The organism is Sinimarinibacterium arenosum (genome assembly GCF_005047655.1).
Taxonomy (GTDB): Bacteria; Pseudomonadota; Gammaproteobacteria; order Nevskiales; family Nevskiaceae; genus Solimonas.
This window is the reverse complement of record NZ_SUKF01000002.1, coordinates 436,930-552,272: the sequence shown is the minus strand read 5'-3', so window position 1 is coordinate 552,272 and position 115,343 is coordinate 436,930. Positions and strand designations below refer to the sequence as shown.

At 64.0% G+C, this 115,343-nt stretch carries 91 protein-coding genes and 5 tRNA genes (1 of these 96 running past the window's edge); 65 read left to right on the top strand and 31 right to left on the bottom strand.

Annotated features, from left to right (window positions below; all coding sequences use genetic code 11):
* From E4T66_RS06075 to E4T66_RS06050, 6 genes are all read left to right on the top strand, one after another.
* A protein-coding gene (locus E4T66_RS06075; RefSeq protein WP_211242773.1) for a fumarate reductase cytochrome b subunit crosses the window boundary here: on the top strand, nucleotides 1-466 show its 3' portion. It extends 305 nt beyond the left edge of the window; only the last 466 of its 771 coding nucleotides appear in the window; its start codon lies off the left edge, out of view; it ends in the stop codon at nucleotides 464-466.
* Nucleotides 463-2,439 carry a fumarate reductase flavoprotein subunit gene (locus tag E4T66_RS06070; protein WP_136847996.1) on the top strand — a complete coding sequence of 659 codons (1,977 nt, stop codon included), beginning with the start codon at nucleotides 463-465 and terminating at the stop codon, nucleotides 2,437-2,439. The genes E4T66_RS06075 and E4T66_RS06070 overlap by 4 nt, the downstream gene beginning before the upstream one ends.
* The gene (locus E4T66_RS06065) at nucleotides 2,436-3,224 is read left to right on the top strand and encodes a fumarate reductase iron-sulfur subunit (protein ID WP_136847995.1); all 789 of its coding nucleotides are present in this window, start codon (nucleotides 2,436-2,438) and stop codon (nucleotides 3,222-3,224) included. Before E4T66_RS06070 ends, E4T66_RS06065 begins: the two co-directional genes overlap by 4 nt.
* Nucleotides 3,225-3,404: 180 nt before the next feature.
* Nucleotides 3,405-4,274, top strand: coding sequence for an energy transducer TonB family protein (locus E4T66_RS06060; protein ID WP_136847994.1), 870 nt, complete (start codon nucleotides 3,405-3,407; stop codon nucleotides 4,272-4,274).
* A gap of 156 nt (nucleotides 4,275-4,430) precedes the next feature.
* Complete coding sequence (locus E4T66_RS06055) at nucleotides 4,431-4,835, top strand: DUF6455 family protein (RefSeq protein ID WP_136847993.1); 405 nt, start codon at nucleotides 4,431-4,433, stop codon at nucleotides 4,833-4,835.
* A 100-nt stretch (nucleotides 4,836-4,935) separates the two neighbouring features.
* Nucleotides 4,936-5,316: a DUF6455 family protein gene (locus tag E4T66_RS06050; RefSeq protein WP_211242772.1), complete on the top strand. Its 381-nt coding sequence runs from the start codon at nucleotides 4,936-4,938 to the stop codon at nucleotides 5,314-5,316.
* Between the two features lie 90 nt (nucleotides 5,317-5,406).
* Here the strand turns inward: E4T66_RS06050 and E4T66_RS06045 are convergent, their stop codons facing one another.
* Nucleotides 5,407-8,856: a pyruvate carboxylase gene (locus E4T66_RS06045; RefSeq protein ID WP_136847991.1), complete on the bottom strand. Its 3,450-nt coding sequence runs from the start codon at nucleotides 8,854-8,856 to the stop codon at nucleotides 5,407-5,409.
* A gap of 459 nt (nucleotides 8,857-9,315) precedes the next feature.
* On the opposite strand from E4T66_RS06045, the gene E4T66_RS06040 reads away from it, so the two are divergent.
* The 16 genes from E4T66_RS06040 to E4T66_RS05970 all read left to right on the top strand — a co-directional run bounded on the left by E4T66_RS06040 (nucleotide 9,316) and on the right by E4T66_RS05970 (nucleotide 33,634).
* On the top strand, nucleotides 9,316-11,829 hold the full coding sequence (locus tag E4T66_RS06040) for an efflux RND transporter permease subunit (protein WP_136847990.1): 2,514 nt from the start codon (nucleotides 9,316-9,318) through the stop codon (nucleotides 11,827-11,829).
* A 75-nt stretch (nucleotides 11,830-11,904) separates the two neighbouring features.
* The gene (locus E4T66_RS06035; protein ID WP_136847989.1) at nucleotides 11,905-13,281 is read left to right on the top strand and encodes a DUF1329 domain-containing protein; all 1,377 of its coding nucleotides are present in this window, start codon (nucleotides 11,905-11,907) and stop codon (nucleotides 13,279-13,281) included.
* A gap of 63 nt (nucleotides 13,282-13,344) precedes the next feature.
* Nucleotides 13,345-14,322 carry a WD40/YVTN/BNR-like repeat-containing protein gene (locus E4T66_RS06030; protein ID WP_136847988.1) on the top strand — a complete coding sequence of 326 codons (978 nt, stop codon included), beginning with the start codon at nucleotides 13,345-13,347 and terminating at the stop codon, nucleotides 14,320-14,322.
* A gap of 107 nt (nucleotides 14,323-14,429) precedes the next feature.
* Nucleotides 14,430-16,340 carry a DUF1302 family protein gene (locus E4T66_RS06025; RefSeq protein ID WP_211242771.1) on the top strand — a complete coding sequence of 637 codons (1,911 nt, stop codon included), beginning with the start codon at nucleotides 14,430-14,432 and terminating at the stop codon, nucleotides 16,338-16,340.
* A gap of 109 nt (nucleotides 16,341-16,449) precedes the next feature.
* Nucleotides 16,450-17,829, top strand: a complete 1,380-nt coding sequence (locus tag E4T66_RS06020; protein ID WP_136847986.1) for a DUF1329 domain-containing protein — start codon at nucleotides 16,450-16,452, stop codon at nucleotides 17,827-17,829.
* A 300-nt stretch (nucleotides 17,830-18,129) separates the two neighbouring features.
* A complete protein-coding gene (locus tag E4T66_RS06015) occupies nucleotides 18,130-18,897 on the top strand; it encodes an SDR family NAD(P)-dependent oxidoreductase (protein ID WP_169577498.1) in 768 nt (255 codons plus the stop codon).
* A gap of 127 nt (nucleotides 18,898-19,024) precedes the next feature.
* Entirely contained in the window at nucleotides 19,025-20,041 is a 1,017-nt protein-coding gene (locus tag E4T66_RS06010; protein ID WP_136847984.1) for an NADP-dependent oxidoreductase, read from the top strand.
* 137 nt (nucleotides 20,042-20,178) lie between these two features.
* Entirely contained in the window at nucleotides 20,179-22,923 is a 2,745-nt protein-coding gene (locus E4T66_RS06005) for a LuxR C-terminal-related transcriptional regulator (protein ID WP_136847983.1), read from the top strand.
* Between the two features lie 229 nt (nucleotides 22,924-23,152).
* The gene (locus E4T66_RS21310; RefSeq protein ID WP_169577497.1) at nucleotides 23,153-23,323 is read left to right on the top strand and encodes a hypothetical protein; all 171 of its coding nucleotides are present in this window, start codon (nucleotides 23,153-23,155) and stop codon (nucleotides 23,321-23,323) included.
* A gap of 6 nt (nucleotides 23,324-23,329) precedes the next feature.
* On the top strand, nucleotides 23,330-25,396 hold the full coding sequence (locus E4T66_RS06000) for an acetoacetate--CoA ligase (RefSeq protein ID WP_136847982.1): 2,067 nt from the start codon (nucleotides 23,330-23,332) through the stop codon (nucleotides 25,394-25,396).
* Between the two features lie 132 nt (nucleotides 25,397-25,528).
* On the top strand, nucleotides 25,529-26,494 hold the full coding sequence (locus E4T66_RS05995) for an NAD(P)H-dependent flavin oxidoreductase (protein ID WP_136847981.1): 966 nt from the start codon (nucleotides 25,529-25,531) through the stop codon (nucleotides 26,492-26,494).
* 198 nt (nucleotides 26,495-26,692) lie between these two features.
* The gene (locus E4T66_RS05990) at nucleotides 26,693-27,184 is read left to right on the top strand and encodes a TlpA family protein disulfide reductase (protein ID WP_136847980.1); all 492 of its coding nucleotides are present in this window, start codon (nucleotides 26,693-26,695) and stop codon (nucleotides 27,182-27,184) included.
* Nucleotides 27,181-27,396 (top strand): DUF4266 domain-containing protein, encoded by a 216-nt coding sequence (locus E4T66_RS05985; protein WP_248679465.1) that lies wholly within the window; start codon nucleotides 27,181-27,183, stop codon nucleotides 27,394-27,396. The genes E4T66_RS05990 and E4T66_RS05985 overlap by 4 nt, the downstream gene beginning before the upstream one ends.
* 2 nt (nucleotides 27,397-27,398) lie before the next feature.
* Nucleotides 27,399-28,574, top strand: a complete 1,176-nt coding sequence (locus E4T66_RS05980; RefSeq protein WP_136847979.1) for a DUF3570 domain-containing protein — start codon at nucleotides 27,399-27,401, stop codon at nucleotides 28,572-28,574.
* 68 nt (nucleotides 28,575-28,642) lie between these two features.
* On the top strand, nucleotides 28,643-31,099 hold the full coding sequence (roxC, locus tag E4T66_RS05975; RefSeq protein WP_136847978.1) for a putative rubber dioxygenase RoxC: 2,457 nt from the start codon (nucleotides 28,643-28,645) through the stop codon (nucleotides 31,097-31,099).
* Between the two features lie 162 nt (nucleotides 31,100-31,261).
* A complete protein-coding gene (locus E4T66_RS05970) occupies nucleotides 31,262-33,634 on the top strand; it encodes a c-type cytochrome (RefSeq protein WP_211242770.1) in 2,373 nt (790 codons plus the stop codon).
* A gap of 18 nt (nucleotides 33,635-33,652) precedes the next feature.
* Here the strand turns inward: E4T66_RS05970 and E4T66_RS05965 are convergent, their stop codons facing one another.
* Nucleotides 33,653-34,669, bottom strand: coding sequence for an AraC family transcriptional regulator (locus E4T66_RS05965; protein WP_136847977.1), 1,017 nt, complete (start codon nucleotides 34,667-34,669; stop codon nucleotides 33,653-33,655).
* A 128-nt stretch (nucleotides 34,670-34,797) separates the two neighbouring features.
* Here E4T66_RS05965 and E4T66_RS05960 point away from each other — a divergent pair, with 128 nt between their 5' ends.
* From E4T66_RS05960 to E4T66_RS05950, 3 genes are all read left to right on the top strand, one after another.
* Nucleotides 34,798-36,303 (top strand): flavin-containing monooxygenase, encoded by a 1,506-nt coding sequence (locus tag E4T66_RS05960; RefSeq protein ID WP_136847976.1) that lies wholly within the window; start codon nucleotides 34,798-34,800, stop codon nucleotides 36,301-36,303.
* Nucleotides 36,304-36,594: 291 nt separating this feature from the next.
* Nucleotides 36,595-37,803 (top strand): acetyl-CoA C-acetyltransferase, encoded by a 1,209-nt coding sequence (locus E4T66_RS05955; protein WP_136847975.1) that lies wholly within the window; start codon nucleotides 36,595-36,597, stop codon nucleotides 37,801-37,803.
* Nucleotides 37,804-37,853: 50 nt separating this feature from the next.
* Nucleotides 37,854-40,010 carry a 3-hydroxyacyl-CoA dehydrogenase NAD-binding domain-containing protein gene (locus E4T66_RS05950; protein WP_136847974.1) on the top strand — a complete coding sequence of 719 codons (2,157 nt, stop codon included), beginning with the start codon at nucleotides 37,854-37,856 and terminating at the stop codon, nucleotides 40,008-40,010.
* A 70-nt stretch (nucleotides 40,011-40,080) separates the two neighbouring features.
* On the opposite strand, the gene E4T66_RS05945 is transcribed toward E4T66_RS05950, so the two are convergent.
* Both E4T66_RS05945 and E4T66_RS05940 read right to left on the bottom strand, forming a co-directional pair.
* Nucleotides 40,081-41,757, bottom strand: a complete 1,677-nt coding sequence (locus E4T66_RS05945; protein ID WP_136847973.1) for an AMP-binding protein — start codon at nucleotides 41,755-41,757, stop codon at nucleotides 40,081-40,083.
* Between the two features lie 78 nt (nucleotides 41,758-41,835).
* Nucleotides 41,836-42,603 carry a 3-hydroxyacyl-CoA dehydrogenase gene (locus tag E4T66_RS05940; RefSeq protein ID WP_136847972.1) on the bottom strand — a complete coding sequence of 256 codons (768 nt, stop codon included), beginning with the start codon at nucleotides 42,601-42,603 and terminating at the stop codon, nucleotides 41,836-41,838.
* A 583-nt stretch (nucleotides 42,604-43,186) separates the two neighbouring features.
* On the opposite strand from E4T66_RS05940, the gene E4T66_RS05935 reads away from it, so the two are divergent.
* The 4 genes from E4T66_RS05935 (at nucleotide 43,187) to E4T66_RS05920 (ending at nucleotide 47,287) form a co-directional block, all read left to right on the top strand.
* Nucleotides 43,187-43,888, top strand: a complete 702-nt coding sequence (locus tag E4T66_RS05935; protein ID WP_136847971.1) for an acetoacetate decarboxylase family protein — start codon at nucleotides 43,187-43,189, stop codon at nucleotides 43,886-43,888.
* Between the two features lie 13 nt (nucleotides 43,889-43,901).
* A complete protein-coding gene (locus E4T66_RS05930; RefSeq protein WP_136847970.1) occupies nucleotides 43,902-45,041 on the top strand; it encodes an acyl-CoA dehydrogenase family protein in 1,140 nt (379 codons plus the stop codon).
* Between the two features lie 68 nt (nucleotides 45,042-45,109).
* Nucleotides 45,110-45,910, top strand: a complete 801-nt coding sequence (locus E4T66_RS05925; RefSeq protein WP_136848079.1) for an enoyl-CoA hydratase-related protein — start codon at nucleotides 45,110-45,112, stop codon at nucleotides 45,908-45,910.
* Between the two features lie 135 nt (nucleotides 45,911-46,045).
* Complete coding sequence (locus E4T66_RS05920) at nucleotides 46,046-47,287, top strand: CaiB/BaiF CoA transferase family protein (protein WP_248679462.1); 1,242 nt, start codon at nucleotides 46,046-46,048, stop codon at nucleotides 47,285-47,287.
* Between the two features lie 249 nt (nucleotides 47,288-47,536).
* On the opposite strand, the gene E4T66_RS05915 is transcribed toward E4T66_RS05920, so the two are convergent.
* Complete coding sequence (locus tag E4T66_RS05915) at nucleotides 47,537-47,995, bottom strand: DUF2846 domain-containing protein (protein ID WP_136847968.1); 459 nt, start codon at nucleotides 47,993-47,995, stop codon at nucleotides 47,537-47,539.
* Nucleotides 47,996-48,388: 393 nt separating this feature from the next.
* On the bottom strand, nucleotides 48,389-48,982 hold the full coding sequence (locus E4T66_RS05910) for a TetR/AcrR family transcriptional regulator (protein ID WP_136847967.1): 594 nt from the start codon (nucleotides 48,980-48,982) through the stop codon (nucleotides 48,389-48,391).
* 213 nt (nucleotides 48,983-49,195) lie between these two features.
* Between E4T66_RS05910 and E4T66_RS05905 the strand changes: the two genes are divergently transcribed.
* A complete protein-coding gene (locus tag E4T66_RS05905; protein WP_136847966.1) occupies nucleotides 49,196-49,516 on the top strand; it encodes a 2Fe-2S iron-sulfur cluster-binding protein in 321 nt (106 codons plus the stop codon).
* Nucleotides 49,517-49,626: 110 nt separating this feature from the next.
* Nucleotides 49,627-50,988 (top strand): cytochrome P450, encoded by a 1,362-nt coding sequence (locus E4T66_RS05900; protein ID WP_441347695.1) that lies wholly within the window; start codon nucleotides 49,627-49,629, stop codon nucleotides 50,986-50,988.
* A gap of 121 nt (nucleotides 50,989-51,109) precedes the next feature.
* Here the strand turns inward: E4T66_RS05900 and nhaA are convergent, their stop codons facing one another.
* Complete coding sequence (nhaA, locus tag E4T66_RS05895; RefSeq protein WP_136847965.1) at nucleotides 51,110-52,291, bottom strand: Na+/H+ antiporter NhaA; 1,182 nt, start codon at nucleotides 52,289-52,291, stop codon at nucleotides 51,110-51,112.
* Nucleotides 52,292-52,518: 227 nt separating this feature from the next.
* Between nhaA and E4T66_RS05890 the strand changes: the two genes are divergently transcribed.
* The 5 genes from E4T66_RS05890 (at nucleotide 52,519) to E4T66_RS05870 (ending at nucleotide 58,005) form a co-directional block, all read left to right on the top strand.
* Nucleotides 52,519-54,108 carry an LVIVD repeat-containing protein gene (locus E4T66_RS05890; RefSeq protein WP_136847964.1) on the top strand — a complete coding sequence of 530 codons (1,590 nt, stop codon included), beginning with the start codon at nucleotides 52,519-52,521 and terminating at the stop codon, nucleotides 54,106-54,108.
* 33 nt (nucleotides 54,109-54,141) lie between these two features.
* Entirely contained in the window at nucleotides 54,142-54,786 is a 645-nt protein-coding gene (locus E4T66_RS05885; RefSeq protein WP_136847963.1) for a DUF305 domain-containing protein, read from the top strand.
* A gap of 165 nt (nucleotides 54,787-54,951) precedes the next feature.
* Complete coding sequence (locus tag E4T66_RS05880) at nucleotides 54,952-56,085, top strand: NnrS family protein (RefSeq protein WP_169577496.1); 1,134 nt, start codon at nucleotides 54,952-54,954, stop codon at nucleotides 56,083-56,085.
* A 1-nt stretch (nucleotide 56,086) separates the two neighbouring features.
* Nucleotides 56,087-56,998: an OmpW/AlkL family protein gene (locus E4T66_RS05875; RefSeq protein ID WP_169577495.1), complete on the top strand. Its 912-nt coding sequence runs from the start codon at nucleotides 56,087-56,089 to the stop codon at nucleotides 56,996-56,998.
* A 197-nt stretch (nucleotides 56,999-57,195) separates the two neighbouring features.
* Nucleotides 57,196-58,005, top strand: coding sequence for a class I SAM-dependent methyltransferase (locus E4T66_RS05870; RefSeq protein ID WP_136847960.1), 810 nt, complete (start codon nucleotides 57,196-57,198; stop codon nucleotides 58,003-58,005).
* Between the two features lie 8 nt (nucleotides 58,006-58,013).
* On the opposite strand, the gene E4T66_RS05865 is transcribed toward E4T66_RS05870, so the two are convergent.
* Both E4T66_RS05865 and E4T66_RS05860 read right to left on the bottom strand, forming a co-directional pair.
* On the bottom strand, nucleotides 58,014-58,550 hold the full coding sequence (locus E4T66_RS05865) for a M48 metallopeptidase family protein (protein WP_136847959.1): 537 nt from the start codon (nucleotides 58,548-58,550) through the stop codon (nucleotides 58,014-58,016).
* Between the two features lie 4 nt (nucleotides 58,551-58,554).
* Entirely contained in the window at nucleotides 58,555-58,782 is a 228-nt protein-coding gene (locus tag E4T66_RS05860) for an RNA-binding S4 domain-containing protein (protein WP_136847958.1), read from the bottom strand.
* A gap of 229 nt (nucleotides 58,783-59,011) precedes the next feature.
* Between E4T66_RS05860 and E4T66_RS05855 the strand changes: the two genes are divergently transcribed.
* Nucleotides 59,012-60,331: a lipase family protein gene (locus tag E4T66_RS05855; RefSeq protein ID WP_136847957.1), complete on the top strand. Its 1,320-nt coding sequence runs from the start codon at nucleotides 59,012-59,014 to the stop codon at nucleotides 60,329-60,331.
* Here the strand turns inward: E4T66_RS05855 and E4T66_RS05850 are convergent.
* Nucleotides 60,262-69,186 (bottom strand): glycoside hydrolase family 94 protein, encoded by an 8,925-nt coding sequence (locus E4T66_RS05850; RefSeq protein WP_136847956.1) that lies wholly within the window; start codon nucleotides 69,184-69,186, stop codon nucleotides 60,262-60,264. The genes E4T66_RS05855 and E4T66_RS05850 overlap by 70 nt on opposite strands.
* A 490-nt stretch (nucleotides 69,187-69,676) precedes the next feature.
* Nucleotides 69,677-69,752: transfer RNA gene (locus E4T66_RS05845), tRNA-Phe, on the bottom strand.
* 145 nt (nucleotides 69,753-69,897) lie between these two features.
* Between E4T66_RS05845 and egtB the strand changes: the two genes are divergently transcribed.
* Entirely contained in the window at nucleotides 69,898-71,151 is a 1,254-nt protein-coding gene (egtB, locus tag E4T66_RS05840) for an ergothioneine biosynthesis protein EgtB (RefSeq protein WP_136847955.1), read from the top strand.
* Nucleotides 71,148-72,110 (top strand): L-histidine N(alpha)-methyltransferase, encoded by a 963-nt coding sequence (gene egtD, locus E4T66_RS05835; RefSeq protein ID WP_136847954.1) that lies wholly within the window; start codon nucleotides 71,148-71,150, stop codon nucleotides 72,108-72,110. The genes egtB and egtD overlap by 4 nt, the downstream gene beginning before the upstream one ends.
* Nucleotides 72,111-72,166: 56 nt before the next feature.
* On the opposite strand, the gene E4T66_RS05830 is transcribed toward egtD, so the two are convergent.
* From E4T66_RS05830 to E4T66_RS05805, 6 genes are all read right to left on the bottom strand, one after another.
* Entirely contained in the window at nucleotides 72,167-72,439 is a 273-nt protein-coding gene (locus tag E4T66_RS05830; RefSeq protein ID WP_136847953.1) for an oxidative damage protection protein, read from the bottom strand.
* Entirely contained in the window at nucleotides 72,436-73,482 is a 1,047-nt protein-coding gene (gene mutY, locus E4T66_RS05825) for an A/G-specific adenine glycosylase (RefSeq protein ID WP_136847952.1), read from the bottom strand. Before mutY ends, E4T66_RS05830 begins: the two co-directional genes overlap by 4 nt.
* On the bottom strand, nucleotides 73,479-74,048 hold the full coding sequence (locus tag E4T66_RS05820; RefSeq protein ID WP_136847951.1) for an SRPBCC family protein: 570 nt from the start codon (nucleotides 74,046-74,048) through the stop codon (nucleotides 73,479-73,481). Before E4T66_RS05820 ends, mutY begins: the two co-directional genes overlap by 4 nt.
* 24 nt (nucleotides 74,049-74,072) lie before the next feature.
* Nucleotides 74,073-76,424 carry an AsmA family protein gene (locus E4T66_RS05815; RefSeq protein WP_136847950.1) on the bottom strand — a complete coding sequence of 784 codons (2,352 nt, stop codon included), beginning with the start codon at nucleotides 76,422-76,424 and terminating at the stop codon, nucleotides 74,073-74,075.
* 78 nt (nucleotides 76,425-76,502) lie between these two features.
* On the bottom strand, nucleotides 76,503-77,747 hold the full coding sequence (locus E4T66_RS05810) for a sensor histidine kinase (RefSeq protein ID WP_136847949.1): 1,245 nt from the start codon (nucleotides 77,745-77,747) through the stop codon (nucleotides 76,503-76,505).
* Nucleotides 77,737-78,414, bottom strand: coding sequence for a response regulator transcription factor (locus E4T66_RS05805; RefSeq protein ID WP_136847948.1), 678 nt, complete (start codon nucleotides 78,412-78,414; stop codon nucleotides 77,737-77,739). The genes E4T66_RS05810 and E4T66_RS05805 overlap by 11 nt, the downstream gene beginning before the upstream one ends.
* Nucleotides 78,415-78,563: 149 nt before the next feature.
* Here E4T66_RS05805 and E4T66_RS05800 point away from each other — a divergent pair, with 149 nt between their 5' ends.
* On the top strand, nucleotides 78,564-80,666 hold the full coding sequence (locus E4T66_RS05800; RefSeq protein ID WP_136847947.1) for a TonB-dependent receptor plug domain-containing protein: 2,103 nt from the start codon (nucleotides 78,564-78,566) through the stop codon (nucleotides 80,664-80,666).
* 7 nt (nucleotides 80,667-80,673) lie between these two features.
* Here the strand turns inward: E4T66_RS05800 and thiS are convergent, their stop codons facing one another.
* Nucleotides 80,674-80,874, bottom strand: a complete 201-nt coding sequence (gene thiS, locus E4T66_RS05795) for a sulfur carrier protein ThiS (protein WP_136847946.1) — start codon at nucleotides 80,872-80,874, stop codon at nucleotides 80,674-80,676.
* A gap of 45 nt (nucleotides 80,875-80,919) precedes the next feature.
* On the opposite strand from thiS, the gene E4T66_RS05790 reads away from it, so the two are divergent.
* The 6 genes from E4T66_RS05790 (at nucleotide 80,920) to E4T66_RS05765 (ending at nucleotide 85,221) form a co-directional block, all read left to right on the top strand.
* A tRNA-Gly gene (locus E4T66_RS05790) sits at nucleotides 80,920-80,993 on the top strand.
* Nucleotides 80,994-81,066: 73 nt separating this feature from the next.
* Entirely contained in the window at nucleotides 81,067-81,846 is a 780-nt protein-coding gene (locus E4T66_RS05785) for a thiazole synthase (RefSeq protein ID WP_136847945.1), read from the top strand.
* Nucleotides 81,847-81,870: 24 nt separating this feature from the next.
* Entirely contained in the window at nucleotides 81,871-82,494 is a 624-nt protein-coding gene (locus tag E4T66_RS05780; RefSeq protein ID WP_136847944.1) for an FMN-binding negative transcriptional regulator, read from the top strand.
* Nucleotides 82,481-83,179: a tRNA (guanosine(46)-N7)-methyltransferase TrmB gene (gene trmB / locus E4T66_RS05775; protein WP_136847943.1), complete on the top strand. Its 699-nt coding sequence runs from the start codon at nucleotides 82,481-82,483 to the stop codon at nucleotides 83,177-83,179. The genes E4T66_RS05780 and trmB overlap by 14 nt, the downstream gene beginning before the upstream one ends.
* Nucleotides 83,180-83,280: 101 nt before the next feature.
* On the top strand, nucleotides 83,281-84,168 hold the full coding sequence (locus E4T66_RS05770) for a phosphoribulokinase (RefSeq protein ID WP_136847942.1): 888 nt from the start codon (nucleotides 83,281-83,283) through the stop codon (nucleotides 84,166-84,168).
* A gap of 18 nt (nucleotides 84,169-84,186) precedes the next feature.
* Nucleotides 84,187-85,221 (top strand): NADP(H)-dependent aldo-keto reductase, encoded by a 1,035-nt coding sequence (locus E4T66_RS05765; RefSeq protein ID WP_136847941.1) that lies wholly within the window; start codon nucleotides 84,187-84,189, stop codon nucleotides 85,219-85,221.
* Here E4T66_RS05765 and E4T66_RS05760 read toward each other — a convergent pair whose 3' ends face one another.
* Nucleotides 85,222-85,737: a hypothetical protein gene (locus E4T66_RS05760; RefSeq protein ID WP_136847940.1), complete on the bottom strand. Its 516-nt coding sequence runs from the start codon at nucleotides 85,735-85,737 to the stop codon at nucleotides 85,222-85,224.
* 319 nt (nucleotides 85,738-86,056) lie between these two features.
* On the opposite strand from E4T66_RS05760, the gene E4T66_RS05755 reads away from it, so the two are divergent.
* On the top strand, nucleotides 86,057-86,365 hold the full coding sequence (locus tag E4T66_RS05755) for a DUF6763 family protein (RefSeq protein ID WP_136847939.1): 309 nt from the start codon (nucleotides 86,057-86,059) through the stop codon (nucleotides 86,363-86,365).
* 34 nt (nucleotides 86,366-86,399) lie between these two features.
* Entirely contained in the window at nucleotides 86,400-87,044 is a 645-nt protein-coding gene (locus tag E4T66_RS05750) for a GNAT family N-acetyltransferase (RefSeq protein WP_136847938.1), read from the top strand.
* Here E4T66_RS05750 and E4T66_RS05745 read toward each other — a convergent pair.
* Both E4T66_RS05745 and E4T66_RS05740 read right to left on the bottom strand, forming a co-directional pair.
* The gene (locus E4T66_RS05745) at nucleotides 87,007-88,374 is read right to left on the bottom strand and encodes an AmpG family muropeptide MFS transporter (protein ID WP_136847937.1); all 1,368 of its coding nucleotides are present in this window, start codon (nucleotides 88,372-88,374) and stop codon (nucleotides 87,007-87,009) included. The two genes, E4T66_RS05750 and E4T66_RS05745, sit on opposite strands and share 38 nt — an antisense overlap.
* Complete coding sequence (locus E4T66_RS05740; RefSeq protein ID WP_136848077.1) at nucleotides 88,364-89,140, bottom strand: exodeoxyribonuclease III; 777 nt, start codon at nucleotides 89,138-89,140, stop codon at nucleotides 88,364-88,366. The genes E4T66_RS05745 and E4T66_RS05740 overlap by 11 nt, the downstream gene beginning before the upstream one ends.
* A gap of 70 nt (nucleotides 89,141-89,210) precedes the next feature.
* Here E4T66_RS05740 and pyrE point away from each other — a divergent pair, with 70 nt between their 5' ends.
* Together pyrE and E4T66_RS05730 are read left to right on the top strand one after the other, a co-directional pair.
* Nucleotides 89,211-89,855, top strand: coding sequence for an orotate phosphoribosyltransferase (gene pyrE / locus E4T66_RS05735; protein WP_136847936.1), 645 nt, complete (start codon nucleotides 89,211-89,213; stop codon nucleotides 89,853-89,855).
* Between the two features lie 140 nt (nucleotides 89,856-89,995).
* Nucleotides 89,996-90,715: a DUF4124 domain-containing protein gene (locus E4T66_RS05730; protein WP_136847935.1), complete on the top strand. Its 720-nt coding sequence runs from the start codon at nucleotides 89,996-89,998 to the stop codon at nucleotides 90,713-90,715.
* Nucleotides 90,716-90,740: 25 nt separating this feature from the next.
* Here E4T66_RS05730 and argB read toward each other — a convergent pair whose 3' ends face one another.
* The 8 genes from argB to E4T66_RS05690 all read right to left on the bottom strand — a co-directional run bounded on the left by argB (nucleotide 90,741) and on the right by E4T66_RS05690 (nucleotide 98,934).
* Entirely contained in the window at nucleotides 90,741-91,604 is an 864-nt protein-coding gene (gene argB / locus E4T66_RS05725) for an acetylglutamate kinase (protein WP_136848076.1), read from the bottom strand.
* Between the two features lie 163 nt (nucleotides 91,605-91,767).
* Nucleotides 91,768-92,226 (bottom strand): dUTP diphosphatase, encoded by a 459-nt coding sequence (dut, locus tag E4T66_RS05720; RefSeq protein ID WP_136847934.1) that lies wholly within the window; start codon nucleotides 92,224-92,226, stop codon nucleotides 91,768-91,770.
* 49 nt (nucleotides 92,227-92,275) lie between these two features.
* Entirely contained in the window at nucleotides 92,276-93,517 is a 1,242-nt protein-coding gene (gene coaBC, locus E4T66_RS05715; protein ID WP_136847933.1) for a bifunctional phosphopantothenoylcysteine decarboxylase/phosphopantothenate--cysteine ligase CoaBC, read from the bottom strand.
* A 33-nt stretch (nucleotides 93,518-93,550) separates the two neighbouring features.
* The gene (gene purD / locus E4T66_RS05710; RefSeq protein WP_136847932.1) at nucleotides 93,551-94,858 is read right to left on the bottom strand and encodes a phosphoribosylamine--glycine ligase; all 1,308 of its coding nucleotides are present in this window, start codon (nucleotides 94,856-94,858) and stop codon (nucleotides 93,551-93,553) included.
* A 148-nt stretch (nucleotides 94,859-95,006) separates the two neighbouring features.
* Nucleotides 95,007-95,564, bottom strand: coding sequence for a glycine zipper 2TM domain-containing protein (locus E4T66_RS05705; protein ID WP_136847931.1), 558 nt, complete (start codon nucleotides 95,562-95,564; stop codon nucleotides 95,007-95,009).
* Between the two features lie 102 nt (nucleotides 95,565-95,666).
* The gene (locus tag E4T66_RS05700) at nucleotides 95,667-97,013 is read right to left on the bottom strand and encodes a serine/threonine-protein kinase (protein WP_136847930.1); all 1,347 of its coding nucleotides are present in this window, start codon (nucleotides 97,011-97,013) and stop codon (nucleotides 95,667-95,669) included.
* A 98-nt stretch (nucleotides 97,014-97,111) separates the two neighbouring features.
* On the bottom strand, nucleotides 97,112-98,005 hold the full coding sequence (locus tag E4T66_RS05695) for an alpha/beta fold hydrolase (protein ID WP_136847929.1): 894 nt from the start codon (nucleotides 98,003-98,005) through the stop codon (nucleotides 97,112-97,114).
* Nucleotides 98,002-98,934 carry an alpha/beta hydrolase gene (locus E4T66_RS05690; RefSeq protein ID WP_136847928.1) on the bottom strand — a complete coding sequence of 311 codons (933 nt, stop codon included), beginning with the start codon at nucleotides 98,932-98,934 and terminating at the stop codon, nucleotides 98,002-98,004. Before E4T66_RS05690 ends, E4T66_RS05695 begins: the two co-directional genes overlap by 4 nt.
* A 61-nt stretch (nucleotides 98,935-98,995) precedes the next feature.
* Here E4T66_RS05690 and E4T66_RS05685 point away from each other — a divergent pair, with 61 nt between their 5' ends.
* The 11 genes from E4T66_RS05685 to hrpB all read left to right on the top strand — a co-directional run bounded on the left by E4T66_RS05685 (nucleotide 98,996) and on the right by hrpB (nucleotide 111,759).
* Nucleotides 98,996-100,654, top strand: a complete 1,659-nt coding sequence (locus E4T66_RS05685; protein ID WP_136847927.1) for a CehA/McbA family metallohydrolase — start codon at nucleotides 98,996-98,998, stop codon at nucleotides 100,652-100,654.
* 38 nt (nucleotides 100,655-100,692) lie between these two features.
* Nucleotides 100,693-101,436: a DUF4197 domain-containing protein gene (locus tag E4T66_RS05680; RefSeq protein ID WP_136847926.1), complete on the top strand. Its 744-nt coding sequence runs from the start codon at nucleotides 100,693-100,695 to the stop codon at nucleotides 101,434-101,436.
* Between the two features lie 87 nt (nucleotides 101,437-101,523).
* Nucleotides 101,524-101,685, top strand: a complete 162-nt coding sequence (locus E4T66_RS21305; RefSeq protein WP_169577494.1) for a hypothetical protein — start codon at nucleotides 101,524-101,526, stop codon at nucleotides 101,683-101,685.
* An 86-nt stretch (nucleotides 101,686-101,771) separates the two neighbouring features.
* Nucleotides 101,772-103,553 (top strand): M61 family metallopeptidase, encoded by a 1,782-nt coding sequence (locus tag E4T66_RS05675; RefSeq protein ID WP_136847925.1) that lies wholly within the window; start codon nucleotides 101,772-101,774, stop codon nucleotides 103,551-103,553.
* 3 nt (nucleotides 103,554-103,556) lie between these two features.
* Complete coding sequence (gene plsY, locus E4T66_RS05670) at nucleotides 103,557-104,204, top strand: glycerol-3-phosphate 1-O-acyltransferase PlsY (protein WP_136847924.1); 648 nt, start codon at nucleotides 103,557-103,559, stop codon at nucleotides 104,202-104,204.
* Nucleotides 104,189-105,178 (top strand): biotin--[acetyl-CoA-carboxylase] ligase, encoded by a 990-nt coding sequence (locus tag E4T66_RS05665; RefSeq protein WP_136847923.1) that lies wholly within the window; start codon nucleotides 104,189-104,191, stop codon nucleotides 105,176-105,178. The genes plsY and E4T66_RS05665 overlap by 16 nt, the downstream gene beginning before the upstream one ends.
* A gap of 3 nt (nucleotides 105,179-105,181) precedes the next feature.
* Complete coding sequence (locus E4T66_RS05660; RefSeq protein WP_136847922.1) at nucleotides 105,182-105,907, top strand: type III pantothenate kinase; 726 nt, start codon at nucleotides 105,182-105,184, stop codon at nucleotides 105,905-105,907.
* Nucleotides 105,908-106,067: 160 nt separating this feature from the next.
* Nucleotides 106,068-106,670 carry a TadE/TadG family type IV pilus assembly protein gene (locus E4T66_RS05655; RefSeq protein ID WP_169577493.1) on the top strand — a complete coding sequence of 201 codons (603 nt, stop codon included), beginning with the start codon at nucleotides 106,068-106,070 and terminating at the stop codon, nucleotides 106,668-106,670.
* Nucleotides 106,667-107,191, top strand: coding sequence for a TadE/TadG family type IV pilus assembly protein (locus tag E4T66_RS05650; protein WP_136847920.1), 525 nt, complete (start codon nucleotides 106,667-106,669; stop codon nucleotides 107,189-107,191). Before E4T66_RS05655 ends, E4T66_RS05650 begins: the two co-directional genes overlap by 4 nt.
* A complete protein-coding gene (locus tag E4T66_RS05645) occupies nucleotides 107,188-109,167 on the top strand; it encodes a TadG family pilus assembly protein (protein ID WP_136847919.1) in 1,980 nt (659 codons plus the stop codon). The genes E4T66_RS05650 and E4T66_RS05645 overlap by 4 nt, the downstream gene beginning before the upstream one ends.
* A 90-nt stretch (nucleotides 109,168-109,257) precedes the next feature.
* Nucleotides 109,258-111,759, top strand: coding sequence for an ATP-dependent helicase HrpB (hrpB, locus tag E4T66_RS05640; protein WP_248679454.1), 2,502 nt, complete (start codon nucleotides 109,258-109,260; stop codon nucleotides 111,757-111,759).
* A 13-nt stretch (nucleotides 111,760-111,772) separates the two neighbouring features.
* On the opposite strand, the gene E4T66_RS05635 is transcribed toward hrpB, so the two are convergent.
* A complete protein-coding gene (locus E4T66_RS05635; RefSeq protein WP_136847918.1) occupies nucleotides 111,773-113,449 on the bottom strand; it encodes a hypothetical protein in 1,677 nt (558 codons plus the stop codon).
* Entirely contained in the window at nucleotides 113,446-114,615 is a 1,170-nt protein-coding gene (locus E4T66_RS05630; protein ID WP_136847917.1) for an alkaline phosphatase family protein, read from the bottom strand. The genes E4T66_RS05635 and E4T66_RS05630 overlap by 4 nt, the downstream gene beginning before the upstream one ends.
* A gap of 175 nt (nucleotides 114,616-114,790) precedes the next feature.
* Between E4T66_RS05630 and E4T66_RS05625 the strand changes: the two genes are divergently transcribed.
* The 4 genes from E4T66_RS05625 to E4T66_RS05610 form a co-directional block, all read left to right on the top strand.
* Nucleotides 114,791-114,876: transfer RNA gene (locus E4T66_RS05625), tRNA-Tyr, on the top strand.
* 120 nt (nucleotides 114,877-114,996) lie between these two features.
* Nucleotides 114,997-115,070, top strand: a tRNA-Gly gene (locus E4T66_RS05620).
* Between the two features lie 31 nt (nucleotides 115,071-115,101).
* Nucleotides 115,102-115,177: transfer RNA gene (locus tag E4T66_RS05615), tRNA-Thr, on the top strand.
* A gap of 43 nt (nucleotides 115,178-115,220) precedes the next feature.
* The coding region (locus E4T66_RS05610) for a GTP-binding protein (RefSeq protein WP_248679475.1) at nucleotides 115,221-115,343 on the top strand (123 nt) is incomplete at its 3' end.

The following is a 115,343-nucleotide window of genomic DNA, read 5'->3' as shown; positions in this document are numbered from 1 at the left end:
GGCGAACTACCAGCAGTACCGGCTGTTCATGTCGCACCGCGCCGCAATGCGCCACGAGGACACCAGCCTGTGGGTCGTGCAGATCGCCACCGGATTCGCGTTGTTCTTCCTGGTGTCGATTCACCTGTACCAGATGCTGATGCATCCCGGCGACATCGGTCCCTATGCGTCGTCCGATCGCGTCTGGAGCGGGCGCTGGTGGCCGCTGTATCTGGTGATGCTGTTCTGCGTGGAGCTGCACGGCGGCATCGGTCTGTCTCGGGTAGCGGCGAAGTGGGGCTGGTTTGCCAGCGCCACTGCGCGGCAGACCCGCCGACGGCTCAAGCTGCTCAAGTGGGGAGTCACCGCATTCCTGCTGGCATTGGGCCTGACCACATTGGCGGCCTACATGAAGATCGGACATGAGCACGCGGCGCAGGCCGGCGAGCGCTACACGCCCGAGCAATACCGCAGCGTGACGCCATGAAAACGATCTACACCGATGTGCTGGTGATCGGCGGCGGTCTGGCCGGTCTGCGGGTCGGCATCGCCGCACGCCGGCGCGGGCAGGAGGTGGTGATCCTGTCGCTGGTGCCGCCGAAACGCTCGCATTCGGCGGCGGCCCAGGGCGGCATGCAGGCCAGCCTTGCCAACGTGATCCAGGGTCTCGGCGACAACGAGGATGTGCATTTCGAAGATACGGTGCGCGGCAGCGACTGGGGTGCCGATCAGGACGTCGTGCGCATGTTCACGCACACCGCGCCGAAAGCCGTGCGCGAGCTGGCCGCCTGGGGTGTGCCGTGGAGTCGGGTCAGTGGCGGTGATCGCGAGGTCGTGATCAACGGCGAACGCGTCACCATCACCGAGCGCGACGCGGCGCACGGGCTGATCGCCCAGCGCAACTTCGGCGGCACCAAGAAGTGGCGCACCTGCTATGTCTCCGACGGTACCGGCCACGCGATGCTGTACGCGGTCAGCGATCAGGTCATCGCCAGTGGCATTCCGGTGCACGAGCGCATGGAGGCGCTGTCGCTGATTCACGATGCGGGCCGCTGCCACGGCGCGATCGCGCGCAATCTGATCACCGGCGAGCTGGTTGCGTATGTGGCCAAGGCGACGGTCGTTGCGAGCGGCGGCGCCGGACGCTTGTACCGCGTGACCACCAACGCGGTCATCAACGAGGGCATCGGCCATGCCATCGCGCTGGATACCGGGGTCGCCGCGCTCGGCAACATGGAGGCGGTGCAGTTCCATCCGACCGGCATTTTCCCGGCGGGCATTCTGGTCACCGAAGGCTGTCGTGGCGACGGCGGTCTGTTGCGCGACGGTGACGGCCATCGCTTCATGCCGGACTACGAGCCGGAAAAGAAGGAGCTGGCATCGCGCGACGTCGTATCGCGCCGCATGGAGGAACACATCCTCGCCGGCAAAGGTGCGCGCTCGCGCTTCGGCGAACATCTGTGGCTCGATATCACGCTGCTCGGCAAGCATCACATCGAGCACAACCTGCGCGAGGTCAAGGAGATCTGCGAGTACTTCCTCGGCATCGATCCGGTTCGACAGTGGATTCCGGTGCGGCCGGCGCAGCACTACACCATGGGCGGCATCCGCACCCTGCCCAGCGGCCAGAGCCGCAGCCTGCAGGGCCTGTTCGCTGCCGGTGAGTCGGCGTGCTGGGATCTGCATGGATTCAACCGGCTCGGTGGCAACTCGGTGGCCGAGACCGTTGTCGCCGGCATGATCGTCGGTGAAAGCGTTGCCGACTACTGCGAGCAGCACGACCTGAATCTCTCGACGGCGTTGATCCGCGAGTTCGGCGCGCGCGAGCAGGCGCGTCTGGATCAGCTGACCGATGGCCGTGGCAGCGAGGATGCCCAGGCGTTGAAGGTACGGATGCAGGACATCATGACGACCAAGGTCGGCATCTTCCGCGACGCCGAACCGCTGGCCGCCGCCGTCGAGGAGCTGCAGGACCTGATCCGGCGCAGTCGCAACATCGGCCTGCGCAGTGCAGCGCCCGGCGCCAATCCGGAGCTGGTGGTGGCGTACCGGGTGCAGCGCATGCTGAAGTTGGCGCAGTGCGTGGCCTATGGCGCGCTGATGCGGACCGAGAGCCGCGGTGCGCACTACCGTGCGGATTACCCGCGTCGTGACGATGCGCAGTGGCTCAAGCGCACGCTGGCGACCTGGGCGCATGACGACGATACGCTGCCAAGCCTGAGCTACGAGCCGATCGACATCCTGCGCATGGAGCTGCCGCCGGGCTGGCGTGGCTACGGGGCGCGCAATCAGATCGAGCATCCCGACACCGCCGTGCGCCAGGCACAGGTCGACGCCGTGCGTGCTGCTGCGGGCGGCGGCGATCGCGCCGCACTGCAGCAGTCTCTGCTGCCGTTTCGCGAGCAGCTGCCGCCGCGATATCGCGGCCCCAATGAACGTATTGACGAGCCCCTGCCATGATCGAAAGTCCCGTGGCCCTGCCTGCTGAAAATCAGACGCCACGGCGTCTGCGCATCACGGTCCTGCGTTACAACCCGGCCGTGCCGGAACAGCTGCCGCGCCTGCAGACCTATGAGCTGGACGAGGCGGTGGGCATGACGCTGTTCATTGCGCTGGGCGAGATCCGCGAAACCCAGGATCCTTCGCTGCAGTTCGATTTCGTCTGCCGTGCCGGCATCTGTGGCAGCTGCGCGATGGTGATCAACGGCCGTCCCGGCCTGGCCTGTCGCACGCTGACCACGCAGTTGCCGGAGACGATCGCGCTGGCGCCGTTGCCGGGCTTCGCGCTGATCGGTGATCTGTCGGTGGATACCGGCAAGTGGATGCGGGCGATGTCGGAACGTGTCGAGTCATGGCTGCACAGTCACGACGTCGAGGTCGATCTCGACCGCGCCGAGGCCCGCATGGAGCCCGAACTGGCAGAGGCGATTTACGAACTGGATCGCTGTATCGAATGCGGCTGCTGTGTCGCCGCCTGCGGCACCGCGCGCATGCGCGAGGATTTCGTCGGTGCGGTCGCGGTCAACAAGCTGGCACGCTTCCGGCTCGATCCGCGCGATCAGCGCGATGATGCCGACTACTACGAGGTGATCGGCGACGACGACGGCATCTTCGGCTGCATGACGCTACTGGCCTGTGACGACGTCTGCCCGAAGAATCTGCCGCTGATGACGCAGCTGGCCTACATGCGGCGCAAGATGGCCGCAGTCGGCTGGCGCGGAAGCGACGGCGCCAACCACTCCTGATCCGTGCGCTGAGCCGTACCGGCCCTTGGCGAATCGGCTCACCGGATCGCGAGCACGGTGACGCTGAGCCTGCAGCAGCAGGCACACCCATCGCACTGAGTCGCTGTCTGATGCGGTGACAGTGGTGCAGCTGGCACGTTTTGCGCTGTAGGTTTGGCATGCGTAGACGTGGCCTCAGCGATGCATCCAGACTCCTGGACTAAATTTCCGGTGCTCGACTGCGGGGGCGTGACGTTGCCGCCGGCGCCGCTGGCACCGGAGCGACGTCAGCCTCCCGCCCAGCGGCCGCGGCGGCGGGCGGGGATCTGGTCCGTTCTGGTGCATCTGGTGCTGCTTCTGGTGCTGCTGGTCGGATTTGCTCCGCCAGCCTTGCGGGTGCCGCAGCCGCCGACCTTTGTCATGGTCAGCATGCCCGGACCGGCGCCAGCACAGCTCTCTGCAGGTGAGCCAACGCCCTCTGCGGCTGTGCCCCCGCCGCAGACGCAGAAGCCGCCACCGCCGAGTCCGGCGGTTGAAACGGCTTCAGCCGAATCCGCAATGCAGGCGATTGACGTGCCGGCGGAGCACGCCGCGCGGCGCAAAGCCCCCGTTGCGGAGCAACCGACGCCGGACCGTCCGACCGAGCCTGCCGCCGTGACGGCCAGCGATGCCGCACCTACGCAAGCGACTCCGGATCTGTCTGCGCAGAGCGCCGCGGCGCCGCGCGGGCTCGGCGCGCCTGCGATGGCGGAATCCGGACAGGGGCAGCCGACGGAAGTCCCCTGGGCCTATCTGTGGAAGGTCAAGCGTTTGATCGGTGACCAGCGGCGCTATCCGCGGAAGGCCTACGGCGAACGCCAGCAGGGCAAGGCGGTGGTGCGCATCCATCTGAGCCGCGACGGCCAGCTGCTGGGCGCGCACTTGCTCAGAAGCACGGGGTATCCGTTGCTGGACGAGGAGGCGCGCGACGTCGTGTTGCGCATCGGCCGGTTTCCTCCGCTGCCCGAGCAGTATCTGGTCGGGCAGCTCGAATTCGCCATCGATCAGCCCATCGAATTTCAGCTGCGCTGACGCATCAGGGCGGCACCGTGCCCGCGGCAGGCGGCCGATTCGATGACCTGGGTCAATGGCGGGAACAGGCCAAGCGGCTTCAAATGACGTCGCGCCCGGACGAGTCGGCGCCTTGTACGGATGACGTTCGGGACCTGCCTGAAGAAGGAGCGAACGATGATTGCATCCGATTCCACCGAGCTGGTCGTCTTTGGCGTGCTCGGATTTTCCGTGGTCATGGCGATGCTGGCGATGACTCAAGATCTGGTTCCGTCTGCCCTGCAGTGGTCACGACAGCATGTGCAGCGCACGCGTGCGCTGGGTCAGGCTGCGGGCGTCCGTCTGGGGCGGATGCTGAAGTTCCGCAATATTCGGGAAGCTGATTTTGGCAGGCACCTTGCGGTGAACGAGCTGGAGTCCGCAGTGCGCAATTGCCACAGCTGCACCTCGCAGTCGCGTTGCGAAGCGGTATTGCGAGGGCATCTCGAAACCACGGATTTAAGCTTCTGCCCGAACGCCTCGGCGTTTGATCGAGTGATCGCGATCAACAAGGGCACTGATTCGAGCGCCTCGGCGCGTTGATCTGGGTCAGGGCCGAGCCGGACCGTCGGCGCTGAAATGGACGCCAGCGATCCGGACGGATCTTTAGGCTTTTGACTGACATTTCAGGAAAGTGAATGTGATGGTGATTGAATCGGCACAGCAGCTCGGGTGGGTGATGGTGGCAGCGGCGCTGGGGATGGCGGTGCTGCAGTGGCGTTATATGCGCTCAGGAGCTCTGTATGGCATCAACCTGGTGGGCTTCAGCGAGCGTCTCGAAGTCAGCCGCGAGATCCAGCGTCTGCCCTTGGGCGAAATGCTGCGGCGTCGCGGCGTCGAGCTTGACAGTTATGTCTTGGGCCTGAGCTCGGCTGAACTGCATACCGTTGCTCGCGAGTGCAGTCGGTGCAAGCAGTTCGATCGCTGTGTTTCGACGCTGGCTGACGAACCGATGGCGGTCGATTATTCGTTCTGCGCAAACGATGCCTCGATTGCACGGGCCAGTGTGGCGCAGCTGAGCTAGTCCGGCCGACCAGCCAAGCAAAACGTGATTTGACCAACGCCCGGCCTTGTGCCGGGCGTTTCCGTTAGCACGGTTGCCGCGTGCAGCGGCTCAGCTGCGCTCGATGATCAGCAGCAGGTCGTGCGCATTCACCGTCTCGCCGCGTTTCACCAGTACCTGCTTGATGGTGGCGTTGGCTTCGGCGCGAATCTGCGTCTCCATCTTCATCGCTTCGATCGCCACCAGCGGGTCTCCCTTTCTGACCTTCTGTCCGGGTTTGACCGCAACGGCGGAGACCGCGCCCGGCATCGGCGCGCCCACGTGACTGGGATTGCCATGCTCGGCCTTGGCGTTTTCCGCCTTGGCTGCGGCGCCGGCCTTGGCCACACGCACCACCCGCGGTTGGCCATTGAGTTCGAAGAACAGCTTGACGTTGCCGTCTTCCATCACCTCGGTCTGGCCCTGCAGACGGATCAGCAGCGTCTTGCCTGGCTCGAGGTCGGCAGAAATCTCCTGATCCTTCTGCAGGCCGTAGAAGAACACCGGCGTCGGCAGCACCGAAACGTCGCCGAAATGGCTGCGGTGCTCGGCATAGTCGCGAAACACCTTGGGGTACATCAGGCTCGACGCCAGATCGGTATCGCTGAGCTTGCGCCCGATCGTTTCCTCGACAGCCTTGCGGGTCTGTTCGAGATCGGTGGGTGGCAATGAGGCGCCGGGGCGTCCGCTCAGCGGCGCCGCACCCTTGAGCACCTTGGCCTGCAATTCGGGCGGGAAGCCATCCGGAGGAAAGCCCAGTTCGCCCTTGAACAGCGAGATCACCGATTCAGGGAAGGCGATTTCGCGTTCCGGATCGGTGACATCGTCGGCGTCCAGATCGTTGGCAACCATGAACAGCGCCATGTCACCGACGACCTTGGAGGTCGGCGTGACCTTGACGATGTCGCCGAACAACTGATTGACCGCGGCATACGCTTTCGACACTTCCGGCCAGCGCGATTCCAGCCCCAGCGCGCGGGCCTGTTCGCGCAGATTGGTGTACTGCCCGCCGGGCATCTCGTGACGGTAGACATCCGAGGTGCCTGAACGGATGTCGGCTTCGAACGGCTGGTAGTAGCGGCGGACGCCTTCCCAGTAATGCGAGATCGCCTGCATGTGCTCGAATGACACGCCGGGATCGCGCTGGCCGCCGTGCAGCGAGCTGGCAATCGCGCCCAGGTTGGGCTGCGAGGTCAGACCGGACATCGAGTCAAACGCGCCGTCGACGGCGTCGACACCGGCTTCGATCGCCGCCAGCACGCTCGCGGCGGCGATGCCGCTGGTGTCATGCGTGTGGAAGTGGATCGGCAGGCCGACTTCCTGCTTCAGCGCCGTGACCAGAGCATTGGCGGCGCGAGGGCGACAGACGCCGGCCATGTCCTTGATGCCGATGACGTTGGCGCCGGCTTTCTCGAGCGCCCTCGCCATGTCGACGTAGTACTTGAGGCTGTACTTGGGGCGGCGGTCGTCGAACAGGTCGCCGGTGTAGCAGATCGCCGCTTCGCACAGCATGTTGGATTCGCGCACGGCGTCGATCGCCACGCGCATGTTCTCGACCCAGTTCAGCGAGTCGAACACGCGGAATACGTCGACGCCGCCTTTCGCGGCCTGCTGCACGAAGTAGCGCACGACATTGTCCGGATAGTTGGTGTAGCCCACCGCGTTGGACGCGCGCAGCAGCATCTGGAACAGGATGTTCGGCACTGCTTCGCGCAGCTGTGCCAGACGTTCCCACGGATCTTCCTTGAGGAAGCGCATGGCGACGTCAAAGGTGGCGCCGCCCCAGCACTCGAGCGAGAACAGCTGCGGCAGCATGCGCGCGTAGTACGGCGCGATCTCGAGCATGTCCTGCGTGCGCATGCGCGTGGCGAACAGCGACTGGTGTGCGTCGCGCATCGTGGTATCCGTCAGCAGCACCTGCGGCTGTTTCAGCATCCACGCCGAGAAACCATCCGGCCCCAGCGTCTTCAGTCGATCGCGGGTGCCGGCGGGAATTTCGGTGGTCAAATCGAACGTCGGCGTGATCGGCTCTGCCAGCGGCAGCGCAGGAGCGACGCGGCCCTTCATTTCCGGATTGCCGTTGACCACGACCTCGCCGATGAAGCGCAGCAGTCGCGTCGCACGATCGCGGCGCTTGCTGAACTTGAACAGCTCCGGCGTGGTGTCGATGAAGCGGGTGATGCATTCGCCCGAGCGGAACACCGGATGATTGATGACGTTTTCAAGGAACTGCAGATTGCTCGACAGTCCGCGGATACGAAACTCGCGCAGCGCACGATCCATGCGTGCGATCGCATCATTGCTGGTGGCGCCCCAGGTGGTGACCTTGACCAGCAGCGAGTCGTAATACGGTGTGATCACCGCGCCGGAATACGCGGTGCCGGCGTCGAGGCGCACGCCAAAGCCGGCGGCACTGCGGTAGACGCCGAGGCGGCCGTAGTCCGGCGTGAAGTTGTTCTCCGGGTCTTCAGTGGTCACGCGGCACTGCAGCGCGAAGCCGTTCATGCGGATATCGGACTGCTGCGGTATGCCGCATTCGATTGAACCGACGCGCGCACCTTCGGTGACGCGGATCTGACCTTTGACGATATCGATGCCGGTGATCTGCTCGGTCACCGTGTGCTCGACCTGGATGCGCGGGTTGACCTCGATGAAGTAGAACGCGCCGGTGTCGGCATCCATCAGGAACTCGATGGTGCCGGCGTGTGTGTAGTTGACCGCGCGCGCGAGCTTCAGGGCGGCATCGCACAGTTCGGTGCGGGTCTCGGCGCTCAGGTACGGCGCAGGTGCGCGTTCAACCACCTTCTGGTTGCGCCGCTGTACCGAACAGTCGCGTTCGAACAGATGCACAACGTTGCCGTGGGTGTCACCGAAGATCTGCACTTCGACATGACGTGCGCTGCGCACCAGCTTTTCCAGATAGACCTCGTCGTTGCCGAACGCCGAAGCGGCTTCGCGCCGGGCAACGTCGACCTGGCTGTCCAGATCGGCCTCGGATTCGATCACGCGCATGCCGCGGCCGCCGCCACCCCAGCTGGCCTTGAGCATCAGCGGATAGCCAACCTGAGCAGCGAGCGCCTTGATCGAGTCCAGGTCGCGCGGCAGCGGGCCGGTCGCCGGCATCACCGGAACACCGGCTTTGATCGCCACCTCGCGTGCAGCGACCTTGTTGCCCAGCGTGCGCATGACCTCGGGCTTCGGGCCGATGAACTGGATGCCGGCAGCGGCGCAGGCCTCGGCGAAGTCCGGATTTTCAGAAAGGAAGCCGTATCCCGGATGGATCGCATCAACGCCCGCTTCGCGCGCGATGCGCAGGATGTCCTCAATATCCAGATATGCGGCGATCGGCTGCTTGCCTTCGCCGACGCGATAGCTTTCGTCAGCCTTGAATCGATGCAGCGCGAAACGATCTTCGTTGGCGTAGATCGCGACGGTACGAATGCCCATTTCGGCCGCCGCGCGCATGACGCGGATCGCGATCTCGGAACGGTTGGCTACCAGCAGCTTGCGAATTTTCCGCATGACGTCGATGTCTCCGGCTCCCCGGACGAACGCAGCAAGGACCATGCCGCAGCAGAGCGGGAACGCGCAGGGTGAGGGTGACACCAGTGTCGGGCCGCTGTTCTGCGGCACCGGGACACCGGCAAGGTTGAGCTGCAAAGAGTGTAGCCCAATCGATGCCCGCGCCTGACCGAGCCGAAAATTCACGCTGCGGCGCAGCAAAATCAAAACTACCCGTTAGTGTGGTGTGGGTCGATTTGCCGCGCTCCTAGACTGCGGCGGCAATGAGGTACCAGTCGCGACACAGCGACGAAGAACATTCCGGATCCGCCTCAAGGCGGTCCATTGTGCGATATGCGCGGAGGAGCGATAGCGTGCGAAACGAGACTGCCCGGCAGTTGATTCCAGGGTGCCCGCAACGGGTTCCATGCCTGCCCGTAATGCTGCTGATTTGCTGACCCCCTGCACGGAAAACGATCGATGCGCACGATTCGCTACGCAATTGCCCAGTGGTTTCTCGGTCACCGATGGATTTCTGCGGCAATTCTGATCGGTATCACGATCTTTCTCGGCGCCGGTCTGCCGAATGTCCAGCTCAAGACGATTTTTTCTGATCTCCTGCCGGTCGGCCATCCATATGCCGAGACCTACCGCGATCACCCGAATTTCGGAAATCCGTTGACGATGACGGTGATGATCCAGCGCAAGGACGGTGACATTTACAACACCGAAACCCTGCAGAAAGTCTGGAAGTTCACCCGCGATATCGATCTCGCGCCGGGTGTCGATCACGACCAGGTGCTGTCGATCGCGACCGAGAAGGCGCGGTATGCCGAGGCGACGCCTTACGGCATCGATGTGCGGCCGTTGATGGAAGACCATGTTCCGCAGTCAGCGGAGGAGCTCGCGCAGTTCCGTGAGCGTTTGGAAAGCTCGCCGGCTGTACGCAATTTTCTGGTTTCGACGGATGGATCGAGCACGCTGATCAATGCGACGTTCATCGAATCCAGACTCGACTACGGTGAAGCTTTCGACTACGTACAGGGGCTGGTCGAACAGGGGCGTGACGAACATCACGACGTTCACCTGGCTGGACAGCCGGCGCTGACCGGATGGGTCTATCAGTATGAAGCCCAGATGATTCTGATCTTTGCCGTGACCCTGAGCGCTCTGGTGCTGGCGCTGGTCATCTACATGCAGAACGTCGCCGGCGTGCTGACACCGCTGATCGCCAGCGCGGTCTGTGCGATCTGGGGCTTCGGGTTTGCAGGCTGGTTGCACTCGCCGATTGAACCGTTGCTGATGATCGTGCCGCTGTTGCTCGTTGCACGATCGTTCAGTCACTGCGTGCAGTTCGCCGAGCGCTATTACGAGATTTATGCGGAAGTGGGTGATCGCGTCGAGGCTGCCAAGATCACCACCAGCGTGATGATGGCGCCCAGCATTCTCGGCATCGTGACCGACGCTGCCGGCATTTTCCTGATCGCACTGGCGCCGATTCCCGCGATGGAGCGTTTTGCGCTGTTCTGCGGTTTCTGGGCAATGATGCTGATTCCGACCGGTGTGATTCTGGCACCGCTGCTGTTGTCGGTACTGCCGCCGCCGAAGAACATCGATCGCATCATCGGCAAGACCGGACAGGGTGGTGTACACGCGGGCATCAAGCACGTCTTGCGCGGACTCGCGAAGCTGACCTACGGCCGCACTGCGCGCGTCACCACGGCGGTGCTCGTGGTTGTTGGTCTGCTGGCGCTGTACAGCTCGGCGCAGGTCAAGATCGGTAATCCTGTTGAAGGCAGCAATCTGCTGTGGGAAGACTCGGAATTCAACACCGCGGTCTCGAGTATCAACAGCAATTTCCCGGGTGTGAACACGCTGGAGATCGTGCTGGAGGCCAAGGATGCCAAGAACCCGAATCGGGTTGCGCGTCAGGCCGATACCGTATTCACGATGCAGGCGCTGCAGGGCCTGATCGAAGAAGGTGACGCGCCGCCTCGGGCAACCCTGTCGTTTGCCGACTATCTGGCCGAAGGCAATCGTCTGTATGCGGGCGGCAACCCGAAATGGCTGGCGGTTGATCGCACGCCGGAGGCGGTCAACGCCGCAGCCACGGCCATCATGCTCGGCAGCAGTGCCAAGGCGTTCTCGCATGTGGTCGACTTCGAACAACAGAATTCGACCGTGTCGCTCTGGTACAAGGACAACAAGCAGGAAACGGTTGACGCCGCTCTTGCCAGCGCACGCAAGGCGGTCGATGCGGTGGGCATCGACCACGACGCGTTCCGCGTGCGTCTGGGCACTGGCACGATCGCCCTGCAACAGGCGATGAATGACACGGTCGCTGCCTACGAATGGCGCATCCTGGCGTTCCTGAATCTGGTCATTCTGGTGGTGTGCAGTTTGGCCTATCGCTCGGTTGTCGCCGGCATCGTGCTGCTGATTCCGGTCAACCTGTCGAACATGATTCTGGTTGCGACGATGTCGGCGATGGGCGTCGGCCTGGATATCAATTCGCTGATGGTTGCGGCCATCGGCGTCGGCGTCGGCATCGATTACGGAATCTATCTGCTGAGCCGGGTGTGCGAGGAATTCGATGCCGAGAATCCGGACTACGGCGGCGCGATCACTTCGGCGCTGACGACCACCGGCAAGGCGATCATGTTCACCGCCACCATCATGCTGCTGGGTATTGCACCGTGGTACTTCCTGTCCGGCCTGAAGTTCCTGGCCGACATGGGTCTGCTGCTGGTGCTGACGATGCTGATCAACATGGTCATTGCGCTGGTCGTGGTGCCACTGTTGGTGTGGCTGATCAAGCCCAAGTTTGTCAGCCGCAACGATCTGCTGGTTGGCGAGAGCGTCGACCTCTCCAAGTTCACATCATCGGGCCATGGCGCCGCGCATCGGCGCGAGGCGGTCGGGCCCGGTGCATCCACGCCGTCATACCCGTCGGGTACGGAGTCCACCGTGGACCCGTCGCCGGCGGCGGGATAGGCGCTGTCGGTTTCAAGCCCGTACTCGGGTCATTGCGAGCGTCATCAGGGAATCAGATACCCGGAGGAGCTACACATGCATATCAGGAAATACGACTTCAATTATTCGCGTCGCATGTTCATGGAGAAGACGCTCAAGGGCATCGCGTCCGCGGGTGTGTTGGCACCGATGTGGCCGCTGATTGCCAACGGTGCGGACATCAGCAAGGCGTATCCCGATGAGTTGCTGTCGATCGAGATGTACACCAAGGGCAAGATCAAGCCGGGTGATTTCATCACGGCGGCCAACGTCGATGTGGTCAAGGATCTGCTCGATCCTATTTCCTACATGCAGGTGAAGGAAATGGGCCGCCGCATCGAGATCGTTGAATCGGTCAAGGACGCTTCGGTGCTGTTTCCCAACGCGTTCCTCGAAGCGACGCTGAAGAACCAGGGCAAGGCCGAGATCGGTGCGGATGGAAATATCTACGCGCCGGGCAAGAAAGCGTGGATCGGCGGGTTGCCGTTCCCCGACCCGAAAACCGGCGAAGAAGTGATCGCCAACATCACGCTGTCGTGGGGGCGTCACGACTACTGCCAGTATGCGATCCGGCAATGGGACATCGCGCCGGACGGCAGTGAGGCCTATCAGTACGATTTTGTCTGGGCCGAGCTGCAGGCCACGGGTCGTCTCGACGGCACCGTGTTCCAGAACAAGGCCGACATGCTGCGTTTCCAGTCGGTGTGGTTCACGGCGCCCAATGACATCGGCGGTACCGCGTTTCTCAGCTCCTGGCACTACGATCAGAACAAGTTCCCGGACCTGTACGGCTATCTGCCGGCGTTCAAGCGTGTGCGTCAGTTCCCGACCAATCAGCGCTTCGAGCCGCTCGTGCCCGGCGTGACCTGGTTCCTGTCTGATGCCTGGGCCGCAGGCGATCCGATGTTGACCTGGGGCAACTACAAGATCGTCGGTCGCCAGCCGATGCTGGGTGCGGTGGCCGGGAATTTCTCGGGCTCGAAGAAGAACTGGGAAGCAGGCACCCATGGTGGGCCCAAGGGCAAGACGTTCTGGGACAGCAAGATGCAGCTGGTGCCGGAGTGCATCGTGCTCGAGGCCGAGCCTACTGGGTATCCGCGTTCACCGGTTGGCAAGAAGCGCATCTGGATCGATACCCGCAATCAGCTGTTTGTTGCCTACAACACCTTCGACCGGCGCGGCGATGTGTGGAAATCGTTCGAGGCAGGCTGGTCGCGGTACGAGGATGGCGGCACGGTGATCAAGGATGCCAACGGCAATCCGGACTGGTCGTGGACGTACCTGCACAGCCACGACGTCCAGTCCAATCGCATGAGCCGGATCATGCATACCGAGAGCTGCTCGGGCGGCTACAAGAGCGAGCTCTCGGCCGGCAGCGACGACGTCTACAACAAGTTCATGACGACGACCGCGATTCAGCGTCTGGGCACCTGAGTGCTGTCACCACATGCGCTGCGCCGCTGGCCGCGAGCCGGCGGCGCAGGCTGGAGGTTTTCGATGAAGCGTATTTCGTTCAGCAGTCTGCATCGTCATGCCGTTGCGGCCGGAGTCCTGCTGGCAACGCTTGCAGCGCCGTGGCCGGCGTCGGCGATGCAATTGCAGCGTGTGCAGATCGGTACCGCGCATCGCGCACTGTTCGATGTCGCCTTCGCCGGCGGGGAAGGCTACACCGTTGGCGCTGAAGGTCGTGTCATGCGCAGCGCCGATGGCGGCGCGAGCTGGGCCCCGGAGCCGACAGATACCAAGCTGACGCTGCTGGCAGTCGCGGTCAACGGTAGCAACCGGATCGCGGTAGGTCAGATGGGCATTGCCACGGTGCGCAGCGCTGACGGGCGGTGGTCGACGGTTGCCACCGGAACCCAGGAGCGCCTGATGGGCGTCGACGTCGACGCGTCAGGCCACGCGGTTGCGGTCGGGTCCTTCGGTGTTGTGCTGCGCTCCGAAGACGGCGGACGGCAGTGGAGTGCGGTCCCGGTCGACTGGGCCTCGTTGATCGACGGCGGACTGGAGCCGCACCTGTACGCGGTACAGGCCCTGGGTGAGAACCGGTTTCTGGTGGTCGGCGAGTCCGGGCTGATTCTGCAGAGCGCCGATGGCGGCCTGAGCTGGAGCCGACGCAACCAGGGGGACGCCTCTCTGTTCGCGATCCACGTTCGCGCCGACGGTGTCGGTTATGCCGTGGGCCAGACCGGCACGCTGCTGAAGACAGTCGACGGCGGAGAGCAGTGGACGCATGTCGATGTGCCGACCAACGCCAATTTGCTGGGTGTCTACGCCGCAGAGGATGGTCGCGTGGTGGTCCCCGGCATGCGCGAGATGCTGGTGAGTGAAGACGACGGTGCGAGCTGGCAGCAGGTGCGGGATGGCGATGTCGGACGGGTTTGGTACGTCGGCACCGCTTCGGCGGCAGACAGCAGGGATGTGATCGTGGTGGGGCAGACCGAGCGGATTGCACGCGTCGGCGATGGCAGCTGATCCGATGTCGCTCGAGGTTTGATCCGGAGCCGGCCGGCGGTGGGGTAGGGGCAAGTGCAGCGGCGGGCATTACAAAGAGGAGCAATAACTATATGGACCTTCAATCGATGAAGTTCGCCAAGAGCGCGGTTGTGGCCGTCATTGCGGCAATGTCGGGTAACGCCTTGGCCGATGGTGGATTCGGCAACCTGAATTTCAGCGGCTTCCTGCGGTTCGAGTCGGCCTACAAGCTGGGTGGCGACGAGAATCCGTTCAATCAGGGCGGCAATCTCTTCAATGGAGTTGCAGTCGAGCGCAGCGGCGGCATTCCGCCCAGTGAAGTCGGTCTGTTCAATGACGTGGAGACGCGGCAGGTTGCCGAGACCGACAACGACTTCAATCTGATGTACGTGCGCGGGCGTCTGGACCTCGGCTACAAGATCAGCTCTAACTTCAACCTGATCGGCAGCGTGCGCGCGATCTTCGATCCGGTGATCTACGACGAGTTCAATCCGCGGCAGGTCGACAGTCAGGCCTGCTGCAACTTCTACCAGGAACCGAATTATTTCGAGTACGCGATCGAAGGCGGCGGGCGCGCCAATCCAATGGAATGGGCGGGCCGCGACTACATGGTCGACATCCCGACGCTGTATGTCGATTATCAGAACGGCCCGCTGCTGATCCGTGCCGGCAATCAGCAGATTGCCTGGGGCCAGGCGCTGTTCTTCCGGGTGCTCGACGTGCCCAACGGCCTGGACTTCCGGCGTCACTCGATTCTCGACTTTGCTTCGGAGGAATATTCGGACAAGCGTGTGCCAGCATTGGGACTGCGCGTGTCCTACCAGCTCAGCGAGAGCTGGGAACTGGACAGCTTCGCGCAGAAATTCCAGTCCACCATTTATAGCAACGCCAACACGCCGTACAACGTCATCGCATCGCAGTTCACGGTACGCGACTACTACGATGACTACAGCGACAAGATCAACTATGGCGCGCGCATTCGCGGCAGTATTGGCGACTTCGGCGTGCAGGCGATCTATGCCTATCGCTACAACCCCGACGGGGTGTTCCGCTGGACCAAGTCGGACGTTAATCGCGGGTTGCCGGGCGAGCTGCCCAATGTGATTCCGGGCTTGACCGACAATCTCGGCAACATCCTGCAGGGTGTGGTCGATCTGCTGGGCGGGAGCATTCCCGCGACCGGGGCGATCCTGGCGCAGACCCCCTTCGAGGTCGACCCCACCGGCGTGCATTCGGCGGAAGAATGGTTCACCTACGCGGCGATGGCACGTCTCGATGCGCGTGAGGGGCTGAACGCGTCCATCGAGGACTTCCCGGCGACCGCGCTGCTGCTGGCGCAGCCGGTCGACTCTGACGAAGCTGCGCGCCGTGAGCTGGATCTGTTCTTCCAGCTGTCGGGCGGTTTGCGGGGGCACATCGAACGTCAGTACTTCCGCGAACGCGTCTTCGGATTGGGCACCAGCTACGTGGTACTCGGCGAACCGGGGTCCTTCCTGGATCAGCTGATCATCAATCTCGAAGCCACCTATGTGCCGGATCGCAAGTTCACCAATATCACGCTCGGACAGAAATTCATCGAGCATGACGAATGGACCACTGCGCTGGTGATGGAGAAGTACCACCGTTTCACGCAGGCGTTCCCGGCCACGTACTTTGTGTTTCAGTACATGCACAAGTCCGAGAGCGACATCTTCGGCCGGCATCTGAGTGGCTTCGGCGCGACCCCGGAAGAGTCCATCTCGACCACAGGGGGCATCGATCACGGTTCGAACTATCTGGTGCTGGCGTTCCAGCAACCGTTCCCAAGTCTGGTCTGGCGTGCCGATTTCGCTGCGCTGTATGACGCCGAAGGTGGGCTGTTGCTGCAGCCGGCGGTGCGCTGGAAGCCCAACGGCAATTTCACCGTCGAGGCGTTCTACAACTACATCGACACGGTCAGCGGCAATCCCAACAGCAACGCCTTGTCGTCCGCGGAATGGGCCGACGAGTTGGCGTTGAGGGTCAGCTACCAATTTTGATGCACGGTTCTCCCCCCGTTAGTGCCGGCGGCGCGTGTCGCCGCCGTGCACTCTCTTTACGGAAGGGATGCCAAAGCCCGTCGCGGGTGATGCGACACCGGGAGCAGCGATGCACATAAGACGATATGACGGCGGCTACAGCCGCCGTCACTTTCTGGGGCAGATGCTGCGCGGCGTGCTGGCAACCGGGGTGCTGATGCCGCTGTACAAGGCCATGGCGGCCAGTGGCGATATCACCAAGGCCTATCCTGATGAACTGCTGTCGCTTGATGCCTATACCCACGGCAAGATCAAGTCCGGCGATCTGATCACCGCCGACAATGTCGATCTGGTGGCGGATCTGATGGAGCCGGCCAAGCTCTATCAGGTGCGCAAACTCGGGCGTCAGCTCAAGGTGGTTCCCACCACCACCGATGTGATGCGTCTGAGCCCATGGGAATATCTGGAGGCGACCTTCCGCAACAAGGGACGCGCGCGCTTTGATGCCCGCGGCAATGTCGTCAACGACGACGGCAAGCCCTGGATCGGCGGCTCGCCGTTTCCGGACCCGCAATCGGCGCTCGAGGTCTTCGCGGGGCAGACAATGAGCTGGGGTCGACACGACGCATCGCTGTATGCGTTCAAGGAATATGACCTTGATCCCGACGGCTCGCTGGCCTATCGCTACGAAGGCGCCTGGGCCGAGCTGTCGCCGATTGCGCGCGTCAGCATGGATCCCAAGCCGTACTGGCCCGGCCACGAGGACAAGTTGCGCTATCAGAGCATCGTCTTCACGGCGCCGAACGATTTCCTCGGTACCTCGTATCTGAATATCTGGGATTACGACCAGAACACCTTCCCGGAACTGTACGGCTACATTCCGGCATTCAAGCGCATCCGCCAGTTTCCGACCGATCAGCGCTTCGAGCCGCTGGTGCCGGGCGGCTCACTGTATCTGTCCGATGCCTGGGCCGCGGGCGATCCGCTGCATACCTGGGGCAACTACACCATCGTCGGGCGCGGGCCGCTGCTGGCCGGCATTTCCGGCGGCTGGAATCCCGGGCATCCGAACTGGGAGCACAGCACCCATGGCGGCAAGGACGGTCAGATGTTCTGGGATACCGAGGTCGAGCTGGTGCCGGAGACGATCATCGTCGACGCCGAGCCGGTGAAGTTTCCACGCGCGCCGGTAGCGAAGAAGCGCGTGTGGTTTGACGCACGCACGCTGTTGCCGGTGGCGATGGTGTCCTACGACCGACGCGGCGACGTGTTCCGCTCCTTTGACGGCGCCTACGGCCTTTACGAAGCGGGCGAAAAGTCGGTGATGGACGGCGCGCATCCGTACTGGTCGTGGGGGCACGTGCATGCTTTCGATGTGCAGACCGGTCGCATGACGCGCCTTGAGCAGGTCAAGGAAGTCAGTGGCGGGCACCAGATGCTGGTCAACAACCCCGACACTTACGAGCGCTATCTGACCAAGAACGCACTGACGCGCCTGGCGCGCAGCTGAGCTGTTCCGGTCCGCTACCCGTGCGCCCGCACGGGTTCCATGTGTCTCGGGTGTCGCTGCGTCCGCACAGCGTCACCACGCAGGCGCTGCCTGTCCCGATGGGGTATTGCCGTGACAGGCGCGCGCCCTGGACCCGTGGACCCGGCGCCCACCGCTCGATGCCATCGCCGCCTCGGGCGTACATGCCGCGCGACACCGCCCATAGGGGTAGGGCTGCACCACCCGATGCTGCGCAGACTGCGGCAGACATCAGGTCGGCTGTCGTCCGGTCAGCCACCCCAAACTGACGAGGAGAAGGACATGGCATTTGAGTTCGACGGCAAAGTGGTGCTGGTCACAGGCGCCGCATCGGGTATCGGACTGGCGATCGCGCGGCAGTTCCTTGGCGCCGGCGCGACGGTGGTGGCGACCGACATCGATGCCGCTGCGCTCGCCGCGATCGAGGTGGAGCCGGACGTCGCGGCGCGCTGGGTCACGCGCCAGCTCGATGCCGGCAGCGCCCCCGCCATTGGTGAGGGCATCGCCTGGATCGAATTGCAGCATGGACGTCTCGATGCACTGATCAACAACGCCGGACTGGCGCGACTGCAATCGATCGCCGAGCTGAGCGAAGACGCGATCGACCTCCAGTTCAACGTGCTGCTGAAAGGGCCGATGCTGGCAGCGCGGGCGGCGCTGCCGATGCTCGAGCGCAGCGGTGGCTGCATCGTCAACATCGCGTCGATCGCGGCGGTGATCCAGGCCGCGGGTCATGCCTGCTACAGCGCGTGCAAGGCTGGCCTGGTCAAGTTCACCCACGATCTGGTCAAGGAGCACCCCGGCGTTCGCTCCAATGTGATTCTGCCGGGATTCATCGATACGCCGATCCTGCGTGCCTATGGCGAAGGCGAGGCGCTGGAAACGATCAAGCGCGAACTGGCGACGCACATCCCGCTGCGGCGGCTGGGTCGCGCCGACGATATTGCCGATGCCGTGCTGTACCTGTGCTCGCCTTATGCCAGCTACATTTCCGGTGCCGAACTGGTGGTCGACGGCGGGGTCATCAGCACCACGCTGGAGAACATGTAACCGAGCCTGGAAATCCCGGCCGGAGTCCCGCGTGGCGTCCGGCCTATCCTTTGGGGTGGTGCGGGACAGTTGCGATCCTTACAGACTGCGACCACCAGAAATCCAATACATACCGAGGAGATGGACGATGTCGAGCAGCGCACGCCACTGGTATTTCAATCAGCGCCCCGCAGGCGATATCGACGACCAGACCCTGGTGCTGCGCGAAGAGCCGCTACCCCCGCTCAAGGACGGCGAGTTTCTGGTGCGTGCGGTGTACATGTCGCTGGATGCGACCAACCGCGTCTGGCTCAGCGACTGGGACATCTACATGGAGCCGGTGCATCTGGGCGATCGCATGCGCGGTTTCGTCGTCGGTGAGGTTGTGAAGTCGCTCAACTCCAATTATGCCGCGGGCGATCTGGTGGCCGGGCTCAGCAGCTGGTCGGACTACATCATCGACAACGGTGCGGCGATGCAGAAGCTGCCGCCGATTCCGGGTCTGAGTCTGGCCGACGCTTTTGGCATCCTGACCGTGGCCGGTCCGACCGCACTGGTCGGTCTGATGGAGATCGGCAAGCCGAAGCCGGGCGACACCGTCCTGGTCACTGCGGCCGCGGGTGCGGTCGGCATGCTGGTGGGGCAGATCGCCAAGATTCACGGCTGCCGCACGATCGGCATCGCCGGTGGTGCCGAAAAGTGTGGCTGGCTGCGCGAATTGGGTTACGACGCGGTGGTCGACTACAAGAACGAGAATGTGGTCGAACGCCTGCGGGCGCTGGCGCCTGACGGCGTCGACGTGCTGTTCGAGAATGTCGGTGGCGAGGTGCTGGATGCCGGCCTGACGGTGATGAAGGATTTCGGACGTGTGGTCATCTGCGGTCTGATCTCGACCTACAACGCCTCCGGTCCGGTGCCGGGCCCCTACATGTTCCGCAACGTCATCATGCGGCGACTGACGATTCAGGGTTTCGTGATCCTCGACTACCTGGACCGCTACCCGGAATATCAGATGCAGCTGGCCGGCTGGATGCAGCAAGGCAAGCTGAAGTATCGACTGCACGTGGTCGATGGCCTGGAGAACGCCGTCGACGCACTGAAGCTGCTCTACAGCGGCGGTAATCAAGGCAAGCTGATGGTCAGGATCGGTGACGAGCCGCGCTGAAGCGCGTGACGACGATGGAGCTTGTGGCCACGGTTGCAGTTTCGAAGCGGCGTTTGTCGGCGCCCGAGGCCGGCGCTACCATGCGGCCTCGAACTGTTGAGGAGACAGCTGCGGAACCCGCAGTTGCAATAGAACCGGTGACACGCAGAACCGCGAAGCTTGCGGTCCGTGTGGCAGCCGCAGATTCCCTTGAGGCGTCGCGCTCCGATTCCACGGGCTCGCGTTCTCTGGTGCTGCGTCAGGCTGCGCTGGATCGCCTGAAAGCCCATCATCAAGCGCCGTTGGCGCTGGTGCAGGGGCCGGCCGGTTTCGGCAAGACCACCCTGCTGCGCCAATACAGCGACTACCGTGCCGCGCGTGGTGATCAGATCGCCTGGATGCGGATGGATGCGCAGTCGGCCGATCCGGCGCAGTTTCTGCGCCTGCTGTGCGACGCGGCCGATGGTTTCGACGAGCGCGTGCGTCAGCGCAAGGCCCGGCTCGATCCACGCCCACCGACGATCCAGGATTTCAATCGCGCGCTTGGGCGTCTGCGCGGCGGCGGCCTGATCGTCGTTGACAATTTCGAGCAGGCCTTTACCGCGGATCTCGAAGGCGTGTTCATGCAGGTGGTGCGCGTGCTGCCAGAGGGCGTGCAGCTGTGTATCGGGTCGCGTGTGCTGCCATCCGACCGTCTGGTCAGTCTGCGCATGCGTGAACAGATGGTCGTGATCGATGAAAGCGAGCTGCGTTTCGGCATCAACGAATGCAGTGAGTTCTTTCGCGAGGTGCCCGGGCTGACGCCGGCGGATATCGCCGACATCCATCGTCGCACCGACGGCTGGCCGGCCGCGCTGCAGTGCTTCCGCCTGTGCATACGGCGTGGCCGCGAGCATCGCAGTCTGGCCTATGCCGGCAAGGGCATGACCCAGGACCTGATCAGCTATTTGGCAACGGATGTGTTTGAGCACCTGTCGCCTGAGTTGCAGGCCACCTTGTTCGCCCTGTGCGTTCCGGAAAAACTCAACGGTGAACTGGTCGGCTTTGTCGCCGGCACCGGGGACGGTCAGGCCGTCCTCGACGAGATCGAACGTGCCGGCCTGTTTCTCGGCCACGCGGATCTCGAGGGCAGCTGGTATCGCTTCCACAACCTGTTCCGCCAGTTTCTCCTGACGCGCATGCGTCAGGAGACCGCGCCGGCCGAGCTGCGTCGGCGCCAGCGTCAGATCGCCGACTGGTATGCCGGCCATGGCTGCCGCGAGGAGGCGATCCAGCACTGCATCGACGCCGGCGATCCCGAGCAGGCGGCGGAGCTGCTCGAAACGGTCATCGACCGCCTGATCGCGCAGGAGCGGCTCGGCCTGATCGAGCGCTATGCCGACGAACTGCCGCCGGAAATGCTGCTGCGCCATCCGAATCTGGCCAATGCGGCGATCATCGCCTACGGCTTCCGCCGGGCCTTCGACAAGGCCAACCGCCTGATCGATGCACGCGCGCGCCAGTTGCAGGCGCAGCCCGATGCGCGCGCGCAGGCTGTGCACGACTACGCGCGTCTGTTCGTGCTCGCCGCCGAGGACCGCATCGAGGAGCTCGGCCACAGCGCCGAGCAGGCCTGGCGACACCTGAGCGAGCTTGACGGCTCACAGTTGGCCATCACCTACAACGCGCGTGGTGTGTGGCTGGTCGGCCGCAGCCAGTTCGAGGAGGCACGTACGCTGCTGCTGAAGGCGCGCCCCTTGCTCGACCGCGAAGGCTCGCTGTTCGGTCAGGCCTACCAGGAAGCGATCTATGCGATGTCGCTGCTCGCCGAAGGTCGTATCACCGACGCGATGCGCGGACTGTCCGCGGCGCTGCGCCATACCGAGCAGGAGGCCAGCGGCAGTGTGACCGCCGGCTCGGTGCTGGCGGTGTATCTGGCCGACGGCTATTACGAGCAGAACAAGCTGGCCGACGCCCAGGTGCTGCTGAACGACTACGGCCAGCTGGCCGAGCAGCAGGCGATCGTCGATCCGCTGGCGACGATGCTGCTGACCAGCGCGCGCATCGCGTACGAACGCGGCGACCGTGCGCAGGCCGAGGACGTGCTGGAGCGCGCCCTGTATCTCGGCTATCAGCATGATTTCGCGCGGCTGGTGACGTACGCGAAGGCCGAGCGCACACGTCAGGCCACCTTGTCCGGTGACCTCGACCTGGCCGAGCGGCGCTTGCGTGAATTGAGTCCGGCGGATCATGACGCTGATGACGATGCGCTGCTGTTCCACGCTGGCGAAACCGAAGCCCGCAGCGTGACGGTGGCGCGCTATCTGGTCCATGTCGGGCGCAGTGGTGAGGCGCGCAGCATGCTGCAGGCGCAGATCCGCCGCGCCAAGGCGCAGCGACGCCGGCGTCGCGAACTGAAGCTGACGGTGATGCTGGCATTGGCGCAGAACGCCGAAGGGCGCCACAACTGTGCCCGGCGCTCCTTGCTGGAAGCACTGGAGCTGGGCGCCCCGCGCGAATTCGTGCGCAGCTTTCTCGACGAAGGGCCGATGCTGATACAGCTGCTGAAAGAAACCCATCGCGGCTTCGATCAGTTGCCCAAGCTGGGGCATCAGGATGTTCTGCTGGCCTATCTGAACTATCTGCTGGCCGAAGCCGGTGAAGTGGTTGGCGCGGTGCCGGAAGTGCTGCAGGCTTCGGGAGATGCCGCGATCGCGCCGCAGCTGTTTGAAAGCCTGACCGACAAGGAGCGCAACCTGTTGCGTTATGTCTCGCTGGGCCTTTCAAACAAGGATCTGGCGGAGCGTCTGTCGGTGTCGACCAACACCGTTAAATGGCACCTGCGCAACATTTTCGAGAAGCTGCAGATCAGCAACCGGGTGCAGGCGATTGCCGTCGCCCGGCATCTGGGGCTTATCGAGTAGTTTGTTACAGCTTCCGGGCTCCGCCGATGCCGTCGGCAGAATCCTGCCGCCTTCCTTCAATGCATTGATATAACTGCGAAAAAGCAGCGCTTGCGCGTGGCTGCCAGACACTTCTTGCAGGTCAATCCTTTAGGGTGGGGACAGCCTTCCGGCCTTCGACAACTCTACGCACAGACAGACCAGTACACGTCGCTTGACGACGTGACGAGAAGTGCAATGGAGGATCGCAGTGAGGCTACTCGTCAGCATTGATAACGGTGGCACGCCGGGCGGTCGCAATCTCGATGCTGGCGCCTCGGCTGAAGAGCCGCAGGCGGCGGGCGCAATTTACACGCGCATTCCAGAGTCGCTGAGTCCAGACACGGCGCTCGGCTGGCTCGGTCGCCTGCGCGGGGAATAGAAAATCATGGGGCAGAACAGCGTGGAAGAAGGCCAGCTGTTGTGGACGCCGCAGCCGGCTTTCGCGCAGGCCAGCAACGTCGCAAAGTTCATCGACTGGTTGCGCGATCAGCGCGGTCTGTCATTTGCCGACTACCACGCGCTGTGGCGCTGGTCGGTGGACGACATCGAGGCGTTCTGGGCGGCGATCTGGGATTACTTCGACGTGCAGTCGACGACGCCGTACACGGCCGTGATCGACCGCCGGGTGATGCAGGGCGCGAAGTGGTTCGAAGGCTCGCAGGTGAACTATGTCGAGCACCTGTTGCGCTTCGAGGCCGACGCGCCGGCGGACAAGGTGGCGCTGCATCATCTGTCCGAGCTGCGGCCGCTGGCGCAGCTGAGCCTGCAGCAACTGGCCGGGCAGGTGCGGATCCTGGCGACGCAGCTGCGCGCGATGGGGGTGGAGCCCGGCGATCGCGTGGTTTCCTACATGCCCAACGTTGCGGAAACCGCGGTGGCGATGATGGCGACTGCAGCGATCGGTGCGGTCTGGTCGTCGGCGGCGCCCGAGTTTGGCATCAAGACCGTGGTCGATCGCTTTGCTCAGATCGAGCCGAAGGTGCTGTTCGCCGCCGATGGCTATCGCTTCGGCGGCAAGGATTTCGCGCGCGAGGACGAAGTGCGCGGTATCGTTTCTGCGCTACCGTCCCTGCGCCAGGTGATCTGGCTGCCGTATCTGCACGCGGATGCAGCGGTGCCGGCGCTCGCCGCGGGTGATCATCCGGCGCGGGTGACGCGCTGGCATGCAGTGATGGATCAGCCGGCGGTTGCGCGCGAGGCGTTCAGTTACACGCGTGTCGCCTATGACCATCCGCTGTGGGTGCTGTTTTCATCCGGCACCACCGGGCTGCCCAAGGCGATTGTGCACAGCCACGTTGGTGCGTTGGTGGAACATCTGAAGCTCGCGCACTTTCACTTCGGGCTGTCCTCACATTCGGCGATGTTCTTCTACAGCACCACCGGCTGGGTCATGTGGAATCTGGTGTTGTCCGCGCTGCTGACCGGCGGCGCAGCGGTGCTGTACGACGGCAGTCCGGTACATCCACAGCCGGATCTGCTGTGGAAGCTGGCGGCCGACACCGGCACCACCTTCTTCGGTGCCAGCCCCACCTTCGTGCAGATGATGGAGAAGGCCGGCATGCGCCCGGCGCAGGCATACGATCTGTCGAAACTCGAGGCGATCATGGTCGGTGGATCGCCGTCGACGCCGGAGACTTTTGCCTGGTTGTACGACTGCGTGAAGCGGGATCTGTGGGTGACATCCCAGTCCGGCGGCACCGAGGCGGCGACCGGCTTTGTCGGCGCATCACCGACCTTGCCGGTGTATGCCGGCGAGATCCAGTGCCGGATGCTGGGCATGGATGTGCATGCCTGGAGTGACAACGGCGAGGAGTTGATCGACGAAGTCGGCGAGCTGGTGGTGACGAGCCCGTTTCCGTCGATGCCGCTGTATTTCTGGAATGACGCCGATGGCCGGCGCTACCGGGAGTCCTACTTCGATACCTTCCATCAGGCCGATGGCAGCGACGTCTGGCGCCATGGCGATTTCATCAAGATCAATGCGCGTGGCGGCTGCTACATCTACGGGCGCTCGGACTCGACCCTGAACCGGTATGGCGTGCGTATCGGCACGGCCGAAATCTACCGTGCGGTCGAGCAGGTCGAGGGTGTCGCGGACAGTCTCGCGGTGTGCTGCGAACTGCCGGGTGGCAAGTTCTACATGCCGTTGTTCGTTCAGCTCAAGCCCGGGGTTGCGCTGGACGCCGCGCTGGTGTCGTCGATCAATCAGCGGCTGCGTGCCGACTGCAGTCCACGCCATGTCCCCGACGAGATTCATGCGGTGGCACAGATTCCGTACACACTGACCGGCAAGAAAATGGAGGTGCCGGTGCGCAAGCTTTTGATGGGCTGGCCGCTGGAGAAAGCCGCCAGCCGCGATGCCATGTTGAACCCGGGCGCGATCGACACCTTCATCGATTTCGCCCGGAACGCAATGCCAACCGAAAGTTCGGGGCGCCGTCAGGCCGGCTGATTCAGTCTATTTGACACTGTGTCCGCGGCAACCGACTATCGCTGACTCCGCGCATCGGTCGCATGCGGCGCCTTCATGGCCCGCCGCAACGCCGCGACTGCGCCCAAGAATTATTCATCGAGGAGTGAGTTCATGGCATTGCCCAAGGTTCTGCAGGGTCGTCTCAGCGTGCCGGTGGTCGGTTCACCGCTGTTCATCATTTCCAATCCAGATCTGGTGATCGCGCAGTGCAAGGCCGGTGTGGTCGGTTCGTTTCCTGCGCTGAATGCGCGCCCGGCGCCGAAGCTGGAAGAGTGGCTCAAGCGCATCACCAGTGAGCTGGCGGAATGGGATGCGGCGCATCCTGACCAACCATCGGCGCCGTTTGCCGTCAACCAGATCGTGCACAAGTCCAATGATCGTCTGCAGCACGATCTGGAGATGTGCGTGAAGTACAAGGTGCCGATCGTGATCACCTCGCTGGGTGCGCGCACCGACGTCAATGACGCCGTGCACAGTTATGGCGGCATCGTGCTGCACGACATCATCAACAACACGTTTGCGCGCAAGGCGATCGAAAAGGGCGCGGACGGCCTGATCGCGGTTGCGGCGGGTGCCGGCGGACACGCCGGGCGGCTGTCGCCGTTCGCGCTGATCCAGGAAATCCGCGAATGGTTCGATGGCCCGTTGCTGCTGTCCGGTTCGATCGCCAGCGGCGGCGCGGTGCTGGCGGCGCAGGCCATGGGCGCCGATCTGGCCTACATCGGCTCGGCCTTTATTGCGACGGAAGAAGCCAACGCCGATCCGGCCTACAAGCAGATGATCGTCGACTGCGGCGCCGATGACATCGTCTACTCCAGCCTGTTCACCGGCGTGCACGGCAACTACCTGAAGCCATCGATCGTCAGGGCCGGCATGGATCCGGACAAGCTGCCCGAGGGCGACGTCAGCACGATGGACTTCGGCTCCGGCGGCAATACCGACAAGAAGGCCTGGAAGGATATCTGGGGTTGCGGCCAGGGTATTGGTGCGGTCAAGACCGTCGAACCGGCGGCGGCCGTGGTCGAGCGTCTGAAGCGCGAGTACGCCGCAGCGCGCGCCCGCGTGCTCCAGGCCTGAGGTTCATTGCGGCCAGCCCCGGGCGATCCGTGACCGCCCGGGGCTGGCCGCGATCATCAATTGGGTGGCCGCAACAAGCAGGACGCCACCGCCGATTTCGCGCAAGATAAGCCCATCAATAAAGCGCGATAGTCCGATTCGGCCGCAGATGCCGGACGGTCCATCGACACACGGGCAACAGGTGCGGGAGAGCGGCAGATGCGCTGGAGGAGCGCGGCAGCTGCGCTGATGTGGGTATCAGGCGCGGCGCTTGCCCTGGGCACGGGCGAGCTGCCACCAGATCTGGTGGCGCAGGATCACAACGGCACGACACAGCGCCCGCAGGACTACCGTGGGCGTGTGCTCTACATCGACTTCTGGGCGTCATGGTGCGCGCCGTGCCTGCAGGAACTGCCGGCGCTGCAGCGGCTGTACGCCGAGCGGGCGCCGCGCGGCTTCGCGGTGCTCGCGATCAACGTCGATACCCGGCGTAGTGACGCGCAGCGGCTGCTGGACCGGCTGCAACTTTCCTTTCCGATTGTGTTTGACCCTGACGGCGTGTGGCCGGAGCGCTTTGCGCTCCCCGGCATGCCGACCGGTTATCTGATCGGCCGCAATGGCCGTGTGCGGCATGTCCAGGTCGGCTTTCGTGAAGGCGATCTGGCAACGCTGGAACTGGCGATAGACCAAGCTCTGGAGGAGTCCCCGTGAAACGAGGCATTTTGGCGCTGACAGCACTGGTATGGCTGGCGGGTTGCAGCACGCAGCCGGTGCAGCCCTGGGAGCGCGGTGATCTGGCGCGGCCGGAGATGGCGTTCGAGCCGGATCCGCTGCTGGCTGGCTACCGTCGTCACGTCGAGTTCAGCAAGGAAGCCGCAACCGGCGGCCCGACGCTGGGCGGCGGCGGTTGCGGGTGCAACTGAATATGACGTTCCGAACGCCCAAGCTGTCCGCACTGACGTCCGCCGCATTGGCGATTCCCGGTCTTGCGCATGCCGAGCTGCAGACCGACTACCTGTATTCGCATTACGCAGAGGGTGATCTGCCGGCGGGCAACAGCGCCAGCGGCAGTGCCTCCGAGCGCTACACGATCGACTCGCATCTGTTCCGTGTCGGCGGGAACCTGGGTGCGGGGGATGCCAATCTGAACCTGACGCTGGAGACCATGAGTGGCGCCAGCCCCTGGTGGGTGCAGCCGGATGCCAACGGCAAGCCGGTGCAGGTCATGAGCGGCGCCAGCATCGACGAGGAACGCGTCGACATCGAAGCCAGCTACGGCATGCAGTTCGGCCCGATCGAGCCGGTGTTCAAGGCCGGCTACTCCAGCGAAGAGGATTATCAGTCGGTCAATGTCGGGGTCGAGGCGCAATACACGCCCGAGGGCGGTGTCTACAGCGCCAGTGCCGGCATCGGCTATTCCGACGATCGCATCGAGCCGACCGATGGCGGCAGTGCGAAGTATCCCGATCGCATCCGCAGTGCCGACAAGAACAGCCTGACCGCGTACGCCGGGCTGTCCTGGATCATCGATGCACAGACGGTGCTGCAGACCGTGTTCAGTTACAGCCTGCATGACGGTTACCTGACCGATCCGTACAAGCGCGCTTACTTTGTTTCGGTGGCCAATGCCGTGCCGGAAAGTCGGCCGGATGGACGTCAGAGCTGGACCCTGAGCGCGCGCTGGCGGCACTACCTGCCGGCGCTGGCTGCGGCGGTGCATGTCGACTATCGCTACTTCCAGGATGACTGGGAGATCGAATCGCACACGGTGGACCTGAGCTGGCAGCAACGCCTCGGCGAGACCTGGCTCGTGAGTCCGTCGCTGCGCTGGTACAGCCAGTCGCAGGCGTATTTCTACGCACCGTATTACGCGGATTTCCGCGAAGACGGCTTTGCGTCCAGTGATTACCGGCTGTCGCCGTTTGGCGCACTGTCGGCACGGCTGGATGTACGCAAGTCGCTGGATCAGCACTGGGAAGTGGGCGGCGGTGTCGAGGTCTACGACGCTTCTGCCAGTTACGCCATCCGCCCGGTCGATGTCGAGAACCCGGGCCTGGTCGAGTACTACAGCGTGCAGGCCCGCGTGAACTACCGATTCTGAAGAACCATGCAGCACCCACGATCGCCCGACCTGTCCAGGTGCGGCATCGTGTCGAGGGGGAGATGACCATGCAAACCGATACACGGCAGAAATTTTTCGCGATCGCTACGCTGAGCCTGTTGCTCGGCGCCTGTTCCGGCGACTACAGCGGCGGCACTGCCACCGGCAGCAATGGGCCCGGTACCAGCGGCGGCAGCTTCAGCTCGGTCGACGACTTCTTCGTCAAGCGCGCACAGCCACGGCTGGATTTCTGCCGCACCTGTCACGTACCGGGCGGCGTTGCCGACGTCGACGGCGGCGACAAGATGATGCTGTCGAGCAACAGCGCGCAGGACCTCGAAAACCTGCGTGCGTCCTGGGAGCGGCTGGGCGGGAACAATCCGACTTCGCGCATCCTGCTGATGGCGTCGGGCCAGGAGAAGCCGCACAGCGGGGGTCAGCCGTGGCCGGTCGGCAGCGCCGCGTATGTCGACATGAGTGCGCTGTTGCAGTGCTTTGAAAACCCGGTCGGCTGCCTTGATGCACTCACCGATGGTCCGGTCGTCAGCGAAGCGCCGCTGCTCGGCAGCAAGCATGCCGAACACCTGTGGGCCAGCTACTGTGCGGACAAGGACGATGCGGCGGTGCTGCCGCCGGATCCGCGCACCTTGGTGCAGCCCGGTGCCAATGAAGGCAAGGCGGTGTTCTTCAACGCCTACTGGGAGAACTGCCATGTCAACATGGCGGAAGCCGAGCAACAGGCCAAGACCTGCGGTGAGTACCGCGCACGGCGTGATCGGGGCCGCGACTTCCTGATCAACGAGCTGCCGGTGGCCGCGATGACCGCGGACGACTTCAACAACAGCTGGCAGAAGTGGGGGATGTCCGAGCGTCCCGCCAATTTCGACGATCTCTACACGCTGCGCTACGGTCTCAATCACGCGCCGTTCGACAACCCCTATCCGCTGCCGGGTGAAGATCCGGCCACCACCAACGGTGGCTCCGGGCAACTGCCGCTGGGTCTGCGCCAGCTGAAGGACGATCAGGGCAACTGGACCGGCGAGATCGGCACCGCCGCGTGCTTCCAGTGCCATGGTGGCCAGATCGGCGCGACCAATGCCGGTGAAGCCATCACGCTGGAGAACGTCGGCCTGGGCAACAACAACTACGATGTCCCAATGAACGGCGCGGACGCCTCGCCGTTTGCCGGCACGCCGTTCTCGACGCTGCTGCCATCGACCGACATCAACAGCCTGTTCAACATCGGTATCAAGCAGCGTGGCCAGAACAACGCAGTTGGCGCGTTCGAGTTCCTGATCACCGTGCTCGATCTGGATTCACTCGGTCTGAACCCGGATCCGCTGAAGACCATGGTCGGCGCAACCGGCCTGATCGACGTCGCGCATCCGCTGGCGCACACGCAGGACACGCCGCCGTGGTGGAACATGGGCTCACGTCCGCGCAAGTTCTTCGATGCCGGTGTGTCCAACGACAGCACGCGCATCATCATGGCCGCCGGTCCGGGCGAGTTCCAGGATCTGGTCTCATTCGACGGCAAGAAGTATCGCGATCGTATCGAGCTGTACGATCAGGATCTCGAAGCCTTCTTCCTGTCGCTGCGCTCACCGGAGTATCCGGGTGCGATCGATACGGCGCTGGCCGAGCAGGGTGCGGTGCTGTTCCACACGAAGGATCTGTGGGCCGAGCCGGGTAATGCCGAGCGACCCAAGCCGCAGGGTGGCAACGGCTCCTGCGCCAGCTGCCACGGGGCTTACTCGCCGCGCTACGTCAACGATCCGGCCTACCTGGAAAATCCGACGCTGGAAGGTGTGGCTGCGCACATCTCGCCGCTGGACGTGATCGACACCGACCACGCCCGCTCGGACATGCTGACGCCGACCTTGCGCCAACGCTGGGATACGACCTACTGGGGCTACACCGACAATGTCGACGGCTGGGTTGCGCCGGCAGACAAGGACCCGCTGACCGAGGCGCTCGATGATCTGCTGCCGACCGAACTGCGTCCGCTCGGTGTCTGCGGCTGGGAGAAGGAAGTCATCGGCTATCAGGCGCCGCCGCTGTACGGTGTGTGGGCCACGGCGCCGTATCTGCACAACGGTTCGGTGCCGACGATCGATGCGGTACTGGATACCTCCAAGCGCGCGCCGATCTGGCAGCGCAAGCTGCAGATCGAAGGCGACATCAAGGGCTTCGATCAGCGCATGAGCGTGGCCTATGACGATGACGCGCTGGGCTGGAAATCCGATGCGCTGAGCTGCAGCGATATCCCCGGCGATCCACTGGCCAACTGCAATCCGGTCAGCGACGAAGGTCCGTCGCTGGTACAGCTGGTACAGAATTTCCTCAACGAGACGCTGTCGTGGAGCGGTTTGATCAACATTCCTGATTCGACGCCAGGCGCGATCGACAAGCGCCTGGTCTACGACACGCGCATCCTCGGTAACGGCAATGGCGGACACGCGTTCACCGACGTGCTGACCGAGCAGGAACGCAAGGCGATCATTGAATATTTGAAGACGCTGTAGCGTGAAGTCGGCGGCTGCGCCGACTTCATCGGCCGAATGACGCGAACGCTTGCGGCGTGGCCCCTGCGCTCAATGCCCTGGCTGCGCGGGCGCCTGTTGCCGTGCGGTCTTCGGCACGACGATGGGCGCCTCAGGGTGTTCGCGATGAGGGAGGAGAACCGGGTGGATCAGTTGACTCAACGTGCGGCGGGGTTGCTGGCATCGGTTGTGGTGCTGGTGTCGGCGTGTTCCGGCGACTACAGCGGCGGCACCGCTACGGGCGATGGCGGCGGCAGCGCGCAGGCGCGCAGCGTCGAAGAACATTTCACCGGCAACGTGCAGCCGCGGCTCGACTTCTGCCGCACTTGTCACGTGCCGGGCGGCATCGCCGATGTCGACGACGGTCGCAAGATGATGCTGTCCGGTGACCGCAACGCCGATCTCGAGAACCTGCGGGCGTCATGGCTGCGTCTCGGCGAGAACAATCCGACCTCGCGGATTCTGCTGATGGCGTCGGGGCAAGAGAGGCCGCACTCGGGCGGCGCACCGTGGCCGCAGGGCAGCGACGCCTACAAGGCGATGGATATCCTGCTGCAGTGCTTTGCCGATCCGTCCGGCTGCGCCGGACGGCTTGCGAGCTACGGCGGCTCGGTGGTGGAGGATCTGCCTCTGCTGGGCAGCGCACGCGGCGGACACGCCTGGTTCGACTTCTGCGAAGGCAAATCCGACGACACACCGCTGCCCACCGATCCGCGCGCGTTGATCGTGCCCGGCGTCAACAGCGGCAAAGCGGTCTACTACAACGCGTACTGGAAGGACTGCCACGCGGACCCGGCTGCGGTCGGCGAAGAGCCGCCGGCGCAAACCTGTGGAGAGCTGCGTGCGATGACCGCGAGCGGCCGCGCGCTGATCGAGGGCAACGGCGCGATCGGCGCCGGCTGGTACTTCGGTGGCAGCGCCAGCGAGACCGGCAATTTCACGGCTGAGGAATACAACACGCTGTGGCAGGCCTGGGGCCTGGATGCGCGGCCGGACAACTTCGACCCGCTGGTGGCCGAGCGGTATGGCATGGGCATGGGCGCGATCCGCAATCCGTATCCGCTGCCGGGCGAGGACCCGAATGCGACCGACGGTGGCAGCGGACAGCTGCCGACCGGACTGACCCAGCTGCGCACTGCGGACGGCGGCTGGACAGGAAATCTCGGCACCACCTGCCATGTTTGTCACAGCGGCCAGATCTCCGGCGTCGACAGCATCGGCACGCTCTACGGCAATGCCAACAGTCTCAGCGAGTTCGGTCAGATGGATCTCGATCTGGGGCATGGCTACGCCGGCGTGCCGGCGCAGGTGCCGATCATCGTCGGCAAGACGCGCGGGACCAACAACGCGCTGGCGCTGCAGATCATCACGTTGCTGCTGGCGCAGGACATCCGTCCGCTCGACCCCGACTTCATCGGCTTTGCGCTGCTCACGCCCAACGGCGGATCGATCGATGCGCCGGCGTGGTGGAACATGGGCCATCGTCCGGTCAAGTTCCAGGACGGCTTTCTGGCGATGGACGCGCTGCGCTCGGATCTCGGCTTCTATCTGCCGGGGCCCGGTCCCGCCGGGTTCGACTGGATCAAGCAGCATGCGCGTGCCGGCGATACCTATGTGATGTCGTTGAAGTCGCCGGCGTATCCGAGCGCGATCGACACCGCGCTGGCGGCGCAGGGCGCGATCCTGTTCCATTCCAAGGATCTGTGGGGTGCCGGTCTGGATAATCCGTTACCGCGGCCGGCCGGTGGCAACGGTTCCTGCGCCAGCTGCCACGGCGCGTACTCGCCACGCTACGTCAATGACCCGGCGTATCTGGACACGCCCGCGCTCGAAGGCGTCGCCAGCTATATCGTGCCGCGTGACCTGATCGGCACCGATCCCCAGCGCGTCGACAGCGACAGCGAAGCGGCCGAGCAGTACGGCAAGCAGAACTTCTTCGCCTATCCGGAGACGCTGAACGACGATCCGGACCTGGACTGCAGCACGCAGAATCGTGCCGAGATCCGTCAGGGTCGCGAGCACGGCTATCTGGCGCCGCCGCTGTACGGTGTCTGGGCCACGGCGCCGTACTTCCACAACGGTTCGGTGCCGAATGTCTGGGAAGTGCTGCAGCCGGCGGATCGCCAGACGATCTGGCGCCGCGTGTCGACGCCGGCGCGGGTCGATCAGTTGGGCTTTGTGATGGGATACGACACCGACTTCGGGCGCGCCTATGACACCGACAGGCTGGGCTGGAAGTACCAGACGCTGGCCTGCGGTGAGCCGGGCACGACGCCGTATCTGGACTGCAGCACCAACGATACCGATCCGGTGTTTCAGGACCTGCTGAACATTCTCAACTCCAGCAACCCGTATCTCTGGTATCTCGGCACCGGGCCGACCAGCGACGAGCAGCTGGAGACGCGCAAAATCTACAACACGCGCATGTACGGGCAGGGCAATCAGGGCCACGCCTTCACGGCGGTGCTGACGGATCAGGAGCGTCGCGCGATCATCGAGTATCTGAAAACGCTGTAGCGCGCTGCCGGTTCGCGTTCAGCGCGCGTGTGCGCGGCGGAATGCGGTCGGTGACTGCCCGGTCCAGCGCTTGAAGGCGTGGATGAAGCTGGCCGACTCCGCATAGCCCAGGCGCTCGGCGATTTCGTCGAGCTTGAGCTTGGCGGTCTTGAGCATTTCCTCGGCGAGCGCCTGGCGCACCTCTTCGGTCAGCGCCCGGAACGAGGTGCCTTCTTCCTGCAGGCGCCGGCGCAGGCTGCGTGGCGCCATGTGCAACTCGGCGGCCAGTGCCTCGATGTCCGGCATGTTGTTCGGTGTCTGCAGCAGGCGGTCGCGCACGCGTGCGGACATGCCGACGCGCTTGCGTTTGCGTGCGAGCAGGCGCCGGCAGTAGTCCTCGCAGGCGCGCGACACCAGCTCGTTGCCCTGCGGCAGCACCGTGTCCAGATACTCGGGTTTCAGGAACACAGCATTGTCCGGCATGCCGAACTGCGGACGCAGGCCGCACAGTTCGACGAACTGGGTGACATACGCCGGTTCGGCGCAGCGGAAGTGCACGCTCTGGAACGGCGAGGCACCCGGCATCACTTCCGTCATCGCATTGACCATCGCAGCGAAATCCCGCTCCAGCAGAAACTGCTGCACGTCATCGGCAATGCCTGTGTCGTCCATCAGGACGCAGGGCGCTCCGTCATCAAAGCGCAGCGAAAAGCGAATGAAGGCGAAGCTGAGATCGAGGTAGCGCGTGGCAACCTGGGCCAGTGCGCGGGGAGTCGGGCTGGTCGCCAGCGCGAAGCCCCAGACGCCGTAGACCGACAGGTGATAGCGCGCGCCGGCGGCGAGGCCCAGTGCCGGCAGGTAACCGATCCGGGCCACGATGTTGCGCACCAGCTGCAGCTCCTGCGCCGGCAGCACTTCGGTGTGCGCATCGGCCAGCGCCTCCGGAGATACACCGGTGCCCCACAGGCAGTCGCTTGCCGACATGCCGTGCTCGGATGCCAGCCGGGTCAGCAACTGCATACTGACGATGCTGCGGGGCACGTTGCTGGGTGACATCGGCGAATCGACTCGAAGGTGGCCTGGATGAATCCCTTTGGCCGCAAGTATCAATCAAATGACCGAGGGCGTCATCCGGCAGGGCACAATGACAGTGCACAATGTCCAGCTGGAGTGGAGGAGAATTCATGGACGCATCCGGACAGCCGGCGCGCTTTGCCGTCGCGATCATCGGCTCGGGCTTCGGCGGCCTGGGCATGGCGTATTACCTGAAGCAGGCCGGGATCGAGGATTTCGTGATCCTCGAGAAGGCGCAGAACGTCGGCGGCACCTGGCGCGAGAACACCTATCCGGGGGCGGCTTGCGACGTGCCGTCGCATCTGTACTCGTACTCGTTTGAACCGCACTACCCGTGGTCCAACCGCTACGCGCCGCAGTCGGAAATTCTGGCCTATATCCAGCACTGTGCACGCAAGTACGGCATCGAGCCGCACATCCGTTTCGGCGCGGAAGTCCGCGCCGCCGAGTTCGACGATGCGCGTGGTCTGTGGGTGGTGACCCTGGCCAACGGCGAGCGCATCGAGGCCGACACCGTCGTCAGCGCGGTGGGCCAGCTGCACCGGCCGGCGATTCCCAGAATCAAGGGGCTCGACAGCTTCCAGGGCCGCATGTTCCATTCGGCGCACTGGGATCACGACTACGATCTCGACGGCAAGCGGGTTGCCGTCATCGGCACCGGCGCCAGCGCGATCCAGTTCGTGCCGGCGATCGCGCCGAAGCTCAAGCGGATGGATGTGTATCAGCGCTCGCCCGGCTGGATCATTTCCAAGCTGGATCGCAAGTTCTCGCGCTTTGAACGCTGGCTGCTGGATACCTTTCCGATGCTGCACGACATCGACCGCGCGCGCATCTACTGGATGACCGAGGCTCTGGGCTACGCCTATGCCGGGCACACGTGGGCCGAGCAGCTGGTGACCGCGTTCTCGAAAATGCAGTTCTACGTCCAGCTGCGCGACCCGGCATTGCGGCGCAAGCTGATTCCCAACTACCGCATCGGCTGCAAGCGCATTCTGCTGACGCGCGACTGGCTGCCGACGCTGGCGCGTCCGAATGTCGAGCTGGTGACCGACGACGTTGCCGAGATCACCGAGACCGGTGTGCGCAGCGCCGATGGCCGGACGCGCGAGGTCGACGCCATCATCTTCGGTACCGGTTTCGCCGCAACGCAGTTCCTGACGCCGATGCGTGTCAGCGGGCGCGGCGGAATCGATCTGCACGAAACCTGGAAGGATGGCGCCGAGGCGTATCTGGGCATGGCGGTGTCGGGCTTCCCGAACTTCTTCATGCTGTACGGCCCGAACACCAATGTCGGTTCGGGTTCGATCATCTTCATGCTCGAATGCCAGCAGCGCTACATCGTGCGCATGCTGCAGCAGCGCCGCGCGCAGAAGATGGGGCCGGTCGAGGTGAAGGCCGGTGCGCAGTCCGCCTATGTGCAGGAGATCCTGCAGCGCAGTGCCAAGACCACGTTCGAAGGCGGATGCCACAGCTGGTACACGACTGAAAGCGGCCGCAATACCAACAACTGGATCGGCCTGATGGGCGAGTTCAAGCGGCGCACCGCTGAGCCGGTGATGTCCGACTACCAGGTCGTGACCCAGGCACAACCGTCGACCAAGGCGGTCGCAGCGTAATCGCGCCCACTGGGCGGTCGTTGTCCGCGCGTCTGGCCTCGATCATCAATCGACTGGCCGTTAGGCGCATGCCCTTGCGTCGGTTGCGGTCGCAGTATTGACCGGGACGACAGTCTGTCGGCGCGCAGGGCATGCCCGGCGCAGCCACCGGATGCGAGGAGAACGATGCGCCGGAAGCGCCCGTCGGGTGCGCGACCGGCTTCCAGTTTCGTTGTCCCCAGTTTTGCTATCGGCGATGCGCCGTTGCGCGCCGCTGCCCGTTTTGTTTGATCACACGGTGAAGACCACGCCATGACCGAAGCCTATATCTACGACCATGTACGCACGCCGCGCGGCAAGGGCCGCGCCGATGGTGCCCTGCATGAAATCACGCCATTGCAGCTCGGCACGCAGGTGCTGCAGGCGCTGCGCGATCGCAATCAGCTCGATACCGCGCTGGTTGACGACGTCATCATGGGCATCGTCTCGCCGGTCGGCGAGCAGGGTGCGGTGATGCCGCGCCTGATGGCGCTCGCCGCCGGTTTTGCCGAAAGCGTCGCCGGCGTGCAGGTGAACCGTTTCTGCGGCTCGGGCCTGGAAGCCTTCAGCATGGCTGCGGCCAAGGTGATGTCCGGACAGGTGCTGGCGGCGATCGGCGGCGGTGTTGAGTCGATGTCGCGCGTGCCGATGGGCACCGACGGCGGCGCCTGGCCGACCGATCCGGCGATTGCGCCGAAGGTGCACTTCGTGCCGCAGGGTATCGGTGCCGATCTGATCGCGACCATGGACGGCTACACGCGCGCCGACGTCGACACTTTTGCCGTCGAATCGCAGCGCCGCGCGACGCAGGCCTGGGCCGAGAACCGCTTCGCCAGGTCGATCCTGCCGGTGCGCGACGTCATCGGTGGCGTGGTGCTGGATCGCGACGAGTACATTCGCTCCGGCACGACGGTCGATGATCTGGGCAAGCTCAAGCCGGCGTTCGAGATGCTCGGCCAGGCCGGCGGCTTTGATGCGGTGGCGCTGCAGCGCTACCCGGAAGTCGAGACCATCCATCACGTGCACACTGCCGGCAACTCCTCGGGCATCGTCGACGGCGCCTGCGGCATCCTGATCGGCAGCAAGGCCTACGGCGAGCAGACCGGGCTCAAGCCGCGCGCGCGCATCCGCAGCTTTGCGGCCATCGGCTCCGAGCCCTGCATCATGTTGACCGGACCGGCCGCCGTATCACAGAAGGCGCTCAAGCTCGCCGGCATGAAGGTGGGTGACATCGATCTGTTCGAGGTCAACGAAGCCTTTGCATCGGTGGTCATGCGCTTCATGAACGCGATGGGCGTGCCGCACGACAAGGTCAACGTCAACGGCGGTGCGATCGCCATGGGTCATCCGCTGGGCGCGACCGGCGCCATGATCCTCGGCACTGCGCTGGACGAACTGGAACGCACCGGGAAATCGACCGCGCTGGCCACGCTCTGCGTCGGCGCAGGCATGGGCAACGCCGCCATCATCGAACGGGTCTGATCGGACCGCTGAGCGCGGTTGCCGCGCTCGCACACAACGGAATGCATCACATGACTACATTGAAATTCGACATCGATACCCACGGCATCGCGGTGCTGAGCATCGACGTGCCCGAGCGCCCGATGAACGTGCTGACGCCGGAGCTGACCTCCGAGCTGAAGGACGCCGTCGAGCGCATCGCGACCGACGCCAGCATCAAGGGCGCCATCATCACCTCGGGTAAGCCCGGCAGCTTTGTGGCCGGAGCGGATCTGAAGGATCTGGTTACCGCATTCGACAAGGGCATCAGCGCCGCTGAGGGCGCAAAGTTCTCGTACGAGCTTTCGATGCTGTTCCGTCGCATCGAAACCTGCGGCAAGCCGTTTGCCGCCGCGATCAACGGTCTCGCGCTGGGCGGTGGTCTGGAGCTGTGCCTGGCCTGCCATTACCGCGTGCTGCTGGATGCGCCGAAGGTTGTCGTCGGTCTGCCGGAAGTGCAGGTCGGTTTGCTGCCCGGCGCTGGCGGCACGCAGCGCCTGCCACGCCTGATCGGCATCATGGCGGCGTTGCCGCTGCTGCTGCAGGGCAAGCAGATCAAGCCGGCCGAAGCGCTCAAGCTCGGCATCGTCCACGCGCTGGGCACTGCCGAGTCGGTGCTGTCGCAGGCGCGCGAATGGCTGCTGGGCTCGCCCAGCGCAGAACAGCCCTGGGACAACAAGAAGTTCAAGATTCCGGGCGGTGCCGGCCCGATGGCCGCACATGCCCCGCAATCGTTCGTTGCCGGCAATGCGCTGACCTCGGCCAGCACCCACGGCAACTATCCGGCGCCGCCGGCGATTATGTCCTGCGTCTACGAAGGCACGCAGGTGCCGATGGACGTTGGTCTGCGCATCGAGAGCAAGTACTTCGGCAAGCTGCTGTCCGGACCGGTCGCCCGTAACCTGATTCGCACGATGTTCGTGAACAAGGGCGCGGCGGACAAGCTGGCGATGCGCCCGAAGAACGTCGAAAAGTCCAAGGTGCAGAAGCTCGGTGTGCTCGGCGCCGGCATGATGGGCGCGGGCATTGCCCATGTCAGCGCCAAGGCCGGCATCGAGGTGGTGCTGCTGGATGCCACGCAGGAGCAGGTGGACAAGAGCAAGGCGGGCATTGCCGCACTGCAGGCGCGGGATCTGAAGAAGGGTCGCACCGCGCAGGACAAGATCGACGAAATCCTGAATCGCATCACCGCAACCGACGACTACGCCAAGCTCGAAGGTTGCGATCTGATCGTCGAGGCGGTGTTCGAGAAGCGCGAGATCAAGGCCGACGTCACGCGCAAGGCCGAAGCGGTGATTCCTGAATCCGCAGTGTTCGGCTCGAACACGTCGACGTTGCCGATCACCGGCCTCGCGCAGGCCTCGAAGCGCCCGAAGCAGTTCATCGGCATTCATTTCTTCTCGCCGGTCGAGAAGATGCCGCTGGTGGAGATCATCGTCGGCGAACAGACCAGTGAGGAGACGATCGCGAAAACGCTGGACTACGTCGGCCAGCTGAAGAAGACGCCGATCGTTGTGCGCGACTTCCCCGGCTTCTTCACCAGCCGCGTGTTCGGCACCTTCACGCAGGAAGGCCTGCGTATGCTGCTGGATGGCGTGCAGCCGGCGCTGATCGAGAATGCCGCGAAGCTCGCCGGTTTCCCGGTGGGTCCGCTGGCGGTGTCGGATGAGGTGACCCTGACGCTGCAGCAGAGCATCTTCAAGCAGCAGGACGCCGATGGTCTGGCCGACAAGTACCGTGGCCTGATCGGCCGGCCGGTCGTCGACAAGATGGTTGATGAGCTGAAGCGTCCGGGCAAGCGTTTCGGTGCCGGCTTTTATGAGTATCCGGAAGGCGGACAGAAGCATCTGTGGGCCGGGCTCAAGGAAGCGTTCCCGCCGGCGAAGCAGCAGCCGGACGTCGAAGAGGTCAAGCAGCGTCTGCTGACGATCATGGCGCTGGAAACCGCGCGTTGCTTCGAAGAGGGCGTGGTGTCCAATCCGATCGACGCCGACATCGGTTCGATCCTTGGCATCGGCTTCCCGCCCTGGACCGGAGGCACCTTGTCATACATCGACACGCTGGGGCCGAAAGCTTTTGTGGAGCAGTGCCAGAAGCTGGCGACCCAGCACGGCCCGCGCTTTGAGCCGTCGGAATGGCTGGTTGCGCGTGCCAAGGCTGGTGAGTTGTTCTACGCGCCGCAGGCCTGAGCCGCTTCAATGTCTTAAAAAAAGCCCGGTGCGACGTGCACCGGGCTTTTCTGTCTTTGCAGCGTGAGGATCAGCTTTCCCAGATCACTGACTTGCGCGAGCGGAACCATTGTTCGATCAGCGGCTCGTAGCGGTTTTCGATGACGTTGCGCTTGATCTTCATCGTCGGCGTCAGGAAACCGTTGTCGATCGTCCACGGCTCCTTGACGATGACCGCGAACTCCAGCTGCTCGTGCGGATCGAGCGAGCTGTTGATCTCGCTGATCAGTGAAGTGAGTTCGGCGGAGATGCTGTCGCGGATTGCGCTGTCGTCCATCGCCTGGCGGGTTTCTTCGGACAGCAGCAGCAGCGCGAACGTTGCCGGCTGATTGGCGCCGCTGACGCAGACCGCCTCGACCTTGGGATGCGCGCCGAGCTTGTTCTCGATCGGCACCGGAGCGACGTACTTGCCCTTGCTGGTCTTGAACAGCTCCTTGACGCGGCCCGTGATGCGCAGACGGCCCTGCTGGTCGATCTCGCCCATGTCGCCGGTCTTGAAGAAGCCGTCGGCGGTGTAGCACTCGGCGGTTTTCTCGGGCTCCATGTAGTAGCCCATCATCTGCGCCGGGCTCTTGACCAGAATCTCGCCGTTGTCGCCGATGCGGCACTCCACGCCCTTGTTGGCGTGACCCACGAAACCAACGCGTGCAGCGCCGGGACGGGTGAAGTGCGAGTACGCCATGTTCTCGCTCATGCCGTAGGCCTCGAGCAGTTCCAGGCCCAGGCCGCGATACCACTCGACGGTCGGCGGCGGCAGCGGCGCCGCGCCGGTGAAGCACACGCGCACGTGCTCCAGTCCCAGCTGTTCGAGGATCTTGCGTTTGACCTTCTTGCCCAGGATCGGGATGCGGAACAGCACGTCCTGTTTCTTCTTCGGCAGCTTGGCCATGACGCCGAGCTGGAACTTGGTCCACAGCCGCGGTACCGAGAAGAAGATCGTTGGCCGTGCGCGGCGCAGATCGTGGACGAAGGTGTTCAGCGATTCGGCGAAGTACACCGGGAAGCCGTGGTAGGTGGAGTTGTTCTCCACCACGATGCGCTCGGCCACATGCGCCAGCGGCAGATACGACAGCATGCGGTCACTTTCGGTGGCCGGAATGATGTCGTCCATCATCGTGCCGCAGACATAGAACGAGCGGAAGCTCTGCATCACGCCCTTGGGCTGACCGGTGCTGCCCGAGGTGTAGACCATCGTCGCGAGCTCATCGAGATCGCGGTCCGGGTTGCCGGCCAGCGGCTCATTCTTGGCGACGATGTCGTCCCAGCGCTGGCCCTCGGTCTCCGGTGCCAGCGGCAAAGTCACGACCGGCAGGTCCGGCGAGACGCCGGGCTTCATCATGTCCCAGTCGTCCAGCTTGCCGACGAACAGCAGCTTGGCCTGACTGTGCTTCAGGATGTAGCGCACGGTCTCGGCATTGAGCGTCGGGTACAGCGGCACCGACACATGGCCCGCCATCCAGATCGCCCAGTCGGCGATGATCCAGTGTGCGGTGTTCTTGCCCAGCAGTGCGATGCTGCTGCCGGCCGGGAAGTTCTGCGCAATCAGATACGTCGCCATGCGCCGTGCCTGATCCACCGCCTGCGCCCAGGTGTACTCGACCACCTTGTCGTCGCCGATCGGCTGCGTGAAGTGCATCGTGTTCGGGCGCAGCTTTTCCCAGTGGTAAACGCAAGCCAGCGGCGTGCGTGTTGTGTTCGTCTTGCTCATGGTCTCTCTCTCCCCCTGCCTCTGATTCGAATGCCCCGGCGCAGGGCGCCGGGGATACTGACTAATGGTGTCGCGATCTCACTTCGGGGCCATGCGGATCGCGCCGTCGAGGCGGATCGTTTCACCGTTGAGCATCGGGTTCTCGACGATCGACTGCACCAGCTGCGCGTACTCCTCGGGCTGGCCGAGGCGGGCGGGGAATGGCACCTGCATGCCCAGGGAGTCCTGCGCTTCCTGCGGCAGGCCCTGCATCATCGGCGTCAGGAACAGGCCCGGCGCGATCGTCATCACGCGGATGCCGGAGCGGGCGAACTCGCGCGCCAGCGGCAGGGTCATGCCGACGACACCGGCCTTGGATGCGGCATACGCCGGCTGGCCAATCTGTCCATCGAACGCCGCGACCGACGCGGTGTTGATCACCACGCCGCGTTCACCGCCTTCATGCGGTGTCTGTTTCTGCATCGCGGCTGCGGCAACGCGGATCAGGTTGAAGCTGCCGGTCAGGTTGACGCGGATGACCTTTTCGAACGCTTCCAGCGGCAGCGGTCCGTCCTTGCCAACCGCCTTGGCCGGAGTGCCGATGCCGGCGCAGTTCACGAGCACATCAATGCGGCCATAGGTTTCCACCGCCAGCGCGACTGCCGAAACGGCGTCGTCCGCAGAAGCGACATCGCACTTGGCGAAGCGCGCAGCGTCGCCCAGCTCGGCTGCCAGCGCGAGTCCGCGTTCGACATTGAAGTCGGCGATCACCGCCTTGCCGCCGGCGCCAACCCAGCGCCGCACCGTGGCTTCACCGAGGCCAGACGCGCCGCCGGTCACCAGTACCACCTTGTCCTTCACTTGCATCTACTCGTCTCCACGCGACTTGAACCGGGCGTCGGTCCAATGGATTGATTTCTGCGAAGCAGCCGGCGGGCACGGGCCCGATGCTGCGTCAATGCTGAAGCTGCCACAGTCGGGGCGTTGCGGCCCCCGCAAAAAGTTGAGTCTTTTGCCGTGAGAACCGGCTGAAGCCAAGCCAAAGCAGGGTTACGGCTGCACGCATCGTGCGGGACTCTCCTCCGGCCATCATTCTTCTGTGTGTCCGGTTGGCCGCATTATAGGCAGCGTAATGCCGGCGTCATCCGGGTTTGACGCCTGGCGCGCCCGCTGACCCGCCGGATCAAGCGCTTGGCCGCAATTCTCAGCCAAAAGTTAGGGTGCGAGCTGACCGGAACAATCAAGTGACTGGCCGAAATGAAGGGTGCGGGTAATCACTGTTGCGGCGATCATGCTGAACCGGGATCAGCAATGACAGGCGCACGTGCAGGCGGCGAGGCACAATCGGCACCGGCACGCGGAGTCTTTTGGTAATTGTAGTTACCCAATCGGCGCCGGCCCGTGCATGTACTGCCCCGATGCGTGATCGAACAACTGAGGAGAGAACGTGATGAATGCGCCCGCCGCGTCTGCGGCCCGTGAGCCCGCGATCGCCAACGCGCCCGCGCCGTGGCTACTGCACGGCCGCGGCTATATCGCGATGCTGCGTTTCCCGGATAACTGCGTCGCGCAGGATGCGTTCCTGCCGCCGTCGCTGGCTGGCCGTCGCGGTGCTTCGCGTTACGGCTGGATGATGTTCGTCGACTATGCGTCGTCCGATGTCGGGCCGTATCACGAGCTGCTGTTCATTCCCGGCAGCTTCCCGTTCGCTGATGGCAAGCGCCACTTGAGCATCAGCCGCATCTTCGTCTCGTCCATGGACAGCGTCGTCAACGGTCAGCGCAATTGGGGTATCCCCAAGGATGTTGCCCAGTTCGACGTGCGCTATGGGCAGCACGGGGTGGATCAGGTGCGTGTGTCGAAGAATGGCAGCGTCTTCGCCGAGCTTGAATTCAGCAGTCTGCCGATCTGGCTGCCGTTCTCCAGCGTGCTGGTGCCGCGCAGTCTGCGCACCCTGGGCCAGCATCACGACGGCCAGACCTATATCTACTCGCCCTCCGCCAGTGGCTGGATCAAGCCGGCGCGGTTGCGGCGCGCGCGCTTCGATTCCGCAGTCTTTCCCGACCTCGGCGAGGCCAAGCCGGTGCTCGCGGTGCAGGTACCGCGCTTCCGCATGACATTCCCGACCTCGCAGGTCATTCCCAGTCTTTAAAGGATTCATTCCCATGCAGCGCAAACCCCTGGATGCCGAGATGGAGTTGTTCCGCGACTCCGCGCGCAAGTTCTTCCAGACCGAGATCCGCCCGCACAGCGAACGCTGGCGCGAAACCGGCGTGATCGACCGCGAGGCTTTCCGCAAAGCCGGCGACGCCGGCTACCTGTGTATGTGGGCGGACGAAGCCTACGGTGGTCTGGGGCTGAAGGATTTCCGCTTCGAACAGATCCTGATCGAGGAAAACGCCTTTCACGGCGACAGCGGCTACTTCATCACGCTGCACAGCCGTCTGGTCGGTCCGTACATCCAGCACTTCGGCACCGAGGAGCAGAAGCAGCGTTTTCTGCCCGGCATGATCAGTGGCGAGAAGATTCTTGCCATCGCCATGACTGAGCCAGACGCCGGCTCCGATCTCGCGGGCATGAAGTCACGCGCGGTCGAAGACGGCGATCACTGGGTGCTCAACGGCGCCAAGACCTATATCTCCAATGGCATCAATGCGGACGTCGTCATCGTTGCGGCGCGCACGCATCCTGACAACCCGCACGGCGTGACGCTGTTCCTGGTCGAACGCGGCATGGAAGGCTTCGAGCGCGGGCGCCTGCTGAAAAAGATGGGCCTGAAGTCGCAGGACACTGCCGAGCTGTTCTTCCGCGATGTGCGTATCCCCAAGGAAAACGTGCTGGGTCAGCCGCACAAGGGCTTCTACCAGCTGATGCAGGGGCTGGCTGAAGAACGTCTGATCGCCGCGTGCGGCAACATCGCCGGCGCGCGGCTGGCGATGCAGATCACGCGTGACTTCGTGATGCAGCGCAAGGCCTTCGGCAAGCCGATCTCCAAGTTCCAGAACACGCGTTTTGTGCTTGCTGCGCTGGATACCGAAATCGAGATCGCGCAGACCTTCGTCGACCGCTGCGTCGAAGTGCACAACGAAGGCAAGCTCAGCGCCGAAGACGCTGCGCGCGCCAAGCTCTACACCAGCGAGGTCAACGGCCGCATGGTCGATGCCGGTGTGCAGCTGCACGGCGGTGCCGGTTACATGGAGGAATACGAAATCTGCCGCCTGTACCAGGACGAGCGCATCCACCGCATTCTTGCCGGTACCTCCGAGATCATGAAAGAGATCATCGCGCGCTCGATCCTCGATTGACGCCGCTGTCGACGCTGCAACGCCCGGCACGCAAGCGCGAACTCATACCAGAACACCACAACGCATCCATGGACTACCAGAACATTCTCTATAGCGTCGAAGCACGCGTTGCGTGCATCCGTCTGAATCGCCCCAAGGCACTCAATGCACTGACCCCGGAACTGCTGAATGAAGTCTCCGATGCACTCGATCGCGCGGCAGCGGATGCCGACGTTGGCGCCATCGTGCTGACCGGCGAGGGTCGCGGCTTCTCCTCCGGCGCTGATCTGATTGCCAACATGAGCAATCCGCCGCTGGACGACAAAGGCCAGCTGGATCTCGGTCTGGCGCTGGAAACCACCTACAACCCGCTGGTGCTGAAGATGCGCGCGCTGTCCAAGCCGATCATCGCTGCGGTCAACGGCATTGCCGCCGGCGCCGCGGCCAATATCGCGCTGCTCGCGGATCTCACCATTGCTGCGCGCAGCGCCTACTTCCTGCAGGCTTTCGTGAACATCGGCCTGATTCCCGATGCCGGCGGCACCTGGGCGTTGCCGCGCCTGGCCGGACCGCAGCGCGCGATGGGCATGTGCCTGCTCGGTGAGCGTCTGCCGGCAGAGCAGGCGCATCAGTGGGGCATGATCTGGGACGTCGTCGATGACGAGCAGCTGATGCCTTCGGCGATGGCGCTGGCCGGCAAGCTCGCCAATGGGCCGGCGTTCGCCATCGAACGCATCAAGCGCACGATCCATCAGGCTGCCGACAACGATCTGCCGGAGCAGCTGGCAATGGAGCGCGAGCTGCAACGCGAATGCGGTCGCACCAACGACTTCGCCGAAGGCGTGTCTGCCTTCATCCAGAAGCGCAAAGCCAACTTCAAAGGGCGCTGATCCGAGAATGACACCGGGTGGCCCCGCCAATTCGTGGGGCGCCAGGTGCGGAAGTCCCATCCATACTGTGAATATTGAACCGCAGGCATTGCCCAGCACATGCAGCGTGCCGAAGATCTTGAAGAGAGTTTGAACGTGACCGAAAAAACAAAATCCACCTCCAATCCCTTGCTCGCCGGCATCCGCGTGCTTGATCTGTCGCGCCTGCTGCCCGGACCGTTCTGCACGCTGTATCTGGCGCAGATGGGCGCGGAAATCATCAAGATCGAAGAGCCGCAGGGCGGCGACTATGCCCGTGGCATGGGCGAGATGTTCAATCTGGTCAATCGTGGCAAGAAGTCCGTCACGCTCGATCTGCGCACGGCCGAAGATCGCGAGCATTTCTTCCAGCTCGTCGACACCGCCGACGTCGTGCTCGAATCGTTCCGCCCCGGCGTGATGGACAAGCTGGGCTGTGGCTACGAGGTGCTGCGTGCGCGCAACCCCAAGCTCGTCTACGCCGCGTTGACCGGTTACGGACAGACCGGGCCGTACAAGGACTGGGCCGGGCATGACATGAACTATCTCGCGCTGTCCGGGGTGCTGGATCAGATCGGCACCGCCGGCGGCCCGCCTGCGCAGTCCAATCTGCAGATCGCCGATCTCGCTGGCGGCGCGCTGACCTGCACGGTCGGCATTCTCGCTGCCGTGATCGGTGCGCGCGCTTCAGGGCAAGGCACCTTTGTCGATTCGTCGATGATGGACGGCGCGCTGGCCATGCAGCCGATCGCGCTGGCGACGCTGCGTCAGGAAGGTGCCGTGCCCCGTCGTGGCACCGGCATGCTCACCGGTGCTCTGCCCAACTACAACCTCTACCGCTGCCGCGACGGCAAGTACCTCGCCGTCGGCGCGCTCGAACCCAAGTTCTTCATGAAGCTGTTGACCGTGCTCGGTGATGAACTGCCGGCACCGCTGCGTGCGCTGCTGCCCGGCAGGAAGAAAGAGCAGGGTAGTGAAGGCGGCAAGACCCGCAGTGCCAACAACGATCCGTTCGGCAAGCTCGACAAGCTGTTTGGTGATCCGAAGCGCGCGCGCAAGGTCACTGCACCGATCCGCCTTGCGCTGGCTGGCCTGTTCCTGACGCGCACGCGGGACTCCTGGGCTGCGTTGCTGCAGGACCGCGACGCCTGCGTGACGCCGATCCTGAACCTGCAGGAAGTGCTGCAGAACGAGCAGGTTCACGCGCGCGGGATGATCGAGGACGACGGCGGCAAACCCAGCTTCGCGCTTCCGCTGTTGTTTTCGGGCCAACGCCCCAAAGTTGGGCCCGCGCCGAAGCTGGGTGCGGATACGGAAGAAGTCCTCGCCCGCCTGACGCCGAAAAAGCGTCGTGCGTGAAGCACTTGGAGTGCACCGTGACGCGGGGCTCAGGATTTGAGACTGAGTGCGTTTAGAGTCTCATCCGTGATCTGACCCGATCACAAACCACCACACTTCCTGGGCCGCCCGTTGGGCGGCCTTTTTTTGCCTGTCTGCAGGTTGTCCTGCTGCGCGCACGGCGCCCCCGAGCATAACGTGCATCCGAGTTTTCCTGGGCGGACGTGTCAGTGGACGAAGTGACGGAGTTTCGCCCATTCGACGGTGGAACTACTGACTGCAGCTGCCCTTCGTGGCCATCTCCAGCTTTGCGATTTTTGCCTTGCCAGTGCCTTCATCGACCAGTCGCAGGTTGGCGCCCCCCACGAAGACACCCATCTTCATGTACTGCTCGATGAAGTAGTTCGTGTTGCTCGCAGTCGTCAGCTTCAACTGGTTCGGGGAGAACTCCGATTCAGTTGAAATGACGTGCTCCTGATTTCCCGCGACCTCTTCAAAGAAGAAGACATTCTGTGCGGACTCGCCGATGCATTTGCCGTCGACCCAGATATCCTTTTTCAACGCGCCACCCGCGCCGCCGGTGCGGAAGATGTACAGACCGGCATTCGTTCCCGAAGGTGGCGCGAAGGCTTTGGCCTGGCTGCTGGCGTCCTTGCTCGCCATGGGAACTGACGCGCAGCCTGCGAGAAGTGTCGCAGTCAGCGCAACGAGAGCGATCTTGCTGGACATTTTTCTTTCTCCCTGTTCTGGTCTTAACCACTGGACGGCCAACGCAATGCGTTTATGCCGGCATCAGGGAGCGTGCCTTCAATTGCCTGGAAAAACTACCTGTCCGAACGGACAGGTTCGGACCTCGACAGTCGGGTTGATGCTGCAGCGTTTTCCGGACCGGATTCGCTGGTACGTGGCGAGCCGGTACGGGCCCAATGCGCCAATCTGCTTGCAGTCAAACGGGCCGGCGGCGCATCTCAAGGCAGTGCGTTAGGCATGGGAAGTCCCATTTTGTGGTTATCTTCAGCGGGGTGACCCTAATGAGGACCATGGGTTGCTACGTGCCGCAGGAGGATCCCCACTCGGGGCGGAAGCAAGACATTGCTCTGGCCAGATTGAGCCAGAGCCAAATCACTCCGGTTTGCTGTCCAGGAAGTAGCTGCGGAACAGAGGATTGACGCCATCCCCGGTGCCCCACAGCTGCGTGGCTCGGGGGCCTAATGCGAGGCGGGTCAATTCACCCATCACCAGATGGGCCAGTGCCGCGCGCAATTCCTCGCTGGATGCGCCTTTTGATGGTCCCGCCATCAGGATGGTGGAGTAAATGATGTCGATGAGTTCGCTGATCTTCTGTGTCACCGGCCCTTGTTCGTCCTCGGCCAGAACGGCATGAATCAGCGCACCTCCGACGCCGTGTTCTTCGGCTTCCAGCTCACGCATCACGGCGACGATGCTCATCATCGTCCGGCCATAGTTGCCCTGACCCTGGCCGATGGCATCGAGGAGTCGCTCGCGTGCCTTACGCAGAATGTCGTCGGTCACGGCGACAATCAATGCGGCTTTTGACGGGAAGTGATGCAGCAGGGAAGGTCGGCGGATGCCGCAGCGTGCGGCAATGGCTTCCAGGGGAGCCCCAATGCCGTGTGCGGCGAATTCAATGCGTGCCGCACGCAAGATCTTGTCGCGCGTGTCAGCAGTGTCACTTTGCTTCTTCGGACGTGCCATCCAGCGCCTCTTTAATCTTCAATCAAGTAGGTTATTTTTTTCCGCAAATACAGTCAATTCGCATCTCTGAGCGGGTGTGATCGAGCGTCGTTGACATTATAATCTACTACAAGGTAGATTAAATGCATCAATTAGGTAGCCATGCTTGAGCGCGGTGTTGTGTTCGCGCGTCAGGAAGAATTTTTCATTACGAGACATTGAGGAGAGGCGCGCGTGGGCAGAATCACGTTTATCCAGCACGACGGTACCCGGCACACGGTCGATATCGAAGAAGGCAAGTCGCTGATGCAAACCGCGATGGACAATCTGGTCCCGGGCATCGATGCAGACTGCGGTGGCTCCTGTGCCTGCGGGACCTGTCACGTTGTCCTGTCCGAAGAATGGATGGCTGCAGCCGGGGTGGCCAAGGATGACGAGGCGAATCTTCTGGAGCTGACACCCGATCGCTCACGCACGTCACGATTGTCCTGCCAGATCACCACTACGGAAGAGATGGACGGCATGGTGGTTCGCCTGCCCGAATTCCAGATGTAGATCAAACGTCGCAACGATCCCTTGCGCGGGTTGGCGCATATAAAAATTCAATGCTTGGAGGCGCTATTCAAATGAAATCCGGACTCATCGAAAAAGCCAAAGCGACTGTGATGGACATCGGGACCGCAGTGGTTCCCATGGACCTGCAGATCAAGGGCGCGCACCTGTTGTTCAACGCCAAGAAGAAGATCTTGCGGCGGCCCGATTTCCCGGCGTTTGTGGAATCGCCAATCCCGGATGTCTCGACGCTGGCGATTGAAGACATCGACGTGAGCAATCCATTTCTCTTTGCCCAGAATCGTTGGGAGTCGTATTTCAAGCGCCTGCGTGACGAATGCCCGGTGCACTACCAGAAGAAAAGTGCTTTCGGTCCGTTCTGGTCGATCACCCGCTATGAAGACATCCTGTTCGTGGACAAGAACCACGATCTGTTCTCTGCAGAGCCTTTCATCGTGATTGGTGCTGCCCCGGAAGGACTGTCGCTGGAGATGTTCATTGCCATGGACCCGCCCAAGCACGACGTGCAGAGGCGTGCCGTGCAAGGTGTCGTGGCACCGAAGAATCTCAAGGAAATGGAAGGGCTGATTCGCAGCCGGACTCAGGAAGTGCTGGACGGTCTGCCGCTGAACAAGCCTTTCAACTGGGTCGAAGAGGTCTCGATCGAGCTCACCGCACGCATGCTGGCGACGCTGCTGGATTTCCCTTACGAAAGCCGTCGCAAACTCGTCTACTGGTCGGATCTGGCGGGGGGCGGCGCTGAGACCACCGGTGGCACGAGCGATACCGACGAACTGTTCAGAGGCATGGCCGACATGGCCAAGCAGTTTTCGCAGCTGTGGCGCGAGAAGGAAGCCAAGAGAGATGCCGGCGAAGCGACCGGCTTCGATCTGATGAGTCTGATGCTGAGCAATGACGACACCAAGAATCTCATCAACAAGCCGATGGAGTTCCTGGGCAACCTGGCGCTATTGATTGTTGGCGGCAACGACACCACGCGCAATTCGATGACTGGCGGCGTGCTGGCGCTGAACCGGTTCCCGGACGAGTTCACCAAACTCAAGAATGATCCGTCCCTGATTCCGAATATGGTTTCCGAAATCATCCGCTGGCAGACGCCCTTGGCCTACATGCGTCGTATCGCCAAGCAGGATGTGGAGCTGAACGGAAAAACCATCAAGAAAGGCGACAAGGTGGTGATGTGGTATGCCTCGGGCAACCGTGACGAACGCGCCATTGAGCAACCGGATCAATTCATCATTGATCGCAAGAACGCACGTAACCACATCTCCTTTGGCTTCGGCATTCATCGCTGCATGGGCAACCGCCTTGCCGAGATGCAATTGCGCATTCTCTGGGAGGAGTTGATCCAGCGCTTCGACAAGATTGAAGTCGTCGGCGAACCCAAATACGTGCAGTCGAACTTCGTCAAAGGCTATTCCGAGATGACGGTGAAACTCACCGCGAAAGCCTAGAAACTGGACGGGAATCGTCGAGGGGCACCGCGACCGAACGTCTGACCTGTCCGAACGGGCAGGTCAGACGCAGCGGAAGTTCGATCGCTGTCGGGTGGGCTGTTTACGTGCGGCCATGCCGTCAAGGCTTCGCCACGACCTTCGGCAATGTTGTTCTCAGAATCAAATATCCCAGCACCGCAGACAACAGTGACCCGGCAATGATGCCGATGCGTTCGTCGAAGAAGCGATCGACGCCGGTGTTGTCGAAGGCCAGCGAGCCGATGAACAGGCTCATGGTGAAGCCGATGCCGCAGAGCACGGAGGCGCCGTAGAGCTGGGACCAGCGGACGTCTCCGGGCAGGCGGGTAATGCCGATCTTCGTCGCGAGCCAGCACAGGCCGAATACGCCAACCTGCTTGCCAACGAACAGGCCGGCAGCGATGCCAACCGGAACCGAGTGCAGCCATTGATCGGCGCCGGTGCCGGCGAGCGTGACGCCGGAGTTGGCGAAGGCAAACAGCGGCAGGATGCCAAAGGCAACAGCGCCCTGCAGGTCTTCCTCGACGCTGTGCAGCGGCGAGTGTTCGGGGTTCTTCTTGTCCTTGAGCGGAATGAACATGGCCAGTGCGACGCCGGCCAGCGTGGCGTGTACGCCGGACTTGAGCACAGCGATCCACATGACGAGCCCGACCAGCACATACGGGGCGATGTGGGCGACGCCACGGCGGTTCATGACGAACAGAATCACCAGACAGGGCAACGCTACGCTTAGCGCCGTGGTCGACAGGTCTGCGGTGTAGAACAGCGCGATGATGACGATGGCGCCCATGTCGTCGAAGATCGCCAGTGACACCAGGAAAATCTTCAGCGAGGTTGGCACGCGTGGGCCGAGCAGCGACAGCACGCCGAGCGCGAAGGCGATGTCGGTGGCAGCGGGAATGGCCCAGCCGTTGACCGCCGCGGGGTTGTCGCGGTTGATGAACAGATAGATCAGCGCCGGCACCGCCATGCCACCGACGGCGCCGATGATCGGCAGTGCGGCGGTGCGTGGGTTGCGCAGCTCGCCTTCGAGAATTTCGCGCTTGAGTTCGAGCCCGACGAGAAAGAAGAACACGGCCATCAGGCCGTCGTTGATCCAGAGCAGCAGGGGCTTGGCCAGCTCCAGCGGCCCGACGCGGATCTCGACCGGAAGCTCCAGCAGCAGGTTGTAGTACTTCGCCAATGGCGAATTGGCCATCAGCATTGCGAGGATCGCGGCGGCGATCAGCACGATGCCTCCGGCCGGTCCCAGCTTCATGAATTCACGCAAAGGTTGCAGCATGCGGGATTGTTGGGTTGGGGCGGGAGTCCCTGATCTTACCTGTCGGCTGCGAACTTGGTGCCGCCGGCGCAGCAGGTGTGGGGTGTTCTCGGACTTCGGCCCCCGGATTTGCCGACATGAAATCGGGCTGTATCCGCTAAGATCAGCCATTGCGCCCGCATGAATGCGCGAGCCCACGCCTCAAGCCAGCGTTGCGCGTGGGAAACTACAAAACAGGAGAACGGTGTATGCCAGCAACATTCCGCAGTGCGGCGACACGCGCATGCTTGTCGGTGCTGATGTGTGGCGGCGCCTTTCTTGCGGGATGTGGCAGCAGCGAGGACGTCGCGCCCTCCGCCATCGTCGCGGGTTCCAACGCATCGGTGCCCAAGGCCAGGTGCGGTGACGGGTCCCAGCCGGAAACCGGACTGCAAGGGCAGGTATCGCGCGAGGATCGTGACAACGGCCGCAATCTGGACGGCTACAGCTGCAACCTGAAGCTGGTGGGTCAGTACCAGGGCAATGGTGCGAGCGTGGTCAGCCCGTCGATCGGCGACTGCGCCTACCTGTCCACCAGTGGTGCGCTGGTCGATCCGCTGCAATTGCTGGAACCTACTCGCGGCGTGCATGTGGTCAGTGCGGCGGACCCCGCGCAGCCGGTGCTGACCGGGACACTGGCGTCGCCGTCGTTTCTGACCGGCACCTGGGAGTCGCTGAAGACCAACCAGCCGCGCAATCTGCTGGGCGGTGTGGCGGTCGGACTGGAAGTGGGCGTCGGATTCTTCGACGTCTATGACGTGACCGACTGTGCCCATCCGGTGCACTTGAATGGTCTGGGCGACACCTCGCTGGAGCTGCCGGCAAATCTGATGGGCCATGAAGGCAACTGGGCGCCGGATGGCAACACCTACTGGGCCACCGGCAACGTTCTGGGCGGGCTGACGGCCATCGATGTCAGCGAGCCCGCGACGCCGAAGATCGTCTACACCGGCTTCGCCGGCTTTCCGGCCAACCACGGTGTGGAACTCAGCGAAGACGGCAACACGCTGTATCTGACGACCTGCTTCCCCGGCGGGGTGGTGATCCTGGATGTCAGCGAAGTCCAGAGCCGTGCGCCGGTGCCGATGATTCGCCAGATCGGTTCGGTGAGCTGGAATCCGGCCAGCTGCGGCCAGCACGCACTGCCGGTGACCTGGGGCGGCAAGCCGTATCTGATTGCACCGGACGAATTCGATTCGGAAGGCATTCACATCATTGATATCTCCGATCCGACGCAGCCGGTGGTGGTCAATCAGATCCAGCTCGAAATCCAGCTGCGTGAAAACGCCGAGAAGCGCACGGCGGACACTGCTGGCGACGGCGTGTTCGGTTACGAAGCGCATTACTGCACGGTGGATACGCCGACCAATCCCAAGGCGCTGGCTTGCGGCTATTTCCAGTCCGGCATCCGCGTATTCAACGTTGCGGACCCGATGAAGCCGTTCGAGATCGCGTACTTCAATCCGCCGGCGCAGACCGGCAAGGGCCTGCAGTTGCAGCACTCTCTGCACGCCTGGGTAGGCGGATTGGCGCCGACGGTGTCCGATCTGTACACCTCGGGCACCGAGAATCCGGCGGACGTGCTGGGTGTCGATCTGCGCTACGTCGGTGCCTTCGTGGCGGAGTTGCCGAACATGGTGTCCGGGGCGCTGGCCAACGGCGATCTGCTGTCCGGTGACCTCAGCGCGGACTGGTGCAGCTCGCCGCCGCGTTTCGTCGGCGATCAGCTCTGGGTCACCTGCATGGACAACGGTTTCATGGTGCTGGAATTCACCAACGGCGCCTATCCGATCCAGTGAAGCCGATCCAGTGAGATCGATCCGGTGAAAGGCATGCGGAGCATCGTGCTCGGCATCGCGGTGCTGGCGGGGCTGACGGCCGCGTTCGCGTTGGGGCAACGGCTCGGCCAGGCGCGGACCGCGACGGCGACTGCGGAAGCCGGCCCGGTGGAGATCGGCTTCGCCCAGTTCATGAGCCTGCATCACGACCAGGCTGTCGTCATGGCGCAGACGCTGTTGAACAGCGGGACGACCCGCCTGGGCGGTCTGGCGAGTTCGATCGCGTCCGCGCAGCTGCTGGAAATCGGACAGATGCGCGGCTGGCTTGGCTTGTGGGGCAAGCCGCTGCTGCCGGCCACGCGCGAGATGGACTGGATGCTGCTGGGCAAGGTCCCTCCGGACGCCGCGTTGTCCCGCTATCTGCTGGATTGCCAGAGTGCGCCGGGCGGCATGCCGGGGCTGGCGAGCAGCGAGGAACTCAATCAGCTGCGTGCGCTGGATGGCGACGCGCGTGACGCGCTGTTTCTGCAGCTGATGATTCGCCATCATCAGGGCGGGCTGCCGATGGCGCATTTCGCTTCGCTCAATACCGATATTCCTGCGGTGCGTACGCTGGCGGCGCAGATCACCGTGCAACAGATTGAAGAGCTCAACACGATGCTGCTGCTGTTGCGTGGCTGGGCGGATAAGACCGGCTGACTGACGCAGCGGACGTCCGATCCCAGTCCCGGGGCCTCGTTGCGCTGCGCCTGATGTCTGCAGTACCGCGTCCGTTCTGGCGCCGGCGAGTATCGTTTTCGGCTACAGCATCCGCGCATTCGCTGCAGAATGGGCGTCGTTGCCTTGCCAGAGTGCCGTATCCGCATGCCGATCTATCTGACCCAGGCGTTCCGCCCATTCTTCCCGCTGGCTGCGCTGTACACGGCAGTGAGCGTGCTGGTCTGGCTTGGCGGTTTGTCCGGCGCGGTGCCGCTGCTGCCGAACGCCACCTTGTGGCATGCGCACGAAATGCTGCTGGGCTTCGCGACCGCGGTCATCGCGGGCTTTGTGCTGACGGCCGCGGCGAACTGGACCGGCCAGAAAACAACGACGCCGGCTTCGCTGGCGTTGCTGGTGGTGATCTGGCTCTGCGCACGCGTGACCGCACTGGTGCCAGACGTGGAGTGGCAGCGGTTCTCCGCCGTGTTCGACAGCGGCGTGCTGCCGCTGCTGGCGGCGATGATGACGCGGGTGCTGCTGCGCAGCGGCAATCGGCGCAATTACATGTTCATCCCGTTTCTGTGGGGGCTGGCGCTGATCAATCTGGGTTTCCATTGGAGCCTGCGCCATCAGCAGATCGATCAGGCGCGGCAGCTGATCACCCTGACGGCATGGCTGGTGGGGTTCCTGATGGTCTTCATGGGCGGTCGTGTGATCCCCTTCTTCTCGGCCAACCGCTTGCAGTACACGCCGCTGCAGTGGCCGTGGCTGAACTGGCTGTCCACGCTCAGCGCACTGCTGGCGGGTGTGCTGGTGGTGGCCCTGCCGCTAACGATCTGGGCCGGTGTGGCAGCGGCAATCGCCGGCGCGTCCGCGCTGCTGCGTCTGCTGCTGTGGCAGCCGTGGCGGACCGTGCGCGAACCGATGCTGTGGATATTGCATGTGGGCTATGCCTGGCTCGTCGCCGCGTATGGCGTGGCGGCGCTGCTGCATCTGGGCTGGCTGCACTCGCCGCTGACGCTGCCGATTCACATCCTGATGGCGGGCGGTCTGGGCTGTCTGGGCCTCGGCATGATGACGCGTGTGGCGTTGGGGCACTCCGGACGCCCAATCGTCGCCGGTCGCTGGCTGGTCTTCGCGTTTATCGCGGTGGTGGCCGCGGGCGTGCTGCGCGTGGGCAGTTATGCCGTGTGGCCGCTCGGCGGCATCAGCGGCTGGAGCGGCAGCGCGATGCTGTGGGCGGGCGCCTTTTCGATCTATTTCCTGGCGCTTGCACCGCTGTTGTGGCGCAAGGCCTAGCGTGCGGTGGCGCAGCGACGACGATGTCGTTGACCGTTCCTTGACCTTCGGCGGAGCGTGCTGGGCTACGCTCTATCGGATGTATCGGACACCTCTGAAACAACTGGCTTTGATGGCGCTGCCGCTGAGTGCAATCGCGAGCGGCGCATCGGCGCAGGAGGCCGGCGATACCTGGCTGCTGGTGGGTGCGATGTATGGCCGCAGCCTCGGCTCGGAGACCGCCGTCCATACCGAACTGAATTCGAATTATCCGCTGCTGGGGATTCCGCAGTCGTTCGATACCGATGGCCTGTCGGCGCATCCGCGTGATCTGGCGACGTTGGTGACGTCGGTCGCGTATTTCGTCACGGACCGGATTTCGATTGAAGTCGATGGTGGCTATCCGCCAGTGGTCGAGGTGGAAGGGCGGGGTATCGCTGCGCCACCGGGGCCGAGCGCGGCACTGTTCCGGATCGATCTGGGCGATCCGCAGCTCAACCCGCTGATGACAGTGCGGCAATGGAGTCCGATTTTTTCGCTGCAGTTTCTGTGGGGCGATGCGGATGATCGGCTGCGTCCGTTCGCCGCGCTGGGCGCGACCTACACCTGGTTTACTCAGCTGCAGCTCGATCCGGAGTTCGAACAGGCCATCAACGACGAATTCGGCAGGCCGCTGGCGCTGAATTCACTCAAGCCCGGCCCGACGTCGGTGCGCGTCTCGGCGCCGCCGCTGTGGGCGCCCGCGGTCAAGCTCGGGGTGTCCTACACGATGACGGATCGCTGGGGGCTGCTGGCCGCTGCGGTCTACGCGCCCTATTCGGGGACGACGACTTTCCGTGTGTACGCGGCAGACGGCACTTTGCTCGGCACGACGCGGGGCCGCGTCAACGTCGATGCGAGTGGTTTGATGCTGGCTGCGCGTTACGCGTTCTGATGCTTCGATCTGCACGGGGCCGGCCTGTGTGGCTGGCGCGGCGGACCGGTTGGCGCGTCGAGCCCTCGCGCAACAGGGCAAGGCGCTAAACTCTGCGCCGGTTCGACGCGCGGTGCGTTGATCTCAGCGGACATCGAAACACTGTGAGCGAAACCTTGGCTGCGAGCGAAACCCCGGCTGTGAAGCCCCTGGGGCCGATGTTGACGCTACCCGTGCACGAAGCACTGCTTGAGGCGCGCGACGCCGGGGTGGCGAGCATTACGTGCTCGATGGACCTGGGGCGCAGCACCAGCACGGTCACGGTGGGACCGTCGGAGTGGGTCTGGAACGGGCGCGCGTTTCCGTATGCCGAGGTCTGCAAGGACCGCACGATCTATTACTGGGATGACGACAGCTTTCAGCCGGCGGCGCGCTTCAGCAATTCGCTGATCAAGCTGGTGCCGACCGAATGGGGGGCGCCGACATTTGAAATCGACGGCATCAAGATGCTGCCGACCGCGCATGTTTCTCCGTATGCGGATGCCGAACGCAAGGTCGGCCTGATCCAGCCCAGCGGCAAGGTGATCCTCGATACCTGCGGCGGCCTGGGGTATTTCGCCGCGTGGTGTCTGAAGGGCGGGGCTCTGCGCGTGGATTCGTACGAGAAGAATCCGGATGTGATCTGGCTGCGCAGCCTGAATCCGTGGTCGCCGCAGGCGGATGAGCGCCTGACGCTGACGCAAGGCGACATCTCGGAAAAGATCGCCAAGATTCCCAGAGAATCGGTGGACGCGATCCTGCATGATCCGCCGCGCTTTGGCATTGCCGGCGAGCTGTATTCTCAGGAGTTCTACGTGCAGCTGGCGCGCGTGCTCAAGGTCAACGGCCGCTTGTTTCACTACACCGGCGCACCGAACCGCCTGACCAGCAAGCGTGATGTGCCGAACGAGGTGGCAACCCGGCTGCGCCGTGCCGGCTTCTCGACCGTGCTCAACGGTGACGGCGTGCTCGCAACGCGGATGCGCTGAGCGCGCAATCAGCCGGCAGCGGGCGCTTCGCCCAGCGCGCGCTGCAGCAGTAGCAGGCGCAGATCAAATTCGATCTGGTGATAGTCCGGCAGCATGTGCCGGCACAGCTGGTAGAACGCCTTGTTGTGCTCGCGCTCGCGCAGATGCGCCAGCTCGTGCACGACCACCATTTCCAGAAACTCCGGCGCGGTGTCCTTGAACAGACTGGCGACGCGGATTTCCGCTTTGGCCTTGAGGCGTCCGCCCTGCACGCGTGAGATCGCCGTATGCAGACCGAGCACGTTCTGCAGCACGTCCATCTTGTTCTGCCACATGACCTTGTGGATCGGCGGCGAGCTGCGCAGGTGGGACTGTTTCAGATCCTGCACGTAGTCGTACAAGGCGCCGTCGGTCTGGATCGCATGGCGTTCCGGATAGCGCTGCCGCAGATAGGGCGCGAGCCGGTTGCTGTCGATCAGTTCACGGATCTGCGACTGCAACGGCGCCGGACACGTGCCGAGATAACGCCGGATCAGCGTGTCGCGCGCGTCGTCACCCGCAGCCATGCGATCAGTCCACGTCACCCGCGACGACGGTGATGCACAGGTCGCCGCAGTTGACGACCTGTCCCGCGCGGATCTTCGCGGTCTTGCGGCTTTCAATCTGACCATCCACCGAGACCAGCCCCTCGGCCACCAGAACCTTGCCGGCGCCGCCGCTGTCGCAGGCGCCCGCCAGCTTCAACAGCTGATTGAGTTCGATGTATTCGCCGCTCAGAGGGAATTCGACGCTTTGCATGAGGTCGCTGCTGCAGAAAAGCCTGTGGGAGCGCGATTGTACGGTGTCGCCCTGCCGGCCACGGGGTTCAATGGCGTGACTCGATCAGGCGACGGTTCGGAAGGCATGAACGGGCGCGCGACCATGCCGATGACGTGTGAGGCGGATTTACCGTGGGGGCGCTGCCGTAAAGCTTTCTAAGATCGGAGCGGCAATTGAGTCGTCGGCTTCGACAAAAGGAGAGACTGGCATGGCTGGAAGGGTTCGGGTGCGCGGCGGCATTCAGAAGGGTGTTTACGGCGCGGCGGTCCTGCTGAGCGCGGTGCTGGCGGCCTGCGGCTCGGACTCGTCAGGCGGGAACACCGTCGGGCAAGGTCCGAATGCGCTCCCTGCCGCCGCGCCGGATGCGGATGCCTTCTACGACGCTCCGGCTGCGATCCCGGACGTGCCCGGCACCATTCTGAAGTATCGCGCCATCACCTATCAGCCGGCCGGTCTGAGCTTGCCGAATCCAGCGTGGCAGCTGCAGTACGTCACCCGCGATGGCCATGGCCGTCCGTTGGCTGCCGTCACCACGGTGGTCAAACCACTCGTGCCGAACCTGTACGGTCATCCGGTGCTGCTGTCGTTCCAGCACGCCTACGACAGCCTCGGCGCCGAATGCACGCCGTCGCATACGGCGACCGGGAGTTCCCGCAACACGACCAACATGGCCGAGACCCTGGAGTTTTTGTCGCCACTCCAAGCGCTCGGCTGGACGATGGTGATCCCTGACTACGAGGGCCCGTATCACGCGTTTGGTGCCGGGCCGCTATCGGGTCAGGCGACGCTGGACGCGATCCGCGCCGCGCTGCAGTTCGAGCCGCTGGGTCTGGCTGCCGACACGCCGGCTGCGCTGTGGGGCTACTCCGGGGGCGCTTACGCCTCATCCTGGGCCGCGGCGCTGCATCCGAGCTACGCTCCGGAAATCCAGCTGGTGGGCGCAGTCTCCGGCGGTACGCCCGTGGACTTCGTCGACATCATGCAGCGCAACGAGGACACCTCCAGTTTCGGGTTCCTGTTCACGCTCGTCATTGGCATGGCGCGTGATTACCCGGAGGTGTTGCCGGCAAGTCTGCTGACCCCGATGGGCGCAGACGTGGTGGACGCCATGAAAGACAGCTGCGAAGGAACGCCGCCCGATGGCTTCACGCTCGATGGCGGCCGCATGACCGATTACGTCGCAGACGACGATCCGTATCACACCCCCGGATTCCAGACCGTCATGCCCAAGGTGACCTTGCTGCAGGCGGACCGGGTGCCCACAACCGACAACTATCTCTATCACGAGATCGACGACGAACTGGTTCCGGTGGCAGGCGCGGATGCGCTGGCAGCCAAGTGGTGCGCCGAAGGTGTGCCGCTGAATTACTTCCAAAGCAGCGCCGGAACCGTGACTGACACTCTCCCGACGGGTGTGCATACCAGCGGGGCGGCTATCGGCACGCCGGCCGCGATTGCCTACATCGCAGGACGCTTCGCCAACCCTGCAATGTCGGTGACGCCACCAGGAACCGTGCGCTGCAACTGATTGGCTGCCCGAAGAGTTGGAGTAACCGGTGATTGCTGTGAACCAACCTGACGGTATTTCAGTTCAACCCGATGTCGCTGGCCGTCATCCACCAGAGGGATGCTCGAGTCGTTCTGCTCAATGTCATCCAGCGACAGCGCGGTCGCGCCGTCGGCGTCGTGAATCTGCCGTACGACGATGTCGTAGATCGTTTCGCCAAAGCGGTAGCTCAACTTGAATGAGCGCCAGTCTTCCGGGATGCAGGGGGCGATCCGCAGACGATCGCCTTCACGCGTCAGGCCCAGCAGCGACTCCAGCATCAGGCGGTACATCCAGCCTGCCGATCCGGTGTACCAGGTCCAGCCGCCGCGGCCGGCATGGGGCGCAACGGCATAGACATCGGCCGCTACGGCGTAGGGTTCGGTCTTGCAGATCGCAACGTCCGCCGCGGTGCGTGCGCGCTTGACCGGATTGAGGATATCCATCAGTTCCCAGGCGCGCTTGTGATCGCCCAGCTTTGCGAACGCCATTGCCGCCCACACGGCCGCGTGAGTGTATTGACCGCCGTTTTCGCGCACACCGGGGACATATCCCCTGATGTAGCCGGGATTCATGGCTGACTGATCGAAGGGTGGCTCCAGCAGCCGGATCACGCCATGCTCGCGGTCGACGAGATGCTGGTCCAGTGCGTCCATCGCCTGGCGTGAACGCGCGGCATCCCCCGCACCGGACAACACCGAGCCGCTCTGCGCGATGGAATCGATCGCGCACTCAGTATTGACCGACGAGCCGAGCGGCGTGCCGTCGTCGAACCAGGCGCGGCGATACCAGGCGCCGTCCCAGCCATGCTGGTCAAGGTTTGCGCGCAGCTGCTCCGCCTCGGTGACACAGCGTTCGGCGAACGCGGTGTCGCCGTGCGCACGAGCAAGTCCGGAAAACGATGTCAGCACCTCGTACAGGAAGAAGCCGAGCCACACGCTTTCACCCTTGCCTTCGATGCCGACCAGATTCATGCCGTCGTTCCAGTCGCCGGAACCCATCAGCGGCAGGCCGCGTTCGCCGAAGCGCAGGCCGTGGACGATCGCGCGCAGGCAGTGTTGATACAGGTCGGCCACTTCGCTGGCTCGCCCGGGCTCGTCGTAATACGACTCCTCATCGGCCGCCAGCGGGCGTCCGCTGAGGAACGGCAGGTTCTCTTCAAGCACCCCGATGTCGCCGGTGCATTGCACATAGCGGCACACCGCCAGCGGCAGCCAGAGGTAGTCATCCGAACAGCGCGTGCGGACGCCCCGACCGGTCGGCGGATGCCACCAGTGCTGCACATCGCCTTCGGGGAACTGCCGCTGCGCGCAGCGCAGCAGATGCTCGCGGACCAGCCGCGGCTCGCTGTGCACCAGCGCCATCACGTCCTGCAACTGATCGCGGAAGCCGTACGCGCCACCTGATTGATAAAAGCCGCTGCGCGCCCACAGGCGGCAGGCCAGCACCTGGTACACCAGCCATCCGTTGGCCAGCACGTTCAGCGCCGGGTCCGGCGTTTCGATCTGCACCGTGCCGAGTGTGCGATTCCAGTATTCATGCACCCGTTGCAGAGCGGCGCGTGCCGCGCCCGGCGTCCGCAACCGCCTGGCCAGTGCGCAGGCCTGGACCCTGTCGTTTCCGGCGCCGAGCCGGAAAATGATCTCGCGCTCCTGGCCGTTTGCAAGCTCGAAAGGAACCTGGATCGCCCCGCAAGGGTCCAGTGCGGCACCGAGCCGACCGGACAGGTGCGCGCGCGTCATCGCATCCGGATCATCGAGCGTGCCATTGCGCCCGAGGAACTCCGTGCGGTCGCCGGTCAGCGTGCGCGTGCCGTCATCGACATCAAAGAACGCAATCCGCCCGGCGAATTCGGTGTTGTAGTCGTTGCGTGCGAACAGTGCGCCACTGGTGGGGTCGATCTCGGTGACGACATGCATGGCGGACTTCGGACGCAGGTCGCCCAGCACCCATTCGACATAGCCGGTGGCCGACAGGCGTCGCGAACGGCCGGAGATGTTGCGGACCTTCAGTACCGAGAATTTGACCGCGTCGATGCGGTCCACGTAAATCCACAGCTCGGAACGGATGCCGTTGGCGCTGTGCTCGAAAACGCTGTAACCGAATCCGTGGCGGGTGACATACGGCGAGCTGTCCCGAACCGGCAGCGGCGCCGGCGACCAGAATTGTCCGCTGTCCTCGTCGCGCAGGTACAGCGCTTCTCCGCCCGAGGCGCCAACCGCGTCATCGCTCCACGGCGTCAGGCGGAATTCGTGGGCGTTTTCGCTCCAGGTGTAAGCGAGACCGTTCTCCGACACTACCGTTCCGAAGTTCGGGTTGGCCAATACGTTGACCCACGGCAGCGGCGTGGTTCGCGCCTGCGTCGTGGTGGTGATGTATTCGCGTCCGTCCTCGGTGAAGCCGCCGAAGCCGTTGTCGAGGATCAGTGACGCGTGCGGCGTCGCGGCGGGTGTCGCGTGTTCAGGGAAGGGTTCGCGGGTGTGGGCGAGCCGGGCAACGCCTTTGTGGATGACCACACGGCGTTTGACCTGATCTGCCAGGGTTCCGCGGTCACCGGCGACGATGACGCGCGCAACCGATCGCAGCAGGGTGCGATCCTCACTCGAAATCAGTTCGGCCGAGCGCACGAAGATGCCGCCGGGTCGATCGATGGCATTGGCATCGGTGCCCGTGGCGATCAGCGCCACGATCTGGTCCTGCAATACTTTCCGATAGCCGAGGTGGTCTTCGTTCCAGATCACCAGATCCACTTTGAGGCCCTTGAGCCGCCAGTACGCGTGGCATTGGATCATCTGGCGCGCCAGATCGAGGTGCGTGCTGTCGGAGACCTTCAGCAGCACGATCGGCAGATCACCGGAAATGGCGTAGGCCCAGAGTCCGGACTGGCCGCGACGGTTCTGCATCAGCACCTCCGACTGTGCCCTCAGGGCGGCGTTGGCGTAGACGACCGGGCTTGCGAGCCGTCGGTAGAGCCGTGCTTCAGACTCGCTGACGTTGAGCTGTCGCAGCGTCACGGCATCGTGGGTGCGGGCGAGATCTACAACCCGATCCGCACGATGGCGGTCCTGATACTTGCCGATCAACGTCATGCACGCCTCGCGGTCGGCGGCGGCGCCAGTGATCAGGTCGATGACGGCCGATTGCCCGGCATGGAGGACGAAGTGACAGCGGATGGAAACGATCGGGTCCAGCACCGAACCGTCGGTGTTGGAGAGTGGCGCCGGATTGGTCATGGCCTGTGGTGAGGCCAGCGTGTGGTCACGTCCGATGAAACGCATGCGGTCGGTTTCGAAGGACGCGTCACTGACTTCAGACCCGTTTGTCGCCATCAGATGAAACATCCACGGCGCGCGCTCGGAGATCGAACGCGGCCTGCGCGTGCACAGGATCGCGCGGTGCTCGCGGAGAATTTCGGTCTGCACGAACAGTTTGCCGAAGGACGGATGCATCGCGTCCGCGGCGGCGGTGGTCAGCACCGGCTCGGCGTAGCTGGTGACCTCGATGGTTCGGGTCCTGTGCGAGCGGTTGATGATGCACAGCCGTCGCAGTTCGATGTCGTCTTCAGGCGAAACGACAATTTCGGAGTGCGTTTCAATGTCCTGGTCGCGGCGCCGGAACTCAGCACGGCCTTCCGAGAACATCGCTTCGTAGATCTCGGCGCGCCTGCGTGTCGGCTGATGAGTGGCTGACCAGTATTCGCCGTTGGCGACGTCGCGCAGATAGGTGAATGTTCCCCAGCTGTCGCAGCTGATGTCTTCGCGCCAGCGGGTCACGGCGAGATCGTTCCACTGGCTGTAACCGCCGCCGGCGTTGCTGACCATGACGTGGTAGCGGCCGTTCGACAGGAGCTGTACTTCCGGTGTCGGAGTGTTTGAGCCGATCGGCAGATTCAGTTCGACGGTCGTCTCATGGAAGTAGGTATCGGTGTCTCCACTTTCGATCGCGCGCGGTCGCAGGGCCGAACGTTTGGGAATCCGCTCTTCGAGCAGCAACAGCGTCGATTTGACCTGGGGGTCGGATTCGAAACGCCGCTGCATCGGTTGATCGAGCAGCAGGCTGGCCAATGACAGCAGGCTCATGCCCTGGTGGTGCGCCATGAATGAACGCACCACAACGCCGGCGGGCTTGGTTGCCGCATCGACGATGGCCCCGAGCGCGGTCGGCGCCGAGGGCAGACGCGAGGCGGTGTAGTCCACGGCTTCATAGAATCCATAACGACCCTCGAGGCCGTCTGCCTGGAGCCGTTGAAGATTGGTGCAGGCCGCGTCGGGTGCAACCATCAACGCCAGCGCAGACGCATAGGGTGCCACGACCGCGTCGTCTGACAGTCCGCGTTTCAGCCCGAGCCCGGGAACGCCGAAGGCGTGATACTGATAGTTGAAGCTGGCATCAAAGGTGTTGAAGCCCGATTCTGAAATACCCCACGGCAGACCGAGTTGTTTGCCATAGGCGATTTGCCGGGCGACGGCCGCGCGACAGGTCTGGTCGAGCAGCGTGCCGGAATAGCTGGGCATCACCAGCAGCGGCATCAGATACTCGAACATCGAGCCGCTCCACGACAGCAGGATCGGCTTGCCGCCGGTGGTCGTGCGCAGGCGCCCGAGTGCGAACCAGCTTTCCTGTGGCAGTTCGCCCTGAGCGATGGCGACGAAGCTGGACAGTCTGGCCTCCGATGCCAGCAGATCGTAGTAGCTGTTGTCGAGACGGAACTCATCGACGTTGTAGCCAATTGCCAGCAGGCGCCGTCTCTTGTCATACAGGAATGCGTACTCCATCGCGGAGAAATCGCCGGCCTGCTGCGCCAGGTGTTCGCAGCTGGTGATCCGTTGCTGCGCGCGTGTGCTGCCTTCTGTAACGCTGGTGTTCAGCGCGATCAGCCATTCGCGCGTGACGATGTCCAGCTCTGCAGCGAGGCGCGCATCAATCGCAAGCTGCATTCGTCTTGCGTACGCGGGCAGATCGCGCAGTGACCGTGGTTCGGCAACAGCCGTGAGGCCATCAGCAAGCTCTTGCGGCGCCTTCGGCAGAACGAGCCATGGTGCAAGCCACGTCAATTCCTCGACCGCTGCACGGCATTGCCGATGCAGCACCGCCACGCCGTCTGATACATCGGATGGACTGTCTTCAGCAGGTCCCGCCGTCAAAGCGGCAGTGATCGCGGCTGCACCGTTCTCGATCGATTTCAGGCTTTGCAGCAGCGCCGGGAGCTTTGCTGGAATTTGCGCGCGGGCCTCTGCCAGCAAGGTCCGCAGGCGGGCGATCGGTGCGCCAAGATTGTCTGGCACAGCGTCGGTCATTGCCTCGAGCGTATCGGTGATGCCGTCATACAGCCGTGGGCCGAGCAAGGCCTGATCCGGCAGGGCCAGAAGTCCGGCGCGTAGCGTGAGCAGGTGACCGGCCAGGTTGCCGCTGTCGACGGAAGAGATGTAGTGAGGTGGCAGCGGCGCCAGAGTCTGTGTGTCATACCAGTTATAGAAATGGCCGCGATGCCGTTCCAGCGCCGCCATCGAGCAGAGCGTGTTCTGAGTGCGCGCAAGCAGCGCGCCCGCCAGGATGTAGCCGAAATCGTAGGCCGCCAGGTTGGACAGCAAGGCCAGCCCCATGTTGGTCGGTGAGGTGCGATGCGCGATGACTTCCACCGGGACTTCCTGAAAATTGTCCGGCGGTAGCCAATGATCTTCAGGCCCGACAAAGCGCTCAAAGAACGTCCAGGTCTTGCGCGCGATCTTGCGCAGGAACACGGTCTGCTCCGGCGCCAGTGTCACTTCGTGTGCGATCAGGGGTCGGCTGAGCCACCACGCGATGCTCGGTGCGGCAAACCACAGCGCCAGTATCGGCGCGGCAGCAACCAGGGCGTCCGGCCTCAGTGCGACCAGTGCAATGGTCGCCACGGCAGCGCTGAGCGGTGCGATGGCCATCGACCGGTGGAACGCCATGACGCCACTGCCCGCGCCGGCAAGCCACTTGCCCGAACGGCTCTCAGGCCCAGGAGGCAGTGCGTTGTCTGACGCGACGTTCCATTCCAGCAACCCGCGATGCGAGATCAACATGCGCCACGTCGTGCGGACAATCGCATCAAGACTGAGCAGCGCTTCGTAGGGCAGGCAGGCCATCTTGAATGCGGCAACAGACAGACTCTTTGCAGCCGAGCCGAGCACGGCGCTCAGATGCTGGCGCAGCATCATTTCGGACGGCTTGCGCAGCGTATCCACCAGCGCGCCCAACAAGGCCGGAATGGCGACGATTGCGACAACCGCCAGGGTCCAGAACCCCGGATGTGGCAGCACCGTCCAGCCCATCGCCAGCAGCGCCGTCAGCGCTGCGGGGACCAGGCTGCGCCGCAGGTTGTCGAAAATCTTCCAGCGTGACACGGCCGAAAGCGGATTGCTCTGCCTGCGCCCATCCGGTCCGGGCACTCGTGGAAACAGCCAGCGGGCGATCTGCCAGTCGCCTCGAATCCAGCGTCGATGCCGCGCCATGTCGGTCAGATAGCTGGTCGGATATTCCTCGAACAGATCGACATCGCTGAGCAGGCCGGAGCGCGCGTAACAGCCCTCAAGCAGATCGTGACTGAGAATCCGGTTTTCGGGCAGTCGGTCCTTGAGGGCGCGTTCGAAGGCGTCGACCTCGTAGATGCCCTTGCCGATGTACGAGCCCTCGCCAAACAGATCCTGGTAAACGTTCGAAACAGAGCCTGTGTACGGATCGATGCCCGGCTCGCTGCCGCACAGCTGTTTGTAGCGCGACCGTGCAACATCAGAGACGCTGGAGGCCAGACGCGGCTGCAGAATGCCGTAGCCGCCAACGACACGCTGCCGTGCCTCGTCATAGAGTGGGCGATTCAAGGGGTGGGCCATCGTTGCCACCAGTTGCCGCGCGGAGTCTCGCGGCAACTGCGTGTCGGTATCCAGCGTAATCACATATTTGACCGTCGACAGTGCGGCGGTTTTTCCGACGATGAGTGAGAAGCGACCGCCGGCGGCCCCACGCAGCAGGGCATTGAGTTCGCCGAGCTTGCCGCGCTTGCGCTCGTGCCCCATCCAGACGCGCTCAGCCGGGTTCCAGCGACGCTGACGATGAATCAGGAAGAATCGGTCATTCCCGATGTCCTGATACTTTTCGTTGAGTTTTTCGATGCCGCGGCGTGCCAGCAGCAACAGCGGCGCATCCTCGGCGCAGCTTTCCTCCGCAGCATCGCGAAAATCGGTCAGCAGTCCGAAATGCAGGGATGCGTCCTGGTTGCCGAGAAAGCGGACTTCCAGGGCTTCGAGCAATGCTTCGACGCCGTGGGCGCTGTCCAGCAGAGTCGGAATCACCACCAGCGTGCGTTGTTCCGGCGGCAACCCCAGCGCGTAGTCCATGCGGGGCAGCCGCTGCGGACTCATCAGCTGGGTCGTGAGCCAGTTGGTCAGCGCTGACGCCATCTGACTGGCGCCGAGCAGTGCCAGCACGCAGAGCAGTGGCAAACGCCAATCAAGAGTCGCAACCAGCTGTGCGCGCTCAAGCAGTGCCTCGGTGAAGATCCCTGTCATCAACAGGATCGCGCCGAGATGCAGTGTCAGCGGCGCGCGCACGAACAAACGTCGAAGCTTGGCAGTGAGCGGCAGACGGGCGCCCATCATCGCTTCGAGTTCGGGCAGGCCGCGATCGATCAGGTAATAGCCGACATGCGCGGTGCGATCGTGCTCGCCGTCGATGCCGACGTACTGTCCGGCCAGGCCGATTGCGGCACGCGCGACTTCGGATTCGGACTGGTTGCAGCGTTTGGCGGTCCGCTCAATGACATGCCGGTAGCGGTCGCGCGTCGCAAAATCCATCTCACGATAGGTCGCTCCAACGTCCTCGTGCAGGATCTCCTCGACCTTGCTCATCGACTCGACGAATTCGCGCCAGTCCATTGCATCCAGAAAGCGCAGGCTGCCGATGGTGTTGCTGATCGAAACCTGATCGGCTGCCTGCGTCTGGTTCTCCGCTTGCACCATCTGTTCGATCGTCTGGCTGGACTCGGCGAGCCGCTGCTCGATCCAGGTCAGCGGCAAGGCCAGTTCGGGGCCGTGACCCTGCAAGCGGCGTGCAAGCTCGGCGATGAACGGACTCACCATCGGTGGGTCGGACCGCGCCATATCGGCAATCACCAGAATCAGACTCTTCGGATCGCTCTCGGCGACTTGCATCATTCGGTCGGCCCAAACCTGAGCCTGATTCAGCTGAATCCTTGCCGTGGTGATGCGTGCGCTGATGCGACGGAGGTTTTCGATCAGTGCCAGTTGCAGCATGATCGGAATGGCCCACAACTCGCCCAATGTGAGCGCTGTCACCGTCTGATAGGCGACAACAAAGCCGACCAGCGTTTCCGAGTCCACGCGCCCGTCGCCGTGCGAGATCGCTTCAAGTGCGAGGTCATAGATCCGCGGCAATCCGCGCGAGTGGCCTCGTGCAAGGCGCGGCAATTCGCGGCTGTAACCCTTCGGCAGATGCTTCCGGGCGGTGCGAATCTGCTCTTCAATCAGATAGAAGTTGTCGAGCAGCCACTCTCCCGCAGGCGCGATCCGCTGCCGGCTCCTGGCCGCGACCGTGAGTAGATTGCACGTGGTGCCCAGGATTTTCCGGTTCTCGTCCAGACGTTGCAGCAGTCGATCGGGTTCGCGCAATCGGCTCAGGGCGTGTGATTCCGCCAAGGCCTTTCCGTGCTGCTCCATCTGTGCGGCGCTGAACAACTCTGCGCGCAGCGGCGACTGCTGGTCTGACTGGCTATGGCGGAAATGCGCACGCGGCCAGCGAATCAGGCGCGCCACTACCGCGCGATACGCGACCTTGTATACGGTCCGGAAGCTCATCACAGCCCGACAGCATGGCGCGACAAGCTGTTGCAGGGCCGTCTATACGATGCTGGATGCCTGTGTCTGTCGCTGCCGATCGCCGGTGTCACAAGCGGCAGCGCGTGTATCTCTGGGTTGTACTGTGCACATGAGCCGCGTCTGGGCTGACGCAGCTTGCAATCGAACGCCCCGTTATCGTGCTGTCCGGGAACGTGCTGGCGAAGTGTGGTAGCAGAAGACCTGCGCGTAAAACCTCCGTTACACCTGGCGATCGGGCAGGAGTGCCTGACCAGGAGGAGTATGCGGCATTCCTGGGGAGACCACCTGACAGCGCCGGCCTTGACGCATCGAGCGATGCTGGGATCGTGTCAAAGGGCAGATGACGTACCCCCAAAGTTACCCCTGGATGCCGGCAAGCTGCTACGACCGTCGGAGGCAACTACAAGTCCGCAAAGCGTTATGGCTCTAGGTCTTGGTGATCGTGTGCGAACTGTAGCGGATAAACGTATGGTGGCCGGGGACGGAATCGAACCGCCGACACGGGGATTTTCAATCCCCTGCTCTACCGACTGAGCTACCCGGCCAAACGTTGAAGAAACTGACGCCCAGTAAGCGGGGACCGGGCGAGAGCGCGGTATTAAAGCGGCGAGGTCGGGACAAGTCAAGCGCGTCTTTGACCTGTCATGGTGCGGCGGCTACTCTGCGGTCAAATCTTGCGCAGGATCTACGATGCAGCATGTCCGCTTGAGGACGGGCGTCGACGGGCTGGATGCGCTGTTGGCGCGTTATGGTGAGGTCCGCCAACGATCGGTGGCGTTGATCGACGGTTTGTCGGCTGAGGACTGTCAGGTTCAGAGCATGCCGGACGTCAGTCCGGCGAAATGGCATCTGGCGCATACCAGCTGGTTTTTCGAAACCTTTGTGCTGTCGGTTTGCGACAGTGCTTATCCGGCGTTCGATCCGCATTTCGCGGAACTGTTCAACTCGTACTACAACAGCGTGGGGCGCATGCATCCGCGTCCGCAACGCGGTTTGCTGACGCGGCCTTCGCTGCAGACGGTGTTGGCGTATCGCGCGCATGTTGATGCGTGGATGCAGCGTTTGGCGGGGACTGTACTCGCCACGGGTCTCGCAGAGCGCATCGAACTGGGCCTGCAGCATGAACAGCAGCATCAGGAACTGATGCTGACCGACATCAAGCATGTTCTGGGCTGTAATCCGATGCGGCCGGCGTATGCCGATCGCCCGCCGCCGCAGTCAGCGCGGCAAGCGCAAGCCTGGATGAATTTGGAGCCAGGGCTGCGGTTGATGGGTCATCACGGCGATGGTTTCAGTTTTGACAACGAAGGTCCTCAGCATCGCGTTTGGCTGAACGCCGCGCAGCTCGCGCTGCGGCCCGTGACCAACGGCGAATATCTCGAATTCATACGCGATGGGGGCTACCGGCAAGCCTTGCTGTGGTTGTCCGAAGGCTGGTCTGCGATCCAGGCGCAACAGTGGACGCGACCGCTGTACTGGCAGGCGTCGCTTGAATCCGAGTTCGGGCTCTACGGCGAACAGTCGCTGGATCTGCACGCGCCGGTGAATCATCTGAGCTACTTCGAGGCCGACGCGTTTGCGCGTTGGGCCGGTGCGCGTCTGCCGACCGAGTTCGAGTGGGAGGCTGCATTTGCGCCCGCGTGGACGGAGGCTTATGTGCGAGGCGATGCGCTGACGCCGACGATGTCCGGCGCGAGCGGCTTGAGCTGCGGTGCGGTGTGGGAGTGGACCTCCAGCGCGTATGCCGCGTACCCAGGGTTCCGCACGGCGGAAGGTGCGATCGGCGAGTACAACGGAAAATTCATGTGCAATCAATTTGTGCTGCGCGGCGGTTCCTGTGCCACGCCCGAGGGGCATGTGCGCGCGACGTACCGGAATTTCTTCCCGGCCTCGGCGCAATGGCAGTTCACCGGCTTGCGTCTGGCGCGGGACGGTGACGCATGAGCGCTCCCGCACCACGGCCGCGGGTGCGTGCCGATATCGATCGCGCTTTCCTGGAGGATGTTGTTGCGGGATTGTCGGCGACGCCGAAAACGCTGCCGTCGAAATACTTCTACGACGCCGCCGGTTCGGAACTGTTCGAGCGCATCTGCGAACTGCCGGAGTACTACCCGACACGCACCGAGCGTGCGCTGCTGCAGCAACACGCCGATGCGATGGCCGACGCCTTGGGGCCGCGCGTATTGCTGATCGAGCCCGGTGCCGGCAGTGGCGAGAAGACGCAGTTGCTGCTGCAGGCGCTGGACCGCCCCGCGGCGTATGTGCCGGTTGATATTTCAGGGGAGTATCTGGCCGAGGTTGCGCACGGATGGCGGTCGCAGTTTCCGCACATCGAGGTGCTGCCGGTGGCGGCCGATTTCACGCAGGCGTTTTCGGTTCCGCGCGTGACGGCGACGCCGTCGCGGCGGGTGGTGTTCTTCCCCGGATCGACGCTCGGCAATTTCGAGCCGTCGGCTGCGCGGCAGTTGTTGTCGGCGTTCCGCAAGCTGGCGGGCGAGGGCGGGCGACTGCTGCTCGGTGTGGATCTGCAGAAAGACGTGTCGATTCTTGAGCGGGCCTACGACGACGCGGCAGGTGTGACTGCGGCGTTCAATCGCAATCTGTTGATGCGGATCAACCGTGAGCTGGGGGGGCGCTTCGATCTCGACAGCTTTGCGCATGTCGCGCGCTATGACGACACGCATCATCGCATCGAGATGCATCTGCGCAGTACGCGGGATCAGGTGGTCAGTGTGGCCGGCACCGCCGTACGTTTCCGCAGTGGCGAGACGATCCACACCGAGAACTCGTACAAGTACACGCCGGAGTCGGTGCGCGCGCTGGCCGCCGCCGCCGGCTGGCGTGCGCAGGCGCGCTGGCTCGATCCGGACTGCTGGTTCGGCGTGTTCCTGTTCGCGGCCTAGGGCAGGGCGGCCTGCAGGACCCCCCGCAGGCGCGCGCATGACGCCGGAAGGTGGCGTCAGTTCGCGGGCGGCACGTAGCCGGTCTGAGCGACCTGACCGTCGCCGAAGAAGTAGCGTTCCATCTCGTCCATCAGGAACTTGCGCGACTTCGCTTCGGCGAGCACCAGACGGTATTCGTTGATCAGGCGCGTCTGATGCGCGATCCAGTCTTTCCATGCCTGCTTGGAGACCTGCTCAAAAATGCGCGCGCCGAGCGCGCCCGGCAGCGGGGCGCGGTCGAGACCTTCGGCGTCGATGCCGAGTTTGATGCAGTGGACAGTGCGGCTCATGTCGGTTCAGTACGGTAGTGGCGTTCGATCAGTTTGCGCACCGGAGCCGGCAGGCCCAGCGCATCGAGGTCGGATAGGTTAACCCAGCGCCGCGTCTCCGATTCGGCAATCTGTGGCCGCGGGTGCAGGCGCACGCGCAGCGGCTGCAGTTCCAGATCGAAATGCGTGAAGGCGTGATGCAGCGGCGGCAGCGATTCGGCGTCCGGTGCCAGTAACGCATCGGCCCAGGTGCCGGACGCGAGGCGAGCGTCGTCAAGCAGCGGGGGGCACCACAGGCTGCCCCAGATGCCGATCGGCGGGCGCCGTTCCAGCAGCAGCGCGCCGTCGGCGTCCTGGGCCAGCAGCAGGCGCGCGCTGCGCTGTGGACGTTCGCGCTTGGGTCGCGGCTGCGGAAACTGATCGACGGTATCGAGCTGACGTGCAGCGCAATCCTCGGCAACCGGGCACAGTAGGCATGCGGGCTTGCGCGCGGTGCACACGGTGGCGCCAAGATCCATCAAGGCTTGCGTGTAGTCGGCCAGCCGCGCATGCGGCAGCAGCGACTCGGACAGCGCCCACAGCTTTTTCTGCACCGCGGCGTCGCCGGGCCAGCCCGGTACCGCGCCGTAGCGCGCGAGGACGCGGCGCACGTTGCCGTCGAGGATCGCTTCACGTGCGCCGAAGGCCTGCGCCAGGACCGCGGCTGCGGTGGAGCGGCCGATGCCGGGCAGCGAGGTCAGCGCATCGAGCGTGTCCGGGAAGATTCCCTGGTGACGTTCGACCACCGTTTGCGCGCAGCGATGCAGATTGCGTGCGCGGGCGTAGTAGCCGAGGCCGGCCCACAGCGCGAGAACGTCGTCGATCGGAGCGCCGGCGAGCTGCACGACATCCGGAAACCGCGCGAGGAAGCGTTCGAAGTAGGGAATGACGGTGGCGACCTGGGTCTGCTGCAGCATCACCTCGGATAGCCAGACGCGGTACGGCTCACGTGGATGCTGCCACGGCAGGTCGTGGCGCCCGTGCTGGTCGAACCACGTCAGCAGCTTGTCGGCGAATGTGCTCATGGGGAGTGGCCCTGCTGCGCCAGACGTTCGATGCCCTGCGCGGTCTGGATGGCTTCGCGGCGCATTGCGCGTTCGATTGCCCAGGGGCCGACCAGTGGTGGCACCCAGAAGTCCGGCTCCAGTTCTGCGGCGAACTCGAGACAGGTCTGACCGTCGCAGTCCTGCATGCGCCAGTCGGCGATGCCGTAGCGCAGGTTGCTCGATCCGGGCAGGACGTCGGCATGCAGGCCCAGAGCCTGATCGCGATCGACTCTGCGGATGTCCTGCACCTGATCCAGGTGCGTACAGAACAACCAGACGCAGACCCGCACGCGGGTATACAGGCGCTGGGCCGGCGGCGTTGCGCCGTCGCGCAGTTCAATGCGCTCGACCGCGTCGTTGATCAGCGGGAGATTCCGGTAGGTGCTGAACACCATGAAGCTGCGTTCCATCGACGCGTCCAGGCGGGCTGACAGCTTCAGACGATAGCGGGAGCCGTCGTGCTGGACGTCAAGCTGTTCGAGTGACGCGGCGTGTGCCGGCAAGATGCCGGCACACGCGATCAGGACCGCGCCTAGCAGTCGCACAGCACAGGACGCGGGCAGGCAGCGTCAGGGCGTCGGTGCGTCGGCGGCTGCCGGCGCTGCGTCCGGCGCCGTGTCCGGCGCGGGTGCCGCTTCGCTGGCGGGTTCGGCAGCGGGCTCCGCCGGCTTGTTTTTCTTCTTCTTGCCGAACAGCAGGTCACCGAGCTTGTCGTTGAGCTTCTGTTTGATCTGCTCTTCGGAGTTCTCGCCCTCGGGTAGATTGAGCTCATCGGCGATGCGCTCCTTGAGCTTGTCCTTGGCCTTGTCCTTTAGCGCGTCTTCGATGTCGAGCTTGTACTTGGGCGAAAACAGATTGCCGCTGAGTTTGATCGGAATGGTCAGGCCCTTGAGTTCCTCCAGCCCCTTGCCGCCCTGTCCGGTCGAGGTTTCGACCACGGTGGGCCTGGCGACATAGTTGATGGTTTCCTTGACCAGATCGATCTGGCCGCTGCCCGCCATGCGGAACAATGGGCTGGCAGCCGCCAGATCGTCGCTGCGCAGGACGCCATTGACGATCGTTGCCGATGCGCTGAACGCGGCGAAGTCGGTTTCCTTGGCGCCGGTTTCAGACGGAGCGGCCTGGCCGGCCAGCAGCGCCTGGCTCTGACGCAGGATCTGGCCGAGATTGAAGCCTTTGACCGCGCCGTTCTGCAGATTGAACGCGACGCTGCCGTTGAGGCCCTGGCGCAGCTCACCCACGGTCTGACCGCTGCTGGTGAGATCCAGTTTCAGATTGCCAAGACCGCTGACGATGTCCTTTCCCAGCAGATCCTGCAAAAAAGGGGCGGCGTTGAGCGCGTTCAGATCGGTTTTCAGCGCGTAGCTTGGCGTCTTCTGTCCCGGCGCGAAGCGATTGTTCAGCTTGACCGTACCGCCGTACATCTGGGCGCTGAGATCCTGCACGCGTGGGGCGTTGCCGCCGCCGCTCAGCTTCAGTCGCACATCGCTCATCTTCACGCCGTTGAGCGTCAGCTTGCCGATATCGAGCGTGCCGTTGGCGTTGAGTTTCTCCAGCGCTTCGGTCGGCAGCTTGATCTGGTTGATGTCACTGTCGTCGCCGGCTGGCTTTTCAGCGCTGTCGCCTTCGGACTTCGGGGGGAGGTATCGATCGGCATTGATGGCGTCGGCTTTCAGCGCGAATTCCAGTGCCTGGGTGTCAAAGTTCGTGACTGCAAGACGGCCGTTGACGTGGGTGTCATCGAGTTTCAGCTCAAGTCCGTCCAGTGCAGCACTGCTGAAGCTGCCGCTGTAGTTTGCTTTCAGGCTGGCGTTCGACAGCGCGGTGTTGTCCGCGGTTTCCAGCGGGATGTCTAGGATCTTCAGCAGCTCGCGCGGAGAGAACGGTGCGATGGCGATCGGTCCGGACAGCTTGGGATGATCGCCGCTGAGGCCGCTGCCCTTGATCGTGGTGGTGACGACCAAGCCCGCGGCTTCAATGCGGCCCTGATCGAAATTCATGCTGTCGGCTTTCTGATCGTACTTGAGGGCGCCACCCAGTTTGAGGGACTGCTTGCCGCCAGGGATCGACTTGCCCTGGGCCTGCAGCTGCGCATCCAGCCCGTTGATGCTGTAGGTCTGCGCGCCGACGTCGGCGATCAATTGCAGTTTCAGAGTGCCGTCGGCATCCAGGCCCATTTCCTCGCCGTTTGCCTTGATCTTGGCAATGACGTCGTCGAGTGTGTAACGCTGGCCTTCGAGATCCGGCGTGATGCGGGTCGACAGTTCCAGTTCGGCGGTGGCCTTGGGTTTGTCGGAGGTGGTCGTCACGTCCAGCTTGACGTCGAACGGCTTGCCCGGCTGCAGTGCGCCAATCTCCAGGTTCAACGGATTGACGCTGTAGGCCTTGCCGGCTTGTGCATCGCTGTAGCGCAGCGAGGCATCGGTGATCGAGATGCCGGCGATGTCGATGTCCTTGAGCTTGATGCTGCTGTCGGTTTCGCCCTGTTCCTTGGGCTGCTCTTCCTTGGCCGACTGGCGATCGATCAGATCCTGCCAGTTGCTACGGCCATTTTTGTCCTTGGCCAGATTCAGGCTCAGGCCGTCGAGCGTCAGGCTGCTGACCTGGACTTGGTGATCGGTCAGCAGCGGCATCAGTTTGACGCCGACCCCCAGTTGACCGACTTCCGCGAAGGGCTGATCCCCGAATCCTTCGGCGTTGCCGAGGCGCGCGTCGGAGAGCGCCACGCGCAGCCATGGGAAGACCTTGAGTTTGATGTCGCCGACCGCGAAGTCGCGGCCGGTTTCCTTTTTGACGGATTCGGCGATCTGGGTGCGGAAATTGTTGGGGTCGAACAGCAGCGGCAGCGCCACGGCAGCAACCAGCAGCAGGGCCAGCAGACTGCCGGAGACGATCAGGAAGATCTTGAAAGGTTTGGCCATATCGATCCGGTACGTCGAGCGGTGTGCAATCGGATGCCCAGTGTACCTGCTCGAACCCGACCGGCCGATGAACGCCGCTCAAACCGTCCGGGAGTCTTTTTTGAACTGCAGATGGGCCTCGACGCCGCCACCTGGTGCGTTGCGGACGTCGAGTTGCCAGCCCTGGGCGTCTGCGAGCAACCGGCACAGATAGAGACCGATGCCGGTGCCTCCGCTGCGGCCGCGAGTGCCGGGTTCGAACAGGTGCGGAATCAGATCGGCTTCAATCCCTTCACCGTCGTCGCAGACGAACAAAGAGCCGGCACGCAGGCGCACGGTGACATGGCCTTCCGGGGCGGCACGCAGAGCATTGCGCAGGAGATTGGTGAAGATGATGGAGCACGCGGAGCTGGCAATTTCGAATTCGACCGTTTCCAGGTCCCATTCCACCTTGGGTCGATCGCCCTGAGGCAGATACGGTTCTGCCCAGACCGGCAATTTCTGATGCAACGCGATCCGTTCTATCCGGGTCGGTTCGTGTCGGCGCGTGGCAGCAATCAGGGTGTCGAGTGTGGCGCAGGCGCCATCGATGGCGCGTTGAATGCGTGTAATGCGTTGCTGGTCTGCAGGCTCGCTCGTGCTCATCGTTTCGGCTGCGATCCGGATCGCGGTCAGCGGTGTGCGCAGCTCATGGCTCATGGCCGATGCCAGCGCGCGATCGCGAACGATCCTGCGCTCGATATCGGCGATCAGGTGGTTGATCGCATCGATGACGACGCTCAGATCCTCGTCCTGCGGCCGCGGCGGCAAGGCGCGTAGATGTTCGCTGTCAAGTGTCCCGATGCGCTGTACGACTGACGCCACGGGAGCCAGCAGGCGGCCGGCGAGCTTTCGGCCGGTCAGCCAGGACAGCACAGCCAGTGACGCCAGCGCCCCGCCGAGGCTGAGCAGCAGCCACCATTCGCGCTGCGCTAGGTGGGTGACGTCGTAGGCGAGGTAGTAGTGGTCGCCGCTATCGCGGCTGCCGACCAGCACGTGAAACACGTGTCCGTCGAAGCGCACGTCGCGATGTGTTCCCGGCTGCAACGCCCGCAATGCCGCGGGTATCCATTCATCGCTGGAGCCGGCCTGGTACAGCGACACCCCCTGCGGCGTGCTGAGTGTGCGTCCGTCCAGCGTCGGCGTTGCCAGCAGCACCGCCGCCTCGCGCTGCAACACGGCATCGAGCACGGTGTCTTCCATCCAGGTGTGTGCCGTCCACGTCGCGATGGCGACCACGCTGCCGGCCAACGCGGCCATCGCGAACAGGGCGAGGGTGACTCGGCGATGCAGGTCAGGTCGCATCCGGTCCCAAACGGTATCCAACGCCGTGAATGGTGTGCAGCAACTTCGACTCGAATGGCTTGTCGATCGCCGAGCGTAGTGCGTGCATGTGAATGCGCAGGATGTCGTCGTTCGGCACCTTGTTACCCCACAGCAGATGCTCCAGTTCGCCGCGCGGCACCACACGTGGCGAGGCGCGCATCAGGTGTTCCAGCAAGCGTCGTGTGGTGGGGTTGAGTGTTAGCGCAGTGTTCTGCCGGATCGCCTGAAGGGTCTGTGGGTCGTAGCTTAGATCGGCGACCTGCAGGTGCTGGTGCGCGTGTTCGCCGCCCGCGCGGCGCACCAGGGCTTCGAGACGTACTTTCAGCTCGGCCAGCGCAAACGGTTTGACCAGATAGTCGTCCGCTCCGGCCTCAAAGCCTTCGACCTTGTCGTCCACCGTACCCAGTGCGGTCAGCATCAGAACCGGAGTGGCTGATCCTTCGGCGCGTAGTTTTCGGCACAGCTCGATCCCCTCCAGCTTGGGCAGCATTCGATCCAGCACGATGGCATCAAAGCCGCCCGCGCTGGCTTTGCGCAAACCGGAAACCCCATCATGGGCCAGCTCTGCCGTGTGGCCCTGCTCGGCCAGATATTCGCGAATGCCCCCGGCGATATCGCGATCGTCCTCAATGATCAGGACCTGCATGCCCCCTCCCGTAACCCGCCGCCACAGGCAGGATTTTGTTGTCTATCCGAATCCTGCACCGGAAATTCCCTCAAGTCTCTGTACTTACATCCAGTTAACATTAAGCATCGATATTCCGACATGATGTCGGAAATTATGGGGATTTGTGAATGCGAGTTTGGTTTGCGCTGGCTGCGATGGTCGCGGGTGCGACCTCGGCACCGGCTGCCGAGGGGGGCGAGGATCAGGAGGGTGATCCGATCGAACTGGCCCCGGTACAGGTCACTGCAGGCCGTGCGGAAGCGGCGGCTACCGAGGTTCCGCAGGCGGTCACGGTGGTTACTCACGCGCAGATCGAGCGCCAGTCGCCGCAGACCTGGACCGATCTGTTGCGCGGGCAGGCCGGGGCCTTTGTACAGGCGTCCGGTCCGGGGCAGGGCATTGTCATCGTGCGCGGCCTCAAGGGCTCCGAAGTTCTGCATCTGGTTGACGGCATGCGCCTGAACAACGCGTTCTTCCGCAATTCACCGAGCCAGTACATCGCCCTGGTCGATCCGTACAACATCGAGCGCGTCGAATTGCAGCGCGGTCCCGGTGCGACCCTGTACGGGTCCGACGCCCTCGGTGGCGTGGTGCAGATTCTCACGCCCGAGTACCGCTTCCATGGGGATGCCTGGGACAGCGCCGGCAAGTTGCGCCTGCAGTACGGCAGTGCCGATCTGTCGCGGATCGCGCGCGCCGAAGGGGCCGTCGGCAATGACACCGTGTCGTTCGCTGGGGGTTACACCGTGACGCGCTACGGTGAGCGCGATCTCGGCGATGGCGGTCGCGAGCCGCTGACCGACTATCTGGCGCGCGGCTACGACGCCAAGCTGCTGTACACGCCAGCGGATGCACACGAAGTGATGCTCTCTGGCAGTTTCTTCGAGTATCCCAAGCTGGCGCGCTATTTCGACGTCGTTGGCGGTCCCGGCGGCGCAGGCGACAACGTGCAGTCTTACTTCAAGCCGAATGATCGACAGTTCATTCATCTGCGCTATCGCTATCGCCACGCGCTGGGACCGGTGCGCGGTTTCGAGGCGCATCTGGCCCAGCAAGTGATCGACGACGAGCGTCTGCGTCAGCCCAACAGCAGCCGGATCGACACCGAGCAGAATCGCAGCACGCTGACCGGACTGACGCTGCAGGCCTATACGCCGCTGACGCAGAGCCTGCATCTGCAGTATGGCCTGGATCTGTACAGCGACATCGTGGACAGCGCCAAGCAGCGCACGCCGTTTTCGACCGGCGTGACCGAACCGGCCATCAGTACGTATCCAGATGGCGCGCGGCAAGACACACAGGGTGTTTACCTGAATGCGCAGTGGTGGGTGACACCGGACTGGCAGCTCGATGCCGGCTTGCGTTACAGCCGGGTCGAAACGGATCTGAGCGAGAACGCAGTCAGCGACGCCGCGCAGTTCAGCGACGACGATGTCACCTGGCAGCTGGGTGCATTGCGGCGTCTGACGCCGCAACTGAGCTGGACAGCGACGGCCGCGCGCGGATTTCGTGCGCCGAATCTGTTCGATCTCGGCACGCTGGGGCCGCGATCCGGAAGTGAAGCGGAACAGGTCAATGTGCCTAACACGGATCTGCAGCCTGAGACGGTGACCAGCATCGACAGCGGTCTGCGCTGGGCGCAGGGCCGCGTGCGTCTGGAGCTGACCGCTTTCTACACGGACTACGACCAGCGCATCGAAGCGCGCGAGCCGACGGGCAATACGATTCCCGAAGGTGAGCTGGGCTGTTCGGCGCCTGACGGCTGTGTCGAAGTGCAGAGCCGCAACATCGCGCAGGCACGCTACTGGGGCATCGAGAGCGCGGCGCGCTGGCACGCTGGTTCGTTCAGCAGCTACGCGGTCCTCAACTGGACCTATGGACAGGAGCTGCGCAGCGGTGAGCCCACAACGCCGGCCAATCGCATTCCGCCGTTGAACGGTCAGGTCGGAGTGGCGCTGGACCTTGCGCATGCGCTGAGTGTCGAGGCTTACATCCTGTTTGCCGGCGCGCAGCAGCGCCTCGACGACGACGATCGCAACGACACCCGGATCGATCCGGAGGGTACGCCCGGCTGGGCAACGCTCAATCTGCGCGGTGTGTGGCAGGTTCGGCCCTGGCTCGATCTGCAAGTCGAAGGGCGCAATCTGCTGGATCAGGCCTACCGCGAGCATGGCTCCGGCGTTGATGCCGCGGGAGCCGGCCTGATGCTCGGCACGACGGCGCGCTTCTGAGTTATTGCTAGCCGCCGCCGATGGCGTGCACGATCAGGATCTCGTCGCCGTCCTGCACCGTCGTTTGAGCGTGCTGCGAGCGCGGCACGATCTCGCCATTGATCTCCACCGCAACGCGGCGCTCGCCCAGCTGCAGTTCTGTCAGCAATGCCGGCAATGCCAGCGGGGCGGAAAAGAGGCGGGTTTCGCCGTTGACGGTGATGGACATGTTGAACTGTATGGGCGGGCTTGGACTACAATGCGCGTCCGCCGAGCGGGCGTAGTTTAATGGTAGAACAGAAGCTTCCCAAGCTTCTAGCGTGGGTTCGATTCCCATCGCCCGCTCCAGAATTTGCGTCGAATCCCTCAGGCGGCCTGCGGCCGCCTTTTTTGTGGGGTTCGTCAACCGCGTGGAGATGTCGTGGAAGACAGCCTGATCATTGCCGGACAGTCCTATGCCTCGCGCCTGCTGGTCGGCACCGGCAAGTACAAGGACATGGAGCAGACGCGTGCGGCGATCGAAGCCAGCGGCGCGCAGATCGTCACCGTCGCGGTGCGCAGAACCAACATTGGCCAGACGCCGGGCGAACCGAATCTGCTCGACGTAATTCCGCCGTCGAAGTACACGATCCTGCCAAACACCGCCGGCTGCTACACCGCCGAGGACGCCGTGCGGACCTGCCGGCTCGCGCGCGAGCTGCTGGATGGCCACGATCTGGTCAAACTCGAAGTGCTGGGCGATCCCAAGACCCTGTACCCGGACGTGCCGGCAACGCTGGTTGCGGCCAAGACCCTGGTCGACGACGGCTTCAAGGTCATGGTCTACACCAGCGACGACCCGATCATCTGCAAGCGCCTGGAAGAGATGGGCTGCGTCGCGGTGATGCCGCTGGCCGCGCCGATCGGCTCGGGCCTGGGCATCCAGAACAAGTACAACATTCTGACCATCGTCGAAAACGCCAAGGTTCCGATCCTGGTCGACGCTGGCGTCGGCACCGCATCCGACGCGGCGATTGCGATGGAACTCGGCTGCGACGGCGTGCTGATGAACACCGCGATCGCCGAGGCGCGCGATCCGGTGCTGATGGCCAGCGCGATGAAGAAAGCGATCGAAGCCGGACGCGAGGCGTTCCGGGCCGGACGGATGCCGCGACGGCGCTTTGCCAGCGCATCGTCACCAACCGAAGGTCTGCCGTACTGAGTCCGCGCGCGGTCGACGCTCTGCATGTATACGCCGCGCCATTTTGCGTCGCCTTCGGATCACGACGTCACCGCGTTGGTGTGTGCGTATCCGTTTTGCGTGTTGATTACCACGCAGGGAGATGAGGCGCCGCAGATCACGCATCTGCCGCTGCTCTGGAACGCCGGAGGTGAACACGGTGTGCTGGAAGGCCACATGGCGCGCGCCAATCCGCACTGGCAGGCGTTTGCCCAGGGCAGGACCGTGGCGGTGTTCAATGGCCCGCACGCGTATATCTCGCCGAACTGGTACGCGCAGCCGCAGCGTGAAGTGCCGACCTGGAACTACGCCGCGGTGCACGCCCATGGCGTGCCGCAGTTGCTCGAGACGCGGGCTGAGAAATGCGCGCTGCTGGATCGAAGCACAGCGGTCTTCGAATCCGACAACTCCGAGCCATGGACGCGGCAGATCGAAGGGCCGACGCTGGATGCCAAGCTGGATCACATCGTCGCGTTCCGGTTGCCGATCGAACGTCTTGAAGCCAAATTCAAACTCAATCAGAACAAGACCGCCGCGGATCGTGCGCGTGTGATCGGACAGCTGCGGGCAAGCGCGCATCCTGATCTGCAGACGATGGCGCGCTGGATGCAAACCCATGAGCCCGACTGAAGCTGCTATCACCCATCCGCGCCGGATCCGGTCATTCGTGCTGCGCGAGGGCCGCATGACCGAAGGTCAGAAGCGCGCACTTGAACAACTGTGGCCGCGCTACGGTCTGGAACCGCCGACCGCGCCGCTGGATCTGCCGTCCCTGTTTGGACGGACGGCGCCGGTGAGCTTTGAAATCGGTTTCGGCATGGGCGACTACCTTTACAGCCGCGTGGTTGCCGAGCCACAGCGCGATTTCATCGGGGTCGAAGTGCATCGGCCCGGCGTGGGCCGGCTGCTGTCACGCGTTGCGGCGGATAACGCCGGCAATTTGCGCGTGGCCTGCCACGACGCGGTGGAAGTGCTGCGCGACTGGCTGCCGGCGGCCTGTCTGGACGAGCTGGTGATCCAGTTTCCCGATCCCTGGCACAAGAAAAAGCACCACAAGCGCCGTCTGATCCAGCCCGAATTTGCGCAATTGGTGGTGTCGCGGCTGAAAGCGGGCGGGCAGCTGCGGCTGGCGACAGACTGGGCCGATTACGCCGAGCAGATGCTCGCGGTGCTCAATGCCGAGCCCGGCCTGCGCAATCTGTCGGCCGACGGAACCTATGTCCCGCGCCCGCCAGAACGCCTGAAGACCAAGTTCGAGCAACGCGGCGAACGCCTTGGGCATGCGGTTTTTGATCTGGCCTATGCCCGGGCTTGAGGGCAGGCACGGAGACGTATTCTGGTGTGTCGCTGACGGCCGACATTTCTTCGTAACGCGGACTCCGGTAGGCTCGACCGTCCAAACTTGGGCCTGAGCCTATGTCTGTCGAGCACCCGATTATCGGCATTACCGGTTCCAGCGGCGCCGGCACCAGCACGGCGGTGCGGGCGTTTCTGCGGGTGTTTGAAGCCCTGAATCTGCGTGCGGCGCAGGTCGAGGGCGACGCGTTTCATGCTTATGACCGCGAGCAGTTGCGACGCACCCTGGAACGTGCGCGCATTCGTGGCGAGAACTTCTCGCTATTCGGACCGTCCGGCAATCTGCTGGAGCGCCTGGAACAGCTGTTGCGCGAATACGGCGACAGCGGCAGCGGTTCGATCCGTCACTACCTGCATATGGACGCCGAGGCTGAAGCCTACGGCCAGCCGGTGGGAACGTTTACGCCGTGGGAGCGGCTGCCTGCCGCTACCGATCTGCTGTTCTACGAAGGCCTGCATGGCGGCTATATCGGCGAGGACGTGAACATCGCTCGGCACATGGATCTGTTGATCGGCGTGGTGCCGGTGATCAATCTGGAATGGATCCAGAAAATCCGCCGCGATACCGCGGACCGCGGCTACCAGCCGGATGAAGTGCAGCGCACGATTCTGCGCCGCATGCCGGACTACGTGAATCACATCGTGCCGCAGTACTCGCGCACCGACATCAATTTCCAGCGCGTGCCGCTGGTCGATACCAGCAATCCTTTTGACGCGCGTGAAATTCCGCGACCGGAAGAAAGCCTGGTGGTGATTCATTTCAACGAACACAGCCGGGTACGTGCGGATTACGAAACCCTGGTCGGTGAACTACCCGGCGCGTTCCAGTCTCACGCGCAGACGCTGGTGGTCCCCGGGCTGCAGCAGGAGCGCGCGCTGGAGCTGATTCTCAAACCAGCCGTCAGCAAACTGATTGCGCGCCGCGACGCCGCGTCTGCCGCCGCCTGATCGAACAAGGAGAGGGATATGGAGTACCGCGCGCTCGGAACGACCGGGCTGAATGTCAGCGCGATCTGCCTCGGAACGATGACCTGGGGCGAGCAGAACACCGAAGCCGAGGCGCATGCGCAGATGGACCTGGCGCTGGATTCAGGGGTGAACTTTTTCGATACGGCGGAAATGTATCCGGTGCCGCCGAAGGCTGAGACGCAGGGCCTGACCGAGACCTATATCGGTACCTGGTTCAAGAAGACCGGCAGGCGCAAGGACGTTGTGCTGGCGAGCAAGGTCATCGGCCCCGGCATGTTTCCCTATCTGCGCGGCGGTCCGCGGCTGGATCGCGAACAGGTGCTGGCCGCTTGCGACGACAGCCTCAAGCGCCTGCAGACCGATGTGATCGATCTGTATCAGGTGCATTGGCCGCAGCGGAACACCAACTATTTCGGCAAGCTCGGCTACGAGCCGCGCGACGAAGACGGGGTGGTGCCGATCGAGGAAACTCTGGGCGCACTGGCTGAGCTGGTGCAGCAGGGAAAGGTGCGTCATATCGGCATTTCCAACGAAACGCCGTGGGGCGTTTCGGAATATCTGCGCCTCAGCCGCGAACGTGGGCTGCCGCGGATCCAGACGATCCAGAATCCCTACAGTCTGCTTAACCGCAGTTTCGAGGTGGGCTTGTCCGAGTTCAGCCACCGCGAGGGCATCGGCTTGCTGGCGTATTCGCCGCTGGCGTTCGGTGCGCTGTCCGGCAAGTATCTGGGCGGCGTCTGGCCGGAAGGTGCGCGGCTGACACTGTTCAAGCGCTTCTCGCGCTATAACGGCGACCACGCCGAGGCGGCAATCGCCGCGTACGTTGCGCTGGCGCGGGAGCACGGACTCGATCCGGCACAGATGGCGCTGGCTTTTGTCACTGCACAGCCATTTGTTGTTTCCAACATCATCGGTGCCACTTCGCTGGACCAGCTGCGCAGCAATCTGGCCAGCGCCGAGCTGAAGCTATCCGTGGCGGTGCAGAAGCAGATCGAGCAGATTCACGCGCGTTACACGATTCCCTGTCCGTAGTCAGTTGGTCGCGGCGTCCGCGGACAGATACGGTACCTGTACATCGGATAGTCCGCGCTGCATGGCATCACGCGCGGCTGGCGTCAGGGTTTCGAGATCGGCGCGGCGGAACGGCCGCTCCGCGCACTGCGCATCGTAATCACGCTTGATCTGATTCAGCGCGACGATGCGTTGCTTGTGCTGTTCAATCCGCGTGTTGAACGCAATCGCGTCTTCACGTTGCTGGCGCCGTTGTTCATGCAGCGCCAGGCCGCGGTCCAGATCAGTTTTGCCGACACTTGCCAGCTGTTGCTTCAGTGCGGCGCCGCGCTGATTGATGGATTCACGTTCGCGGTCCATCTGGGCGTTTTCGCGATTGAGCCGATCGGACTCGCTGCGCAAGGTGAGTGTGTGCTCCGCGCATTGCGCCAGTGCATCCCGGCTGAGTGCCTGCGTCGTCGCCGGGGTCTGGGCCAGTGCGATGCCGCTGCTCAAAGCCAGAGAGATTGCGCATGCTGCCATTGCAGATCTGTTCATCGAAGAAGTCCGTTTCGTCGTCGTTGCATGAGCCGCCGGTTATTGTGGCTGAAGTCGTGAGCGGGTTCGAATTCTCGTGTTCTGTTGCTTGTTTTCGGCGCAGATTGGCGCAGATTTCTGTCGCGGGTGCTGTTGCGTCGCTGGCGGACCGTTCGATGGAAATGATGATTGTCCGGGCATTCAGGTGCTTGCAGCGAATGTCTCCTGTGACCGCTTGAAGCACGCAGTCGACCGGCGTAGAACAAAAACCGATGGCTGTGCGCGAGTGCGGCCACCGCGTAGCGGACGAGGCGTCGCACTGCGGCGCAGGAGGTGATTCGTGGCGGAATGGCTGAGCGAAGTCGCAGTCGGGCAATGGTTCAAAACCGGCGGCGAATCTTTCGAGATCGTGGGGATCGATATCCCCAGCGAACTCGTTCTGGTCCAGTATTTTGACGGCACGCTCGAAGAGTTTGATTTCGAGACGTGGACGCAGCTTGCGGCACAACCGTGTGCGCCACCGGAAGATTATTCCGGCGCGCTCGACCTCGATCCGGAGGACTACGACGAGATCGAACGCGACGCTGTCAGCGTCCGTAGCGGTCGTTGGGACAGTCCGCTGGATCGCATCGAGATGGACGAGTTCTGAGACGCGGCGGATACAGACGGCCAGGGATGGGTTCATGTTAATCAGTGGACTGCGCACGCCGCACTTGCCGTCGACGTTCAAGTACACCTTGGACGATGGTCTGCCGGTGTTCCTACGGCCGATCCGGCCGGAAGATGCCTCGCGTTTGCGCGAAGGCTTTGCGCGCATGACGCAGCTGGCGCGGCGGCGGCGTCTGCCGCATCTGGACGACGATGTTGCCGAACTCGACGACGGATTGCTGCAGCGCCTGGTCAATGCCGATCAGGTCAACCACGTCGCCTGGGGCGCGATGAATCTGGATCGCCCGGAGGAGCCGGGCATTGGCGTTGCGCGCTATATCAGCATCAACGGCGAGCCGGATGCGGCCGACGTCGCGATCATCATCGCCGACGAGTACCAGGGTCGCGGTGCCGGTTTCGTGCTGCAAGCCTGCCTGCATCTGCGTGCGCACGCCTGCGGCATCCGCACGTTCTACTACGACGTCGCTTCGGACAACGATCGCATCATTCGGCATCTGAAGCTGATGGGTGCGCGCCACGCCGGCCGCGCCGACAACATTGACCGGCTGGTGCTGCCGGTCTATCACCGCGCCTGGGACGTCCCCGACGACAACGACATCGCGCGGCGTTTCGCCGAGGTCTTCAGGCGCTTGCAGCGGGTTGAGGCGGTGGCGGCATGATTCGGATCAGGTGAATCACCAGCAGCAGTGCCGGTACGCCCAACGCCGAGGTGTAGACGAAGAACCAGGGGTAGCCGACGGCCTCGACGACATAGCCTGAGAAGCCGGCGACGATCTTGCCGGGCAGCGTGAACAACGATGAAAACAACGCGTACTGCGTGGCCGTGTACGCCGTGTTGGTCAGCCCCGACAGATAGGCGATGAAGGCCGAGCCGGCCAGCCCTCCGGAGAGATTGTCAGCGCTGATCACGACTGCCAGGCCGGTGATACTGGGCGCACCCAGGTAGGCCAGCGTTGCAAATGTGAGGTTGCTGAGGATCACCAGCACGCCGCCAATGACGAGTGTCCTGGTTGCGCCGTAGCGCGCGACCGCCAGGCCGCCGAGAAAGGCGCCGACGATCGTCATCACCACCCCGAAGCCTTTGGCGATCGCGGCTACTTCCTTGAGCGTGTACCCGACGGACAGATAGAACGGGTTGGCCATCACGCCCATGGTGATGTCGGTCAACCGGAACAGGCCGACAAAACACAGAATCAGTACCGCGATCCTCAGTCCGTTGCGCTCGAAGAAATCCACGAACGGTCCGATCACTGCGCCAACGAACCACGCGCCGACGTGGCGCAGCGGCAATGGCAGATGTGCGTTGCGCAACAGCCAAGCCTCAGCACGCTGTTCCAGCTGTGGAATGCGGCTGCGGTCGGTGACCGGCTCCCGGATCAGCAAGGTGGTCAGCACTCCGATGGCCACCAACGCGCCCATGACGCGATAGGCCTGGTGCCAGCCGTATTCTGCGGCCAGGAACAGGCAGCCGGCGCCGGCAACGATCAGGGCAATGCGGTAGCCGAGCTGATACGCCGCTGACATCGCGCCCTGTTCGGATTGTGGCGCTGCCTCGATTCGCCAGGCATCGATGACGATGTCCTGGGTCGCCGAGGAAAACGCCACCAGCAGCGCGAATCCGACCATGCTGCCCAGCTGCGTGGACGGATCGTGCAGCGACAGCCCCACCAGCCCTGCCGCCAGCCCACACTGCGCAACCAGCATCCAGCCGCGGCGACGGCCGAGTACGCGGGTCAGCAGCGGCAGGCGCAGCCGGTCGATCACCGGGGCCCAGAAGAACTTGATCGAGTAGGTGAGGCCGACCCAGCTCAGCATGCCGATGGTGCGCGCTTCGATTCCGGCCTGCGCCAGCCATGCTGACAGGGTCGAGAACACCAGCAGAAATGGCAGCCCGGCAGAAAACCCGAGGAACAGCATGGCCATGACCTGCGGGCGGGCATAGCTGCCCAGCGCGGCGCGCCAGCCGATCGGAGTCGACTCAGAGGTCATAGTCGAGAATCAGCGGTGCGTGGTCGGAGAAGCGCTCGTCCTTGTACACCGATGCGGCCTTGAGCTTGGACTGCAGGCCCGGGGTCACGATCTGATAGTCGATGCGCCACCCGACGTTGTTGGCCCAGGCCTGACCGCGATTGGACCACCAGGTGTAGGCCTCGCCTTCGGTCTGCGGATGCACGACACGATAGGCATCGACCCAGCCGACCTCGTCGAACAGGGTGTCGAGCCAGGCGCGTTCGTGTGGCAGAAAGCCGGAGTTCTTCTGGTTGGAGCGCCAGTTCTTCAAATCGATATTGCGGTGCGCGATGTTCCAGTCACCACAGATCACGTATTCGCGACCATTGTTGCGCCACTGTTTCAGCAGCGGCAGGAAGAAGTCGAGAAAGCGATCCTTGCTGGCCTGGCGTTCAGGACCGGACGACCCGGACGGCAGATACAGCGAAACCACCGACAGTTTGCCGAAGCGGTATTCCAGATAGCGGCCTTCATTGTCGAACTCCTCGGCGCCAAGGGTATCGAGTACCGCATCCGGCTCTTTGCGCGAGTAGATCGCGACACCGGAGTAGCCTTTTTTCTGCGCGTCACGGAAACGCACGTGCCAGCCATCCGGGAAGAACTGCGGATCGTGTTGCACGTCCGGGTGCTGGGCCTTGGTTTCCTGCACGCACAGCACGTCGGCGTTCTGTTTGGGCAGCCACTCGAACAAGCCTTTGCGGGCGGCGGAACGGATGCCGTTGCAGTTCAGCGAGATGATGCGCATGGGCGTCGGGTCGGTGTCAGTAGGCATAAAATGCCGGCATTATCCTCCGATTCACTATTCAGCTCAGTCCATGCACGCCTATCAATCCGACTTCCTCGATCTGGCCCTGCAGCACCAGGTGCTCAAGTTCGGTCAGTTCACGCTCAAGTCCGGCCGCAACAGTCCGTACTTCTTCAACCTCGGACAGATCTCCAGCGGCGCGGCGATGCAGACGCTGGGACGCGCCTACGCGCAGGCGCTGGCCGATGCCGGCATCGAGTACGACATGCTGTTCGGCCCGGCCTACAAGGGCATTCCGCTGGTGACCGCCGTGGCGATCGCTCTGGCCGAGCAGGGACGCGACCTGCCTTATGCGTACAACCGCAAGGAGGCCAAGGATCATGGCGAAGGGGGCACGCTGGTGGGGGCGCCGCCCAAGGGCCGCGTCGTGATTGTCGACGACGTGCTGACGGCCGGGACTGCGCTGCGTCAGGCGGTGACGATGCTGCGTGCGGCGGGTGCAGAGCCGGTGGCTGCGGTGATTGCGCTCGATCGTCAGGAGCGCGGTTCCAGCGGCCGCTCGGCGGTGCAAGAAATGGAGGCCGACAGCGGGATTCGCGTAGTGTCGCTGGTCAACGTTCGCACCGTGCTGGAGTATCTGGGCCGCGGCAGCGCAGTCGATGCTGCGACGATCGAGGCAATCAGGACGTACCAGGCGCAGTACGGCGTCGATTGAGGCTGACGCGCTCCGACGGCACCTGCGAACGCGCTGCACCGTCCAGAGCCGCCGATACAACGTCGATCCGGTCATCCGGGGGAAGAGTGGGACTGCCCCGGTATACTGGATTCATCGCATCAGGAATCGGAGATGGACCCATGAACGTGCGTGTCGCCATCGGCATGATCGTGGCGTTGCTGCTGACGCCTGTGGCACAGGCGAAGATCGTGTGCTGGACCGACGAGAACGGTCACCGCGCCTGTGGCGATCATGTGCCGCCGAAATTTGCGCCGCAGGAGCATCAGATTGTTGATTCGGCCGGTCGGGTGATCGAGACCAAGGCGCGCGAAAAGACACCCGAAGAGGCCGCGGCAGAGCAGCAGCGAAAGGCGCTCGAAGCCGAGACGCAGAAGCGCGAGAAAGAGCGTGCTGCCTACGACCGCTTTCTGCTCGATACCTACGCCAGTGCCGGGCAGCTCGAACGTGCACGCAATGACCGTCTGGCGATGCTTGATGGCCGTATCGGTCTGGCGCAAAAAGCCGTTGACGACGGCCAGAAGGATCTTGAGGGGCTGTACAAGCGGCGTCAGGATGCCGGCGACAAGGTGCCGCCGCAACTGGAAAAGAAGATCAAGGAAGTGGAAGGCCAGCTGGTCGACAATCGCGCGGCGCTGGCGAAGCTGAAGCAGGAACGCAGCGGTGTCTGCGAATCATTCAGCAACGACATTGCGCGCTACGTCGAGCTCAGGGGGGCGTCTGAGCCGTACCAGGGCGAATGCCCGCAACCGCCGCCGCCGCCAACACCAACGCCGTCTCCAAAAGCAGCGCCGAAAAAGCCTGCCGGGGCAGCGTCGAAGCCGGCGCCAGCGGAAAAGTAGGGGCTGCGGGCCCGTCAGCCGCCAATCAGCCGCGGATCAGGGTGCCGATGCCCTCGTCGGTGAACAGTTCCAGCAACACCGAGTGGGTGATGCGGCCGTCAATGATGTGCGCCGACTTCACGCCACTGTTGACCGCATCCAGGGCGCAGCCGATTTTCGGCAGCATGCCGCCATGGATGGTGCCGTCGGCGATCAGTGCTTCGACCTGGGGCACGGTCAAGCCGGTCAGAACTTCGCCCTGCTTGCTGAGCACGCCCCGGGTATTGGTCAGCAGCATCAGTTTTTCAGCCTGAAGCACGGCAGCAAGCTTGCCCGCCGCGACGTCGGCATTGATGTTGTAGGCCTCGCCGTGCTCACCGGCGCCGACCGGGGCCAGTACCGGAATGAAGCCGCCGGATTCAAGGTGATTGATCACGCGCGGGTCGATCTTCTCGATCTCCCCAACCTGGCCGATGTCCTGGCCCTTGATCAGCAGCTTGCGTGCGCGAATCAGTCCACCGTCCTTGCCGGTCAGGCCAACGGCGCGACCGCCCTGCTGATTGATTGCACTGACCACCGCCTTGTTGACCAGGCCGCCGAGCATCATCTCGACCACGTCCATGGTTTCTTCGTCGGTCACCCGCATGCCTTCGACGAACTCGCTCTTCTTGCCAAGACGTTCGAGGTGCGAGCCGATCTGCGGGCCGGCGCCATGGACGACGACCGGATTCATGCCGACCAGCTTCATCAGCACCACGTCGCGCGCGAACGACGCGATCATGTCGTCGTCCTTCATCGCATTGCCGCCGTACTTGACCACGATGGTCTTGCCGGCGAAACGACGGATGTAGGGCAGGGCCTCGGTCAGGACCCGGGCGATGTTCTGCGCGTTGGTAAGGTCGATCGGCATCTGGATACGGATGTTGCGGGGATAGATCCCTTCGGTTCGGAATTCGTCAGCGTCGCCGTCGCGGGCCATGGGCCGCTCCGTGATGGGTGCGGTGACCAGCCTGCGGCGTTGACGTGTGCGGATTATGACCGAGTCATGGCGGCGACATGACAACGATCAGCGATCAGTGGCGGCCGGTGTGACCGAAACCACCTTCGCCGCGATCGCTGGATTCAAAGCTGTCAACGAGCTCGAACTCGGCTTGCACCACCGGCACCAGCACCAGCTGTGCGATGCGTTCGCCGGGGTTGACCGTGAACGCGGCCTTGCCGCGGTTCCAGCACGAGACCATCAGCTCGCCTTGATAGTCCGAGTCGATCAGGCCGACCAGATTGCCCAGCACGATGCCGTTTTTGTGGCCCAGGCCGGAGCGCGGAAGGATGATCGCGGCCAGATTCGGATCGCCGATATGAATCGCCATGCCGGTGCGTAGCAGCTGGGTGTCGCCCGGCTGCAGGATCAGTGGCGCATCCAGCAGCGCGCGCAGATCGAGACCGGCGGAGCCGCTGGTGGCATAGGCGGGCAGTGGGAATTCGCTGCCGATGCGCGGATCAAGAATCTTCAGCTGGATGTTTTTCTTCATCGGTTGGTGGCCGGCGTATCCGGCGCCAGAGGAAAGCGGAGCCGTGGCGTCAGCCGCGGCTGGCGTGAAAACGTTCGGCAATCAAGGCGGCCAGCGCGCCGGCCAGATCGACCTTCGATGCCGTCGGCAGCTCGCGTTCGCCGCCGGGCCAGAACACGTGCAGGGCGTTGTCGTCCTGATCGAACGCGCGGCCCGCGCCGACCCAGTTGGCCGCGATCATGTCGAGTTTCTTGCGTTGCAGCTTGCCGTGCGCGTGCTCCGCCAGCTTTTCGGTCTCAGCGGCAAAGCCGACGATGAACAGTTTCGGATCGGCCTCACGCAACGTCGCCAGAATGTCCGGATTGCGTACCAGCGACAGCGCCATTTGATCGGCCTGCTTCTTGATCTTGTGCTCGGCGGGGGCGTCGCTGCGGTAGTCGGCGACCGCTGCGGTGCCGACCAGGATCTGCGCGCCGGCAATCGCGCTGCGCGTGGCGTCGAGCATTTGCGCAGCGGTTTCAACGTCAATGCGCTGTACGCCGTGCGGTGTCGGCAGCGTGGTCGGGCCGCTGACCAGGGTCACTTCGGCGCCGAGGCGGGTGAGGCTGCTGGCCAGCGCGTAGCCCATCTTGCCGGACGAGCGATTGGTGATGAAGCGCACCGGGTCGATCGGTTCACGCGTCGGGCCGGCGGTGATGACCACGCGTGTGTTGCTGAGCGGGCCCGTCGGGCGCAGCAGGTTTGCCACGGCGTCGCGGATCTGCAGCGGCTCCCACATGCGGCCTTCACCGACCTCTCCGCAAGCCTGCCCGCCGCTGCCGGGGCCGAGCTGATGCACGCCGCGATGGTTCAGGGTGTGCAGATTGGCCTGCGTGGCCGGATTGGCCCACATCAGGCGGTTCATCGCCGGGGCGATCGCGATCGGTTTGTCGCTGGCCAGGCACAGGGTACTGAGCAGGTCGTCGGCGAGCCCGTGCGCCAGCCGCGCGATGGTATTGGCACTCGCAGGAGCGATGACGATCAGATCGGGCCATCGCGCCAGTTCGATGTGGCCCATTGCCGCTTCGGCGGCCTCGTCCCACAGCGAGCTGCGCACCGGCCGCCCGGACAGGGCCTGGAAGGTCTGGGCGGTGACGAAACGCTGTGCCGATGCCGTCATCACGACCTGCACTTCGGCGCCGGCGTCCTGCAGCCTGCGTACCAGATCGGCCGCCTTATAGGCGGCAATGCCGCCGCAGACTCCGAGCAGGATGCGGCGCCCGTAAAGGGTGGCGGCAACGGGTGCAGCGGAGGGCGAGGTGGATTCAGACATAGGCCATTCTAGCGCGCGGCAAGCACCGCGCCGTCAGATCCCGCGGGCGATCGCGCGGAAGCCAATATCGCGGCGGCATTGCACACCGGCCCAGTGAATCTTGTCGACCGCGGCATAAGCCGCGGTCTGCGCGGCCTGAACGGTGTCGCCCTTGGCCACGACGCAGAGTACGCGACCGCCACTGGTGACGACCTGTCCATTACGCTCGCTGGTGCCGGCGTGAAACACCTTGGCGCCGCCCAGACTGGCGTCGAGGCCTTCGATGACATCGCCCTTCTGCGGCGTGCCGGGGTAGCCGGCCGCAGCCATGACGACGCCCAGTGCCGGTTGAGCGCTCCACTGCGGCGTCACCTGATCCAGCCGGGCATCCACCGCTGCTTCGAGCAGCTCCAGCAGGTCCGAGTCGAGGCGGAACAGGATGGGCTGGGTTTCCGGGTCGCCCATGCGCACATTGAATTCGAGTACGCGCACGGCGCCGTCGCGGTTGATCATCAGCCCGGCGTACAGAAAGCCGGTGAACGGCGCGCCTTCGGCGATCATGCCGGCCAGAGTGGGCTCAATCACCTCGCGGCAGGCGCGTGCATGAATCTCGGTGGTGACCACCGGCGCCGGTGAATAGGCCCCCATGCCGCCAGTATTCGGGCCAGTGTCGCCGTCGCCGATGCGTTTGTGATCCTGGCTGGTTGCCATCACCACGTATTGAGTTCCGCTGGCGACGACGATGAAGCTGGCTTCTTCGCCATCCAGAAAGTCCTCGACCACGACGCGGGCGCCGGCCTGACCCAGCATGCTGCCGCCGAGCATGTCACGCACCGCGGTCTGCGCTTCGTCGACGGACTGGGCCACGACCACGCCCTTGCCAGCTGCCAGGCCGTCGGCTTTCACCACGATGGGTGCGCCGCGCGCGGCGATATAAGCGCAGGCCGGTTCGATCTCGGTGAAGACCTGGTACTGCGCCGTCGGGATCTGGTGCCGCGCCAGAAAGTCCTTGGTGAAGGCTTTCGATGCTTCGAGCTGGGCGGCCGCGCGGGTCGGCCCGAAGATGCGCAGCCCGGCTGCCTGGAACGCATCGACCACTCCCAGCGCCAGCGGCGCTTCGGGGCCGACCACGGTGAAATCGACCCGCTCGACCTGCGCCAGCGCCAGCAGCCCGGCGATATCGTCGACCGGGACGGCGACATTTCGCATGCCGGATTCGCGCGCGGTGCCGGCGTTGCCGGGCGCCACCAGTACTTCGGATACGCGCGGCGACTGCGACAGCTTCCAGGCCAGGGCGTGCTCACGGCCGCCATTGCCAATGACCAGGACTTTGAGGGCGGAAGAAGCGGTGTCGGCGGACATGTGCGTTCGAAGGTCAGGCAAAAAGGGGCGTTAGGGTAGCGAAAGGGCAGCCGGCCCGCATCCGGCACGGGATGACGCTCCGGCTACGCCGGGCACAAAAAAACCGCGGAGGCCGGAGCCTCCGCGGTTGCGATCAGCCTGGCGTGAATCAGCGCAGGTAGATGTTCTGTCCCTCGACGCGGACTTTGGCGCCGACGCCGACGCCGCTGGCATCGGCCACGTTGACCACGCGGGTGGTGCCATCTTCCATCGATACGGTGATGTCATAGGTCATGTTCGCACGGACCTGCTTCTCGACCTGATGCCCGGCGATAGCGCCAAGGATCGCGCCGGCCGCGGTCGCGGCGTCCTTGCCCTTGCCCTTGCCGAACTGGTGTCCGGCAACACCGCCGGCCACTGCGCCAGCAACGGCGCCCGCGCCTGAGCCTTCACCCGCCTGCTTGACCTCGGTGATTGCGACGACGGTGCCGCACTCATAGCAGATTGCGACGGTCGGAACCGGGGTCGGTTGCGGACGATACTGCGTCGCCGGTTTCGGTGCCGGCTTCGGTACAGGCGTCGGTTCCGGGGTGGGCTCCGCCGTCGGTTCCGGCGTCGCTTCGGTGGTCGCGGCGGTTTCAGTCGTGCTCGACTGATCCGGCGCGCAGGCGCCGAGCATTAGCGCCAGCAGTGTCAGAGGCAGTACTTTTTTCATGGATTTCAGCATGGTGTTTGCTCCCTAAGAATGGTGATGACGCCGCCGAGACTAGACCGGACAGCTTAGCCGGCGCTGAATCAACGACGGCGCAACGGCGGCGCACAGTGTAGTTCACCCGGACGGATGTGTGCCGGTCGGATCAGGTGCGGCAGCGAGGCGTGCACTGGTCAGGCGCAGCCGGTAGATCAGCGTCTCGGTAAATACCCTATAGAAGCGTAGCTGGCAGTCCCGCGAGACCCGGTTCATCAGCTCGGCGTTGAATTGAAGTGCCAGCACCGGTGTGCTGGCGACCACGCTGGCGGTGCGGCGAGTGGCGCCGAGAAAGCCCATCTCTCCGACGCAGTCGCCTCGATTCAGGCTCTGCAGCGTGCGATCGCCCTTGCGGACCTCGACACTGCCCAGTGCCAGGATGTAACAGCGATCATCGCTCTCACCTTCGCGGATCAGTGTGGATCCGGCGGCGCAGCTGATCATGCTGCTGGCGCTGAGGATTTCGTCGATATCAGCGTCACTGAAGCCATTGAAGAAATGCAGGCGGCGCAGCGAATCACGGGACTGCCGGCGCTCGTCGCAAAGGCCGTCCAGACGCAATTGGTCCAGCACCCGGGTCAGTGCAGCGGCAAGCGCTTCGCCCGATTCGAAGCGTTGCTCCGGTTGCTTCTGCAGCAGGCGGTCGACCACCTCGCACAAGGCCGGTGGTACGTCGGGACGGAGTGCACGCAGTGCCGGTGCGGGCTGATGACGGATCGCGCGGAACAGCAGCGGCAGGTCGGCGTGTGCAAACGGCGGATTACCGGTCAGCAGCTGAAACAGGACAGCGCCAAACGAATACAGGTCGCTGGCCGGTCCCATCGGTTCGCGGCAGATCTGTTCGGGCGACATGTACAGCGGAGAGCCGATCACCGTGCGCGCGCCAGTGGCGTCGTCGCCGTTCTGGATTTCGGCGATCGAAAAATCCATCAGCTTGGGGATGCCACGACGGTCCAGCATGATGTTGCCCGGCTTGACGTCACGATGCAGGACGCCGTGCGTGTGGGCGTAGTGGAGGGCCTCGGCGCAGTGCCGTGCGATCTCAACCACGCGCTCCAACGGCAGACGATCGCCGGTCGGCTGGCACCAGGGGACCAGGGTGTCGCCATCGATGAACTCCATGACGATGTAGCCGAGCGATTCCTCAACGCCGGCGTCGTACAGCGACACGATGTGGGGGTGTTGCAGCCGTCCGGCGGCGTAAGCCTCGGCGAAGAAATTGCGCTCATCGACCGGGCCATGGCGGGACCCGTCAGCGGGCAGTGCGAGCTTGATCGCGACTTCCCGGCGCACAAACGGATCGAATGCCTTGTAGACGACGCCGCAGGCGCCGCGACCCACTTCAGCAATGATGTCGTATTTGCCGATGCGTCTTGGCGGCGGCGATGACGTCGGTGCGGGCGGGTTGGAATCTGCGGCAGTGCTCATGTTCGTCCCGGAAGCGCGCGCGGCCTACTGCGCGCGTCCGTCGAGCATAGCCGCGACCACGGGCGGCGGACCAGTGGCCGCTCGCCGTGGCTATCAGATCATGCCGGTAGTGCTTCAGCCGTCACGCGCTTGCGATGAAATTCGGTGAACGCCTTCAGCATGCGGTCCGGGGCCTCGACATGCGGATAGTGGCCGATGCCTTCCAGTAGCACCACGTCCGGATTTGGAATCAGCTCGGTGTAACGCGTGGCCATTGCGGCGCCAGAGACCGGATCGCTGATGCCATCGATCAGGCGCATCGGCACCTGTGTTGCGGTCATCGCGCCGACCCAGCGATCGCGGAACTCGCGGCGCTGATCGAGATAGCGGATCAGGCGCGGCATCACGCGCTGACCGTTGTTGGTGGTGATCAGGGCAAAGTAGTCGTGCAGCTCGATCGGCGACGGCTGGGTATGCGGGCCGAACACACGTGAAAACGAGCGTCCAAAACGCCGTTCGCTGAATCCGCGCGCAACCAGTGGGCCGAGCGGACTACGCAGTAGGCGCTGGACCGGACGTGGACGGTGGACTTCAGGGAACAGGCCGCCGTTGAGGAATGTGATTGAGCGCAGGCGCCGTCCACTGCCGCCACGCCCCTCAAAGCGGGCCAGCAACTCCTGCGCGACGCTGACACCGTAGTCGTGCGCGATCAGATGCACGTCGTCAACGCAGTAGTTCTTCAGCAGGGACTCGCACAGGTCTGCCTGTTCGAGCAACGAATAACGGTGCCGGGCGGGTTTGTCGGAGTAGCCGAAGCCCAGCAGATCGGGTGCGAGCACATGATCGAACTGCGTACACAGCGTCGGCCATATCGCTTCGAAATCCCAGGACGCGGTGGGAAAGCCGTGAATCAGAAGCAGCGCGGTGGCGCCGTCGCCGTGGCGCTGATGAAAGATCGAATGGCCACCAAAATCGTAGCGCAGTCCGGTGTCGCGCCAGCGACTGAAGGTCACGCCGGTCGCAGCCCGTTGTCGAGCAGCGTCGCCGCTTCATCCAGTGCCGCGTCGGCTTCCGGGACCAGTCCCGCGAAGAGCGGCCAGACATGATGCATGCCGTGCCAGACGCTCATATGGGCTGGCGATCCGGCGGCATGCAATGAATCGAGCAGCCGCCGCGAATCGTCCAGCAGCACTTCGCAATCACTCACCTGGATCAGGACCGGTGGCAGGCCGTGCAGGTCTGCATTCAGCGGGGATGCCAGCGCTGTGGTTGCCGCAGCGCCGTCGAGGTAGGTGTTCGCGGCGTCGCGCAGGCGGTCCGGGTCCAGCATGTCGTCCTGGTTTGCCAAACCCTGCATCGACGCGCCACTGAGGCTGAGGTCGGTCCAGGGCGAAAACAGTACCAGCGCTGCGGGCAGGGGCAGTCCGCCATCGCGCACCTGCAGCGCACAGGCCAATGCCAGCCCGCCGCCGGCCGAATCTCCGGCAATCACCAGCGTGGCCGGATCGACCCCTTGCTCCAACAGCGCGCGATACGCTGCCAACGCGTCATCGGTTGCCGCGGGGAACGGGTGCTCCGGTGCCAGCCGGTAGTCGACCGAGGCCACGCGTGCCTGCCAGCGTTTTGCGATGCGCGTCGTCAACTGACGGTGCGTGGCCGGCGATCCCATGAGATAGGCGCCGCCGTGGAAATACAGCACCGTGCGCTTGGGGGTGACGCGACCGTTGCTGATCCACTCCGCGGCCACGCCGCGCAGGGTCGTCGGTTCGATGCTCGTACAGATGGGAGCCGGCAGTTGTGTCATGCCGACGATGCGTTCCAGGCGTTTGCGCCGCGCGGGAACGTCACCGCTGCCGCTGATGATCGGGCGCACCAGCCAGCGCACCGCACGGCGTGCGACGCGGCTGAGCAGGGAGGGCGATGCGGATTGATGTGAATTCATTGTGTTATGCATGCCTCAAGCATACCCAAAGCGGTCACGGCTGCCACGTTAGAATCGGACAATGCGAGCCATTCGAATTGCCGGTGTGTCCATGGTCCTGGGGACAGCCGCGCTCGTTCACGGTTGCGGCAGCAGTGCGTTGCCGCCGGGGGGCGAACCGCCTCCGGTGGATGCGGCGCTGTGCTCACCGCAGGCTGAGGCGCTGGAGTTTCACGGCGCCGTAACCCCGGCTGACGCCAAGACCTATCGAATGCTTCCGTTCGAGGTCACTGCCGGCACCGGTCGTATCGAGCTGTCGTATCAGTGGACCGAGTCCGGTGTGCTGCCGTCGACGCCGCTGACGGCGACGACGCTCGATCTGGGGCTGTGGGATCAGCACGGCTATCGCAGTGCCGAGGGCTTTCGCGGCTGGTCGGGCTCGCGTCAGGGGCGCATCGACAACGATCAGGTGCCGGTGTTCGTCGAGGCGGCGCAGGCTGAACGCGGCTATCTGCCAGGCGCCATTGAGCCGGGCGTCTGGAGCGCTGAGCTGGGCATTGCCGCGGTGGCGCCCGAAGGCGCCGAGTGGCGGGTCAAGGTCGAATGCAAAGCCGCGGCCGGGGTGACGCCCGCGAATGATCCGGTCGACGCCGGGCATGTCGCACGTATCGTTCCCGGCTGGTATCACGGCGATTTCCACATGCACGCCTACCACTCGAATCCGAATGCGCCGGACTGGGCCGGCTTCATCGAACAGGCGCGTGCGGCGCAACTGGATTTCCTGATGGTCACCGAATACGTCACCGGGGCGCACTGGCGCACCCTGGGCGCGGTACAGCGGGCGAATCCCGACCTGCTGATCTGGCCCGGGCGCGAGATCATCACCTATTTCGGTCATGCGACCACGCATGGTGAAACGCCGGGGGTGATCGATTACCGGCATGGCTTCGAGGACGTCACGCTCGGCGCCATCCAGCTTCGGGCCAAGGCGGCCGGCGCATTGTTCCAGATCAATCACCCGACCAGTTTTCCCGGGCCGGTATTCGCGAATTTCTGTCGCGGCTGTGAGTTCACGCTGGGCGATCAGATCGATTGGGATACGGTCGACACGATCGAGATCCTGAACGGCCCGGTAATGGCGACGGCGGCGGATCTGGGTGTGCCGGTTCCGGGGCTGCAGATCGAGAATCCGTTCATGAGCACCGCGTTGAATCTGTGGGATGAGCAACTGCGCCAGGGGCACCGGATTACCGGCGTATCGGGTTCGGATTCCAAGGGCGTCGAGCCGGATCAGGCTGAGCGCGAGCGCCGTGGTTATGGGTCCTCGGTGACCGCGGTCTACGCTGAGTCACTGTCGCGTGCGGCACTGACTGCGGCGATCCAGGCGGGTCACGCCTATGTGCGCACGCGCGGCGTGGCGCGCAGCCCGACGCTGGAATTCAGTGCGACCACGGCAGATGGCCAGAGCGGAATCTTCGGCGACACGCTGAAGGTGGCCGAAGATGTGCCGGTGGCACTGCACGTGCGCGTCGGCGGCGCGCAGGGGCAGAGCCTGCACTACCTGCGTGATGGTCGCGTGGTCGCGATTGTGCCGATCACCAGCGACGATTTCGAGGACCACCGCGAGGTGCTGCGGGAGCCCTCCAGCGAAGGTCCGCTGGGAACGATCTGGCGCATCGAGACGCGCGATCTGGCGTCGCGCACGACCTTGGGTAACCCCGTGTTCCTGCAGGCGCCATAATCCGGTCCTGACCTTCTCGTTTTGGAGTCCGCGTCCCGATGAATCGAAAACTGCTGATCGCCGCCGCTGTGTCGTCTGTGCTGAGTGGCTGCGCGGGCATGGACCAGGCCACCATGAATCAGATGGTGCAGATCGCGGGTCAGGCCTATGGCGGCTCGGCGTCGAATGCGCTGGCGGAATCCGAGATCGTTGCCGGTCTGCGCGAAGCGCTGGCGCAGGGCACGACCTCTGCGATCACGACGCTGGGACGCAGTAACGGCTTCTGGGGCAATCCGGCGGTGCGGATTCCATTGCCGGAGCAGCTGCGCAAGGTTGAGCAGGCGATGCGTGCCGCGGGCCTGGGCGGACAGATCGACGAATTTCAGCTGACGTTGAATCGAGCGGCTGAAAAGGCAGTTCCCGAGGTTGCCGACATCTTCGGCAACGCCGTGCGTGAAATGTCGGTAGCCGATGCGCGAGGCATTCTCGGCGGTGGACAGGACGCGGCGACGCAGTATTTCCGTCGTACGGCCGGGGACGCGATCCAGGCGCGGTTCGTGCCGATCGTGCAGTCGGCGACACAGAAGGTCGGCGTGACCCAGCAGTACAAGACCTTAATGAGCAGCTACGGTCCGCTGTTGCAGCTGGCCGGCGTCAAGGACACCGACCTGGACGCCTACGTCACCGGCAAGGCCGTCGATGGCCTGTTCTATTCGATTGCCGCCGAAGAGGCCCGCATCCGCCGCGATCCGCGCGCGCGCACCACCGAGCTGCTGCGCAAGGTGTTTGGCAGCCAAGGATAAGGGGTAGTCTGTCCAGGCTGCTTTCACGTCCATCTCGGGCTCCGCTATCTGAACCAGCGCAACGCGCCTGGAGTCGATGCGTGTTCGGTGTTCGACGCCATGCTGGGCTATTGCATCCCGCACTGGGGACTGCGCCTGATGGGCACAAACCTCATTGATGCACGCGATCCGGTTTCCAAAAGCGAGTTGGGCGATGGGCAGTACGACCGGATGCCGGCGCGCACGCTGGCGGTCGATGTGGATCTATGAGCCTGCGGTGCGAGTGCGGCGTCAGGGTGGCGCCGCGCTCGCGATAGAATGCGCACCTTAGTCATTCCTGCGGGTACCGCAGCGTCATGAGCGTCGCCGTCTATCGCGTGCAGCCGGTTGCCCCGCGCGAGCACCTGTTTGAAGTCCTCTGCACTGTGGCTGCGCCAAACCCGGCGGGGCAGGTGTTCCGGCTGCCGTCATGGATCCGTGGCAGCTATCTGGTGCGCGATTTCGCCAAGCATGTCGTCGACCTCACGGCGAGCTGCGGGGGGCAGCGTATCGCGCTCGAACGGCTGGACAAGCGCTCGCTGCGCTGCGCGCCCTGCGCCGGTCCGCTGCAACTGCGGTATCGCGTCTATGCCTTCGATGTCTCGGTACGCAAGGCCTACCTCGATCTGCGTCGCGGGTTCTTCAACGGCAGCTCGCTGTTCTATCGGCCCGAGGGGGGCGATGGTCCGTTCGAATTGGAGCTGTTGAGGCCGGACGACGCGGCGTGCGACGGCTGGCGCGTGGCCACCGCGATGAGGCCGCTGGCGGTCGACGCCGACGGCTTCGGACGCTATCGGGCCGAGGATTACGAAGAGCTGATCGACCATCCGGTCGAGATGGGTCGCTTTGAACGGCTGGAATTCGACGTCGACGGCATTCCGCATGCGCTGGTGCTGGCGGGGCGCTGCACACTGGATCGCCAGCGCGTGACCGAAGACCTGCAGCGCATCTGCGCGACCGAGCGCGCGATGTTCGGCGGCGAACCGTCGCTGCCGCAGTACCTGTTCCTGACCAACGTGGTGGGCAGCGGCTACGGCGGGCTGGAGCATCGCAGCTCCACCGCGCTGATCTGTTCGCGCGGCGATCTGCCGCAGCCGGGCGCAAGCCAGCCGAGTCAGGACTACATCGGCTTTCTCGGCCTGTGCAGTCATGAATATTTCCACCTGTGGAACGTCAAGCGCATCACCGCGCAGGCGTTCGCCGAATCGGATCTGGGCGCGGAGGCCTACACGCGCGATCTGTGGCATTACGAGGGCGTGACCTCGTACTACGACGATCTGCTGCTGCTGCGCGCCGGCATCATCGATGCGCCGCGCTACCTGGACCTGCTGTCGGTGCAGGCGACCCGCGTCGAGCGCACGCCCGGGGCGGCGGTGCAGTCGCTGGCCGACGCCAGCTTCGAGGCCTGGACCAAGCATTACCAGCCGGATGAGAACACGCCGAATCAGGCGGTCAGCTACTACAGCAAGGGCGCGCTGGCGGCGCTGTGCCTGGATCTGATCCTGCGGCTGAAATCGACGGTGACGCTGGACGACGTCATGCGTGCCGCCTGGCAGCGCTGGGGGCGTACGCAGACGCCGGTGCCCGAAGGCGGGCTTGAGCAACTGGCGCAATCGTTGTCGGGCCTTGACCTGCGCGCATTCTTTGATGGGCTGCTGCGTTCGACCGATCCTCTGCCACTGACCGATCTTCTGGCCGAATTCGGCGTGTCGGCACAGCGGCGCCCGGCGCAGGGTTCGGCCGACAACGGCGGCCGCGCCACGGCGCGCGCATTGCCATGCACGTTGGGAATCAAGCTGCGCGGTGGCTCGGCCACGGTTGCCACGGTGTACAGCGAAAGTGCCGCGGCAGCGGCAGCGATCCATGCCGGCGATCAAATTGTGGCGCTGGATGGTCAGCGCGTGACTCACGCCAACTGGGATGCCCTGCAGATGTCGCTGCAACCCGATCAGACGGTGAGCCTGCACCTGTTCCGCGATGATGAGCTGATGACAGTCGAGCTGAAGCCAAAGGCGGCGCCAGCCGATACCTGGACCTTGAGTCTGCAGCACGCCGACGGCGTGGTCGCTGATCGCCGTCGTGCCTGGCTTGGAGTCTGAACCATGATCGATACCCTGCTGCAGACTGCGCTGGCCTATCTGATCGGGACCGTCATGGGGGGGCAGATTGTTGGTGCGCTGCGCGGAGGCATCGATCTGCGCAAGCTCGGCAGCGGCAATCTCGGGGCGACCAATGCCCTGCGCACCCAGGGGGCGGGCTTCGCGTTGGCGGTGCTGGCGATCGATGTGCTCAAGGGCGTGTGCGCAACCTGGCTGGTGCCGCAGGCGCCGACTCTGGGAACGCCGTTGCTCAGTCCCGATGAGCAGGCCTATGTTTGTGGCGTCGCCGTTGCGGTTGGGCATTGCTATCCAGTCACCGCCGGTTTTCGCGGCGGCAAGGGCGTAGCCACCCTGGCCGGCGTATTCGGGGTTTTGCTGACCGCGTCACTGCCGTGGCTGCTCGGGAGTTTCGTCGCCGTGGTCGTACTCAGCGGCTATGTCAGCCTCGCCACAATCATGTCGACCCTGGTCGCGGTGCTGTACGTGACCTGTTTCAGCGTTTCCGGCCTGTTTTCGGCGGCGGGTGCGTTTACTGTGGCGATGGCGCTGCTGGTGATCTGGAAACACCGTGAGAATGTACGGCGGCTGCTCGCGGGTAATGAGCACCGCTTCGAAAAAGCGATGGTGTGGCGGCGATGGCACAAGCCCTAAGCGAAACCGAGCTGTTGGCGCTGGTCGACCGACTGGCGGACGGGCAGTGGCATTCGGGTGAGGATCTGGCCGCAGCTTCAGGTATTAGCCGTGCGGCCCTCGCCAAGCGCGTTGCCAAGCTGGCGGAGTGGCAGCTTGCGGTGGAGGCGCGCCAGGGTCTCGGGTACCGGTTGCCGCAGCCGATCGAACGTCTGGATCCGGCGAGGTTGCAGGCGGCAGTGCCGCAGCTGCGCGTGCAGGTGCTGCCGGTGACTGATTCGACCAGCACACAGGTCATGGCTGCGTCCGCCGAATCGGACCCGCAGGCGGTGTTGGCCGAGGTGCAGACTGCGGGACGCGGTCGCCGCGGTCGTCAGTGGGTGTCGCCGTTCGGGGCCCAGTTGGCGCTGTCGCTGGCCTGGTCGTTCGACGCGATGCCGCCGCAGCTGGGGGCGCTGCCGCTCGCTGTCGGCGTCATCTGCGCCAATGCGCTGCGGCAGGCCGGGCTGGACACGGTTGGTCTGAAGTGGCCCAACGACATTCTGGTCGACGGCCGCAAGCTCGGCGGGATTCTGCTGGAGCACCGCGGCGAGGCCGGGGGGGGCTGCCGCATCGTCGCCGGCATCGGCATCAATCTGGATTTGCCCGCGGGTCCAGATGCGCAGATTGGCCAGCCCTTCATCAATCTTGATGCTGCGCTCGCGGCCATTGGGCGACCGCGCTGTGGGCGCAATGCGCTGGCGATCGCCCTGCTGCGGGAACTTCATGCGCTGTTCGAGGGTTATGGTCGCAGCGGTTTTGCGCCGCTGGCAGCGCGCTGGAGCGAGCTGGACGTGACCCGCGACCGGATCGTGCACATCTTCCGGGGCGGGCAGGGTTCCGATGCAAGTCTTGAGGGGTACGCCCGCGGTGTCGATGCGGATGGCGCGCTGATCGTCGAATCTGACGGACAGCGTCATGTGCTGCATTCCGGCGAAGTCAGTCTGAGGCTGTAGGCAATGAAACTGCTGCTTGATATCGGCAACTCACGTTTGAAATGGGCTCTGGCTGATCCGTCCGGCCTGATTCACAGTGGAGCGTTGGTACACGACGGCAACCCGGCCGCGGTGCTGGCTGCACTGGCGATCGAGACACCCCCTAGCCAGATCTGGGTCGCCCACGTCACCGGCCCCGAACTCGAAGCCGCACTCAGCAGTGCGCTGCAGCGGCGCTTCGGCTGCAGTCCGCAGTTCGCCCGCAGCGCCCCGATGTGGCGGGGTCTGCGCAACGCGTACGCGGAGCCGCACCGTCTCGGAATCGATCGCTGGCTGGCGATGATCGCGGCCTGGGCCGAGTCGCCGTCAGCGGTGTGTATCGCGGATGCGGGGACGGCGCTGACGATCGACTGCGTCGATACGCAGGGGCAGCATCTGGGAGGCGTGATCTGTGCCGGATTGCTGACCCAGCAGCGCGCGACCCTTGGTCATACACGGTTCGAGACGCGTCAGCTCGGGGCCGATTACCACGCCCGACTCGGGCGCGATACCGAGGCCTGTGTGCGCGAAGGCGCGATGCTGGCCTGTCTGGGGGCGATCGATCGCGGCGGTGCCGTGCTGGGTGTGCAGGCGCGGTGCCTGATCACCGGCGGCGACGCCCAGATTCTGCGGCCGCATCTGCAGCAATCCTGGAGTCATCGCCCCAATCTGGTGCTCGAAGGTTTGCTGGCGCTGTCCCTCGGCGACTGAGGCGCGGCGCTTCATCGGCCCAATGGGCCCGCTTGACGGTCGGGCATCATCTGACAGACTCAGGGAGGTCATTCTCTGATTCGAAATGCATGCTCCCCGCTGCTGTTGCGGGCATGGATGGTCAGCATGCGAATTGACCGAGGGTAACGCCAGTTTTCAGATGGTCAGGCACAGGCATAACGGGACCGGCTCCAAAGCCCAGGCGGGCGCAACGGCGATCGAGTTTGCGTTCGTCTTTCCCGTGCTGTTTTTGCTGTTCTACGGCATTCTGACCTATGGCGTGGTGTTCCTGATGCGCTTGGGCTTACAGCATTCTGCCGAGGAGGGCGCGCGCGCCGCGCTGCACCATCCACTGGGAACCTGTGCCGCCAGTCTTGGGCATCCCTGCGATGCAGATGAGCAGGCCCAGTTTCAGCTCAGTTCCCGGCTCGGCGCGGGCTATGCCGTGTCGGCCCAGCGGGCGCAATGGATGGACTATCGCGCGGCGCCCACCATTGTCTTGAGAGTCTGCCCGGTTGGCCAAGATTGCGCAGTCAGTTCATCCGTCGTGAGCTGCGGTTCGGCCGACTGTGTCATCGGGGCCGGCGCCGCGCCGGTATGCGGAAGTGACTTTGCGACCAGTTGCCAGGTTGTTGTCACCGTGACCTACGACTATGAAAACGCGCCGTTTCTGCCGACCGTTCCGGGCCTGGGCTTGCTGACGCCCAAGGCTTTGATGGGGCAGGCGCGATTGCTGCTCGACGGTCGGGCGCTGCGCTCATGAATCCTCAGATCAAATTGAATCGCGGGCGTCGTCAGGCCGGGGCGGCGGTCATCGAATTTGCTTTCGTGCTGCCCATTTTCGTGCTGATTCTGTACGGCATGGTGACTTTCGGCTCCGTGTTGTACACGCAGATGGCGCTTTCGCGCGCTGCTTCAGACGGCGCGCGCGCGCTTGGGCTGGCCAGCGGTTCAACGACCAGCTACGCAAGCATTACCGAATCAGTCAAGGACTCGATCAAGCTGGAAGTGGTCAATTCGCTGTCGTCGTCGATCATTGCGCCCGCCGGCATTGGTGATTACGCGGCGCGTCGCACCTGGCTGGAACAGACGGTGCTTCCAACGGTGGTCGTCGACAATGGCAGCTGCGGCGGGGGGGAGGCTTCGGCCGGTCTGCTGCGGGTTCGGGTTTCGTATCCGTACAGCAGCGCGCGGATCTTGCCGTCCATCACGCTGCCGATCGTGGGTGGTTTTGACAGCTGGATGCCGCAGACGCTCAGCGGCTGTGCGATCGTGCAGCTATGAGGTCGATCCGCAACACATCCCGTTCCTACGCCAGGCTGGCGTCGGCGCACCGCCAGGGCGGCGCGATCATCGCCTTTGCCGCGATCGCGTTGAGTCTGGTCGTGATCATGCTGTCGATCACCGATATCGGCTTCCTGTACTACTACAAGCGCGAGTACCAGAAGGCTGCCGATCTGGCCGCCATGGCGGGTGCGCGCAAACTGGTATCCCCAGTGACCGGCCTGCGGTCTTGCGTGGACAACGCAACTCCAGCGGCGGCAGACAACGCAGCGCGGAATCTCGGCACCAAACCGTATGCCCTGCAAGTGGAGTGCGGCAAATGGATGCCGACGGCTGCGACTGTCGCGGGTCGACTCGACACGAGTGTCATCGATGACGAGCTCAATGCCGTGCGCGCCACCATCTCCGGCGTGCCGCCGCGCTTCCTGCCATTCAGTGCCACGCCAACGCTATCGGCGTCCGCGGTGGCATTGTCCAGTCAGGCTATGGCGCAGCTGACGATTCGCAGCACCCTGATCAATGTCGATACAAGCCAGTCTGCGGCGCTCAACGCGTTGTTTGGTGGGCTGCTGGGCGGAAACGTTTCGCTTTCAGCGGTGGGATGGAACGGTTTGGTCGCAACCGACATCCATCTGCTCGGATATCTGGACCAGCTCGCCATCGATTTGGGCCTGGAGGTCGGGCAGTACGACCAACTCCTGCAGACCGACGTCGAGGTCGGCGATCTGATCGGGGTCGCCATCGACCTGCTCGAGCGCGGCGAGGCCACGGGCGACATCAGTGCCGCCATTGGTGGGCTTGAGGCCTTGCAGCTGTCGATTCCGCCGGCCACGCCGCTGGTGGCGTTGGGCGACATCGTGTCGGTCGGAACCGGGACGCAGTCCGCCGGACTGGATGCCGGCATTCAGCTGTTCCAGCTGGTGCAGGCCATCGTCCAGGCGGCCAACTCCAAGAATGCGCTGGCCGCGACGCTGGACCTCGGTATCGCCAGCGTGCAGGTCAAGGTGATCGAGCCGCCGCAGATTTCCGCGGTGGGCGATCCGGAGCTGGCCAGCGCCGACCCGGATGGTCCCGGTCGGATCTACGTGAATACGGCGCAGTTGCGTACGCTGATTTCAGTGAATCTTCCGGCCCTGGCGGGTGTCACCGGTCTCCTCAACTCCGTGCTCGGCTTGGCCGCGCCGGTGACGTCGCTGCTGAACAATGTGCTGTCCTTGAATCTGGTTGCCGCGATTGGCGATCTGGTGGGGGCGCTGCTGGGCATCCCGCAGGATGTGACGGATATCCAGCTGGTGCCGGGCAACCCACGCATCGATGTGAGTCTGGATCTGGCTGGTGGCGAGGCGAAAGTCACCGACTACAACTGCGAAGACGGACAGAAGGCGCTCGATACGAATATCGAGACGTCGATCGCCAATCTCCGGATTGGCCAGATGCAGACCGATCCCAATCAGCCGGGGTATGTGTTCGGATCGGACGCGCCGCCAACGGTCGGGCCGGTGCCGTTGGTGGACGTCGGCGTGAAGACCTGCACGTCCTTCTTGCTGTTTCCGGTGTCCTGCGAGGCACGCCGGCCGTTCGAAGGAGGCGGTCTTGGCATCATGGCCCAGACGACTGTGGCCGGAACCCCGTACACCCACACCTACGTCGATCCGCCGGACCTCGGACAGCCGCCGCTGTATGCATCGTTCGATACGCAGAACATCGTCGCCAGCCTGGCCAACACGCTGGCCGGGATCGAACTGACGATGTACGGCCCGGCCGCGGGTGGTGGTCTGGGCGGCGTGCTCAATCTCGTCAGCGCGCTGTATGACACCGTGCGCGCGATTCTGGAGCCAGTGATCACCGGCCTGCTGTCGCCGCTGCTGGATCCCCTGCTGAATACCTTGCTCGATACCCTGGGCATCGATCTGAACAAGGTTGAAGTCGGCGGCAATCTGAGCTGCGATGGCGGTGGCGCCACGCTTGTGGACTGATTCCGCGGGCGTTGACGCCAGCCCGCTGCCTGTCGCGCGACGCGCGCAGCCCTAGACTATGCGGCCCATCGCCACGGGTTGCCGTCGTTCGTGTCTGTCCCCATTGGATTGAATCTGCCGGTTCTGGATGCGGTCGGGCCGCTGCGTGCGGCGCTGTCCGAGGCGGGACGCGCGGTGCTGGCGGCGCCCCCGGGTTCCGGAAAGACCACCGTGATTCCGTTGGCGCTACTGGACGAAGCGTGGTTGCAGGGCCGCAAGATCGTGATGCTGGAGCCGCGGCGGGTCGCGGCGCGCGCGGCGGCGCGGCGCATGGCCAGCCTGCTGGGCGAGGCGGTCGGACAGCGGGTCGGCTATCAGGTGCGCTTCGAGCGCAAGACCAGTGCGCAAACACGGATCGAGGTCGTGACCGAGGGTTTGCTGGCGCGCCGCCTGCAGGCCGATCCGGAGCTGCCGGATACCGGGCTGCTGATCTTCGACGAGTTTCACGAGCGCTCGCTGGATGCTGATCTGGCACTGGCGCTGGCGCTGGACGCACGCGAGACGCTGCGGCCGGATCTGCGCGTGCTGGTGATGTCGGCCACACTCGACACGCAGCGTGTGGTGCGGTTGCTGGATGACGCGCCGTTGATTGAAAGCGGCGGAAAGATGTATCCGGTGGACCTGCGCTACCAACCCTTGCGCGGTGAGACCGAGCACGGCGCTGCGGTGGCACAGGGCGTCGCAACGGCATTGCAGGACACCGAGGGCGACGTGCTGGCGTTTCTGCCCGGGGTGCGCGAGATCCGCAGCGCGCAGCGCGCGCTTGAGGCCAGGCTGACCGATGCTGTGGCGGTGTGTCCGCTGTACGGCGATCTGTCGCCGCAGGACCAGGATGCGGCGCTGCTGCCGGATCCGGGTGGCCGGCGCAAGGTCATCCTGGCCACCAATCTGGCGCAGACCAGCCTCACCGTGGAGAGCGTGCGGACGATCGTTGATGGCGGTCTGGTGCGGGTTGCTCGCTTCGACTTCGGTGCCGGAGCGGATCGGCTCGAGACCCAGCGCGTGTCGCGCGCGTCAGCCGATCAGCGTGCGGGCCGTGCCGGGCGTCTCGGGCCCGGCGTGTGCTATCGCCTGTGGAGTGCCGAACAGCAAGGTGGGCTGGCCGCGCACGACACGCCGGAGATTCTGGCGGTCGATTTGACCCGCTTTGCGCTGGAGCTGGCGGCGTGGGGGGTCGAGGGTCCTGAGTCCTTGCGTCTGCTGGACCTGCCGCCGCCGACGGCGTGGCGCTATGCCCGGAGTCTGCTCGGCGATCTGGGGGCGATCGATTCCGCCGGACGTATTACCGCGCATGGGCGCGAGCTGGCGCGGCTGCCCACCGCGCCGCGCCGTGGCCACATGCTGCTGTCAGCGAAGGCACAGGGCCTTGCGGGCGTGGCGATCTGGGTCGCCGCGGTGCTGGATGAGCGCGATGGCGGCTCGGCAGATCTGGCATTGGCGGTCCAGGCGGCCGTGGCCGGGCGCACCGACCCTGCGATGCAGCGGCGGGTGCGTGACAGCGTGACGCAGCTGGCGCGGCTGATCGGCGTCGAGCCGGCGCGCAGTGTGTCGATCGAGGAGATTGCCCGGGTGGTGGCCTGGGGCTATCCCGAGCGGATTGCGCGACGCCGTCCCGGCATCCGCGGTGTGCGCGAGGTGGCCTATCTGTGCGCGGATGGTGGCGAGGCCCGTATCGGCGAGGGCGATCCGCTGGCGCATTCCGAATGGCTCGCGATCGCCCACTGGAGTGTGCAGACCGGTGCGGGGCAGGGCAGCGCACGGCGCATCCGCCAGGCCGTCGTGTTCGATGAGGGCGCATTGCGCGCGGATCATGCCGAGGCCATTCGCAATGAGGATCGCGTGCTCTGGGATGCGCAGACCGAAGTGGTCATTGCCGAGCGGCAGCAACGACTCGGTTCCCTCGTCCTGTCGAGCCGGCCGCTGCCGGCGGGCGCCGGAGACGCCGTCAGCCGCGCGATGCTGGACGGCGTCCGTCAGCTGGGGCTGGGGTGCCTGCCGTGGACCGACGAAACCCGGCAATGGCAGGCGCGGGTGGAGTCGCTGCGTGTCTGGCGCCCGGACGAAGCGTGGCCGGCGGTCGACGACGCGTCCCTGTTGGCAACGCTTGAGGACTGGCTGCTGCCGCATCTGTCAGGTATTGGCCGCCGTGCGCATCTGAGCCGGCTCGATCTCGGCATGGTGCTGGTGGCGCAACTCGACTATCCGCAGCAGCAGGCGCTGCAGCGGCTGGCGCCGACGCACCTGACCGTGCCGACCGGCTCGCGACTGCGGCTGGAGTATCGGCCGCCAGAGGCGCCGGCACTGGAGGTCAAGCTGCAGGAGATGTTCGGCTGCGCGCAGACGCCGACGGTCAACGAGGGCCGCATACCGGTCGTATTGCACCTGCTGTCGCCGGCGCGACGACCGGTTGCGGTGACGCAGGATCTGGCGGGTTTCTGGGCGCGCGGCTATGCCGATGTGCGCAAGGATCTGCGCGGGCGCTACCCGAAGCATCCGTGGCCGGACGATCCCCTGTCCGCCGCGCCGACCCGGCGCGCCAAGCCGCGGGTGTGAAGCGACAGGAGACTCAGGGGGCGGGGCGGGTTGACGCCCAATCTAGCCATAGGCGGCCGTCGTCGTAGACCTTGCCGCTGGCTTCGAGGCCGGTGTCGTCGCGCTCAATCTGTCGCAGCGCCGCCGGCGCCGGCTGCAGCAGCGGCGTGCGTCCGAGGCGATAGCTCTGTTCGCGTACCAGCACCATGTAGGCCTTGTTCAGTGCCAGCGCGCGTGCGCGCGACGGCACGATCAGACTGCGGATGTCGTCGGGGCCGCCGGGGGCGGCGCGCCGCACCAGCGTTTCGTCCAGCGTTCCATCAGGGAAAAACCGCTGCAGCATCTCGTCGTTGGCGCGGAACTCGTCACCGGCCCCGGCGCGCTGGAGGAACTGCAGGATTTCGGGGGTCTTGCTGCCGGCCTGCGGCACGTCCTGCATGCCGGCGAGCGTCTGCAGGCCCCAGCCGGCGGCGCCGGGCAGCTTGCGTGGCAGGCTGAAGGTCTGATCGACGGTGACGCCGATGCCGGTGTGGCAACCCATGCAGTACAGCTGTTCCTCGCGCGTCTGCAGGCGCAGGCGACCCTGCGCGTCCTCGATATAGCCGAACAGGCGCCAGGCGTAGTCGTTGGTCTGTCCTGTGAGTGCGGTCCCGGCATAGCGCGGAATGGCGCCGATCTGCTGGGTCACGGCGTCCGCGTCGACACGGCGTTGCAACGCGGCATCGTCGAGGTGTGCGCGCTTGACGGCGTAGCGCAGTTCCTTGAAGCGCCGTGAAAGAAGATCCGGCGCATCCGGGTCGATATAGCGCACGCCGTGCAGGAACTCGGTGCCAACCGGATAGTCGTAGCGGCGCACGGGCGCGTCCGCCGCGGCGCCGGCGTAGTGCGAGGGCAGTCCGCGGATCATCAAGGCGGTTCCGAGCGTGCCGTCACCATCCAGATCGAGGCCCGCGACGGTTTCGTCCAAGGGTTCAGTGGGCAGGGTGAGCTCGGCGTCGGCAACGGAATCGGCGATCGCGATTGCCGCTTCGAGCAGGGCCAGGTTGATGCGGTAGATCATCCGCGAGGGCTGATGGCCGGCCTCCTGGCGAAAGCGCTCGGGCAGGCGCACCAGCACGTCGTCGGTGGCGCCGTTGGTGGGCCAGAACGCGGCCGGTACGGGCTTGTAGCGGAAGGCGCGCCAGCCGGAGCCGTCGCGGGCAAAGCCGTCGTCGAAGCCCTGTGTGTAGTCCAGATCGGGGCGCCACGCCAGCTTCTGCGGCACGTCGCGCAGGGCGGTGCGCAGCGCGGCCACGTTGTCCTGGCGGATATACGCGAGGATTTCATCGTCGCCGATCGCGTCGATCCCGGCTCGCCGATCGACGAACAGGTTGTCCCAGGGGTTATGGCGTGCGCGCGTTGTGAAGCGGTAATGCCGCTGCCGGTCCAGATCGTCGGTGCGGTTGCGGCCGTTGGCGCCGGTGTGACAGACCCAGCAGGGATTGTGCCCCTCGGCGGGATCCGTATAGCACTGTGCCGGAATGCCGGCCTCGACATTGCCGATCCGGGTTTCGGCGCGGGCGGCCGCCAGTGGATCGTAGAGCGCCGCCGAGCGCGGCGGATCTGACGCCGGTGTCGGGTTGCTTTCGGGCTGCGGTGCCTGCTCGGTCCAGACCAGCACTGCGACCGCGGCAGCTACGGCCAGCAGTGCCAGTCGCCAGCGCTGGCTCACGGACGCGGCGGCAACTCGGGCATCTGGCGCGTGAACACGTCGGCGCCGAAGGTCGTGGCCGCGTCATCGTCGGCGAAGCCCAGATAAGACAGGCCGAAGAAATCCTGAACGCTGTGCAGGAAGGAGTAGTGGTTGTACTCGACCTGCGACACCGTGCCCGGTTCGATGAACGGCGACAGCAGCACAGCACCAACGCGTCCGCCGCCCAGGCCGGTAATGCCCGGCAGTGGCGTGTTCAGGGTCGGTCCGCCGCTGCAGCAGGCGCTGGCGTCGGTGGTGAAGTTTTCCGCCTCGTCGAAAGTCACGACCAGAAGGCCATCCTTCTTGAACGCCGGCGACGCCAGGATTTGCGGAACCCAGGTCTCGAGGAACTCGTTGGACGACACCAGGCCGCCGGCTTCGCCGTTGACGCAGGGTGAGTCGTGGCCGTCGTGGCAGAGACTCGGCGTAATGAACGAGAAATTGGGCGTGGTGGCAATCTGCTTGAGGTCGTCGCGCAGGACTTCGAGGTTGACCACACGCTCATCGCAGTAGGCTTGGTCGTCGATCACCGAATGGAAATACATGAACGGGTTGTGACGCGTCGCGTAGTGGTCCGTTTCTGCTGCGGCCTGGGTGCCATCCACGCTATTCACGGAGGGATGTGCGCAGGTCGCGGCCTCGCGAGCCGGATCGTTGCCCATGTCCTCCATGTAACCCTTCCAGCTCAGGTTTCCGCGTTCGCGGAACTGGTCCGGCAGGCTGGGAACCGAAGCCGGATACACGCAGCCCTGACCGATGGCCTGGGTCGGGTGCAGTGTCCCGGGCGCAGCGCCGACGAAGTCCTGGAACAGGATGCAGTCGGCCTGGGTTGCGATATTGGGGCCCTGGCCGCTGATCATCGCGATGTAGTTGCCCAGGCTGTTGTGGGCCACGCCGTAGTAGTTTTCCAGCATCGCGCCCTGGGCCGGCAGCGTCTGCGCCAGATAGGGGGCCAGCGAGTCCGGGCCGAACGAGTCCACGAAATCCTTGTTCTCCAGCACGATCACGAAGACATGCCCGATCTTGGCGGCCTGGGAGGTGTTGCCGCCGTTCGATGCGGGATCACTGCCGCCGCAAGCAGCCAGCAGCAAAGTGCCTAGCAGTGCCGTCAGCAGTGTTCGAGTTGCCTGGATCTTTAAGCTCATGGAATTCGACGGCTGGAGTAGGTGGAAACAACGAAACAGTATTGTGCGTGGGTGTGACAGGCGGATGAAAGTGCGAAAGTCGTGAAATTGGGGGTGATTACTCCTTGACGCGGCCGGCATCAGTCACGAGAATACGCGGCTCCTTGCGGGCCCCTGGGTCTCAAGAGGTGTCGGCGGAGGGGTACTCAAGCGGCCAACGAGGGCAGACTGTAAATCTGCTGACTTATGTCTACGTAGGTTCGAATCCTACCCCCTCCACCAAGCGACAAATGCGGTAGAGAGTGCGGGATTGCACGCTTCGGCGGTGCGAATCCGCCCGCTCAAGTTGTAGATGTGTGGATTCGGGCGGTGCCGGATGGCGCAGTTCGAAGAGCGTGTGAAGCGGGTGTAGCTCAATGGTAGAGCAGAAGCCTTCCAAGCTTACGACGAGGGTTCGATTCCCTTCACCCGCTCCAGAAGCTTATTGATGTAAGCGGCAAGCGTAACGCCCACCTAGCTCAGTCGGTAGAGCACACCCTTGGTAAGGGTGAGGTCGCTGGTTCGATTCCAGTGGTGGGCACCAAATTCGGTAGCCACGTGATCCTAGAAGATCGGAGCCTGAGATAATGTCCAAGGAAAAATTTGCACGTACGAAGCCGCACGTTAACGTGGGGACGATTGGTCACGTGGACCATGGCAAGACGACGACGACGGCGGCGCTGACGAAGGTATCGTCGGACAAGTTTGGC

Excerpts from the sequence above, each read along its gene's own strand:
- E4T66_RS05830 (WP_136847953.1), bottom strand. The coding sequence starts at position 72,439 with ATGAGCCGCACTGTCCACTGCATCAAACTCGGCATCGACGCCGAAGGT.
- E4T66_RS05770 (WP_136847942.1), top strand. The coding sequence starts at position 83,281 with ATGTCTGTCGAGCACCCGATTATCGGCATTACCGGTTCCAGCGGCGCC.
- E4T66_RS05880 (WP_169577496.1), top strand. The coding sequence starts at position 54,952 with ATGCCGATCTATCTGACCCAGGCGTTCCGCCCATTCTTCCCGCTGGCT.
- E4T66_RS06050 (WP_211242772.1), top strand. The coding sequence starts at position 4,936 with ATGGTGATTGAATCGGCACAGCAGCTCGGGTGGGTGATGGTGGCAGCG.
- E4T66_RS05855 (WP_136847957.1), top strand. The coding sequence starts at position 59,012 with ATGGCTGGAAGGGTTCGGGTGCGCGGCGGCATTCAGAAGGGTGTTTAC.
- E4T66_RS05630 (WP_136847917.1), bottom strand. The coding sequence starts at position 114,615 with ATGAGCTTAAAGATCCAGGCAACTCGAACACTGCTGACGGCACTGCTA.
- E4T66_RS06010 (WP_136847984.1), top strand. The coding sequence starts at position 19,025 with ATGTCGAGCAGCGCACGCCACTGGTATTTCAATCAGCGCCCCGCAGGC.
- E4T66_RS05805 (WP_136847948.1), bottom strand. The coding sequence starts at position 78,414 with ATGCAGGTCCTGATCATTGAGGACGATCGCGATATCGCCGGGGGCATT.
- roxC (WP_136847978.1), top strand. The coding sequence starts at position 28,643 with ATGCAAACCGATACACGGCAGAAATTTTTCGCGATCGCTACGCTGAGC.
- E4T66_RS05750 (WP_136847938.1), top strand. The coding sequence starts at position 86,400 with ATGTTAATCAGTGGACTGCGCACGCCGCACTTGCCGTCGACGTTCAAG.
- E4T66_RS05935 (WP_136847971.1), top strand. The coding sequence starts at position 43,187 with ATGAATGCGCCCGCCGCGTCTGCGGCCCGTGAGCCCGCGATCGCCAAC.
- E4T66_RS05665 (WP_136847923.1), top strand. The coding sequence starts at position 104,189 with ATGGCACAAGCCCTAAGCGAAACCGAGCTGTTGGCGCTGGTCGACCGA.
- E4T66_RS05995 (WP_136847981.1), top strand. The coding sequence starts at position 25,529 with ATGGCATTGCCCAAGGTTCTGCAGGGTCGTCTCAGCGTGCCGGTGGTC.
- E4T66_RS05660 (WP_136847922.1), top strand. The coding sequence starts at position 105,182 with ATGAAACTGCTGCTTGATATCGGCAACTCACGTTTGAAATGGGCTCTG.
- argB (WP_136848076.1), bottom strand. The coding sequence starts at position 91,604 with ATGCCGATCGACCTTACCAACGCGCAGAACATCGCCCGGGTCCTGACC.
- E4T66_RS05685 (WP_136847927.1), top strand. The coding sequence starts at position 98,996 with ATGCGAGCCATTCGAATTGCCGGTGTGTCCATGGTCCTGGGGACAGCC.
- E4T66_RS05700 (WP_136847930.1), bottom strand. The coding sequence starts at position 97,013 with ATGAGCACTGCCGCAGATTCCAACCCGCCCGCACCGACGTCATCGCCG.
- E4T66_RS06020 (WP_136847986.1), top strand. The coding sequence starts at position 16,450 with ATGCACATAAGACGATATGACGGCGGCTACAGCCGCCGTCACTTTCTG.
- E4T66_RS05910 (WP_136847967.1), bottom strand. The coding sequence starts at position 48,982 with ATGGCACGTCCGAAGAAGCAAAGTGACACTGCTGACACGCGCGACAAG.
- E4T66_RS05800 (WP_136847947.1), top strand. The coding sequence starts at position 78,564 with ATGCGAGTTTGGTTTGCGCTGGCTGCGATGGTCGCGGGTGCGACCTCG.
- E4T66_RS06000 (WP_136847982.1), top strand. The coding sequence starts at position 23,330 with ATGGGGCAGAACAGCGTGGAAGAAGGCCAGCTGTTGTGGACGCCGCAG.
- E4T66_RS05765 (WP_136847941.1), top strand. The coding sequence starts at position 84,187 with ATGGAGTACCGCGCGCTCGGAACGACCGGGCTGAATGTCAGCGCGATC.
- E4T66_RS05960 (WP_136847976.1), top strand. The coding sequence starts at position 34,798 with ATGGACGCATCCGGACAGCCGGCGCGCTTTGCCGTCGCGATCATCGGC.
- egtD (WP_136847954.1), top strand. The coding sequence starts at position 71,148 with ATGAGCGCTCCCGCACCACGGCCGCGGGTGCGTGCCGATATCGATCGC.
- E4T66_RS06065 (WP_136847995.1), top strand. The coding sequence starts at position 2,436 with ATGATCGAAAGTCCCGTGGCCCTGCCTGCTGAAAATCAGACGCCACGG.
- E4T66_RS05780 (WP_136847944.1), top strand. The coding sequence starts at position 81,871 with ATGTATACGCCGCGCCATTTTGCGTCGCCTTCGGATCACGACGTCACC.
- E4T66_RS05940 (WP_136847972.1), bottom strand. The coding sequence starts at position 42,603 with ATGCAAGTGAAGGACAAGGTGGTACTGGTGACCGGCGGCGCGTCTGGC.
- pyrE (WP_136847936.1), top strand. The coding sequence starts at position 89,211 with ATGCACGCCTATCAATCCGACTTCCTCGATCTGGCCCTGCAGCACCAG.
- egtB (WP_136847955.1), top strand. The coding sequence starts at position 69,898 with ATGCAGCATGTCCGCTTGAGGACGGGCGTCGACGGGCTGGATGCGCTG.
- E4T66_RS05990 (WP_136847980.1), top strand. The coding sequence starts at position 26,693 with ATGCGCTGGAGGAGCGCGGCAGCTGCGCTGATGTGGGTATCAGGCGCG.
- E4T66_RS06030 (WP_136847988.1), top strand. The coding sequence starts at position 13,345 with ATGAAGCGTATTTCGTTCAGCAGTCTGCATCGTCATGCCGTTGCGGCC.
- E4T66_RS05890 (WP_136847964.1), top strand. The coding sequence starts at position 52,519 with ATGCCAGCAACATTCCGCAGTGCGGCGACACGCGCATGCTTGTCGGTG.
- E4T66_RS05900 (WP_441347695.1), top strand. The coding sequence starts at position 49,627 with ATGGACATCGGGACCGCAGTGGTTCCCATGGACCTGCAGATCAAGGGC.
- E4T66_RS05870 (WP_136847960.1), top strand. The coding sequence starts at position 57,196 with ATGTTGACGCTACCCGTGCACGAAGCACTGCTTGAGGCGCGCGACGCC.
- E4T66_RS06055 (WP_136847993.1), top strand. The coding sequence starts at position 4,431 with ATGATTGCATCCGATTCCACCGAGCTGGTCGTCTTTGGCGTGCTCGGA.
- E4T66_RS05730 (WP_136847935.1), top strand. The coding sequence starts at position 89,996 with ATGAACGTGCGTGTCGCCATCGGCATGATCGTGGCGTTGCTGCTGACG.
- E4T66_RS06040 (WP_136847990.1), top strand. The coding sequence starts at position 9,316 with ATGCGCACGATTCGCTACGCAATTGCCCAGTGGTTTCTCGGTCACCGA.
- mutY (WP_136847952.1), bottom strand. The coding sequence starts at position 73,482 with ATGAGCACATTCGCCGACAAGCTGCTGACGTGGTTCGACCAGCACGGG.
- E4T66_RS05850 (WP_136847956.1), bottom strand. The coding sequence starts at position 69,186 with ATGAGCTTCCGGACCGTATACAAGGTCGCGTATCGCGCGGTAGTGGCG.
- E4T66_RS05810 (WP_136847949.1), bottom strand. The coding sequence starts at position 77,747 with ATGCGACCTGACCTGCATCGCCGAGTCACCCTCGCCCTGTTCGCGATG.
- purD (WP_136847932.1), bottom strand. The coding sequence starts at position 94,858 with ATGTCCGCCGACACCGCTTCTTCCGCCCTCAAAGTCCTGGTCATTGGC.
- E4T66_RS05650 (WP_136847920.1), top strand. The coding sequence starts at position 106,667 with ATGAATCCTCAGATCAAATTGAATCGCGGGCGTCGTCAGGCCGGGGCG.
- E4T66_RS05655 (WP_169577493.1), top strand. The coding sequence starts at position 106,068 with ATGGTCAGGCACAGGCATAACGGGACCGGCTCCAAAGCCCAGGCGGGC.
- thiS (WP_136847946.1), bottom strand. The coding sequence starts at position 80,874 with ATGTCCATCACCGTCAACGGCGAAACCCGCCTCTTTTCCGCCCCGCTG.
- nhaA (WP_136847965.1), bottom strand. The coding sequence starts at position 52,291 with ATGCTGCAACCTTTGCGTGAATTCATGAAGCTGGGACCGGCCGGAGGC.
- E4T66_RS06060 (WP_136847994.1), top strand. The coding sequence starts at position 3,405 with ATGCATCCAGACTCCTGGACTAAATTTCCGGTGCTCGACTGCGGGGGC.
- E4T66_RS06025 (WP_211242771.1), top strand. The coding sequence starts at position 14,430 with ATGAAGTTCGCCAAGAGCGCGGTTGTGGCCGTCATTGCGGCAATGTCG.
- E4T66_RS05865 (WP_136847959.1), bottom strand. The coding sequence starts at position 58,550 with ATGGCTGCGGGTGACGACGCGCGCGACACGCTGATCCGGCGTTATCTC.
- E4T66_RS06015 (WP_169577498.1), top strand. The coding sequence starts at position 18,130 with ATGGCATTTGAGTTCGACGGCAAAGTGGTGCTGGTCACAGGCGCCGCA.
- trmB (WP_136847943.1), top strand. The coding sequence starts at position 82,481 with ATGAGCCCGACTGAAGCTGCTATCACCCATCCGCGCCGGATCCGGTCA.
- E4T66_RS05675 (WP_136847925.1), top strand. The coding sequence starts at position 101,772 with ATGAGCGTCGCCGTCTATCGCGTGCAGCCGGTTGCCCCGCGCGAGCAC.
- E4T66_RS06045 (WP_136847991.1), bottom strand. The coding sequence starts at position 8,856 with ATGCGGAAAATTCGCAAGCTGCTGGTAGCCAACCGTTCCGAGATCGCG.
- E4T66_RS05745 (WP_136847937.1), bottom strand. The coding sequence starts at position 88,374 with ATGACCTCTGAGTCGACTCCGATCGGCTGGCGCGCCGCGCTGGGCAGC.
- E4T66_RS05815 (WP_136847950.1), bottom strand. The coding sequence starts at position 76,424 with ATGGCCAAACCTTTCAAGATCTTCCTGATCGTCTCCGGCAGTCTGCTG.
- E4T66_RS05680 (WP_136847926.1), top strand. The coding sequence starts at position 100,693 with ATGAATCGAAAACTGCTGATCGCCGCCGCTGTGTCGTCTGTGCTGAGT.
- E4T66_RS05645 (WP_136847919.1), top strand. The coding sequence starts at position 107,188 with ATGAGGTCGATCCGCAACACATCCCGTTCCTACGCCAGGCTGGCGTCG.
- coaBC (WP_136847933.1), bottom strand. The coding sequence starts at position 93,517 with ATGTCTGAATCCACCTCGCCCTCCGCTGCACCCGTTGCCGCCACCCTT.
- plsY (WP_136847924.1), top strand. The coding sequence starts at position 103,557 with ATGATCGATACCCTGCTGCAGACTGCGCTGGCCTATCTGATCGGGACC.
- E4T66_RS05915 (WP_136847968.1), bottom strand. The coding sequence starts at position 47,995 with ATGTCCAGCAAGATCGCTCTCGTTGCGCTGACTGCGACACTTCTCGCA.
- E4T66_RS05705 (WP_136847931.1), bottom strand. The coding sequence starts at position 95,564 with ATGCTGAAATCCATGAAAAAAGTACTGCCTCTGACACTGCTGGCGCTA.
- dut (WP_136847934.1), bottom strand. The coding sequence starts at position 92,226 with ATGAAGAAAAACATCCAGCTGAAGATTCTTGATCCGCGCATCGGCAGC.
- E4T66_RS05950 (WP_136847974.1), top strand. The coding sequence starts at position 37,854 with ATGACTACATTGAAATTCGACATCGATACCCACGGCATCGCGGTGCTG.
- E4T66_RS06070 (WP_136847996.1), top strand. The coding sequence starts at position 463 with ATGAAAACGATCTACACCGATGTGCTGGTGATCGGCGGCGGTCTGGCC.
- E4T66_RS05955 (WP_136847975.1), top strand. The coding sequence starts at position 36,595 with ATGACCGAAGCCTATATCTACGACCATGTACGCACGCCGCGCGGCAAG.
- E4T66_RS05945 (WP_136847973.1), bottom strand. The coding sequence starts at position 41,757 with ATGAGCAAGACGAACACAACACGCACGCCGCTGGCTTGCGTTTACCAC.
- E4T66_RS05980 (WP_136847979.1), top strand. The coding sequence starts at position 27,399 with ATGACGTTCCGAACGCCCAAGCTGTCCGCACTGACGTCCGCCGCATTG.
- E4T66_RS05925 (WP_136848079.1), top strand. The coding sequence starts at position 45,110 with ATGGACTACCAGAACATTCTCTATAGCGTCGAAGCACGCGTTGCGTGC.
- E4T66_RS05690 (WP_136847928.1), bottom strand. The coding sequence starts at position 98,934 with ATGAATTCACATCAATCCGCATCGCCCTCCCTGCTCAGCCGCGTCGCA.
- E4T66_RS05760 (WP_136847940.1), bottom strand. The coding sequence starts at position 85,737 with ATGAACAGATCTGCAATGGCAGCATGCGCAATCTCTCTGGCTTTGAGC.
- E4T66_RS05885 (WP_136847963.1), top strand. The coding sequence starts at position 54,142 with ATGCGGAGCATCGTGCTCGGCATCGCGGTGCTGGCGGGGCTGACGGCC.
- E4T66_RS05860 (WP_136847958.1), bottom strand. The coding sequence starts at position 58,782 with ATGCAAAGCGTCGAATTCCCTCTGAGCGGCGAATACATCGAACTCAAT.
- E4T66_RS05965 (WP_136847977.1), bottom strand. The coding sequence starts at position 34,669 with ATGTCACCCAGCAACGTGCCCCGCAGCATCGTCAGTATGCAGTTGCTG.
- E4T66_RS05740 (WP_136848077.1), bottom strand. The coding sequence starts at position 89,140 with ATGCGCATCATCTCGCTGAACTGCAACGGCATCCGTTCCGCCGCCCGC.
- E4T66_RS06035 (WP_136847989.1), top strand. The coding sequence starts at position 11,905 with ATGCATATCAGGAAATACGACTTCAATTATTCGCGTCGCATGTTCATG.
- E4T66_RS05930 (WP_136847970.1), top strand. The coding sequence starts at position 43,902 with ATGCAGCGCAAACCCCTGGATGCCGAGATGGAGTTGTTCCGCGACTCC.